Here is a 115,343-nt window from a genome sequence, read left to right on the forward strand (position 1 = left end):
ATGTTGCTCAAAATGTAACTCAAGATGTAACCTCTCAGGATTGGCTAAACCATGCCATGCATAAGTGTAAGAAAAATTCCCCTACATATTTTCCGGAGTATTGGAATTAGCTTTCAGGGATTAAGATACTACAAATAGAGGATGCTCTACTGATTTCGTTGGCTATTTCTAGGTTACAAAGTAAGAAATTAATTACTAAAAATTATAGAGTACGGAGGTTTTACTGTGATCAATCAATTGAAAAAAATCAAGCTTAAAAATTTAGTGACTTCTCTAGCCGTAGCAGCAATCATATCCACTCTACTCGTGGGGGCCTTTGGATATTTTAATATGAAAGCTTTAGACAGTCAGATCAATGAAATGTATTCGGAATACCTTATTCCGATTGCTGACATTGGAAACATAAGAACGAATTTTTGGCAGATAAAAATTGAATCTCTATCATCAGAAATCTCCAAATCCAATGACTTGGCGGCCAAAATTAAACCTTATAGAGATAACATTAATAAATATCTCGCGGATTTTGCCAAAACCAAAATGGATGAACGGGAAACTAAGGATTTCAATGATGTTACAACAGCCTTAAATTACTTTTCAAATAATATCTGGGATAATGCCGACACTAATAATTTAACCTTAGACATGACTAAAATAACAGAGCAAGAAAACAAAATCGAAACGAGTTTGTCAGATTTGCAAACTTATGAAGAACAGCTTGCCTTAAACGATAAGGAAATATGTGCTACCGCCAATAGCGCCAGTGAAAAACTTCTATTAATTATCTTTGTTTTAGCACTAGCCATATTTACCGTAATTGCCTACATAATCATTTTAGTTATTAATAAATCTTCGAAGGAAATAATAACGAACTTACAGCAGATTGCCGCAGGCGACTTGACTGTAAAATTAACTTCCAACGATAAGAATGAGTTTGGCTTAATGAATTCGTCTTTGGAAAAAACGATCCTAAATGTATCAGATATGATCAAAAGCGTAAAAGATGCTGCGAATAGCGTAAACGCACAAACAAAGAATTTGCTGGCTGTGTCAGAAGAAGTGGCGACCTCTTCAGAAAATGTCACCTTATCTGTTAGGGAAGTTACAAAATCAAATGAATCTCAGTCGGAAGAACTCATTGAGATTAGTTCTAAACTCCAAGAGTTTGCCAAACGGCTGCAAACTATAGTAAAGGCTATAAAAGCCATCGATCTTAATTCCCAAACTATCAATAGCATGGCTAATCAAAGTGACGTAAAGTTAGAGTTTTTAATTGCATCCCTAACTGAGTTGATTAATTCATTCCGGGCATTTACAGGAAAGATGAATACCTTAGGTGTTAAATTAAGAAAGATTAATGACATTACAAATTATATTAATAGTATTTCAGAACAAACAAACCTACTCGCTTTAAATGCAGCCATCGAAGCAGCAAGAGCCGGCGCGCAAGGTAAAGGTTTTTCAGTTGTGGCTGAGGAGATAAGAAAATTAGCAGAGCAAAGCAAGGAAGCAACCAATAACATAACTGGTCTAACTTCAGATATTGAAAATGATACTTCTGAAATAATTACTATGACGAACACAATGAATCATAAATTAGTTGAACAATCAAATGAAATGGCAACATCCTTAGATTCCTTTAAACAGATTATTACGGCTGTGGAACTGATTATACCGGAAATTAACGGGGTAACCATGTCAGTTTCAGATTTAGATGAAGAAAAGGAGAAAATAACCGAGAAAGTAAGCAATACAGCTGTGCTGGCAGAGGAAGTTAGCGCTGCGTCAGAAGAGATAGCAGCTACTTCTGAAGTACTAAGCACTTCCACAAACGAAGTAGCAAATTCCGCATCTATTCTAAATAGATCCACAGAAGAAATGATGTCATCTGTAAATAGGTTTAGACTAATGGAGTCATAGGGTAAAGCAACGAGTCGTCACAATCCCCGGTTGAAAAGTATCCTGAGCTGAAAATAGTGACCTTAAAATAAAGGAATAGTAGTTAGGGTCTTTTAATTCTACCGGAGTGTTTTTGAGCAAGAGTTGATAAAATTATCACTAAATCTTTAGATATTACTCAGATGATTTTCAAAATTTATTAAGAACTTTATGCTAAAATTTAAATATTCTCTTAAAAGTGCAGGAAAAAATCATTTTTGCTTAGCGGATACGTACAGAAAATGAGGTGATGACTATGATAGATTATAAAAACACTTGTCCCTTATGCGGAGATATCTTGATTTACGACGGGGGCTACGTCCAATGCCAGGACCCTGCGTGCGGATGGAATAAACCAATTTATTTAGACATTTCCGGGCCCAATACTAACAAAGATGTTATCCGAGGCAAAGTAGATAGAGAATATTCCCTGATTTATAAAGGGGAATTTCCCCAAACAATATCTGGTTATTTTTAATATTTTGCCCCTGCTTCAGTCTTTTGTACAGCGCCGATTCGGGAAAGAGGGTAATAGATGTATACCTACATCGCCCTCTTGCGCGGCATCAATGTGGGCGGGAACAACAAGGCAGACATGAAGCAACTCGCCATTTTCGTCATCTCGCTGCTACGGCAGCGGGCGTGTGCACAGAGGTCGGTGAAATCAAGCCCGAGTATGAAAAATGCGCCTACTGGGGCAAACTCATCTTTTGGTCTGCCCCGATGAAGACCTTTTTACGGATGCGTTGGGCCACAATGTCCAAGCAGGCAATCTATCAGAAGATTACCATACGCAACTTCACTACGGAGTTCAAGCTGGCGGAATTGGGGAAAGTGAGCAAGGAGAAAAGTGATGCCTGGAGAGATAAGTGTGAATGGCAGGCCTGTTCCAAATTCGAATGCGCATTCGAATTTGGAACAGGTTTTTAGTTTTACTTGAAAATGAACTCTATAGAACCGCAACCGATGCCTTCCCATTAGTTGCTTGGGATTCCAGTCTTAGCTACTGCGGACATACCCGCTCTCGTTTCACACTGTTTTGATTCTGCTACATGTCCTGCCGCTTTAAGATCATTTTCTTTAAGGCTTGTATTTGTGCTTCATTAACAAGTGGCAGCTGCATTTTCAGCCTTGATTTTTGGTCTGCCGTAAGATTGTCGTGAAAAGCTTTCAACTTTTCGACCAACTCCGGTGTTAGATAATTATTTTCATTCATTCGGATCAACTCCAATATTTTTAGTAATTGGTCTGCACTGATATCATTGTTCAATGACAGCAGCGCTTGGATCTGCTCAAGCTCATGGCGTAGCTTTTCCTTTAACTTTATCTGCTCGTTTATGATTTCAAGCTGAGCTTGAACTACGAGCATTGGATTATAGCTCGGATCTTCAATGAAGTCATGGATATCCTCTAATGAAAGCCCCAGTTGCTTGAGAGACAATATCTGCTGAAGTTTTGATAAATCAGACTTTGTGTAAAGTCTATGCCCGGCTTCGGTATATTCAGAGGGCACTAGCAGACCTATTTGGTGATAATGGTGCAGTGTTCTTACTGTAATTCCACACTGGCTTGCAAGCTCACCAATTTTCCAAGTGGTCTTTGACATCCTTTCACCTCGTTTAATACGTTTTATTTGTCGACATGTAAATTGTACAACCTGACGTTACGTCAGTTACAATAGGTTTTAATTAATTTATGCCCTTTTTTAGGGACTCAAATTAAAGATAAAGGGATGAAAGAGCCTTTATGTCGCGGCTGATATTATTGACCCAGGTAATCCACTTATAAAAACAGCATACTATCAATTGAAAGTAATCCTGGAGAAAAATTAGATGATGCTAAATCCCGGCGCTCTTTTTGCATTCTTATTGCAGGAAATAAAGGATAGAAGTGGAATTAGTAAGATATATTGAGATGCCAATGTTACTGCCACGCCGGGAGAGCTGGGGGGCTTGAAATGCTTCAGAGTTTTGGGGAGGGAATTCCTTACAGTGATTACCCAAACTGAATTGTTTAATATCATAATTAAAGGTCGGAATGAATGTTATGTTAAGAAAAGTTCTACTTACTAACCCGTATGTACCAGGCGATACTTACGACTGGCATTTTGAACTTTAGATGCAATTAAAGAAAAGTTATAGAGGGAAGTGTTGAGAAATGGATAATCTCAGGTATCCTATCGGTCAATTTAAAATGTCAGAAGATGTTAGTCTGGATCAGGTTGAAAAGCTGATTGCTCAAATTGAGGCTGTGCCACAGTTACTTGTTGATTCCGTTAAAGATTTAAAAGAGGAACAACTGAATTCTTCATACAGACCGGGGGGATGGACGATTCGGCAAGTTGTTCATCATATAGCAGATAGTCATATGAATGGTTATATTAGATTCAAACTCGCTTTGACTGAGGATACTCCTATAATAAAGTCGTATAACGAAGCTTTATGGGCAGAGCTTGAAGACGCTCGAACCTTACCGGTCGAGGTTTCTCTGAATCTTGTCGAAACCCTACATAAAAGATGGGCTGTTTTACTGAGGTCATTGTCAAGCACTGAACTTAATCGTCAATTTCGCCATCCAGAGGATGGAGATTTAAATATTAAAAAGGCAATTGGGTTATATGCTTGGCATGGAAATCATCACTTAGCACATATTACGAATTATAGAAAAAGTATAGGCATTTAGTCTTTACGCGCCCGGTTAGTTCAACATCATTTCCGGCACATCCGTAGATACCAATTCACCCCCGGCTTGCGTGGTGAGGGAGATTTGGAGAGCGGGTTGAGTGAAAACCCACAAACAATTCAACAAACAGCATAAATCATTAAAAGCCTCTCTCTCATCTTAAAATGAAAGAGGGGCTTTTATATTTACAGGGTCTATTCTACTTTTAAGGCTAATTTTCAGGAGATGTTGAAGTTTTGATCACTGTTCCATTGGAATAATTGATAATGTTTGTTTTAACTGCCTTTTTTTCTGTGCCATTAAAGGTCTGATATATTGAACCAAAAAGCTGAAGGCCGATTAAGCTGATCTCATTGAGAGGAGCATAATGTTCAGCGTCTACCTTGACGTTTAATTCCGAGTAATCCTTGTTAAAGGATATATTCTTAAAAACATTTTTATTTTCATCTTTTGCTAAAAACTCAGTGATGCTATCATTTATGGATGCTGCCATTTTATCCATCATTTTTGATGTTCGCTTAAGATACGGCAATCTGTAGACAATGCCAATGTTAAAACACGTTCCTCTCTCCCGCACATCTTTTAAACTTTTATTCGCCATAGTAAGATATTAGGAGAAGGTAGAGCATTGAAAGGATGAAAAGTAAAAAATGCATCCGGAATATGCCCACCATGAGGATGTATTTATAAAGCTTTGTGGGCGATGATGGGTAATTACAAATAAAACAGTTTCTTTTAAAATCCTTGGCTTATCCATGCTATAGGATATTGCAAGCTAGCGCCAAGTAACCATTAATACGGGGAACATGGAGACTGTTTGTCTTTTGGCAAAGAATATTTAAAGGAGGCATTATGTATATATACAAATGCACATTAGATGATACCAGGCAACTCGCTATCCTGAACAAGAAATTGATCGAAGATGAAAAACACGATAATCCCATGAACACAGATGAATTAGCAAAGCGAATGCAAGAATTCATCAGCGGAGATTATAATGCCTATTTCTATAAAGCAGATAACAATGTGATTGGATATGCTTTAGTACGAATTTCTTCTACTCCTAAGTATTTGAGACAATTCTTCATATGTCGTGAATATAGGAGAAAGGGATGCGGAAAGTCCTTTTTTACTGAGCTAATGAAAGAATTAGGTGAAAAGGCTTTGGATATTGAAGTTCTATCATGGAACAAAACAGGTATCAAATTTTGGGAGAGTATGGGCTTTTTACCGAGAAGCATATATATGCGTTATCATGAAAACTAACGTATTATTAGGACTTGGTTAATTTGCATCAAGGCCTCACCAGGTTCAAACGGCATCTTTTTTGATCGTTCAAGGCGGGTGGAAACGGTCACGTAAATACTACCCAAAATAAAACAGACAGCGAAGATTCAAGTGATATACTTATGGGGATATCAACAAGTCACAGGATCACCCGTTCAACGGGTGGTCCTGTGACTTGTTATCGCGAGGATTGACGACGGAAATATGAAGTAGATCGGGAGGGGCGGGGAGCAGGTAATGGAGATAGGGTGATTTAGGGCCTGTTGACTTAGACCTTTTCAGCAAATTCGCTTCAGTTGGAATTTGTTACGCTTAGGATTATTTTCGCGATCTTGGGAGGAAATAAAGGAAAGATGTGGAAGGTATATTATTAGTTCGGAAGCCAGCATGGCAAAAATTGAATTATCATATAAACAAGATAAGGGAGCTTAAGAATGGGCATTTATATTTCCACCAAAAGACTTAAGATAAGGCAATTCAGTCCGGATGATGCAAATCAATTGTATAAAATTTGTAATCAACCATACATTCTTAAATGGATGCCTGACTGGGAAACATCATTAGATGACATTGAACGTTGGATTAGCCAAAAAGAAAAACGGTATTCCCAGTGGACTAAAGATAACGTAAGAATTATGCTCGCGGTTACACTTGAAAAGGACGGTAAAGTTATAGGGATGGTTGGAATTGGCAATAAGGTAGAAGTAGACAATGAGGTGGAAATAGCGTACTTCATTTCCGAAGAGTATAGTAATCAAGGATATATGAGTGAAGCCGCAAAAGCTATGACAAAATGGGCATTTGATAATGTAAAGCTTGATTATCTGATTGCTATAGTTGAACCGGATAATTCCGCATCACAGAAGGTTGTTGAAAGGTGTGGCTTTAATAAAATCAAGGAAAGAATGATCCTCAATTCAGGCGAATCGGAAGAAAAACCTTTTTATTATTACAGGTTATATAATAGCTAGTTTATGCTGTTTTGTGCAGGTGGTTAGGGTTACCAGCACATTACAGGAATGGCTCCTTGAATAGTTAATAATCAAGAGCACCTTGGGCAGAAAAACCTGCTGGAGGACTCCCGGGCCTTGGAGTAATCCCTATAGATCTGTTTGGAATTTCTGGAAAAATGAACCCCACGGGTGCATAAAGTTGGAGCCAGCTTTTTTGGGGAGCCTCCCACAATGGGGTGGCTTTTTTTATGTGCCGGACACTGAAGGATAGAGGTTAGTGAAAGCAATAGATGTAATGCTCCAAAACTTGACTTGTATTCTAACATAATATACCATTTGTTAAAGATAGTACGTACTTGTTTGACAGTACGTATCGGCAATAAAAATAATGTTTTCAAGGAGTTAGGTTTATGAAGATATATAATGCTTATAGTAGAGAAAAGGAAGAGTTTGTACCCATTGAAAGTAATAAAGTAAAAATGTACGCTTGCGGTATAACTGTATATGATGATTGCCATATTGGACACGCACGGCAAGCGATTGTTTTTGATGTAATCAGTCAGTATTTAAGGCATAGAGGATATGATGTAACTTATGTAAGAAATTATACCGATGTAGATGACAAAATTATTGCAAGGGCTAATTCAGAAGGAATAAATGCATTAACCTATTCACAAAAAAAGATAGAAGAAGCAGAGTTGGATTTATCAACGCTGGGAGTTATTGATGCAGATATAAAGCCCAAGGCATCGGATTATATAGAGAAGATTATAGATTTTATTGATGGTTTAATCAAGAAAGGTCATGCCTATGCCACAGAAAGAGGAGATGTTTATTTCTCTGTAAGCAGTTTTAAGGAGTATGGGAAATTATCTAACAGGAATACTGAAGAGCTATTAAATGGCGTTAGAAAAGATGTAGAAGAAGGTAAAAAAAGTCCAATTGACTTTGCACTATGGAAATCTGCTAAAGTTGGAGAAATATATTGGGAAAGTCCATGGGGAAAAGGTAGACCAGGCTGGCATATTGAATGCTCAACTATGGTAATTGACACATTAGGAGAAAGCATAGATATACATGGTGGTGGCAAGGATTTGATTTTTCCCCATCACGAGAATGAAATTGCTCAAAGTGAAGCCTTTACAGGGAAACCATATACAAAATATTGGATTCACAATGGCTTGATTACAATTAATGGACAAAAAATGAGCAAATCACTTGGCAATTCAATGACAATTAAGCAAGCTCTTGAGAAATATAATGCTGAAGTAATTAGATATGCAATGCTTGAAAAACATTATTCTACCGCTATAGATTTGAATGAAAAAGTATTTTCATTAGCTGAAAAGCAACTTTACTACTTTTATAATACTCTGTTAAAAATAAATGAATTCCTGAAAAGCAATGACAATAGTAACGGAAAGGCTATTGAACCTTCAATTGTTGAAAATATTCAAAAGAGCTTTAATGACTCGATGGATGACGATTTCAATACTACCACAGCTATCTCGGACTTATTCTCTATTTGCAAGTATATTAACTCACTAATTATTAACAAGAAATTTGCTAAAGAGGATATTTCTATGACACTATCTCAGATTAAAGACAAGTTAGTTCAAGTATTTTCAGTAATCGGGTTATTGAACGAGAATCCGCAAGAATTTGTCGATGAACTTAGGAATAAGCATTTAAAGATATTAGGAATTTCTGCAGAGGACATTGAAGATATAATTCTGCAAAGAGCTAATTCAAAAGCTGATAAAAACTATGAAGTTGCTGATAAATTAAGAAACAATTTATTGGACCAAGGCATTATACTCAATGACAGCAAATATGGAACAAGCTGGGATATTAAAGAGTTGTATAGTATAGGAAATGAGTAAATTAGCTCAATAGTATTTTTGTTTAAAAGGGATTTTAAATAGTTTATATAAATTATATAAAAGTGACAAAATTAAGCACTTTAAGAATCGTTAATATAATTAAGTAAGATAAGTGCTGGCAGGCTCATGAGCAGGACTAAGGCAAAACAAAGTTTTACCGTTTCGGACTTTAAAAAACAGATGAAGGATGTCTACATCCCGGCGGCTTGGACATCCCGGCGGATTCTGCACGCCGGCGAATAAGGAGCATAGCGGACGGATAGGCGGTGGACGTGCCAATGCCTATGAGAATTCGCGCTACGGCCAGCATAGTCAAGTCACGTCCAAACCCACCCAACAAACCTCCCCAAAGTACCATAAGAATTCCAGCCAGAAATACCCGGCGGGGCCCGAATTCCGCTGAAAGCTTTCCGGCGGTGGGCTGTGCGATCGAGCAGGCCAGATAAAGCGCCGTCACCAGAATTGTGGTTTGAGCTACTGAAACATGCATATAGGCAGCGATGGGTACGAGCGCAGTGGCAATCATCGAGCTGTTGACGGGATTAAGCGTGGACCCCATGTACAGAGGCGCCACGAACCTCCAAGAGAATGGGTTGCCACCTGTCATGATTGGTTCACTCCTTGGTCATTGAGTCTAATCCGCCGATCCAATCGTCGACGGTCAGCACATCCGCCTGACGAGGGAAGACCTTCTCCATGAGCACGCGATGAACTTCAGGATCAGCATCAATGCAGGCGTCCGAAAGCACTTTGATTGTAAAATCCTTGTCCGCTGCTTCCCGCAGGGTTGACAACACGACTCCGCTCGTGGCAATGCCGGTGAGAATTAAAGTGTCAATTTGTTTCGCCCGAAGGATAACTTCCAAATTGCTTCCGGCGAAGGCGCTAACCCGATACTTCGTAACGACCGGTTCACCATTCATTGGTTGTACCGATTCATGGATTTGAGTTACATGATCCGATACTGTCATGCCGCCAAATTGAGCAATTTGCGAGAAAGACTTGTTTTTGGGACTTACCTCCGGGTATCCTTCACTAAAAGCAACCCGTACGAAGATGACCGGGATGTTGTAGCGCCGCGCTGTTTCCACTGATTTTTGAAACGGGAGCAACAATTCAGGATTGGCTTGAAAACGGGATACGATTCCATTCTGCATGTCCATGACCAGAAGTGAGGGCTTGCTCATATGTTTTACACTCCTATCGTTTTACTATATAATAAGTGGGGAAGTCTCCACTTATTATAAACGGAGAAATCTCCACTTGTCAACGAGATTTACAATTTTACTATTGGGAGTGGAAGTCGTGAAGAGTAGGGAAGAAACCAAGGTGCGACAAGAACGCCGCGATGCTGCTGAAAATCGTCAGAGAATATTAGATGCGGCAATTAAGCTTTTTGCACAACAGGGTGTTAAGCAAGTCAGTATGAACCAAATTGCGCTGGAAGCTCAAATTGGTTCGGGGACTCTTTACCGTCGTTATAAAAACAAAAGTGAGTTGTGTCTGGATTTAATTAAAGACAACATCTTGCTGCTCTTCGAGGACATTGATAGATACTTGGAACAGCATCAGACCGCTACACCGCGTCAGCGTTTAAAAGGGGTGCTCAGCCTTTTTATGCGTTTTCGTGAGAAAAAACTTCAGTTGCTGGCAGGTGTTGAAGAGGGAGCACTAGAGAATAGTCACTTTAAGTTCAATCTGCAGGAAATCGTCGTTCAGCTGCTCGCGGAGATGAACAGAGACGAACATACCGAAGCGAACACTGTGTTTAAGGCCGATATGTTATTGGTGGCTTTAAGAAGTGATTCTTATATATTTCAGAGAGATGTGCGCGGGTATTCGTCCGAATCGTTTTTGGAGCAAATTTTCTTGACATTTTTTCCGGAGAGATAACTAGTCTTGAGGCGAATACGATCGAAGGCACATGCCCGCTAATTTTTTGCCATATTTGCGCCGGACACAATGACTTCCTCCGGCCCCATGAGAATGAAGAAAAAATTAATAGATTTTAAAAAAATGTAGAAAAAATACATTTATTACAGTATAATATTCTTATAAGTGAATATAAAATATTTTCATAAAATATAATTGCTCCATTAAGGACAAGCTGAGCTGCCTAATAAGTATTGAAGTATTTGTTAGACTTAAACAAGGAGTTGTAACCATTGGGGATAGACGGTAAGAAAGAGATAAATTTTGAAGTTGCCATGAGAGAAAATTATGATTTACTGACGAATATAGAAAAGAAAATCGTTGACTATATAATTAAAAATGAATCTGAGATTATTTGGTACACTCTCACTGATTTGGCTGAAAAAATAAGAGCAAGTGAAGCAGCCATAATTAGAACATGTAAGAAGCTGGGTTATACCGGATTTCAAGAATTTAAAATAAATATGGCCCTTTCTAAAATACATTCGCTTACTAAAGTAGAAAACGAAATAAAAGATATTGATAACGATGGCAGCATAAAAACGTTATCCGAAAAAGTCCGGCAAATGCATATTATTGCTATAAATGAGGTTTTTGCGAATCTTAACCATACAGAAATAGAAAACATTGCTAAGAAGTTGCTGGAAGCCAGATTTATTAATTTGTTTGCTTTTGGAGGAACATTGCCAATTGCTGTGGATCTGAATTATAAACTCTTCAGAATGGGCTTATCTTCTGCTGTCATTGTTGATCAACGAGAGCAGAGAATGAAAGCAGCATTAGCGAAACCTGGGGATGTTTTTTGGGGATTCAACTTTTCAGGTATGGGGGCTAACCTTTATGATATTCTGCTGTTAGCTCGCGAAAATGGGGCTACAATAATCTCCCTAACCAGCAATAAAAATTCACCTGTGGCTAAAATAAGTGATTATAAACTTTTGGGTGTAAATAATTGTGAAACCCTATTTACTGGAACAACGGATCGTTTAACTCAACTCGCCATTATCGATGTTCTCTTTTTGTATATTATTAACTTAAATAGCGGTGAGATTAGGTCAGCATTGGAAAAGACTCTAAATATTATTGCAGCTGATCAAAATAAGAGATAAGTATATTGAGAATTCAATTTTAATTAGGACTTTTTCCAGACAAAAATTTTTTAAAATTTTTAGAAGAAATAATTCATTTTTTATTATTATATTGGAGATAAAATTCTCATAGAAATAACTTATTGTGGTCTCTAGTTTCCTTAAAGAAATTAATAATTTCCGGATGGGGAACTTCAGTAAATAACCTAAAGGTGGTGGTAATCGGAACAATTGAATTAAATTGTCAGATGGTACAAATAGCAGTTACTTGTCACCCTCATTAATGAATTTAAGGATAGAAAAAAACGGAAAGGTCCGCCAATGATCCAAGTTTATCCGCTGACTAATCCGCTCTAAGACTCCCGCTTCGGCAAGCGGTGAGTTAAGAGCGGGCTAAGTCCCTGGATAAGTGCGACTAAGATTCAGATGGAGTTAAAACCCCACCTGAATCAAGTCTTCTTTAATTGGAACGTCTTAAGACAAAACATGTTTATTTTCTTCTCTGTGATTTATTATTTTGTGTGGTAACGTTGTTTCAAAGCCGAGGAAAATATAAAAGCCTAACGGGTGAAAAGTTAGGCGAATCAACAATTGTGAGATTTCGCAATTGCTTATAGATTAATAAACAAAGGAGGAGTAAGAAATGTCAAATTCAAATTATCTTGATGAAGTTAAGAACACACCCGCAGATGAAATGATGAGCATAGGTAAATTGTCTGTTTTGGGATTACAACAGGTGTTGGCAATGTTCGCAAGCTCAATTGCAATTCCGATTATTGTTTCGGGAGCATTAAAATTGCCTTTAAACGTGATGGCTATTTTGATTGCTTCATCATGTTTTGCAACTGGTATATGCACTGCTTTTCAATCGATTGGTTTAAAAAGATATTTAGGCATAAGATTACCCATTGTTTTAGGGTGTGGTATGGCATCTGTAGCACCAATTTTGCTCATAATTAATAATCTCTCATCTAATATCGCCGGAGGCGGCTCGGGCCTTTCAATTGATCAATCTGTGGCATTAAGAACTGTTTTTGGTGCCACAATTATAGCTGGTATAGTTGCTTTTTTAGTTGCTCCTATACTTGGAAGACTGTCTTCATTGTTTTCCAAAATTGTTATAGGGTGCTTACTATTAACGGTCGGTTCATCATTATTTAATGCTGCATTAAACAATATAGTTGGAGTTCCTAATACACCTAGTTATGGTAATGCCCAAAATATTTGGATAGCTCTTATTACATTACTGGCAATTGTGTTACTATATAGATTCGTAAATCAAAAATTAAGAAGTGTCGCTATATTGTTCGGGATATTAATTGGCTTTGTAGTGTCTATCTTTGCTGGAATTGTAAATTTTGCTCCTGTAATTAATGCCGGATGGATTGGATTGCCTCAGCCTTTCAAATTTGGAGCCCCTATTTTCACAAACATTAACGCCGATCTCTTGCTTATAATTGTTTCCTTAATCAACTCAATCGAAGCTATCGGCTGTTTCAGTGTAGTATCAAACTTATGCGGATCACCTATGCCGACTAAAAGAATGATTAGTGGTTTAAGAGCAGAAGGTATATGTGTTGCATTTTCAGGTATGTTTAATTCTTTCTCCCTAACATCATTTTCTTCAAATATAGGAATTTTATTGCTGTCAGGAATACGCTCAAGATGGACAACTTTCGTAGGCGGTATTATTTTAGTAGCCTTTGGATTAATTCCTAAAACAGCAGCTTTTATTACTATAATCCCAAGTTGTGTGCTTGGCGCAGGTATTTTAGCAATTTGTGGCTCCGTTTTGGTAGCTGGCATTATCAATTTAAAACAAGTTAATTTAGATTATTATGGAAACGTAATAACCATAGCTATCTCTGTAGGAGTAGGTGTTGCATTTAATGGAAAACAAGCAGCTTTATCACAGATGCCAACTTTTGTGAAAGATATTTTGCCAGGTGGTGTAATATGTACAGTGATTATTGCTGTGTTGCTTAACTTGCTCTTCAATTTTAAAGAAATAAAGGAAAATTTTAAAGCATTAAATGCAAAAGAAAAATTAAGCGTGGAAAAAGCTATCTAAAGATAAGTACCTCTCGAAAAGGATTTTGCTGCCCCTTTGGAAATCACAGATAAAGGAATTCTTTAAAGGGTTGTTGTGGAGTTTGCTTGTTTGGTCACTTCTGAATTCCCACAAAATCCTAATGAATTCCTTTTTGTTTCGGGGTGTTTTGAGACAAAAGTTCCTTAGTTTTTCAGGGGAATATGGGTAATGGGGGTTGCAATGAATACTATTATTGTTGTTAATATCATAATCGGATTCTTACTTGGAAGTACAAGTGTTTCTGGATTTTTACTTCCAATATTTTATCATGAAAGCTTAAAATTGAACGCTTCCGCTACCCTTTCAGTCAGCTTTTTTGTTTTTTTTATTGCAGGGATTATTGCTTCGTATATTTATTATAAAAAAGGTGATTTAGACTTAAAATTGTCATGTGTGATGGGAATTGGAAGTTTTGTTGGGGCTATCATAGGAGTTTTCTTAAATTCGCTTATTCCTGAACGTATAGTTATAGTAATATTATATGTTGTTGTTCTTCTATCAGGAATATCTATTATTGTAAGAACATACACAAGTCCTAAAAGCCAAAGAAATGATTCACCTAATAAGATATTATCAAACAATATATTTGTTGTAACCTTTGGTTTATTAACAAGCATAATATGTTCATTTTCCGGAGCAGGTGGTCCAGTTTTAGTTATGCCGTTATTGGTTGCGTTAGGGTTAAATGCTCGTGTTGCCATTGGAGTTGCGTTGTTTGATTCAGTATTTATCGCGCTTCCGGCTTTTGTAGGATATACATTAAAATCCAATACCCATTCAATTATGTATTTGTTTATCTTAAGTAGTATAGCTCTTTCTATTGGAGTAGTATCCGGAAGTCTCGTTGTAAATAAAATTCCTCAAAAACCATTAAAATTAGCAATTGCAATATTTCCGATTGCAATTGCTATATGGAAACTATTTCAACTTCAAAAGGGGTAGAAAATATGAACTGTGATATCTTAATTAAGAATACAAGTTTTTTAAACGAAAATTTTGCTATTGTAAAAGGTAAAAATATTGCCATAAATAATGGGAAAATCGAATCAATATTTGATTGCCTGGAAAACGACTATACATCTGATAATTTTATAGACGGTAAAGATATTGTATGGATGCCAGGTCTGGTTGATGGACACTTGCATACAAGCCAACAACTTTTAAGAGGTAGACTATTAGATGAACGTCCTGTTATTTGGAAAAGAATAAACATTCCTCACGAAAGCAAATTGACGGAGGAAGGATCAGAATTAAGTTCCAAAATTGCAGCTTTGGAAATGATTAAAAGCGGAACAACTGGTTTTGTAGATATTGGCGGCAAATATGTTGAAAACTTTGCATCTGTTTACGAAAAGTCTGGTTTACGTTGTGCACTCACATATATGACAAATGACAATCCCTTTGCCCCAGAATCATTAAGAACTACTGTAACAGAAGGAATAGATAGGCTTATCGATCTCTACAATAAGTATGAAAATAAACATAAGCGAATGAAAGTCTTTTTTTCGGTACCTTCATTAACAGTAGCATCTGAAGAAATGATAACAGCGGTTTTTTCTGAAGCAAAAAAAAGAGATATCCCTGTTGAAACGCATATGAATGAATATAGCAGTGAAGTATTTGAGTTTATAGAAAAATATCAACTAAGACCATTTGAATATTTGGAGAAAAATAATCTAATTGGGAAGTTTATAGCAGCACATTGTATTTTTCTTTCTGAAACAGAAATCGAAATAATTAAAAATCACGATGTTAAAGTTATACATTGTCCATTTAGTAATAGTGCTAAAGGAGTGCCAAGAACACCGCAATTACTTGCTAATAATATATCTGTAGGATTTGGCACAGATGGTAGCGGTCATGGTGGATTAGATTTATTTAAAGATATGAGATTATTCAGAGGAATTATGAATGCGGTTATTGGAACAGGAAGTGCCGATTATCAAATTATGCCATCAAAAACTCTTTTAAAAATTGCCACCCAAGGTGGATCAAATTCCTTGTTTTCAGACAATATCGGCAAACTTAAAGAAGGCTACTTTGCTGATTTGATAGGTATTGATTTGATGCAGCCACATATTTACCCAACGCAAAATTTAGTTAATTCACTGGTTGAAAGTGTTTGCGGAAATGATGTAAAGCATATGATTGTACATGGTAATTTGATTATGAAAAACCGGGAAATCGTAACGATGGATGAAGAAAAAATATTATATGAAATGAAAAAGTTTATTGAGGATGGCAAATTAGAGGTGTTTTAATAGGAAAGCGAGAAAAGACTAGCCAATAATTTTTGTTTTCAGATGACCAATTCAAAAGGCTGATTCCCAAAACAGTATAAATAAGCACATCAAATACGTTGCAAGTGAAGGATTTTTTAATAACGATAAATTCGCCCAGATTTTCATTGGCTGAAGATCTGGGCGAATTTTTATGTCAGTTTTTATGTCAGGCTATTTTTCCACCGCTTATCACTAAAAAACATAGGCATACGCAGGTTTGAGGGGATATTGATCCAAGATTAATTTCAATTTCGAAATAAAGGAGTTTTCTACCTGATTATTTAATAGAAACTGAAATCAATTAGACACTCTATTATACGTCTAGATAAGGTTTAACAATGGCCGCGGTTTTGCGGTTTAAATATTTTTACTAAATTTTGCCCCCAAAAATCTTAATTTGGTGAGCCTGTTTACGGAATTGAGTCAAGAAGTTGTTCATGTGGACTTGTAATTCTGAGATTTTCATAACCATATTTATTTTATAAATCAACAATAATTTTGTCAGATAATTACTTGTTCTTTCGTATTAGAAAGTGAGAAGTTTCTTAACTGAAAAGAGGGAGGTTAAAGGGTGGAATTAAATGAAACTAACTTTATCCTGAAAATGAAAAAGAGAGAGAGTAGGGCTTTGGAATTTGTAGTTGACAGTTATAGCAATCTGGTTTTTAAAGTTGTACGTAGTGTTTTGAATACAAGTTTCTACTCTCAACATATTGAAGAATGTGTTAATGAAGTTTTTTGGTCAGTGTGGAACAATATTCAAAGTTTTGACGAGAGTAAAGGTAATTTTAAATATTGGATTACTGCGGTAACGAAATACAAAGCGATTGACTTCAAAAGAAAGCTATTGAAACTAAATACTACGGAATGTATTCATGATTTTACTTTCTCTAACGAAGAAAGTACGGAAAACATAGTAATTTCCAAGGAAAACAGAGAAGAACTATTAATGGCAATATCTGATATGAAAGATGAGGATCGAGAAATATTCATCAGAAGATATTTCTTGTTTGAAGAAATTGAAAGTATAGCTAAAACCTTTCATGTTGATAGAAATTTAGTTGATAAAAGGCTTTCAAGAGGACGCAAGTTTTTAAAAGGAAAGCTTATTTCTTTGAAAGGAGAGATATAAGATGAATTACAAAGATTTTAATCTTGAGGAAAAAGATATCTTTAAGTTATTTAATCAAGTAAGCTTTGAGGAAAACGAAAGTGAGTTAAATGATCTAGATTGTGATGAAATATCACAGTTTCAAAAAGAAAAGATTAAAAAACATTTAAATAAAAGGATTAAAGGCAATTTTAGTTTGAGATTATTTAAATATTGTTCTACGGCGGTTGCCGTTGGGTTAGTGTGCTTAATTGGAATCGGCACAGCTTATCCTGCCTTTGCAGAAAATGTTCCTATCTTGAACTCGATCAGCCAAGCTCTTAATAGCCAATTTGGATATCAGGGAAATTATGCTGAATACTCTCAAATGATCAATAAAAGTGTAACGGATAATGGGATAACAGTAACAATAAATGAAGCCCTTGCGGATAATTCAAAATTGATTATAGGATATACAATAAAAAGTGCTAAAAAAATTAATGATTTAGAGGTACTAGGGATTTCCAGATTCTTAAAGATAAATGGAAAAGTTGTTTCAGGAGAAGGCAGTGGTATGGGGAATTATCAAGACGACAATACTTATGTGGGCAGTGAAGAATTTCACACTAACTTGCCCCAAAACTCAGATAGATTTAATGTCGATTTTGATATCAATGACATCAAGGGCATAAAAGGGAAATGGGATTTTGCCTTCAGTGTGTCTAAGGACGAATTAACTAAACATAGCACTGTATTTAACCCTGAAAAAGTAGTTGATTTTCCAGATAGTAAGGTGACTATCGACAAAGTAGTCTTTTCACCAATTGATACAGCTATTTTGCTCAGCGGAAATTATACGGATAAAAATAGACAATTAAAAGATAGTATCTTTGATTATAATTACTGGCTCGCTTTTGATGATGAGGGAGTAGAGCTAATACCGAAAGGTATTGGCGGAGGAAGCAGTAACTTAACAACGCAGACTTTCCACAGTGAAATGGATTATGAGACTATGAAAAATATACCTAAATATTTAACCATTGTGCCCTGTAAGATTATCCCTTCAGCCGGAGGCGGTGTGAAGATGGATGCGGATGGTAAGGAAGCAAAGCAAAATGTTGAAACTGAGAAGCCTGTAGAAATAAACAAAGTAATTGATGGAGTATATCCTATTGAACTTCCCCAAGGTGGATTTGGGAAGCTGATTATTAATGAAATCAATACAGAAAATGACACTACCACTATTAATTTCACAGCAGAAGGTAAAGCCCCTTATTTTCAGGCAACTGAATTTTTTCTCAAAGATAATACTGGGGAAATATTGATCCCTAAAACCTATGTTAAACGGAAAGACAAACAGAACCCCAACGAATTCACAATTGCTTTTACAGCATTAGATCCAAACAAGAAATATACTGTTAGCACAACAGCGCTAAATAATGTGGAATTGAGAGAAGATTTGAAATTTAAGATTGAGCTAAACAACTAACGGTTAAAATCGAAAAATTGGTAAAAGCATCAACCACTGAGGTCAAGGGATGTAAAAATCTCGTTGACCTAACGATTACGGATACTTAAGTCCGATCCTCATGTTGGATGGGTCCTGATGCAAAAAAGTTCTAGTAATGTAGATACAGATTTGGATCGATTAGAGAACAGTCAAGATGAACAATTAATGTGCTTGCAAAGTCGATGTTTTGGCAACTCCAGACACTTCGATGTGACATCATTGTTATTTCAATACGGTAACATCAACCCATGCGTTACTTCTATTGAAGGTTTATGTAATAAAAAATAGACCAAGAATCCCTGGAGGAGACATATCATATAAGCCTGCCAAGGATTCTTGGTTATTATAATCCTCGATAGAGAGAATTATTTTACTGCAGGGATAATCTCCAGCCAATAATTATCCGGATCATTAATGAAGTAGATGCCCATTTCTTTATTCTCGTAGCAGATGCAGCCCATAGTCTTATGGTGTGCATAGGCGGCCTCAAAATCATTGACCTTAAAAGCTAGGTGGAATTCATTTTCTCCTAAGTTATAGGGTGTAGTTCTTTCCTTTAACCAGGTTAGCTCTAAGCTGTGGGGAGTGACCCCGTCGCCGAGATAAACGAGAATAAAGTTGCCATCCGGCTGCCGGTACCTTTTCACCTCTTTCAGGCCTAGGGCTTCCTTGTAGAACTCTAGGCTTTTTTCCAGATTAAGGACATTGAGGTTGTTATGGTCAAAGCGAAACTCCATGTAAAATCTTCCTCCTCTACTAAGTGTTTTCTTCCGCTAGACTAATTTTCCAGTATCCATAATTATTGTATAATCGTTAAGAGGTGATAACAATGGAGACACCAACGATTCGAATTAAATATTTATATCACAGTGGTTTTCTGGTGGAAACGGATCTGCATCTGCTGATATTTGATTATTATCAAGGTGCTGTTCAACCAATAATTAAAGAAAGTCCCAAAAAGATTGTGGTTTTTTGTTACCACAGCCACCCCGACCATTATAATCCGGCGATTCTGGAATGGCAAAAGGATCGAGTGGATATTCAGGATGTCTTTAGTCGGGAAAATATCATTTCCCAATCAGCCAAAAACATCAATTATCTGTCGCCTTATGAGGAACTGGAACTGGGTGACCTAAAAGTTAAGGCCTTTAATTCTACGGATATCGGCGTTTCATTTCTGGTCCAAGCGGATGGGATGCGCATCTTTCATGCCGGAGATCTGAATTGGTGGTATTGGATTGATACTCCGGAGGAGATGGCTAAAGCTGAACGAGATTTTAAGGCTGAGGTCCAACACCTGAAGGGAGAGATCATAGATATTGCCTTCTTCCCCGTGGACCCAAGGCTGGAGGAAAACTACGGTGCAGGGGGTGAGTACTTCATCCGGGAGCTTAAACCGAAGATTTTTGTTCCCATGCACTTCGGGGACAGTCCTGAAATCACAAGGAGATTCAGGGAAAAAATGCAAGGCTCCCTAACTAGGATTGCTGAACTAACCCAGATAGGGCAGGAGTTAGTAATTTAACCTTAATAAAAGAAAGAGAGTGTGGTGGGCAATACTGGTGGTTTTGCGTCTACTTTAATGTTATGAGATAATTAAGTTACGAGATAATTAAACCCAAAGGAAGTGGTGTAATGGGTAAAGTTATTGACGGGATAACCTACGTGCATTCAGAGGAAGATAACTCTAGCAGTTCATTTATGGATACCTATTTTGTTACTGCAAATGAGTCGGGGCGGTTAAAGAAAATGTGGACATGGTTAACTCTAATCTTCTTTTTGATAGGATCAACCATATCAATCTTAAGTTTTTTATTGAGGTAAGTCGGCAATCTATCTGGTGGACCGATCCGGATAGGGAGCGCCAGTTGGTCGAACGACTTAGAAACCACGGCGTTGATGTTGTGCCAGATAAATGGGAACTTAAGGAAGGTTGAGATAAATATACTTTCATGGAGCTTAAATACATATCCTGATGAATGCCCAAACGGAAGTGAAAAGAAGATAAAAAAACCGTTGCCTGTCTTGAGGTTACAGCCTTAACATTCCTTTCCCAAGAAGAGCCGGTTAAGGTTGTCCCAAAATCGACAACGTTGTCGATTTTGGGACAACCTCTGCATGGTTCTCACACTTCCGGGCTTAGTCACATATTCTGGAAATATAGCGCTGAAATGGGCGGACAATAATATGAATGATTTTACCTTAGATCGGATGCCACCTGTTATTGCGGTTGAAATAAACACGCTTAAATCCCGGACCGGAAAAATCCATTACACACCAAAACATGGGTAGCTGGTTGAATATTGTTGAAATTGAACTCGGCGTGATGACTCGTCAATGCTTGGGTCGTAGAATTCCGTCTTTAAAGCTCCTTCGTGATGAATTAACAGTATGGGAATCTACAAGGAATAACCCCAAAAAGGTGTTGATTGGCAATTTACAACTAATGCTGCACGAATTAAGCTTAAGCGACTCGATCCACAGTTTAAAAGTTGACAGTGTACTAGGCTGGTATGAGTGGGGGATAACAATGAATATTATTGGCAATATTATTTGGCTTTTATGCGGCGGATTAATAGCTTGTATTGCCTGGTGTATTTCAGGACTGATTTTGTGCATTACGATTATCGGGATACCATTTGGCGTGCAATGTTTCAAGATTGTGTTATTTGTATTGTGGCCCTTTGGAAAAGAGATAGAACTTGGCAACTTCGGAGCAGGGGGATTATTTTTAAATATAATATGGCTGATCGTTTTTGGCTGGGGGTTTGCTGTAGCTCATTTAATTATTGGTATACTTTTTTGTATAACGATTATCGGTATTCCGTTTGGACTCCAACATTTTAAATTTGCTAAACTTGGACTCATACCATTTGGGGCGAGAATTTACTATTCTGCAAACTGAAACATCCTGTCACTCATCTATGTGAAATTATCATGTCTACCCGCGCCGCCAGACTAACACAAGAAGAAATAGCCCGCCGCGTATAAAGGCTAGCTGGAGGTCGAGGGGTGTGAATAAGAAGATTGGTTGAGAAAAAGTTTACAAGATAACTTGAAAATAGTGACTTTCATTTCAAAGGAGGGGCAAAAAATGAGTACATATAATTTTAAAATAAGCATTTCTCCAATTGAAGCATTGGATTTGGTCAAGCAGAATGAAAATGCAGAACTTGTACATGAGGAAACTCATGATTTGGGTAACGGGATTTACATTGGGACATTAATATTTGAAAAATATTACATGAGGGTGAATAATAGGGTGGCACTCGTCGTAATAATTGACAATATTCATGGACAAACGGATGTCAGGTCGATAGCTACCGGCAGTTCAGAAAGCATGATTTTTAATTTTGACTGGGGTGCGGCTGATTCTTTTGCCAACAGTGTACAAGACATCCTTAGTGATTATATTATTTCATCATAGTAATCCAGAGTATCAATTCCGCCTCCAGCCCTGATATTCGATCATTCCCGCCCACCCAGCATCCCGCTAAGCTCAAGAAGGCGCCCAGATAAGTCTGGCCAGTTGTTGAGTACTAGTCAAAATATTTTAAGCTAATTGCCCATTGGTAAATCTCGGTGAACAAGGCTCCGGAATGCTCCCGAATACTGATGAACAAACCTTACAGGGTTTAGTGCAACGTTTAGATCCATTTACAAAGTCCAATACACGCTAAGGACAGGCGCAATGTTTTCTATCTGCGTTCGAGGGTACATGTTTAGTTGATAGTCACCAGATTGTTCCAATAACTATGGAATGGTCTGGTTTTCTTGTAAATAATTTAAAGATTAACAGGAATTTAATTAATGACTGTCGAAATATTCCCTCAACAAGGAGGAGAAATTTTAGATATGAAAGAGGAATTACGCGGCATAAATTCTTAAACGTTAGATGCATATAGTTCATATAGGGGTATTCTATTGGATTGAGCATATTATGGCTTAAAAATATAAAAAGTGGTGGAGATATTTGAAAAACACAAAGCATGGAATAATCGGTGGATTACTAATTTTTGCCTCGATATTAATAGGTACTAGAACAGAAACAGGGTTTTCATTAGGAGATAAGCTCTTCTTAGCACTAGGGATAGCTCCATGGACAAATGGACAAACAGGAGGAATACATTTACCATTTTTTATAGTATTTGCGTTGTTTATTATTGGATGCCTTGAAGCAAGAAGGGTATTGAGTGTGGGCCAAACGTTATTACTCTTAGCCATTTTATTGCTGTTAGCTCCACCGGTTCTATCTTCAATAAAACCACTTTACTATATGACGCAAAACGGCTTAAACGCTATTGAATATGACACAAGAAACAGTCATTTTCAAATTTATAGCGAAAACGATAATCAAAATATTGATGTACTTGCATCGATTACACTTAGCAACTATGGGAAAGATACAATCCAATTTGGCCTGAAAATACCTCCGAATCAAGGATTATTGGATTGGCCTCATAAGGATTTGATCTTGAAAGCAGAAACAAATTCTCAAGAACAAGAGAGTTTCATATTATATCCAGGAGAAACAAAAACATTTTTGTCATTAACAGTATTTCCAAGCAATATTGAAAACAATGGCGAGGGTCAAGGAACATTCAATGGACCTAACCTAATCTTGTTTAAGAATAATGAAAGCAGATTAGTTGGATTTAATCTCTGAACAGATTTCGTATTGAGAAACGGCTGAGCGACATAAAATGAGCGGTATAACGAATACCGCTCTGATTCTTGGGGAATTGGTCGGCCGAAACCAAATTCGAATGCGCATCCGAATTTGGTTTCGGCCGTTTGATTTTACCTTACCTTTAATAATAAATCTTAAACGATAAAATTATGGAGGTGCGGGATGAAAGTAGGGATCTTTGGCGGAACAGGCTTTATTGGGCGAAATCTTACCACTGAATTGCTGGCAAATGGATATCAGGTAAGTGTAGTAACAAGGAATAGTGTGGAATCTATAACTAAGGCAGAAAATAGAGTCCGGATGATCAGGTGGTCCGATGAGTCGCCTTTAGCCTTTCTAAGCGAATTGGAAGATGCTGACGCAATCATAAACCTTGCGGGAGAGTCAATCGGAAATCGGCGTTGGACGGATGCGGTTAAGAAAGAAATCTTGAACAGCAGGATTAAGACTACTAAAGCGATTGTTTCAGCTATAAATAGCCGGGCCATTCTGCCGAAAGCTTTAATTAATGCTTCTGCGGTCGGGTATTATGGCCCTCACAAAGATGAGGAAATAACTGAGGCGGAAGAAGCAGGAGAAGATTTTTTAGCTCAGGTATGCAGAGAGTGGGAGAAAGAAGCGTATAAAGTTCAGCCCAATTTGACTAGGGTGGCAACGATAAGGATTGGTGTGGTATTAGGAAATGAAGGGGCGTTGAACAGAATGGCAATGCCCTTCAGATTTTATCTTGGCGGTCCGTTGGGAACGGGAGAGCAATGGCTCTCGTGGATACATATTAAAGATTTAACAAGGATAATTTCAATTTCTACTGAATATGGTAAAACAATAAACCTTCCGGACATTAAGAGACTGCAGTTAAAAAATGATCTTCCTCAAGGTCTGAAAAAAGTTGTTGGTATTAATTTGGGGACAATTCTCAAAGGAAATTTTACTTCAAAAGATGGCGATTTAACAGTTTATATTGATACAGCACATCCGCCATTTATTTTTCTTAGTACCACAACCGGACTAATTATCATTAACGATCGGACAAAAACCGATACTCAGTCCCTATACAACCAATTAGAAACCAAGATAAAGCAAAAATAACCAAATAGGGCTTCAATATACATATAACAGAAGGTTTGCAACGCCGGAGAGACGTTATTCGAAACTGCTGGGTTTGGACAGCAAAGAGCTTACATGGGGGGGAATAGGGTGTTTAATACTGGTCCAGCCGACTTAATGTTTTCATTAGTACCAATGTTTATATTTGTGATTTTTATCCTAGTTTTTGGTTTAATCATTTTCGGTGTCATAAAAAGTATTGGCCAATGGAGATATAACAACTCACAACCAATATTAAGTGTAGTTGCTAAGGTTACATCAAAGAGAACCCATACAACAAGTACTATTCACAATAGTGCTGGGGAAACTGGAATACATCACAGTCAATCTAATACTACATATTTTGTTACATTTGAGGTTGAAAGCGGAGATCGAATAGAATTTATGGTAGACGGTCATGAATATGGACAACTTGCTGATAATGACATCGGAAAACTTAAGTTTCAAGGTACTCGGTTCTTGAGCTTTGCCAGAAGTAATTTAGGCATATAAAACTTACATGGGCATTCCTTTGGGTTGTTATTTTGGGGAAGCAATTCTTGCACCGGCCATATCGTAAACAGGAGTTCCGGAGGAAAAATTAAACAAACTCTCTAATTTAAAAAAAATCATGAATTAATGCTGGAATTTCCCATATATTTCCTTGGTAATGTCAATATCTTCTTTGTTGAATAATTTAAGGATATCATTATCAGGAAATATACTTTCTGTGTCATCTGAAACAGGGCAATAAGATATAAAATATTCTTGCTGTGGTATCTTAATCTTATAATCTTTTCCATTCAATGTTATTTTTACATGAAAAATGTCACTTCCATATTCAGTAAAGTCCATTTTATATTTTGCATTTATGCCTTTACTTAATACTGCATCGCCTATACCTGAAAAGCTATTACTTATAAATAAAACATATTCTTTATTATCAACATAAATTGTTTGTTTAATGTAATATTTTCGATAATTACTGAATTTTTATTAATAAATCGCATAATGCCATCTTCTAATTGTTTGCCGTTATCGTTAATTGAAAACGTTTTATTATAATTGAAAATTATTATACAGACAATGATTAATATGATTGCTATAATAAAAGAGGCTTTTTTCACAACACACTCTACCTTTTCATGTGAATTATTTTTATTACATTATAAAGTAATTGAGCTTATTTGCACAACGAAATTATTTTAGTGTGAAAGTTAAACTATAGGACATCCCATAGTTTTGATTCTTATAAGATATTCTATATCTTATAAGAAAATTAAAGAATAATGCTGAAAGAGTACTATGGTACTTGTAGTATAGAAAGGATTTTTACCATGACCTTTAGAGTAAGAGCAGCAGCAATAATATTTAATGCGAGGGGAGAGCTTCTTCTCGTATTTCACAGGAGTCCAATTACAGGTGACGAATGGTGGACTCTTCCTGGAGGCGGGCTAGAAGATAATGAAAACGCACTCGAAGCACTAGTAAGAGAAGTGAAGGAAGAGTGTGGCGTAGAATGTAAACCCGGGAGATTAGTTTATGTGAGAGAGTTTTTAGAAAGTACTGAGAAGGGTGTTCACCATGTTGAACTATTCTTTACCGCAGAAGTAGATACCTATGATATAGTTACAGGCTTTGATCCGGAGTTTGCAGAACAATATATAATTGAATCGCGTTTTTTGAGCAAGAAAGAGATTGTAAGTTCAAATACTAAAGTCTACCCAGAGATATTAAATGATAGGTTTTGGAATGACCTACGGACTGGATTTATTGGACATGACGTCTATCTAGGAATAAAGCAGATGATCTAGGTATTTTTTCCTCTCCTTGTCAAGGATATGTTGATAACGGATACATGTAAGGAGTGATTTTATGCCTTTACCGGAATCAAAGGGGAAATATACTTATGCCGATTACCTAACTTGGCCGGAAGAAGGTGAACGGTGGGAAATCATCGACGGAGTGCCCTATATGCAAGCAGCACCCACCTGGCAGCATCAAGCAATATCCGGTAATATATTTGGCCAATTCTTCGAGTATTTGAAAGGTAAACCCTGGCAGGTTTTTGCTGCTCCTTTTGACTTAATTGAAATAACTTCACCGTCCACTGGAAAAATGGATCGGCTTATTAAATACAATAAATATGAAAAAGCTGGGGTAAAAGAATACTGGATTGTTGAACCGGAGACAAAGATCGTGAGTGTATTCGTGCTACAGGACAATAACAGATATGGTAGGCTGGAAGTTTACGCCGAAGAGGATAAAATTAACATAAGTATTTTCCCGGATCTCTTTATAGATTTAAAGCCAGTTTTCACAGGTATTTAATTATACGGAAAAAGTCAGATTTCCTGTGAGCTAAAGAATTTTCATCACGATATAGCTTGATGCTGGAATGCCGAGATATAAGGCATCCCTGTTGCAAAACAAATTAAATTTATTGGCTCAAACGAGAGCAACTGTTTAGACGGTAGTTATTTAAATTATTATTTGAGTCCGATAATAGATATTATGTAAAGTAGAGTATAATTTTTGGCGGTTAGACTAAAATAGCCTGAAAATCCTGGTACGGATTTTTACAAGCTGATTTATCCGTATCAGCGATTTTTTAAGCTTTCGGTATTTAATCCAATTATCAGTATTACATGTCGGTTAGATAAATTCAGTTGATAACTGCTACTATTTTTGGCTTTCAAGTTTGATATCCTCTAGATTAAGCTCCAGTTTGGACATTACTATTCAATTGAACTCGTTTATAAGGTTTACGATAACCGTCATGAAAAACTAGCCTCTAGGAGCCTCTGTAAGGCTTTAGAAATTGATGCTTAATATGATTAGGCTAATCCAAGTAAACTATGGCTACAGGAGCCATTTAAAGTCTTGAATATTTATCGATATATACGAACGAGTCAGTTTTCAGGTGCTAAATTTGGAATTCTAAAAGATTCAATTGATGCTTTACTAATCGAATTACGTTTTTAATAGATATTTGAGCCATGTAATTAGCTCATTAGAGATATTGACCTAACGACATGCTTTATTAGCCTCTATTAACTATGCACTAAATTTCTATTTAGTGCATAGTTAATAGTTCTCACATTTCTATAAGTTTAAACACGAAAACTTTCACATAAAATAATACCACCTGGTTTTCCTCTTAAACAATTAGGAATCTGTTTGAAACTGAACTTTATACGTATTGTTCGGTTAATATGTAATAAATTAACAGCAAGGCATTTTCATCCTCTTCCCTATCTTATCTTACCAAATAACGGATGAAGTTTATATCCAAAACATTTATTGATCTTGCTTAATACTCTTCTCCCGCCTTAAAGTTATAAATCGGTTTAATTACTTTCACAATATCTGCTGTCGGGCCAATATGGTTTACGATGTCATCCATAGACTTATAAGCCATTGGACACTCATCCAATGTTTCTTTATTAACTGATGTCGTGTAGACATCCTTCATCTGTTTTTTAAAGTCCGAAACGGTAAAACTTTGTTTTGCCTTAGTCCTGCTCATGAGCCTGCCAGCACCATGAGGGGCAGAGCAGTTCCAATCCTCATTGCCTTTTCCTAAACAGATGAGACTACCATCCCTCATATTGATCGGAATTAAAAGTCTTTCTCCTTTCTTTGCGGACACGGCGCCTTTCCGTAAGATCATCGTGTCGGTATCAATGTAATTATGAGTCGTAGTGAACTGTTCCGCTACGTCTAATTTCATGCCTTTCACGATCTCAGTAATCATTGCTTTACGGTTTAGCACCGCAAACTGCTGAACGATTTTCATATCATGAATATAATCCTCAAACAGACTCCCAGTTACATAAGCAAGAGGAAACGGAATTTCGGTCATTACCTGATTTTTAAATTCCTTTAATGCATTCTCTATTTCTTTATCACGGCCTTCAGACTTTAAGCGGACAATGAGTGCCTCCATATCTGATTTGCCATTATGGTTTAACTGCTTATACCCGGCGTCCTGATAATATTTTGCCACCTCAAGTCCTAAGTGACGGCTCCCTGAATGAACTACAACATATAAGCTGCCCGCCTCATCCTTATTAACCTCAATAAAATGATTGCCGCCACCCAATGTTCCAATACTTTTTTCTGCTCTGTCCAGTTGCACTGCTTTACGACAACGTAGCCCTGTTAAATCAATTTGCTCATTATACCGATGCGGTGTCTTCCGCACCTCAAAACCTGACGGTATGTTCTCATAAATCAACTTATCTAACCTTTGCAGTTCCAGTCGTTTGTTGCTGATTGAGATAGTTTCCATACCGCAGCCAATATCTACGCCCACTAAGTTAGGAACCACTTTATCCGTAATGGTCATCGTGGTTCCAATCGTGCAGCCGGCTCCAGCATGCACATCCGGCATGACCCTGATTTTGCTTGCTTTTACAAACTCCTGGTTACAAAGGGTCTCAATCTGTGAAGCAGCTCCTTCTTCCAGAATATCGGTATACACCTTTGCTATATTAAATTTCCCTTCTATTTGCAACATCTAATACACCGTTCCATTCTTATATTTTTGGTTCTTAAATAATCGGTAATGATTCATAAAAGTCCCATTCTTCGGCTTGAAGTTAGTCTCCACGTATCTTGCTTAACCTCTTCGAAAGTAATGAATTAATTCACTTCAATCATACGTTGCTTTATCAATTATCTGATATTTATTATTTGTTATTGCTTAAGCTTAAACTCCTTACCTTCATAAACTCTCATGGGATTTCCTCTGGTAAGAAGATTGTGTTGCCTCCACATAGATTCTTTATGGTCACTGTTATTATCTTCGTTTTTTGTATTAATAAGGATTGACAATCGAGCAAGTGCCAGCTTTTTATTCATATATTGCGATCGTTCCTCACCTGCGGTTACCGTTAACCCAGTGGGAATATGAACCGCCCTGACAGCTGTTTCTACTTTATTTACATTTTGTCCACCCGGACCAGAACTTCTCATAGCAACAATCTTTACATCTTTTTCCGAAAAGTTGAACCTTTCAGCCGACTGATATACTTCAATATTAATAAACCAATTCTTTCTTCGATGGTTAGGCCTGTATGGACTTTGACAAATCCAGAGGATTGTACCCTTCGTGTTGTCAGTATCACCCTTGAATTCATTTGCAGCGATGGATAAAAGAACAGATTTGTAGGTCCCGTTATAGCGTCCGGGTACTGCATCGATGACTCTTGTAGTTTTATTTTCCTTTAATATTTTTTGCAGAAAAAGACCGACTGCCAGTTCACATTCCTCGGGGCCTTTCCCTGAGCTAATTTGCATCCACATTTCGTGAACCTCCTTGAACTTTCGGAAAATAGCAATGTAGATTCACTATCTTCTGATCCTAAGAACAAATTGTAAATCTTTTATAACACTTTCGCTGATTAATCGTTTTAGGCATATTTTCTCATAAAGTTCGACGATTGCCTTCTCTGTGTCTCCCTCCGGTCTGGAGTATAAGCCTGTAGATTTATGCAACCAATTGTTCAATAAATTTTTTGCTTCGCTCAAAACCGGCTCTTGCTCTCTGGAGATGGCATAAAGAATAGCTAGAAGAGCCTGCCACCCTCCGTAACTATAAATTATTTGAAGCGCAAAGATTCGCATATCAAGATCTTCGCTTCTCAATTTCTCCTTCATGGCAAATAGAATTGTTGGCATTTTTGTCTTTTTGAGAAGACGTTTTGCTGTTTTTTTAATCTTTGGTATATCAGAATTTAAAGCGTCCAATATAAAACCAACGGTGTCCGCTTTCGATAGCTGCCACATCGCTACCATGGAAGCCAGTCTCATTTTAGAATCTTCATGAGTTTTGAACTCACAAACAATATCATAGTCTCTCTGGCCGCCAATTTCCCCTAGCCCGGCAATAGCTCCCGGTAAAGGGTTCTTTATAATTTGAAGTCTATAGAATTCCGGAATATCTGTGATCATTGAATGCTTTTTTACAATAAATCTAGCGCCCTCTCGCACGGAAGCATAGTCATCTACCAAGAACATCTCCAAAATTCTTCTGAAATGCAGGCAGACAACATCTTCGTGTTCTCTTAGTACTGCCGTTTTAACTTTAGCGGATTTGTCCCGCAGCAATTTTTCAATAATCGCGTATCGGTCCTGGGGTTCAAGAGTTTTTATTGCTTCAACAAGCCACATCCTAACTTCAAATGATTTGTCATGAAGAGCGGAGGTTATGATGGTTTCATCATTGACAATCCTCCCCCTCAATAACTGATAACAGAATAGCCGTATCTTAACCTGAGGATCTTTTAGCTTATTCTTGACCATATCTTGAACCGAATCATCTTTAAGAAAACCTTCAATTTCTGTTTTTATACTTTTAAGGTCGACACGTACTGCATCTTGTAATTTATTAATTAAATTAAAGTGATCGATAAAACAATCTATGTTCTCAGGAATTAACATGTTTTTAAGTATATGCTCTGCCAGATTTCTTACAGATACAACCCAATCGTTGAGCCTTAAAAGAATATATGGAACAGCGCTTGGGCTTTTTACACCAGACATTAATTTCAAAGCCTTCTCCCGAACATATCCATTACTGTTGAGTGACGCGATACCTAACAGGTGAACGGAGATATCAGTCTCAAACTCTAAAAGGCTAACCAGGCTTTTCTCGTCTATTCTAGTGTATTTAACTTGATCGTAGATGCGGCTCCAGTCCTTGCTCCCAATTTTACTCATGATTCCTGCTGCCATTTGGGCAGAAGTTAAAACAAGCGTTGTATTTTTTATGAAAATTAGAGGAAAGACATATTCAATATCCTTTAGATCGATATCTTTGCTTAACCAAAGCAGGGCATCTACTTTATCTTTAACCCTCGGAAATCCGAACATTTTTAGGGGCTTGATTAGAATCTGATGTGCAGAATACTTATCCTGATATTTCATCGTTAAGTCACCTTCTTTTTCGATTCATCTGCAAAAGGAAGAAAATCTCTCCTACTAGCCATTTGTTCATCAGAGAGATTTTAAGAAACCTCATATTAATTAATTGATTTAGCCGAGAGCAAATTATTCAGCTGTTCAAGCAAGCTACCTCCACCGGTAAGCGATATATTTCCGATCTTATCACAGATTTTTTCTAAAAACTCCAGTTCCTTTAACCGATAAAGGGTTTGGTTTTCTTCCATCAGCTTTGCCGTATTTAAGAGACTTCTGGTCGAAGCGACTTCCTCTCTGCGGGTAATAACATTGGCTTGGGCTTTCTTTTCCGCAACCAACACGGTATTGAGGATTTCTTTAATATCGCCGGGCAGAATAATATCTTTTACCCCAACAAAAATGAATTCAACACCATAACTGGAGCTTTTCTCTTGAAATTTTCCAAGGACATAGCTCCCTACTTCATGTTTCTTTAAAAGAAGATCGTCTAACTTTAAAGATCCAATATACTCTCTTAAAATGAGCTGTAAAAAGATATAAAGCTGTTCCTCAAAGGACTTTACTTCAATGACTTTTAGTGGATCGATAATTTTATACTGACAAACAAAATTCAGTCGTAATGTGATCTTGTCTTCCGTCATAATCTCTTGGCCCGTCATATCCATCTGCTGCTGCCTTAAATCTATATTTTTCACGGCAATATGTACCGGACTTTTCCAAAAGAAATATCTACCAGGTTCCAATATTTTATGAATTATATTGTTGTAATAGAGAATCCCTTTTTCGTAGCTTGCAACTTCACAATAAGTCAAAAAACCGGCCAGCATCGGGTTACTATATACTGAAGGATCTATATCCGATTGGACTTCGGGATTGCGTATATCTATGATAATAAACTCATGCTTTTTCATGATGTTCCAGAATGCATATTTTCCCGGCTTTAGCACCTCAATAAACTTATTATCTTCAAAATGGATCGCAATCTCATAGTCCTGGACATCGATAACTGTAAGTTCCTGCAAAAGTTCATGATCTCCAAGAAACAGATTGATGTTTTTACCATTCGTCTCAAAAGTTTTGTTAACATCGGATGTCACAACTTGATATTTGATCAATGGATTAAAGTAATGTTTTCCAGGTTTTAAGCATTTCGTATAGTTACCGTCTTTGAATAATAAACCTCTTTCATCATTCTTAATGCTTACCTTCATTTTAATCCATCCTTTTCTTAACAATTTTGCTGAATCTTTTTCGAGAATCCTTTCGGAACTTTAGCGGAGTACTGCTTAAGAACAGAGCTTACCTATCTTTGTCATGAATCAATTGTTTCTGCCACAGACATAGCCTTGGCAAGAACTGCTTCAGATAAGTTTAGGTTTGCTTTATTCGGTATCCGCGCACTTCATGGCTTAAATCCCGGCGTCTTTGCAGTTATACTGCCTAAACATAGGATTCTCTCCAAAGATTCATACTCCGGGTGACCATTGAGAGCTAACCATAGCTTCAGATCCTTAAATCTGATGGGGATTCGAACCCCATATTGCCGAAGGCTCTGCCGCTGAGCTAATTACCTTACGGTAATGGAGGAATCGAACCTCCGTTCTTCGGTTATTGAGTTCCATATTCCGATACCGGCATACCTAAATCTTAACAAGATCAGGCACCGCAAGATCATACAGAAATCTAGGTAAAGGAATTAGAAACATTTTCAGTATACCGGGATAATTTACCGGTCAAAAGACAAAAAGTTTGCAACATTTATCTTGTTGCAAACTCTAATGATTTTCTTACTCGGTTTACTATTTCATCAGCAATTCTGCGAGGGGATATTACTTTGACATAGGGGCCTAAAGAAATAATATTCCGTATTAAATTTTCTTCTTCAAATATGTAGTAATGTAGTCGTAACTCATATTTATTATTTCCTAAATGTTTTGCTGACCTCTCCATACCAGAAAAACACATAAAACTTCTTTCCATCGCTGCCTTTTTATCTGTAACTTCTAAAACAATGGGCTCTTGGGAGTATTTGTCTAAAAGTAGTGCCCTCGCAGTTTCCCTATCTAAGGGTACCTCCTCGTTCACGATCCTTAAGTTTGACAGTGTAAAAAGGTTGGCCATAATCGGCCTGTTATCATCAATCGAAAACATGGATATTCGAAATCTACCATCTCTCATTGAATATTCAAGGCTAACCGGCAAGGCCAGATTGTTCTTATGCAGCTTCCCTTTTCTATCTTTATTATCATAACGAATAGGTTTTTCTTGAATTAACGCTTCTAAGAGCAATCTAAAATTGTATTGGTAAATATCTGGTTCCGCAATCTCTGGCAGCTGAATGATATTTGTCTTTTCCAGATATTCGTTTTTAATCGGAGTATCGATGTCACCAAGAATGGCTTGAAGTCGCGACAAAGTATTTTCGCTTAAAACCATTTCTATTCCTGGTTGGCTAAGAAGCGCTTTCAGCCATGCTTTTTCTATATTTGTAAAACGAACGGGTAGTGGTATTTTTCCAGTATCTCTAATGCTCGGAAAAAATAGATCGTTCTCTTGTTTTAATAGATTGAAGCTGTCGTTTTTGTCTCCGTTATTCAAGACGAGATCAGCAAAAGTACGTTGATTTTTCCTGATAACTTTTTGTTCAAATTCTCCATCATCAATGATTCTTAGAATTTCATCTTTGGTTTTCCCAGTGACACTTTCATTGATAATTCTAAATACTAGATGGAAATATCTGTTTTTTACTTCATCAAATAATTCCATAGGACAAAAGAATCTCCTTCCAGTCTGCTTCGAGTTTTTCTGCAAGCACAGTACTTTCTAAGACCCGAATATTACCTGCATAACTTCTAAGCCAAGGAATCAATTCACCACTGTCAGCAACCTTCATCGAATAGTGATAGCACCCTTCCTCAATTTTCTCCATTTTCCCACCAGGTGCTTCGTTTTTAATTTTTTCAATCAAATATCCTTCAGTGGTTTCATCAATTAATAGTTCCAATTTAATGTTTTCTGGTTCTTTTCCATCTGCTAAAGCTACACTGGACCAAGTATATTTTATACGCTCCATGTAGCTTTTTTCATAATCTTCCCTACGGAAAGATTCCTGTTGCAATTCAATAGTCTCTATCCTATCTAACCTCGAAATAATACACTTACCATAATTATTGAAAGATATTAGATAAAATCTGCCATGACGTACATCATAGCGTATTTTATATGGAGTTAAGATTCTATAGGAGTTCTTATCCGGTTTCTTAGCCGTATGATAGTAAATTTTAATTTTTCTTTCTTGGTCGATTGCCTTTAGAATGTCCCATAAAATCTGCTCCTCAATTATCGGATGAAAGTGAACATTCTTGTAATTAAACAAGTTAAAAGTAACGCTACGTTTTCTTTCATATACCAAATAATCCTGAAGTGTTTGTTCACAGAAATAACCGATAGTTGTAGGAAAAATGATATTCTTATAAAGATCAATGGCCCTAAGCAATTCCAGTAACTGGTCGTAGCTAAATTGTTCTAATATATCAGGGGCAATAAAGAACTGTTTTGCCCTTTTCTCTGTATCAAAAGAAAGCACACCGATTTTTTTAGACATTTCATTAAGTTTTCTTTCGATTGTCTTTACGCTAATTTTTTCGAAGTTTATATAGCCATTCTCAATCAGTTCATCTACAACAGCATTTACTGAACAAGGAGTGTCTTTTGACTGAAGGTACATAAGAATTAAAAAATACAGGTAAAGGTCTGTCCTGGTAAAACTTTTCGTCATGAAGGTATTCACCAGGAAATTATCCGTATGTCTTAAAAAGTCATATGTAAGGCTAATAAGTTTATACCGCCCATCCTTATCTACTTTGACATATCTCTTTTCGACATACTGTTGAATACGCCGTATTTCATAGCTTACTTTCCTGGGACTGACATTCCTTTTATTTTCGAGATCATCAATCGAAAAACATCCGTATAAAAAACAATCTCTGAGAATATCTCTAATGATATTATAATGTTTAATAAAATCGCTAAACATAATGCTCCTTAAACTTAAGAATTATTACTCTTTAATTCATCTGCTTTCCTTTGTACTACTGTTCTTTATTTCTAGCGGCTCAAAGCAATGGGAATCTAATTTATGTCAAAGGCACTTATTGCCGTACCAGTTGCCCATTGCGGAGACTGTAACGAATATTCTAGCGCTTCAATAGTTGTGGGAGGAAAGAGGTCATAATGCCAGTAACATCAATGATAGACAGTAGTAGAGGCTAAAGTGCTGTATTATGAGCGCCTGCTCGAACTTGTGCTTGGAGAACTTCATCAGAGATTAATAGGGAATATAAAATATAGATAAATTGAACCAGGTTATACTATCAACATGCTAAATGCTGTAAATTGTGGGATGAAAAGTTTATTGAATTGTAATTTTATTTTCTGATTGAAGAATACAAAATTGTCATTTTATTTAATTTATAATAAGTGTTATGATTGAGAAAAGTTAGATTAGTATGAATTGAGTGAATAGTTTGTAAAGAAATTTCAGCTAAAATATTTCAATATAATTTGCAATGTATACATCACAAAAATTATGTTGAGAGGTGGACTAAATGGGGAGAAAAAATATAATCATTGGCGTTACTCCTGTAGAATTCGATAATATGCCGGAGTCATTAATTGGTAAGTTCACGCTTGCGGTTGTAGGGGTTCGGGATTTGTACAATAAAATGACACACGAGTGGGCAGTAGAGCGCAATATTGATCTTGAAGTGAACAACAAGTGTAATATGCAAACAGCTATATCTATATCTATGACAAAAGACTGCATTTCTTTAGAGGCTTTAAGTATTTTAATGCGAGTAGGCAGAAGACCTGTGTTAATTGCGCTTGCTCAAAAGAGCGGAATACCACACCTAGTGTTTCGCGTAAAAAACAAAGTAATATTTAGCTATAATCTTTTAATTTTTGATACTTTAGAAGACGCGACAAATATGGCTAAACTCTTTGTTACTCAAGCGAACAACTATTCCAGTGTTCTTGAAAGGTATTCGTACGAAGCGACTGGATTAATATCTAATGCGAGTATGTTTTACCGTGAAATAACTCCTAGTTATGAGCCAAGTTCTCAATTGGCCAATAATTAAATAAACTTATCGGAGAAGAGGATTTAAAAAGCCGCTCCAAAGTGACCACTTTTCGTAGCGGCCGACGAATGTGGTGTGTGGTTTTATTATGCTTTTTAAACAGATAGTACACTTAGTTCAGAACTGATTGGAAGCTTGAGTTAAGGGCGAGTTGATTACGTTGTAAGCAGCTCGCCCTTATTGAGATTGTAAAAAAACGAATGCTTTTATTTGTTACCTACTCGTCCTTCATCTGATAGTATTGAAAATTTGCATAGGATTATCCTGATTTTGGGGCATGTCAGAAAATCGATGAATTTCAATCGCCTCTGTTTTCTAGAATGCTCTCGTGTAGAGTTCAATTGCTTCTTGGCAGTTACCTAGAAACTTTCTTTGAATAAAAACGGGGAATTGGTTCCTTCATGTCACACTCGGAGATGAGGGCCGCAAGTCCCTTTCCCAGTGAGGGCAGGTACCACATCGAGAGATAATTAGTGACCAAACTTCGCCTAAATTTTGAACCGCCCAACGACAAGGTTAAGTTCACTCGAAAGGTCATTCAACGTATTCATATTTGCACTCACTTCTTCAAAAGAAGCTGTCTGTTCTTGTACTGCAGCAGCAACATTTTGCGTATTGCTGGAGTTATTCGTAACAACTTCCGCAATCTTACTGGCGGAATTTGTGATTACCTCAAAATTGTTCTTGATTGTCAAATTGATGGATTCAATTTCTTTTGCATCTGAATAAGTAGTGTCTGCTTTTTGAACAATTTCACTTAATTTATTCATTACAACATCCATGTTTTGAGACTGGCTGTCAATACGTTCAGCCATTAGCGTCATGTTATCTCTTACCATGACTGTTTGTCCTGTTATATTGTTAATAATTTCAGATATTTGAATTGTTGCTTGACCTGTACCCTCTGCCAGTTTTCTAATTTCTCCAGCAACTACAGCGAATCCCCTTCCGGATTCACCTGCACGAGCGGCCTCTATAGCCGCATTCAAGGCCAGTAAATTGGTTTGACTGGATATACTATCGATAATCTTCAAGATGCCTATAATATCATTGGAATATCCTTCAAGTAGTTTTACAGCATCATTGGCATCCCCTAAGCTTGAAACGACTTCCGTTAAGCCTCTTGCCTGCAGCTTCAAAAGTTGATTTCCTTCTCCTGCAGAAGCTTTAGAACTCTCTGAACCTTGAAGCAAATTCTCGGTTTTATAAAGCACCTTGCCCACATCCACATTCATCTGCTCTACTAATGTATTAAGACCGCCAATCATCTCCGTTTGTTCTACGCTGCCGTCAGAAACCTCCATTACAGCATTAGCAATCATTTCTGTGGACTTAGATAGTTCATGGCTAGTTCCAGAGATGCCCTGCATCGAGTTACTAAGCACATCAGATGAATTAGAAATCTTAGTAACTATCTCCCTGATACTGGCCAGGAAGCCGTTAAAATGCTTGATCAATTCTCCAAGTTCATCCTGCCTTACAATGTTGATCGTCGTCGTTAAGTCACCCTCACCAGAAGAAATTTCTTTCATTTCCTTTGAAAGTCGTTCAATCGGGCGTATAACTTGTACTCTAACCATTATTATGCCAAAAATGCCAAAGAGGACCGTGATTAATAGCATGATATCGCTAATAATCTTTGCATTTGTAACTTTACTTTGTGATAAGGCCGAATATCCGCCAACAAATTGATCTACTTCAGTTACAAAGCCGTCAACTGAACCCTCAATGCTACCTAGTCCATGTCTATCTCCATTTTTGGCTATCGCTTCATAGGCAGGTTTATACTGATTTTCCCATTTGCTCTCAATGGATTGCAATTTTTGCAACATTTCTGGCTGTTGCAGTTTTTTTAGCCCAAGAGATTCATCCCCATTTATCAATGACTTAATTAGGTTATCAAAAAATACAATCCTTTCCTGTAGCTGTTTGCTCTCTGTTTCTTGATCAACTCCACCGATTATTATTCGTTCTGATAGGTATGCCATTCTGTAGCTGTTCGCTCTTAATTTTCCGGCGTAGTTTACAAAGGCGGCATCACTGTCTAATGATTTATAAGTAATTAAATTCAGGCTGACAATGGCCATGGTTAGAAATATCATGATAGAAAACACTAATAAAAGCTTCACCTTAATTTTCATTTTATCATCCCTTCTCCTCAATTTGGTTCTCTTTGTGGTGCTTAAATTTGACACTTTAAAGACAGGTGGGCTATGTATTATTAATATATTTTTATAGGAGTCAGATACTCCAAAAGTACCAGCACTGCACCTTTAGATGGCTTTCTAAGCCTTATAAATAATTCGTTTCTTTACGATACATTCCACATTTTTTCTACATTTCCTCTCAAGATAACAGAAATAACCTAAGAAAAAACCAAAACCAGATTGAATTCATGTAAATTAAGTCCCACACCTTTAATTTCAAGCAGTTTCCCCACGTCTGGTATTTGCCTACACATAAATTAACTAATAAATGAACTTTCCCATCTCCTTTAAGAGGATGGGAAAGTTCATTTATTTATCCTTAGATGATGTCAAGTTAACCCCCATGGCACGATGGATTCCTCGGTATGTGCCACATAGAGTCCAGACCGCCATCTGTCTTGGAGAATACTCCATTCCGTTTTCCAACCACCACGTCAGGACACTTACCGGCCAAGAAGCTAAGCATGCTAGCCCGACATCAAGAGGCATATCGTTGTCTGATCTTTGAAGCGGCAACTTTTTTTTAACCTTGATGTTTTTATAGAAGCTATTCTTTAGGTAATCGATCAGCTGTGCGGTGAACCAGGCGCTGCCGCGCCGACCTAGCATTGCCTGGTAAAGTCGGGCATATTTGGCAAAGTGTTCAAAAAATTTGATCCAGGCCTCGATTGCGGACTGCACCTTGGGACTAACCGAGTTGGGATTCTCTAGGTACGATTCAGCAAAAATCTCGTTATGCCATTGGTAGATTGCATCCATGTCATCTGGTGGGTGTCCCAGCTCGCTAAGCAGCTTATCAACAGACTCCTGAAAAATGCTGGTGACCAGTTCATATTTGTCGTGGTAGTGCCGGTAGAAGGTGGCCCGGTTAATCATCGCCCGCTCAGCTATATCTCCTACCGTGACCGCATCAAAACCCTTCTCGGAGATCAGGTCGATCAGAGCCTCTCGCAGATCGGCCTTCGTGCGCTTAATCCTTAAATCAGTCTGCATCATATTCCTCCTTTTGTTGCATATGCAACAGATTTCCAAATTTGATACTTGTTTGCCACGTATCCCTGGCTATAATTAGTTATGTAACATTATAATGCATAACTGCTGAATTACTAGTTATGTAATATTATAGCGTATAACTTCTGAATTATTAGTTATGTAATATTATAACGTATAACTACTGAATTACTACATAATACAGAAAAGAGAAGTAGTGAAGATATCAGAAACACTGGAAGATTTCACTCATTTTAATAAATATTCAAAGCATAGACGTGGACGAGTACCAGGCGTTTGGAGCTTTGATATAAAACAACTGAATGGAGGGGTTCTAACTGTGAAATTAAGCGGAAATACGGTACTGATTACCGGTGGTGCAACAGGTATAGGGTTTGCCCTGGCGGAAGAATTTCTGGATAAGGGCAATAAAGTCATCATCTGTGGGCGAAGAGAACAGAAGCTTCTGGAAGCGCAGAAAAAACATCCGGATTTAAGTATTAAGGTTTGTGATGTCGCCGACGAATTAAGCAGAAAAGAACTTTATGAATGGATTAAAGCCAACTTTCCCGATGTAAACGTTCTGATAAACAATGCCGGCATTCAAAGAAATATTGATTTCACCAAAGGCACGGAAGAATTATTCAGCGGAGAAAACGAAATAAGGATAAACCAGGAAGGGCCAATTTTCCTTTCTGCCCTGTTTATCCCTTTATTATCCGGTAAAAATGAAGCAGCAATAGTAAATGTAACAGCGGGTTCGGGCTTTTTCCCTGCAGCAAATCAGCCGGTTTACAGCGCGACTAAAGCCGGCATGCACATGTTCTCAGTTATTATCAGGCAGCAGCTTGCACAAATGGGCATCAGGGTTTTTGAAGCGATAGCGCCGGGAATTTTGGATACAGAATTAAACTTGGAAGGGAGAATAAAATTCAGAAGAGAAAATCCGAACTTTACAACCCCGTCTCCTGCTGAATATGCAGCAGCAGTTTTAAAAGGAATGGAAGAAAATAATTATGAAATAGGCTACGACTATACCAATGACTGGAAAAATGCGTCCAGAGCCGATCTGGATAAAATGTTTGCAGATCAGTTTTCTAATAGAAAATAGGATTATTCCGATCCACCACCTTAGAGGCGGGGACTTCTAGTCGATGTTAAAATTACTAGGGAGGTAAAATTATGGAAGACTTATTAAGTTTAATCAAGACAAGGCAGTCGTCAAGAGGTCTGTTTGACACAAACAGGTCCATATCAAAAGAAGACCTCAATAAGATTCTCGAAGCCGGAGGCTGGGCACCTACTGCCCACAATATGCAAAATTTTGAAATAGTTGTAGTTGATGATCCGAAGATTCTTGAGGCAATTGGAAATGTCAAGATAACCAGACCAAAAAGTGCTATTGAAGAAAACAATAACTATGTGTCTGCTTCTGAAGAAGAACTGCAAAGCAGAAAGTCCGGGATTTTGAATAGTATGCCTAGTGCCATAACAGAACACGGTAAAGACCCTTTATATGAGTATTTGAGAAAATCTATAACCGCAACCAGCGTGCTTTTAATTGTAATGTATGATCCTCGTAAACGGGCTCCTGGCTCAGAAGGAGATTTTCTGGGTAAAATTAGCCTTGGTTGTGTTATGGAAAATATGTGGCTTATGGCGCATTCTCTGGGAATAGGTCTGCAGATAGTCAGTGCCGTGGGTTATAGCGATGATTATGAAAAGCAGATAAAAGGCATCCTGGGTATCCCTGAATATTTTGAGCGTGCCTATTCGTGCCGTTTGGGCTATCCTGTTTCAACTAAGGGAAATTATTTACGTGTACGTCGTGATCTAGAAGACTATACTCATTATAATCACTTTGGGAATAATAATGAGAGCAAAAAAGTATAGGTAATGTCATGATGCCCGACGTCACTCCGCCGATGTTTATGAATTTAACTTTAAAACCGAATCAGTCTCCCGCTTGTAGAAGCGAAAGATGAATTCGGCAGTTTGGCATCCAACTCAGTGGGAGTACATGTATTCCGCATTCCGTTCAGGCCACGTATTCCGCTTTCCATTCGTGCCGGGCGTAGCCCGGATGCAGTTAACCCCCACTGAACCCCCAAGCAAAGCGAGTTGCTTGGTAAGGCTTGAATTTCTCCAAATTGAGTTAAGAGTCTTTTAACCAATAATGATATAGGTTTCTCGGCTTACAAGGTTGTTGGCTATGCAGATCTTACAAAATTCCATTTAGTTTGGGATAAACCGTAAGCACATTTTGATAAAATACAGCTTCGTGGTACTCTTCCGGTATGACATGCTTGATAAATTCCACATAAGGTTTAATCGGTACAAGTGGCCAATCCGTTCCAAAAAGAACTTTATTATAGCAATTCGATATGACTAAGGCTTGTTGAATATACTCGACGTAAAGCCTTTTATCTTTGATTTTCATCACGTGCTCTTTATTCCCTGCAATGAGTCCGGATAAGTCTGCGTAAACATTATGATTCTTGGCGGTGACCTCTGCTGCATCAATCATCCACGGGACGCCCATATGACAGATCACAAACGTAATGTCCTCTTGTTTTACAGCTAACTCATCAATCGTTAATGGATGGGAATATTTTAAAAGCCCTTTTGGGGATTGTGTATCCCCACAATGAATCGCCACAGGAACCTGGTATTTGCGAGCAAGCTCATAGATGGGATCATAAATCGAATCGTACACGTAATAGGGAAAATAACCGGGATAGAGTTTAATCCCTGTCACCCCCCCTTTTTTAAGTTCTCCTTCAATATAATCAAGTTCTTTGTGATCTTCCTTTAGCCTTTCAGGATTGACCCCTACACAAGAAAGTAAACCTTCTACAGTCCCATCTTCCAAAACAAATTCTTCCGGACTCCCCGAAGGTTGGTTGGGCTCCCGGCTGGGCGTTGACATGATGATTCCAGCGACAACACCGGCTTGTTCAAACTCTTGTCTTAGCCCTTGAGCACTATATTCCACTTGTGATATATGTTTGGCCGTTTCATTAAATCCAGGGCGACATGAAAAATGCAAATGCGCGTCAATGATTTTCAAAATAACATCCTCCGTATTTGGTATCCTATCAATTTCAAATTTATTTCCTTCATTATATCTCATTTTGTTATTGTTCCTGTTTAAATTTCGCTAACGCATCAGCTAAGGCCGTGTTCAATTGTTATATTTCATTAGCGTTCCTGATAATTTCAAGATACTTTCTAAGTTCTTCAAGAAGATATTCCCCGATTAAGGACACCATTTCTGTCGAATCATTACCCTTTGAATAACTTATAAAGGCCTCATAATATCGCCTGCGATCAGCGAATTTAATATTAATTGGAGGATAACCTTCTTTCATAAGCTCAAGGTTAAGCAATAATCGACCTGTCCTTCCGTTGCCATCAAGAAACGGATGGATAGTTTCAAATGCCAGATGAAAGTTTGATATTCGTTCAATAATGTGAAGAGCTATCATCTCCTGATATTTTTTAACGAGTTGTTCCATTAATGAAGGTACAAGATAAGGTTGCGGTGGAGTATAAGCAGCACCCATAATGGTTACCGGAACTCGTCTGTATACTCCCCTGTCTTCTCGTCTGTCCATTAGGACCAGGCTCTGGATTTCTTTAATAACTTTTTCCGATATTTGAACCTTATTTTTGACTAATTCCTCTACATATAACCATGCTTCTTTATGGCCTACCGCTTCTAGATGGTCCTTAAGAGGTTTTCTGTCGATAGTAATTCCTTCTTTTAGAATAAGAGCTGTTTCCTGTAATGTTAAAGTATTTCCCTCTATAGCATTCGAGTTATATGTAAAATTAATTAAAAACTCTTCCCTTAATCTTAGGAGTTCACCTTCGGTAAGAGGCCGATATGAATTTAACTCCCGTAACATTTCATCAAACTTAACAAAATTAAGTATCACACATCCCTCGTTTCTAAACGTGTTTTTCACAAAACCACAACCATATTATACCAATAATACGGTTGTAAATATATAGATCATACACCAGCAATAAAAATGATCTATTCATACTCTGACAATTGTAGTAACTGATTATAGAGATCCTTATTTATTAAATGTTCCAGTTCTAAATCTTTGATTAAGCTTACTAAACCAAATGCCCAAAAATCATCATTTTCTTTAATTGAACGCTTTGAGGCATCCTCAATAGAAGAAAGAAGGTCAGTTGGGCTTATAGCCCGAAATATTTCAACGATTGTTCTAACCCCAGGCCAATTAACATCTTGGAACCATTCCATAAGATAGGACAGGACTGGCTTAATGCGTGGATAGCCAATTGCTTTCAAAACTAACGCCGCATTATGCCAGCAATATTTATAATTAAGTTCATTCTGTTGAGCTAAATAAATGATATCCCTATCATCTATTTCTTGCAATTGTTCCATAGCCTTCTTCTGAACATCTTCTGGCTTACTCCAATCCAAATCACGTATTATGTTAAAAATATTATCCATTCCCTATGCCCCGCTCTGAAATTGTTTTGATATACTTAATATCCCCATAGCCTTATATGTATACCAGTGGAAATGTAAAATGGTCTACTTCGCTCAAAAGCATGTCGTAGGGACGGATATATACCCTGAAATCGTCATACAGCGCCTGATAAACAATATATTTTTCCGCAGTTTCGTTGTGAGTGGCAACCGCCAGTAGTTGGTAAATTTTATTCTTGGAATGGCGGTACTTGCCGCCGATTACTGGTTTTCTTGGTTTCATAAGTACCTCCTGCGATATATAAAAGATGACAAGCGCCAAACTACCTGGGTTTTTGCTGTAATAATCGGAATGGTTTGTGTAAACGGGCAAGCCTTGTCACAGGGAAGAACTTCTTGGGGATTGATTTGCGGGATATTATCGGCAATCATGTATGCTATTATGGTGATTTTCAACAAAAAGGCTGTTAGCATAAACTCGAAAATTCCATGTGGCAGCTAATTACGAGCTTTCCCGTATTGGGAAAAGCATATAATCGTTAAAGGTTTAAGCAATTTACATTCCACCGTGGTTAGATTCTGACCACTGGGCGCTGGTAAGGGGGGCACAAAGAACGCCCGCGAAAATCGCAGGCGTTCACAATATAATTCTATTTCTATTTCTTTCTCATCTTCTCTGGAATATATACGCAGAATGGCTCTGATGCCATATAGTTTCCAGTTGCGCCGTACGCACGTGCTCTTGATCCCCCACAAACTTTGTTGTACTCACAAATACCACATTTACCTTCGTATTTATCTGGTGAACGCAAGTCTTTTAAAATAGGGCTTTCGCGGTAGATGTCGCGCAGTCTATTTTCTTTAACATTACCAACTACTAATGGTAAAAATCCACTTGGCATAACGTCACCAGTGTGTGATACGAAGATGAAACCATTTCCATCGTTAACTGCTTTTGGTGCCCTTGCCAGACCGTCAATGAACTGAGCCATGTCACGTGTCTTAGTACCTTCGAAAGTGATTTCCCCACTTGTAGTACCGTTTTCCTTAGCACGTTGTTGGAATACAACACGACGATAGTGCTGACCAGCAGTTGTTTTTATATCATAAGGCGCAACTTTACTTAACTCGTAAAGCCACTTGAATACTTCTTCGTGCTCAGCAGCTGTTATGCAATCATCCATTGAAGCACGTCCAGTTGGAATCAGCATCAAAATGTACCAAACCGAAGTCTTCAACTCTTTCATCAATTCCGCCATTTGCTCAAGTTGGTGTAAGTTTGCTTTGTTAATGCAAGTATTGATTTGATGAGAAATACCAATTTCATTTAAATACTTAAGTTTCTCGATTGTTAAATCAAAAGTTCCATCGATTCCACGGAAAGCATCGTGCGTCTTAGCATCTGCACCGTCAATTGAGAAACTCCAACGAGAAATCCCAACTTCTTTCGCCATGTCCATGCGCTCTTTTGTTACTTCAACAGTAGCACTTGGGCTCATCGAAACACGCATTCCTTTTTTAATAGCGTAGTCTGCTAATTCAAAAAGGTCTTTGCGAAGCATGCAGTCCCCACCAGTGAAAACTAGCATCGGGTTGTCCATTTCGTAGATTTCATCAATTAGCGCGATACCTTGCTCGTGCGTTAACTCCTCTGGATGCGGATCAGGTTGCGCATCTGCACGACAGTGTTGGCACTTAAGCCCACATGCACGAGTAGTTTCCCAGATTACGATGAACGGGTTCCTATCGTAGTCAACATTCATTCCTGGGTGCCCACCTGGATGACCACCTTTACCGTGCGGATGTCCACCCATTTTCATTTTATTTTCCATCTCAAATCACTCAATCCATTTTAGTTTTCTAAATAAAGATTTTACACAAAAATCTGGCGAAAGTCCATTGATTGGACTTTTCGCTATTGTCCAACAAAACTTTCAGTTGAATCCAAAACAGCCTGTTTCTCGCCAGTTTTCTCATATTATGGGCCATACAATATAGTCCCCACTCTAGTTTGCCTTATCTGATCCCTTCAGGATAAATCGTCGTACACCAAAATTACCCTTTATATCTTCAAAGACATTTTCTACCTCTACCGATCTTAAGCTTTGCATTCTTAGACCGTATTCGCTGCTTAAAGGTAAGGCCATGCTCGTCCTTATACATTATCACGTCCCGGCCATCAAAAATGATTTCTGCCGGAACCATGAAATTTTTCTCGTTTAGGATGTCTCATACGACACAAGAGACAAAGTCCTTGGCGTCTTTCATCGTTACAGATATAATAAACAGCTTTTTTCCCAACAGCATATATGTCTCCTTCTACCCACCCCGAGCGGCTCCATTCCTTTGTAAAATATCCACTTATTCAGGTTTTTCTAATTTTATCTCGAATTCCAGTTCCATTAGATGGTCCGCCCATGTATGATTTTCTTTTTCTCCCACCTTGCCAAAACCGGCTTTGGTGTACATGCCAATCGCTTTTTCCAAATCTTGAGTAGTATCAAGGTAGACCGCTTTGTATCCCTTTTCCCGACAGAAGTCCAAGGATTCATTCAATAACCGTTTGCCCAGACCAAGGCCTCGGTAATTCGGATGCAGAAGAAACCACCGCAGTTGGGCTCTGTCACCACGGCCTACAATCCCTATGCAACCGATGATCTCACAATTATGTTCTGCAATCCACAGCCTGTCTCTGTTGGCATTATAGTTGAGCAGGAATTCAAAAAAAGACTGTGCAACGTACCCTTCAAAAGCGGTTGTATAGTTATATTCATGCTTATAAATCCAGCCGTGCATATAGGTGATATAACCCGCATCACCCGGTTTGATAGTATGGCGGATGGTTATGTCTTCGGGCTTTATATTCTTGCCTTCGGTCAGCACATTTTCAATAGATGCCATATTGAGTACCAGTTTGGCTTGACTTTCTTCTGATAACGGCTGAATTAAATTATAAATCTGTTCATCCGAACGTGTGTTTAACGCATCCATTTTTTCTTGGCCGTTTTGGGTTAGGTAAAGGAATTGTGAACGACCATCTTCCGGAGACTGCCTTTTCTCTATCAACCCATATTTCTGAAATTGTTTAAGGATTCGGCTCAAATATCCCGAATCCATACAAAGAATCTCCGCAAGTTTTTTAGATGTGCAATCCTCCGTCTTTTCAATCTCGTGAAGCACCCTTACCTCTGATAGAGTAAAATCACTTTCCAGAATATGTTGGTCAAGTAATCCCAGCACATTCGTATAGTAACGGTTAAAGCTCCTGATGATACCTACTTCTTTTTTTAGTTTACTGTTCATATCGCAAACCTCCCTTAGAAGTATAATATCGAATTTTATTGCCTCAGTCAATTATATTATATGACAAAGTCATATAAATGGCACAAACTTTAGGAAGCCATGATACCTTTAAAGATGGAGAAAACGAAGGAAAAGAAAAACGGCAAGCAGGGCAAGTGTCAACACACTTGCGTATTTTTTGCACTTTGCCCTGCGGCCAAAACACAAAAAATCTGCTTGTTGGGGCCAGCCCCAAACCCATGCCGTATCGGGCCAACTTGGCCCGATATATGAGCACTTCGCGCCCGTGCTGCGTTACATCGCTATCGCTCCTGTTCCCCAATAAGAAGCTCCGTTCTCATGACATCTGTCGGTTTCCTGCCTTGGCAATCCAGCCGGTTCTTTTGCATTGAGCTAAAGAACATTCTGTCACTTTCTTGCATAAATTGGCTAAGTAAAAAGGACTACGTTTTAAGTAGAAAGGAAGCGACGCAATGATGGCCAAACCGTTTGTCAGGAAGATGTTTCCGGGTGCTGTAACCTCCCAAGGCTTTTACTCCTACTACAATTACATTATCGAGCCGGATGCCCTACATATTTTTGTAATCAAAGGTGGTCCCGGGGTAGGTAAATCGACCTTCATGAAAAAAATTGCTGAATCTATGTTAAAAATGGGTTATGACCTTGAATACCATTGTTGTTCCTCCGACAACAATTCCATCGACGGCTTAGTCATTCCCTCCTTAAGAATTGCCCTCATGGACGGCACCGCCCCGCATATTGTTGATCCGAAGAATCCCGGAGCAGTGGATGAAATCATTAACCTGGGGGAATATTGGGACGAAAGCGTGATTCAAAAAGCAAAACCGCAGATTATGCGCTGCAATTATCAGATCGGCCGTTATTTCCAAGCTGCTTATTTGGCCTTAAGAGAGGCCCAAATAGCCTTGGAAGAGTGGGAGTTCTACGTGAAGGAGTTCCAAAATTGGCAGGTTATCAACCAGATAACTCTAAATATTGAAAAGAAGCTATTCACAGAGGGCAAAGGCGGGAATGGCAAAGGACGCCATCTTTTTGCCTGGTCCCATACCCCTCAAGGCAAAGTTCAATATATTGACACTTTGCTGAAGGATATCACCACTCTCTATACCCTGGAAGGGCAGCCGGGCACCGGGAAGTCGACTTTCTTAAGCCATGTTGCCGAAAGGGCCAGTGCTTATGGCTTAAACGTCGAGTATTATCACAATATCCTTGAACCGGCTAAGCTGGATCTGATTATCATACCCGAACTGCACCTGGCTATGAGTGTGGTTTCCGCGCCCTACGAATATACGCCGAAGTTTTCCGGCCAACAGATCACCCTGGATTTTGATCAGAGTGTCAACATGATTGGCCTTGCTGATTTTGCCGGCGATATTGAAGATTGCCGCGAACGGGTGAATAAAAATATTGAGCGGGCAATTAAGAACTCCAGCCGGGCTAAAGCAACCCATGATTTGTTGGAGACCTATTATGTTGCCGCTATGGACTTCCCCGCCATCGAGAAAAAACGCCAGGAAATCGAAGCCCGCATCCTCAATATGAGTGATCTGGATATTGCCGTGAGCGCAGCGGGAACAGCATTGCCTGATAAGACCTGATCTATTGCAAAGACCACAAGGTTTTGGGCCTTGTGGTCTTTGCTACATTTCATTAGTATTCCTGATAATTTCAAGATACTTTCCAAGTTCTTCAAGAAGATGTTCCCCAACTAAAGAAACCATTTTGTAGAATCATTACCCTTTGAATAACTTAAAGCGGGGTGGCACACATAGCCTTTAGTGTTAGTTAAACAATTCTGCGGCTTTTCTGGCGATCCTTTCCCCAAATATTTTTGCCCGCTCTTTTTGTCCATCATCCCCATCTTTAATACACACAGCTCCATAATGAATGAAAGGCTGTCCCTCAGCAACACCTGAAGAGTAGACCAGCATACCTTTTACCAACATCTCGGCAATCATTGAGATTTCCGCCACCTCTGCACCACCGCCAACATAATTTGCCGTAGCAAAAACAGCTCCAAGTTTTCCGCCGACATTTTTAGCTGTATCTAACCATTGCTTTAATTGAGAGGCAAAGCTTCCCGCAATCGTCGGCGATCCAACAATAACTGCTTTGGCTTCGTTCAAGAATTCGTTGTCGATTTCTTCGATCGACATACTTTTGACATCGACTTTTTCAATTCTCTTCGCACCTTCAGCTATAAGATCTGCAACCCTTTGAGTATTACCGGTCTTACTAAAATAAACAATAGCTATTTTCATGAAATCCCCCTCCTTTTGAACACAATTTTAACACTATTCCCACAGTTTGGAAATAAAAATCTATACGAGTTTACGTTCATCTATCAGCTGACTCAAAGGCGCTTGGGAAAGTCCCGCTTTCATAGCAACTACCTCACTATCAAGAGGCGGCGACACAATTAATAGTTTTAATTTCTTTCTTGTTTTAAGTAGCGTATGACTTTACTTTCAATTGATCTTAAAACATCGCGAGAGATATTGAACTCGGAACACAGCTGTTGTAATGTCATCGGGACTGATTCTATACCATGTCTAGCCTGGAAAATACTTTTTTCGCTGTCATTTAGGCATTTTTCCATTGCATTAAGAATTTTATTGTTATCAAACACCGAGTTCCCCCCTGTATGAGTTCCCTTTGCTTTAGGGTATCCAAGGAGTGCCATCTAACTTACACTATGGGCTTCAGAATTATGTGGATTACTTAAAGCATCTATCCCTCTAAGTAGGAATTATATCTTTGGCTCAACTACTTTGAATATAACTCTTAACATCATAATGACCGATGCAAGCCTATATTTTTTCTCAATCGGCACTGTGCTGCCATCATTCATAAAATCCCAAACATCCTGCCTTGGGATTTTTGCAAATTTTGCTATGGTATCAACACTAATCTTATGAGCTTCGATGAGCACCTCCAAAAATGCCCTGAATCTAAAATCTGGTTCATAGCTTGAAATATTCTCCAACATCAACAGTAAACTAATAAAAGAATTACGTTCTGCAAAACCGGTTGGCATTACAACCTTATGTCCGTCAAGTTTTACCCCTAACAAATTCGACAGGCATTCAGAGCTCATTCCATAACCGTTCATTAATGTATCCAATATTTCTTCTATTTCTTTCTCGCCAACCGCCTGACAATTTCCCGGCAATATCATCACCTCTAAAAATTAGTTCTCCTTAAATTTCCCTACGGAAATTCCAACGAAGGCGTTGTGGAAATCGTGGAATAGGATTGAAAATTATTCCACTGTAAACTTTGCGGTCAACTGATAATTATTGTAATTACCAGGACTCAGAACTTTTAAAAAATCCGTTGCGATGCGATATGTCCCTTTCTCCAACTTATCACTATAAAGTCGGATGTTGTAGCTGTGTTTCACCTCAGAATGAGAGGCTACCCTATGTCCAATAGAAGTAAATGCTGCTCCTTGATCTCCGATTGCTTTCCATTCATTGCCGACCAACTTCTGAATGGTGAAAGGATTACCAAACATCAGGACTTCATTGCTGTCATTTTTCCAAACTACATTTATCTCACTGACATCAGGAGGATACTGGTTCTTTTCAGTAAACATAGAAACCCCCAAGAGTTCCGATGTTCCTTCGTTTGAACTTGGCTTATTTTCACATCCAACAGCTAAGACTATAACGCTGAGAATAAGGGCTGCTATTATTAATCTTCTCCTCATACTCATCCCTCCCAGAATACATAGCCTATCCTCGACTTTTGTAACTATTCCAATTGACTTTAATATTGAGAGTCTTAACTCTCTCAATCATCAATGCAGAAAAACCCGTAATTGTCGATCTTGAAATGGCAGTACTTGCCACCGATCACTGGTTTTCTTGGTACCATAAGTACCTCCTGCGATATGTTTCAGACTATGATTCGGAAATTTCCGGTTTTATGGATAATGGGAGGTTCAGTAAGTGGGAAGCACTGTAACAAATTAAGAATAACTAGAACAATTATGATGATAGCAAAGTGGCGTAAATTCTCTGTAATATGACGTTTCCTGCCCCAAGTTATTGCTAAATATTTCCGACCTTATATAAACATAAAAGTTTTACTCACCTTTTCAATCGTTTCTTTAGATTCTGAGCTTATCTGAAATATATACCGACTATTGGATAGGAATATGTAATAATAATTTTCTTCGACCGATTTATATATATTGCAGTTTACATTATTTACAACCATGTTTCCATCAATAACTATTCTATTTTTGAAATTGTTCTGAATAAAATTTATTATACTTTTGTATGTATCAATTCTTATTGAATCAATGTCTACATATGGTTGTTCTTTAGAATATAAAGACAATCTTACCTCATATTCAGGGTTTGCTACTACACTATGTCCCCCAGAAATACTCGGCTCATAATTTTCTGGGTATGCAATTTCATATCCGCATTCTAAATATCGATAAATCTTCCAGTCTTGGGGTATATTTGGGGGATTATCCTTCGGATTATGGAAATCGTCTATCTGTGTTTTTAAAGCCGTATTTTCTAATTCTATTTCAGATTTGTCAGGTTGATTTAAATTACCAACCTGCTGATGTGTCTCTACGTTACCTTTGCTTGCACAGCCAAATAGTCCTATTATTATTGATAGAACCAATAAAATATAAAATAACCTCTTCACGATTACCCCCATTGATTAATAAAAATTTCTTCGCTATGTTTGGCCAAATTTATTTATACTATCTTTAATTGTCTGTCTCATGAAATTAATGCAAACTTGTTCGCTTTTCCTTTATTAATCATTCGACACGACGGCAATTTCACCTTTGTTTTACTCAATATGTCATAACATGCAAAACCTTGATTCGTAGATAATCAATAATTATGTTTAACAATTGACATTGAAATTAACTTCCACTAATCCTACTAACTGCGAGAAACCTGTTTTTTGGCAACGTTAGATTTGCTTGTCGCTGAATAAAATCAACTACTAATCAATTTTCTTAAAGGTTTCAGCTATCTTTGTAACGTCATTTTCCATTTGCATATACCCTCTGTATAATATCTTATCATCAGTTATATACTGTGCGTCGGTAGGCGTTGAAAGTCCAACGACTACTTTGTTATCTTCATAAATCTTTTTTAAACCTACTGCAGCATTTAACCCCTCATATTGATCGTTCCAGCCATCTATAGATTTATCAAACACTGTGATTTGAAATAGAACTCCTTCTCCATTTTTTAGCCATGTCGGCTTATGATGTATTCTTATACCAACACCCTGTACGTCTTCAACAGTATACTGATCCTGCCAATAGGCCGGAAACGCAAGGCTAAAGCTATACTTCTCATTCACATAGGTTATTTCATCAACGTCAGTATTTCCGTAAGTAATTACTTCCTGCTTATTTAAAAGATCATCAATTAATTCAAAGCTGCTGTTGCTTAATTTTAAGGAGGAAATGTCTAAGGCACTTTCTGCATTTCCGCTGGAACCTGTTTGATCAGGCTGCAACTTTTTTACTGAACTCGTAACTTCGGACTGATTCCCCAAGTTATTATCTGTAGAAGCACTGCCGGTTAACTTCTGATTCCCTGAGGAACAACCAAATGTCGCTAAAATAAGGATACAGAATGATACAGAAATTACTTTTATGTAGTTACCTCTTTTCAACCTCCAACCACCTCAAATAACTTTTCACAAACATCTGAACGTTCTGCTCTTTGCAGATGGCCTATATTTATCCCAGGATGCAGGCAATACGCTGTCCCACTGGCAATAATAGACTTTACCGGCTGAGTCATCATGGCGAAAAGGATGAGGAGCAATAAGAATGTATCGTAACACTTCTACTTTTCAATGGCGATTCCTGCAAGATTTAAACAAATATTCCCACATTAGATAAAGAAGACTTGATTTAGGGTGAAGTTTTAACTCCCTCTGAATCTTAGTCGCCCTTATCCAGGGACTTAGCCGCTTTTAACTCACCGCTTGCCGAAGCGGGAGTCTTAGAGCGGATCAGTCAGCGGATAAAACTCCCTCTGTTAGCAAACAAGTAACCACTCCAGTAACGTGAAGTGGTTACTTGTTTTCAATTCTTAATAATTTCTTGATGCTAAGCTGATAAAATATCCTGAACTTTATTGTATTCTGTTTGTAGAAGAAATGAAAAAGACATAAATCAGAGAAATATCAACACATGAAAAAGACTAAAAGCCGCCCTTGCTGTGGGGCGGCTTTTAAACTCTTAATGAATTAAGCTCCTGGGTTTATTTGCTTAAACCTCACCTTAAATCCGATCAGTCATTGACGAGTTTCATCTATCTTGTATAGAAATTGAGCTTTAAGGAAAACAGAGGTTGGTCTTTGCACTGTCTGTCACTCAAACTTGTTAAAAGGTAGAGACAGCAAGTTTTAGTTGGAATCGTTTCCAGACCTCTCTCTGTCTTAGCTCTCTTATTCAGCTTCAATACCATAGCGGTGCAATTTAATGTAAAAAGCACGCCTGGAAATTCCCAATGCCTTCATAGCTTTAGTTCGGTTATTATTGCAAGTTGCCAAGGCAGACAACATAAGTTCTTTTTCCACTCTGCCCATGGTCTCTTTTATATCGTAATATTTATCTTTACTTCTTCTCTGGCAGTCATGTTTCGGCAGCATGTTTGCAGGCAAGTGATGGAGTTCTATAGTCATACTGCTACAGACTATACTTGCGTGCTCTAAGACATTCTGCAATTCCCGGATATTGCCGGGCCAATCGTACTCCCGAAAAAACCTTACTACGTGCGGTGATAATGTAAGCTCATGCCCTACTACTTTACTGTACTGGTCTAAAAATTTCCGGGCTAAGGTCATGATGTCATCCTTGCGTTCTCTAAGCGGCGGCAGTTTAAGCGGGACAATATTAAGGCGATAATATAAATCCCGCCGAAATGTCCCATTATCAATCATACTTGCCAAATCTTGATTGGTGGCTGCGATCACCCTAATGTCGACCTTGACAGTTTTGGTTCCGCCAACACGTTCAAATTCCCTTTCTTGCAGCACGCGCAGCAACTTTGCCTGCATAGTCATCCCCATATCTCCAATTTCATCCAGGAAAATAGTGCCGCCGTGGGCTAATTCAAACTTACCGAGCTTTCCTCCTTTTTTGGCCCCTGTAAATGCCCCTTCTTCATAACCAAACAATTCACTCTCGATCAACTCCTCCGGAATTGCCGCACAATTGACTTTGATCATAGGCTTATCTTTACGCCGGCTGCAATTGTGAACGGCATTGGCTAAGACTCCCTTCCCCACACCGCTCTCGCCAAGTATCAGCACCGTACTGTCAGTTCGTGCCACCTTTGCCGCCAGCAGCAAAGTTTCCTTCAGATGACTGTTTTGCTTTACATAGTCTTTAAAGGACAGTGGAAGCTGTTCCCATTGAACTAACTGCTCTTTCAAATAATCAGCTACACCCTTAGATTGCTGCAGTTCCCGGTTTAATTCAACAACTTCGGTTACGTTTTTGAAAATAGAAATACTGGCAATGATATCCTTGCCACTGAACAGGGGGAATGTATATCCGACAACATTTATTCCCAGAGACTCAAGATAGTAACTTCCCTTACTTGGCTCACCGGTTTGCAATACTTTAATGGTTGTAGCTCCCGGTTCTATTGTTTTCAACTTGTGCCCTAACACCTTTTCAACCGGAACCCCCAAAATTTTGGCATAGGCTTGATTCGCATATACAATAGTTGTATTCGAGTCTATGACTAAAACTACATCATGAATGTTATCCAGGATTTTAAATAACATGTCACAATCCCATTGAGGAAAGTAAGATGTTGTGATAGCATGAGTTCCGATCATTATTTCATCCCCTATTTTCTGATATCCTTCTGCACCGGCTAGCAGACTATCAACGATTCTTCAGGGCATTCTAAACATGAAAGATCTGCCTTACATATTATTTCGGCTAAATTAAATGCACTCACTGCTTGAACCCCAGCCATTTTTCTGTATAAATTGGAATACTTCCTTGAAACCCGGAGGGGAGGTTACGGCTCCGTTTTCTAAAACGGCAGGATTTCTGTCGCCCACTACATTAATAGGACTTATTACCTCACGGCATATTTTGTAGCCCTCCGCAAGAATCTGGTCGATATCCCCCAGGCCATAAAAGTCTTTAAAACGGTCACAGGCCAACACTTCTTCAGTTGGCAGCCATTCTTTTAAAATAAACTTTAAATCACGGATATCGTATTTGAATTCCATCTTAACTCTCATTCCTTTCACTCTGCTCAAAGGCTGAAAATGACTAAGCAGCAGTTCACGACTTCGCTAATAATCTGCGGCCCAGGAGCGCGGTTCTTGTAAAAGACGGCAGCTGCGGAAAATAAACATTGATACGGATCTCTTTCAAGCAAATCCTTGTACTACCGGCAGGAGTGTCACAAGCAGCCGGGAATAAAAGGGAGCTTGCGAGAAGCTCCCTCATTAATCCCTGATCCTTGCTGCCTTAGTTAAGGTTCTCAACAATTGTAGAAATCCCTTGACCTCCCCCTATACACATGGTCGCTAAACCATAACGCTTTCCGGTGCGTTTTAACTCATTGATTAATTTGATCAAGATGATAGCCCCTGTGGCGCCTAAAGGATGTCCCAAAGCAATCGCACCGCCGTTGACATTCGTCCGGGCAATGTCCAAACCCAGTTCTTTGATTACGGCCAGGGACTGGGCCGCAAAGGCTTCATTCAGTTCAATTAAATCAATCTGCTCTAAAGTGAGGCCTGCCATCCGCAGAGCAGCCGCAGATGCGGGCACTGGTCCAATGCCCATAATTTGCGGCGGCACGCCTTTGGCTCCAATACCGAGCACCCGAACCAGAGGCTTCAGACCATATTCTTTCGCCTTTGCCGCTGTGGTCAGAATTAAAACGGCGGCAGCGTCGTTCCGTCCGCTGGAATTCCCCGCCGTGACTGTACCGCCTTCCTTGAAGACAGCAGGCAATTTGGCCAGCTGAGCCAGGCTGGTTTCCCTGGGATGTTCGTCCGCGGCAAAAATCACGCTTTCCCTTTTTCCTTTAACTTCATAAGGAACGATTTCTGCTTTGAACAGCCCTTCTTTAAGGGCACGCAAGGCCCGTTCCTGGCTGATCAAGGCAAATTCATCCTGCTCCTGACGGCTGATCTTGTATTTTTCCGCTAGATTCTCGGCTGTTAATCCCATGTTCAAATATCCATAACGCTCTTGGGGCTGACAACGTGGCTGGCTTTCCGTATTGGAATCCAAAATCTCCGCATTGCCCATACGAAAGCCATAACGCGCGTGCCGCAGATAATAGGGCGCAGTGCTCATGCTTTCCGCTCCGCCGGCCATGACGATTTCCTGGGTTCCTGCCCAAATGGACTGGACAGCGTCATTGACGGCCGTCAGGGCAGAGCCGCATTGACGGTGCACCGTATAAGCCGGTACCGCCTCGGACATATTGGCCCTCAGCCAAGCGAGCCGGGCTAAATTGGGATTATCCCCGCTTTGCTTGGTATGGCCAAAAATCACTTCATCAATAGACGTGTCCGGAATTCCGCTGCGGGCAATGGCCTCCTTGATGACTTGAGCGGCCAGATAGTCCGCCTCAACATCCTTCAGAGTCCCGCCAACCCTGCCGATGGCTGTACGAACTCCGGCAACGATAACCGCTTCGTTCACGATTCTCCCTCCTTGCTTATAGCGCGTATTCTTTTCTTAACTGGGCGGCAATAATATTACGCTGAATTTCCGAAGTCCCTTCATAAATCCGGGCGATTCGGGCATCACGGTAATAACGTTCTACTTCACACTCCCGCATGTATCCCATACCGCCGTGGATCTGAACTGCTAAATCCGCGACCCGGCCATAAGCCTCCGAACCAAATGTTTTGACAATGGCCGCTTCTTTGATGACCTTTTTCCCCGCGTCAATTTTCCGGGCAACATCATAGGTCAAACTGCGCAAAGCTTCAATGTCTATGGACATGTTTGCTAAATAATGCTGGATGATCTGGTTTTCAAAAATTGGCTTGCCAAATTGCACCCTCTGTAAAGCATATTTAGCACTGATTTCCAGGAGCTTCTCGCAGGACCCGAGATTGCGGGCGGCCAGTCCCGCCCGGCCGTTGGCCAGGATTCTCAAGGCGTTGACATACCCCTGCCCTAGCTCGCCTAAAACGTTTTCCACAGGTACCTCGCAGTCCTCAAAGATAAGTTCCGCAGTTTGAGAGCCGTGCAAGCCCATTTTTTTCTCATATTTGCCGACTGAAAATCCTTTAAAGCCACGCTCTACGAGAAAGGAGGTAATTCCTTTGCTTCCTTTGCTCTTGTCCGTTACCGCCATGACCGTGAAAATATCGGCAATATCACCGTTTGTAATAAATTGCTTGGTTCCGTTCAGGATATAGCGCTCCCCTTTGAGAACGGCTGTCGTCTTCAGGCTGGCGGGATCGGAACCGGCCGATGCTTCAGTAAGGGCAAAGGCCCCGATCAATTGTCCGGCAGCTATTTTAGGCAGATAACGTTTCTTCTGCTCTTGATTGCCGCACTCAACAATACCGACACTCCCAATACCGTTGTGGCAGCCGATAATTGAAGTAAAGCAATTCGGTCCCCGGCCTAATTCCTCATAAATCATGACTTTGCCGACCATTCCCGCACCCAGCCCGTCGTACTCTTGAGGCGTACTTAGCCCAAACAAACCGATTTCCGCAGCCTTGTCAAGCAAATTCCGGGGCACGGCGTCCTCCTCCTCCATTTGTTGAGCAAGAGGTTCAACCTCCTTGGCGATAAAGCTGCGCACGGTTTGTCTTATAATATTAAGTTCTTCCGCCGTTATTTGGCTTGCTTCCATTGCAGTTCCTCCTACCATGATTTTTCAGACAACCTGTGAAAGAAATTCCGGCCTGCCCCTCAAGGCTGTGCGCTTATTTTTCAGGGTATTCGTAAAATCCTTTTCCGGTTTTTCGTCCCCATTCTTTTAGCAACTCTTTCCGGCAGATAGGCCGCTGCAAATTGCTCGGCCTTTTGTAAAACGTCTTTGTCTACATCCGTGCATTTCACTTTAAAACCGGCTAAAGCTGCGGATAAGGCAATCTGGTGCCCCATATTCCCTGCCCCGACAATGCAAATATTAGCAATGCCGCCTTTTTCCATCACAATCCCTCCCAGCAGTTTCAATGCGATACTCTTTCCAAGATAGTAGCGATACCTTGCCCGCCGCCAATACAGGCTGTGATCAAACCGAAGCGGACCTCTCTCCGACTCATCTCATACACTAACTTGGTGGTCAGAATCGCTCCGGTAGCCGCTATTGGATGACCGTGAGCAATCGCCCCGCCGTTAACATTCACCTTTTCCATATTAAAATGCAGATCCCGGTCCACGGCTAAAACCTGGGCGGCAAAAGCTTCGTTTATTTCGATGAGATCCATATCGTCTAAAGTAAGGCCGGCTTGAGCCAAGGCTTTTCTTGTAGCGGGTACCGGTCCGATTCCCATGATATTGGGGTCTACACCGGCAACAGCGAAGGTGCGGATTTTGGCCATAGCTTTCAGACCCAGCGCCTTGGCTTTATCCGCTGACATGACAAGCACTGCGGCTGCGGCATCATTTAAACCGGAACTGTTTCCCGCCGTTACGGTTCCGCCGGCTTTAAAGGCAGGCGGCAGTTTGCTTAATCCTTCCAGCGTTGTTTGGGGACGGGGGTGTTCGTCACTGTCCAAAACAAGCGTTTTACCTTTCCCCAGGGGAACAGTCAGGGGGACAATCTGACTCTTATACAAACCTGCCGCCATAGCTTTGCCCATTTTTTGCTGGCTGAGCAGAGAGAACTCATCCTGTTCCCGGCGGCTGATGCCATATTTTTCAGCTAAGTTCTCGGCAGTAATTCCCATGGGCGGATTGCCAATTTCAGCGGGTGACAATTGAAAGCCTGCCCGAAACTTCGGACCGGTTTTGCTGAAAAATTCCATATGCTCCATAACATACGGTTTCAGCGAGCAGCTTTCCGTGCCTCCGGCAACATAAATGTCGCCCATCCCGGCCATGACAGCCTGTGCCGCTAAATTGACGGCATTAAGGCCGGAGCCGCACTGGCGGTCAACGGTAAGCCCCGGGATTTCCATAGGCAAACCGGCCTTGAGGGCACATAACCGCGCCATATTGCCGCCGGCATTCAGGCAATTGCCGAAAATGACATCGCTTATCTCTCCGGGGTCCAGGTCTATTCGTTTAAGCACTTCTTTGATAACGTCCGCTCCGTAGTTTTCCGGGGGAACCTTGCCGAGAGCACCGCCGGCGCGACCTATCGGAGTTCTCACTGCCGCAACAATAACAGCTTCCTTAAGCATCATTGTGACCTCCTAATTTCACCTAGTTTACTCGTAAGTATAGTAGCCTTTTCCGGTCTTCCTGCCCCATTCTCCCTTAGTGAATTTCTCGACAACCAATGGTGACAGCTTGTCTTTGGGATCACGGCTGTTTTGATAACGTTCCCTTGCCGAATAGTAGGAAAGGTCAATACCTGTCAGATCCATGAGACGGAAAGGTCCCATCGGTTGTCCCAGGGCGTCCTGCATCAGAACCGCCGCCGGGTTCGGTGATACACATGGTTCCTTCCCAGGTTGTTGCTCACTTCAGCGAAAAGAGCAAGGGGATTATTTTCCACGGAAGGTTGGTTTGCGTTTCTCAATAAAGGCTTGCATACCTTCTTTTTGATCCTCTGTCGCAAACAGCAAGCTAAAGCATTTATGCTCATACTGCAAACCCAGCTCTAAATCCATCCTCAACCCTTCATTGATACAGGTCTTGGCAAGTCCTAAGGCAACCGCTCCTCTTGAAGCAAATTTTCTGGCCATTTTTTGAGCTTCGGGCAATAACTGTTCGGCAGGCACCACTTTATTCACAAGGCCAATCCTCAGCGCTTCCTCGGCACTGATAAAGTCGCCGCTGAAGATCAATTCTTTGGCCTTACCGGCGCCAATGAGACGGGGCAGGCGTTGAGTTCCTCCCCCGCCGGGCAAGATGCCTAATTTAATTTCCGGCAGACCGAATTGAGCATTAGCGGCGGCAATGCGCACATCGGCGGCCAAGGTTAACTCACATCCCCCGCCGAGAGCATAACCGCAAACTGCCGCAATGACCGGCTTGCGCATATTCTCCAGCAGATTGAAAGCCTTCATGGAAGGTCTGGCACTCGCGGCAACATCGACAGCGCTTAATGAGGCCATGCCTTTGATGTCTGCCCCCGCGGCAAATACTTTGTCCCCGCCTGTAATGATCACAGCCCTGACTGAGTCATCGGCACCTAACTTAGCGGCCGCATCTGCCAATTCTTCGAACACCTGACTGTTCAGGGCATTTAACACTTCCGGACGATTAAGGGTGATCGTGGCAATCCCTTCTTCGATTGCCACAATGATTGTTTCGTATGCCAACTCCATTACCTCCTTACATTCTCCATTTCGCTTACTGTGTCAACAGCTTCATGAGGGTTCCTTACCACTTTCCCCGGGAACCCCAGCTCAAATTGGGTAAAAATTTCCTTTCCCATCTACTCGAACACTTTCAGGTATACCTCTGTCCTCTCGGCTAGTTTTTCTGCAAACAGACTGCGGAAACTCCTGGCATATCTTGCGCAAACGTCAAGCTGATGCTTAACACTTGCAAGAACCTCGCCAAAATCCGGATAAAGAGGACTTGATTCAGGTGGAGTTTTAACTCCATTTGAATCTTAGTCGCCCTTAGCCAGGGACTTCGCCGCTCTTAACTCACCGCTTGCCGCAGCAGGAGTCTTAGAGCGGCTTAGTCAGCGGATAAAAACACGTTTCACTCCCAACAATGAAGCGGCGGCTTTTGCTTACAGGGGGGTCTTTACCCTTTCTTCGAGTTGCACAGACAGCTAAACTTTCGCTGCAGGTTAAAATGGGCTGAAAAGTGTTTAAAAAGTATACGCCTTGTTGGGAAAGAAAATGAGTTTGGGCTAACTCAAGCCGCCATGAAGGAAAAGAAGGCTATGTCATCCTCTGACAATAGCCTTCTCGCTGTATATTTAAGATCATCTTATAAAATATTTAAGTCTTTAGCTTCTTGAATTAATTCATCTCTAAAATCCGGATGAGCAATGCTGATTAATTTCTCAGCTCTTTTCCACATCGGCTGCCCTTTAAGATTAACCATTCCATATTCCGTAGCAACATAATGCACTAAAGGGCGAGGTACTGTGACCACGGCACCCAAGGTCAGGACCGGCTTGATGCGGGAATGAACTTTTCCATTCGAGTCGGTATAGGTTGAAGACAGACAAAGATAACTTCTTCCCCCCTTGGAATTATAGGCATTATCAACGAAATCCAATTGCCCGCCCGCGCCGCTGATCATGCGGGTACCTTTCGATTCTGAACAGACTTGTCCAGTCAGGTCCATTTCAATCACATTATTAATGGAGACCATGTTGTTATTTCGGCTGGCAATGGACCTGTCATTGGTGTAGTCAGCCGGGTAACCTGCACACATGGGATTATTGTCAATGAAATCATAGAGTTTTTGTGAACCGACAGCGAATGTGTATACAATCCGGCCCGGGTCGATCTGCTTTTTTCTCCCTGTAACTCTTCCCATTTCGACCATATCGACCATGCTGTCACACAACATCTCCGTATGAATTCCTAAATCTTTCAGGTCGGACTGGGCAATCATTTTTCCCAGAGCATTAGGCATCCCGCCAATTCCCAGCTGCAGACAATCTCCATCCCTGAGCTCTTCAAGGATAAATTCAGCAATCTTTTGGTAAACGTCTGTCGTTTCCTCTTCGGGAATCTGCGGCATCCCTGTGTGCCCGCCTTCCACGATGTAGGTTACTTCCGAAATATGAATATTATTGCCATATCCCCCATGAGCATACGGCATATCCTCGTTGACTTCGACGATTATAATATCGGCGACATCGGCCGCGGCACGGAAATGGGTAATTGTAGGCCCCATGTTAAAAAATCCATGTTTATCCATCGGAGCCACTTGAATCATAAGAATGTTGGGCGGACAATTCTCCCGCACGTAGCGCAGAGCTTCCGAGTATCTCAAAGGCGCATATTGCACAGTTCGTGTTTTGGCATACAGGCGGTCAAGCCCCGTCATATGAGTAGATTTCCAGATGCTATGCTCACCGCTGGGATCTGCTTTATACACCGCATGCGGGCGGGTTGAAATTCCGTTAACGATTACAATATCATGAAGATCATGGATACGTTTAGCAAAAGCCGCATCGAGAACCGGCACTGTGTTTGCCGCAAACGAATATTGAATCCAATCCCCGTCTTTAACAACACTCACTGCCTTCTCGGCTGAAACAAGTTTACTTTGGTATTCTGCTGCCCATCGAGACATCTTCATTTCCTCCCTATTACCTTCTGAGCTGACCAGAGTTCATACAGTTAATATAGTTAGCCTAAATAGTTAGCCCGTCGAAAACACCTAGCCTCTTTGGGCAGTTAATATGCAAAATCTATACCAGAGAAATTGGTCGAATTTATATAATATTCCCTCAACTCGTTCTGTTGACTGCTTTGACAAGCATTAAATTTTAAATCTGCCGGTGATTAATCAAAATAGTGTTAATTTTTTATACATTTATGTATACATATTATACGAAAATTATCCTTAGCAACCCCGCTCCTGGATTGTCAACAGCTCCAGGGCAAACCTAAACTTCGGAGACTTGAATTCACAGCCAGGGTTAAGAAGGTTCTGCGGTACACGTTGTCCGGGTAATAGCTTAGAGATTTGCGATGTTGGGAGAATAAAAAAAGCCATTGATCAAAATCAGTGGCTAAGGAAAAGAATATTTAATAGCGTTACAAGCAATATTCACTAGTACGGGGGACACAAGACATGATCGTGATCGCCTATGTTATGTAGAAGGCAAATCTGGATACCGTTCTCTTCCAGCCACTCAAAAGTAAATCGTATACTCATATTGAGGCTGGCTTCCCAGATTCTGTCAGTCCCTTGGACCCTTTTAACCTGGAGAGAAGGGTGGCGCCAATTATCAATAAATTGTTCCATTTTGTCTCCAAAGAGCAATTGAATTTCACGTGGTAGCTTTTTAAACGCACGTTTGAATTTAGAAGTACGCTCAATCTTTATCATCGGCAGCATCTGCCTCCATAAGATCTTGCATTAGGTCTTTAACCGTGTCAAATCGCTTTGTTCTTCGAGCTTTTATATCCTCTTGAGCTTCCCGTTCTGCGGCTTGCCATTCTTCTGTCCAATACCACGCTTGATCAGCAGGAATTAGTTTTTTGGGTTCAAGAATGATGCGGCCGTCTTCCACAATTATCTCGAATACCTCTCCCTCATCAGCCAAGTGCAATAATTTACGAACCTCTTTGCCTATCGTGATAGTAGAGCGACGTTTTGTCTGAACGATTCCAAATGATTTGCGAAATTGTGCCTTTGGCATAATGTCACCTCTGCGTCGTTTCTGATTTTCTGTGTTTATTATAACAATTTCAGCGGGGGATGTGTAGCAATGTGGAACAGAAAAACACAATAAATATGCAAATATTGGTTATTGCATATTTATAACTTTTAAATGCTTTTCTACTCAAGAACAAGAAGTATGTTATAGTTCGCATTAGAAAGGAAGCGTCAAATTGGTAAGCATTCAAGAAACTGCTTCTCCTCGATTAATGGACAAGACTGGATTTAAAACGGAATTTGCTAAATCCATAAGGCTCCGAAACCAATGGGAAATTAGCCAATTCTTTAGGACTTTACGGATTCAGCAGCCATAAAATGGCCCTGCCGATTCTCTGAGGTATTTCCCGGAAATGCCCGCCAGGCTCTTTTACATAGGTCACTTTGGCGGACTTTGCAATCAGCTCTTTGGACCTCTGAGTAGCTATGCCCACTTCACACATCAAAGGATCTTTAGTCTTTTCCTCTTTGCCGCCTAAGCTCAGGTAGACTTTGCCGGCAGGCGGGTGCTTCTGCAAAAATTCCAGCCATCCCGGAAACCACAGCGACCCGGAACAACTGCCGCACCCCCTAAAACCTAACAAACAGTGACCATATAAAGCCGCCAGTCCCCCCAGAGAATAGCCAACCGGATACACTTCCCCGTTAAGGGAAAAAAGACTCCGCAACGCCGGCAGAAGTGTGTTTTCTAAAAAGCCAAGCGTTTCGTCGGCTTTCCCGGCAAATATCCGGCCGCCCGTGTCTTCCAGATACCACGGTGAAAAGTCCCGGTTCCATTCGATAGGGCCGAAGCCCGTGATAAGAAACGGCCGGCACTTCCCCGCTTCGATCCGGGGCAACAACATTTCCCTGATTTCCGACAGCTGCTGCATGCCGTCGTCACCCGACAGCAAAATCACCAGTGGTAACGGCTGGTCCGATGATCCCAACTGCTCTGTCCAGCAATATTTTTCCCCCAGTTCGAATTTCCTCATCAGCAATCCGGCTCCTTCATCAATTCAAAACGATATTTTTGCTTGACTTCAGGATATTTCACATGGTCTACTTCGCTCATAAACATGTCGTAAGGACGGATATATACCCTGAAATCGTCATACAGCGCCTGATAAACAATAAATTTTTCCGTAGTTTCGCTGTGAGTGGCAACTGCCAGCAGTTGGTACATTTTATTCTTGAAATGGCAGTACTTGCCGCCGATCACCGCTTTTCTTGGTTCCATAAGTACCTCCTGGGATATGTTTCAGATTGGGATTGGGAAACTTTCGATTATTAGCCTAAACTGATATAGCGCACCGTGTTTCCACTATTGGTACATTTAATTAGTGAAACTTGAATTGTGACGCTATAAGAAAATGCTCAATACAAGGTTGGTTTGCAAGTTCATAACCTGGTGCAGGAAGCCATTCTGAATAAGCCTTTTTCAGGCATCAACAACATTAGGGAATACGGCATATGTGCATTAAGTCAGAGTTCGGGGCCTCCAGATGACGATAACTGTCATGGCCACCAGGACCAAGATTACGCCAGTAACACGTGGATCATAATACGATCCATTGATAGGAAACTGCTGCCATGTAACATTAATCGTCATATGAAATAGCACCATAGCAAAGACGCTCTTACCGGTTTTGTTATAAAGCCAGACCATTATCACTCGCAGTGCCACGGTGCCTAGTGACCACCAAGCGATCCACGATATCGAACGGTGCGCATGGACTAAGGCAACAAAATGGTAGATTGCCCAAATAGCTCCTAAAACAATACTGGCTTGTAGCCCCCCTAGTTGACGTTGCAGCGGATCGATGGCATAGCCTGACCAGCCCAGTTCCTCTCCCAGAGCGCCAACAAAAAACAGAATGCACAAAATCAAGGTCTGCACTATAGAAATCTGAGGAATTGGAACTGGTGTTCCTGCTAAGCGCATTACCCCAAATGACAAAACCATAACAAATGGCATCAACAGAAGAATCGGAACATACCATAGATTCGATCTGATACGTTTGTAATCTATAGCTCTCTTGAGCAATATTTTTGCACCCACTGACCCGCTCTCATAGTAAGAAAGAATCAATGCGGCCAGCACTGGACAAACTGCCATCAGTGCATCTATAGGTAGGCCTGGTAATAGTTGTCGACCTATCAAACCACCAATCACCCAGAAAGGAATGGCAAGGATAAAGACTAGCCCAAAGAACACCAAGAGCGATCTGCCCGCTGGAGATTTCCCTTTGGTAATTGTTTGCTGTAAGTTATCCATTTTTATTTTCTCCTAGAGTTAAGTATGAAGAATCCAGTCAAGAAGTAATTTTGTTTAGCATAACCCAGCTTAGGGTCAAGTTCGGGATAACCTTCCCCTTATATTAATTCCACTTTCATTCATTATTATTTGCATAATTTTACCAGTTAAGAACCCTAAAACGCTCAACCTGTCAAACTGCTCCGGTGGCAATGTAAATGCCGTTTATAATTCCAATTCGTATAATAAAACCGTTCGTCCCTCAATGCTTGATGGAGAATCTTCAATAAATCTGGCTCCTAGTTTGTCATAAAACCCTTTCGCGTTGGGATCAGAAAAAATAAGCAGCCGATCAATAGCCCTCTTTCTACATATGTCCAGGGCAAATGCCATTAGATGAGAGCCAATTCCTTTCCCAATTAACTCCGGCAGTATAAAAATATGTTCCAACCAAAGACCTTTTCTGACAAACACTGAACCCGCCCAAAAATCCTCTTTAACCTCTACTATTGATAAATACCCTGAAATATTTCCTTTAATCTCTGCGACGTAAACAATGTTGTTATGAATGTATTCAGGTGCGATCGTTAACTCTTTTTCCCAAACAGCGAAGTATGCTTCCGGATAATTCCAATATCTTTTTGAGGCAAAGGATAATGAAGTCAAGACAGCGCTTTCGGCAGGTTTGGCTTGTCTAATTTCCATTTTCACGTCTAACTATCATCTCCTTAAATACAGTCAAACTGACCAATCACTAAATCCAATTTTCCTCAAACTCCAAAAAAAACCACAACGCTCCGGTGGGGACTATGTGTCTAAATCAAGCTCTTAAGCAGCAAACACCTAACCGTAAAACGCCAAGTTCACAGTACCATGAGGTAATCAAATTATATTAATTAAGCCACTGATACATTATAAAAACGTCAACCAATCCATGTTCAATATGCTTGAAAGCTTTAGGAAGTGTACCGACAATATCAAACCCACATTTCTTCCATAGTTCTATAGCTACTTGATTAGTGCTAACTACAAAATTATACTGCATTGCCTTAAATCCATATTTTCTGGCTTCTTTAAGAGAATGTTCACACATAAGTTTGCCTATGCCTTTTCCACGTGCATTAGATGCAACAACATAGCCGGCATTACAAACATGCGAACCTAAACCGGGTTGATTCGGTTTTATAAAATAAGTGCCTACTAAATTGCTATTTTCAGTTGCAACATATGTCGCTAAAGGCATCTCTATCCAAAGATGGAATGCTTCTTCTCTAGTTGTATCTGGCGAGAAAGCATATGTATTTCCCTTTAAAAAAACTTCATGCAAAATAAGCCAAATTTGATCAAAGTCTTCATTTTCTGCTCGTCTTATCTCAATCATTTTTATCTCCCTTACTATAAAATCAGTCTTAGACTCTTACCCTAGCGTTCCGTATTCCTATGCAGCGGCTGGTACTTCTCCGCTTCGATCCGGGGCAACAACATTTCACTGGTTTCCGACAGTTGCTGCAGGCAGTTGGTACATGTTACACAGTAGTCTTAGCACTGAGAATGACCGGTTCCACAACCTATCTCCAGCACCTATAATGTTTGTTCTATCCTGAAAAACATCCTCAAAAATCAGTAGACCCGAAAGGCAGCTTTTCCTACAGGAGTGAACGAATTTTATGGAGAGGCGGTACAGACCACAAAGCTTTCGTGGGGAAGCGAAGCCAGCGGTTCACCTCAGGTATTACCTGGAGGTTTGGCGAAGCTCCCACGAAAGCGCGTGGGCGAGCCTCGGAATGCTGAGTGAACGGATGTAGGAAAAGCTGCCCGACCCCAGCGACTCCTTTTCATTCCTTGATGGTGCTGCACAAGCGGCATAGGAGTCTATATAAGAATTATTGTATGTTAATAGTTCCGGCTTTATCTGCTAAGGCACCAGATGTCAATTCCAGAGCCATGCACCATTCAGCTTTTTTTGTTTTGTCGGCAGTATGAAATATCCCATATTCGTAAGACGGCTTAAACCCAAACTTATGATAAAAGTCCGGATTGCCACAAAGGAATATAGCGGTGAATCCCATATTTTTGGCAATCCCAAAAGCTTTCAGCATCATGGTACGGGCAATTCCTTTACAAAAAAAATCGGGATGAACACTTATTGGAGACAATAAAAGCTCAGTATAAACATTATCAGAGTTCGCGATATTTGTTTTATATAAAACTATCTGCCCTACCAATGTTCTATCATCATTTTCCGCTACTAATGAAAGCTCTGGAATAAAGGTATCTTTTTTTCGCACCTCGTTTAAATAGTCCCATTCTCCTTCATTAGTTGAGGTAGCAAAAGATTTTTTCACAAGTTCGTAAACTTCATCGTAATCGGCAGGTTGTTCTTGTCGTATAATCATCTAAGCCGCCCCTTATCCAAACGTCTCCTTCAGCTATATTTCGCATAGTTCTATGAATTTCCTGCTTAATTTGTGGAAATTATTGCAGTCCCTGCCACAATAATCAATGGCCCCAGCGTTCTTCTTGATATAGAATGCTGGGGCTAAATTATGTTTTGCTAGTAAATCAGTTCTTATAACGTCTCCCCTCTTGTTTTTAATTTACTTAATTGCAATCGTAGTTTCTTTAAGAACTACTTCCCTAAACTCCCTATCCTCAGGAAAGGGCTTAATGCTTAGCCGGAATTCGAGTTCAGCGACATCATCCGGCAGCGGCGGCACAACTATAAAAGAGTGCTGCCAGCCTTTACCCGACCCGCTACCTCCGCTTGTCCTACAGTGATATTCCGGAGAGATAAGCAGCCCAAAACTGGCATGTCCCAGCCTGACATAGGGTTCCGGCGTATTGATTTCAATCTCGACGTAAACAACACTGGCATTGCTGTATTGTTTCATGTAAGTTACCGCATAAGAAATGTCCTCTTGCTGCGTTGCTTTTAAAATAGAAACATATTTCAAAAAGCCCGTTGGTTCTACCGGCGGCTTGACCTGAATCTCACTTTGCATGAATGAGGCAAAAATTCTCTGCAACCACCTCTCGTCCAGATTATACTTTTTGCTCCACTCAGAAATACGTTCAAGTCCCGGGAAGCCGGAATTATTCTTCGAATTCTCTTTGCGCTTGGCCAGTAAAGCGCAAATCTGCTCGTCCAGCGGCGCTAAATCCTCACAGTAGTAATCGCTTGGAACATGAAACGGCATTTTCAGCAAAGGCGTAATGTTTCTCAATAGATTACCTTCTTTCTTTAAAATCAATGGTTTAATGGCTTTGGTAAATTATAAATATTTACCAGAATTTACTGCTTGGAATTTATTATACATTTACTGTCTCTTACTGTATAGCAAAAATAAGAAAAGCCGGGAGCCCTCCTCCAGCTTCATCTCATTAAATTATTCCAACCTTAACAAACTTCTGTAAAAACCTCAGCGTCTTCCTATACTGTTGTATACAGCTAAGGCATCGGTAATATCATACTGTTCCGTATTGTGATCGCCTTGCGCACCGGCTGAAATCAAAATGTATTCCTGGTTGCCTACTTGGGCGAGGCTTGCCAGACATAGACCGGCCTCATCGGTATATCCGGTTTTCCCTCCTAAGATTTCCCCGCCAACAATCTTTTGCCTGTTGAGTTCTTCAAACATGGTACTGTTAAAGGTTATCCCGCGGGGGTGCTTATTCGTAGGTGGTGTGGAATGACGGGCTGAAGTAAAAATCTCCCGGAAAGTGTCATTCTGCAAAGCATAGTTTAGAAGAATAGCCAGATCTTTGACCGTTGTGTAGTGGTTTACATTGTGAAGTCCGGTGGCATTTTCAAAATGGGTATTTTTCATGCCCAGATCTGCCGCCTTTTGATTCATTAATTTGACAAAATTCTGCTCCGATCCCGCAATCTGGTCGGCAAGTCCAATACAGCACTCCGCGCCGCTCGGCAGCATTGCTCCGTATAACAGATCGCTTGCCCTGACCACTTCACCCGGTTGAAAACCGGCCATCGAGGCATCTGCTCCGTACAGCCCCTGAAACGCAGAATTGGTCAGTTTGATTTTTTCCTGCAGATCAGGTAAATTTTCTAGTGCAACAAGGGCTGTCATCATTTTAGTCAAAGAAGCGGGATAGATTTTTTCTCCGCTATTTTTTTGCATTAAAATAGTTTGATCCTTTAAACGGATCAGAATCGCATTAGGACTGTTCAGCTTATCGGGGGAGATGGCAGCAGAGGGATCGCGTTCTGTGTTTGACAAGGGAGCTGATGCTGTTCTGCCCTCAGAAGAACCGGGTGCTCTCTTTAAGGAAGCATATGACGTGATTTTATCATATTCTTCTTTAAAGATGTGCCGGTATCCTGGAATAATGATGGCTTGATAAACAAAAGCAGCAATTCCGACCATCAACAGAAGTGCTATAAATCTGCCTATTCCTGACTTTTTCTTTTTGACTCTTCGTACCATGCTAAATGAACTTCTTAAGATTTTCTTATGACGGAAGCGTTACTGTAAAGGCAGTATTCTCCGGGTTGCTTTGTACAGAAATTGTTCCACCGTGAGCCGTGACAATTTCCTGGGCGATTGCCAAACCTAACCCTGCTCCACCGGTGTTTGTGGAACGTGCCGAATCCAAGCGGTAAAATTTTTCAAAAATAGTTTCCAGCTTGGCCTGGGGGATGGGCTTTCCCTGATTGGTAAAGGTTATGATCATAGTTTGGTCCTGCTGCCCGGCAGAAATCTCAATGACACTGTTTTCATCACTATAGGCTATTGCATTTTTCAAAATGTTATTGAACACACGGGCCAGTTTGTCGGCATCTCCCCACAGGGTGAGTCCATCAGGCACATTGACGGACACCTGCTTTTCCTGGGGAGCCAGCAGGGGATAGAATTCATCGGCCATCTGCCGGAGCATGAACTGTAAATTGATCTTTTCTTTATTCAAAACAATCGTTTGCAGATTAAATCGTGTGATCTCAAAAAACTCATTGATAAGCTGCTCTAAGCGATAAGCTTTTTCCAAGGTAATACCGACATATTTGGCCTTCTGTTCCGGAGGCATATCAGGGGCTTCGTCGAGGAGACTTAAGTATCCTATCACGGAGGTCAAAGGTGTCTTGATATCATGAGCCAAGTAAACGACCAAATCATTTTTGCGCTGCTCGGCATCAAGGGCGGCTTTTTTTTGTTTTTCCAAGTTGTTTTTTATCTGATTAAGCTTATTTTCCATAAAATCCAATTCCGGTGATAATATAATTTCGGCAGCGGATTCCTCAGCAAGTTTATCCATTCCCGCACTGATTTCATCAAAATATTTTGTGAACCAAGCAACAGAAAATCGAAAAAGGATAACTAATAAAAATATTAGGATGACCATAAAAAGGATGGTTTCCATATTGTTGCGAATCACCAACTGATAGATTGTCAGTGCGTCCGAATTTCCAAAATGAAAAGCTTTGACTAGAAAGCGCACAATACGATCTCCAATCCGTCCACGCAGAATATAGCGCAATAGATAAACAGTGGCAGCGGCGGCAACTGTAATCAGGAGCATTTGAAAAAGTACTTTTCCTTTTAATTTTGTATAATCATTCCTTCTTTTACCCCTCTCACCCTTCAATTTTATAGCCAACTCCCCATACCGTTTTGATATATTTAGGATGTTCCGCACTGTCATGCATTTTTTCCCTTAAATGCCTGATATGGACCATGACCGTATTATTGCTGTTGGTGAAATACTTGTCTCCCCATACCTCCTGGAACAATTCTTCCGAACTAACCACCCGTCCGCGATTGGAACAAAGAACCCAAAGAATAGCAAATTCTGTAGGAGTGAGAGATAGCTTTTTTTCATTCAGTGTGCATTCATGGGTATCCATGTCCAATACCAAGCCGGAAAAGGCAATCAAGTGTTCTTCCCGGTTTGACTCCGCAGAATTATATTGGGTAAATCTCCGGAGCTGCGCCTTGACACGGGCAACGAGTTCCAAAGGGCGAAACGGTTTCGTGATATAGTCGTCCGCACCTAAGGTCAGCCCGGTAATCTTATCAATTTCTTCTTCCTTAGCTGTCAGCATAATAATTGGGAAATTATGTTTTTCCCTAATTTTCCGGCAGAGAGTAAAGCCGTCAATGTCCGGCAGCATGACATCAAGTAGCGCAAGCTCTAACTGTTCCGACTCAACACACCGGAACGCATCCTGACCGTTATAAAACTTATAGATTGTAAAACCTTCATTTCTTAAATAAACTTCAATTAAATCCGCTATAGACTGCTCATCGTCTACAATTAAAATATTGATGCTCATAAGTTCTATCCCTTCTTTCCGGATAAACACTCATTATTATAGTACTGTCCAACAAAAACTTATATCATCATAAATTCCTTAGGCAAACTTAAGGTATTATTAATCAATATCTCAGTCTCAGTATATGGATACGGTAATAGAGCAATAATACGAGCAAAAGTGTACCAACAGAAATTATAACTTTGTCTAATTTTTTATTATTAAGATACTTATTGCTCAAACTATATAATTCCAGTCCCAGAAAGCCTCCAAGTGTATTTGTAATGACATCTATGATGTCTGTCGCTCCAATAGCGAAGATAAATTGAGTCAATTCACAAGTAAGACTAAAAACCAATATTAAAGAAAACTTAGATAAAAGTCCAACGTTCTTGAAATTGACATGCAAAAGCAAGCCGAAAGGAATAAAAATTATAACATTATCTATCATCTCTCCGAAATTAATTCTTCCATTTAAATTTAAGGGAAAAGCAAATGGATTCAAGTTAAGACTTCTATGATGATAATTAAAGACTGACAAGATATTGTATTGTAATTTGAATAATACTAACCAGATTAGTATCACTAAATATAAGGCTAGCAATCCCCTAGATAATATTTTTCTCATATAAACCTCCATTCCGCCGCTGTCGCTGGCGGCACAAATAGTAATGAAAAATGGTTCGTGGTTTTCGATTCACCACTTGGCAATAATTAGTGTGAGGAGAAGATACACTACAAAGCACGGAGGGGTGAGTCGTAGACTGCTCTTCTCAGCTTAAATCAGTATATAAACCAGTGTAAGAATCATCTTACAAGCACAAATAAGTGGTTCTATAAGACCGCAAGCTAATCATTGTTTTAGCTTCTCGTTAAATGTGTGGTGATTCAGTCAATGTCTTCCTCCTCTACTATGAAAGGAGGGCTGTGTCATGAAAGTTGTTTACCCTATTTGCTGTGGCGTCGATGTACATAAAACTTTTCTCGTCGCCACACTTATTACTTCCCAAGGGATAACCCCCCATTATTCCAAAAAACGGTTTTCTACGTTTAACAATTCCATTCTTGATTTCAAGCAGTGGCTAATCGATAACAACTGCTTCGATGTATGCATGGAATCTACGGGGAAGTACTACATACCTGTTTTCAATCTTTTGGAAGATACCATTCGGATCACTGTCGCTAATCCCAAATGGGTGAAGGCTGTAAAGGGAAACAAGGATGATACCAAAGATTCCAAGTGGATCGGAGATCTCTTCCGTTTGGGGTTGGTACCCGGAAGTTATATTCCCAAAAAACCAATTCGTATTCTCCGTGAATACACCCGATACCGTTTCAAACTTGTTAGTTGCAAAAGCAGTGAGAAGAACCGTTTCCAAAATGCTTTCACTGTTTGTAATGTAGCCCTTGATGCTGTCGTTTCCGACATGTTTGGCAAATCTGCCTCTTCCATCACGGACTATTTGGTTTCGTCTGATTCCTTTGACCCCGTACACTGTTCATCCCTTCTTCACAAATCCATGAAGAAAAAAGCAGATACCGTGATTGAATCCATTGAAGGGTATCAGATGACCCAGGAACAAAAGGAACGTATCCTAATGGTTCGCTCCCATTTGGAATTTGTCCAACAATCTATTGCCATGCTGGATGAAAAGCTGGACAAGATGGTTGCGCCTTATGAAAGCGCTATCACTCTCCTCCGTACCATTCCCGGAGTTGAAAGAACCTCTGCTATCACCATCATCTCCGAGATTGGAACGGATATGTCTCAGTTTGCCAATTCCAAACGTTTATGTTGCTGGGCGGGTCTAACCCCGGGCAACAACGAATCTGCTGGTAAGAAGAAATCAGTCCGAATTACACGTGCCGGCGTCTACCTCAAACCTGCATTGGTGCAAGTTGCCCATGCAGCCGTGAAATCGGATAAGTCTCCTTACTACAAAGTCAAGTACGAACGTCTTTGCAAAAGGAGGGGCAAAAAAAGAGCCATTATTGCTACCGCAAGGATGATACTCACAGCAATTTACAACATGTTTGTTACTGGTGAAGTTTGGAATCCAAGTGATTTGTACAAAATTGATATGCCACAAGAAATGCTGGAAAAACAGAAGGAGAAAGCTATTAAACAAGCTGTAAAACTTCTTATTTCCAATGGCGTAATAAAAGCTTCCGATATTAGTGTAGCTTAGGCAATTTGCTGTTAAATTTTCAAAGGACGATAGGGCCTTTGTTTTAGTACGGCCATTTTTAAGCTACGTTGAGTTATTTTTCAAGCTATTTCCTCTGATTCTTTTTTTGAGTTTCAGCCACTTGATTCATTGCATTTTGTCATGGATATAAAGTATTCCTGAGATAATTCTTGTTAAAACTTTCTTATATTATATCTAATCTCCTTTACTTTTTGTCTTACATTTCAAATTGATGCGGAAGTAAAATCTGGTTTCCTTTGGTAGGAGAAAGGTCCCCTTTCTGAAATTGCGAAAGTCTATCCGATTCGATAACTTCATTCTACCGAAATAGGATAGGCTTTCTTTAAATAAGTACTTATGAATTTCTTAAGTTTTCCTTATGAAGTCCTTATTTTTTAAGGATTTTCCTAAACCGTGAAGGAATCAAGGCGCTTCGAATTAATTTCAACCTGTCTTGAGGATGCAAAAATGACGACCGAAGAAGCCAGCATCCTCTTGGCAAGGGAGTATATTTCAGAAATATTATCTTGATCGTTAACGAATTTGACCGCCTCGTTTGGAGTTTGGACAGTCCGAAAGATAAACGCTAAATGGCAGAGTATGCCAATACAAAATATCTCCCTTGATTATTTGATATAATATGAAGGTTGTTACGTTCAGAATCAGCTAAGAAATACAATATAAAGGAGCTTACTTCAAATGATTCATTCTTTTTTAATGATTGGACAGTCAAATATGGCTGGCCGAGGTTTTTTAAATGATGTTCCGCCTATTTATAATGAACGCATAAAGATGCTCCGAAATGGTCTTTTTCAATTTATGGAGGAACCCATAAATTATGACCGCTCAATTGCCGGTGTTGGTCTTGCGGCATCTTTTGCCGCTGCATGGTGTAAGAAAAACAAGCAGGATGAAATAGGTCTTATTCCCTGCGCCGAAGGAGGCAGCAGTCTTGATGATTGGTCAGTGGACGATGCACTCTTTGCCAATGCAATAGCACAGACAAAACTTGCCCAACGCATCAGCACATTGGACGGAATCATTTGGCACCAAGGAGAAGCTGAGTCTCATTCAGGAAAATATCGTGTCTATCACGATAAGTTTTTTCTAATTATTGAAAGACTGCGCCAAGTACTTAATGTTCAGGAAATTCCTCTTATCATTGGCGGTCTTGGTGACTATCTCAGCGGCGGCATCATGGGAGAGTATTTTAATGAATACAACCAAGTCAACGAAGAACTTAAAAGGTTTGCCTACAGTCATAACAACTGTTATTATGTCACAGCCGAGGGATTGACTTGTAATCCGGACGGTATTCATTTAAACGCTGTATCCCAAAGGATTTTTGGTCTGCGCTACTATGAAGCCTATGACCAAAAATGTCATATTCTCACACCTCTTAGAAATGAAGACAAGGCTATTGAGATAGATAGCGATAGACCATATACCAAGACTGAAAAAGCACAGATGATAAACGTACTCTTTTTTGGTGGCAGGATTTCTTTTGAGGAATATAAACAGAAGATGTCACAAATCGGTGACTGACAAGGCATTTCTTCAATCTCATAGTTACTTGCCGTTTTAGCTTCTATTAATGATCATCCCTTTTGTCCATGTCAGTGAAGGTCTGGAAGAGTTCCCTCAGGACTAAGCAAATGTCTCAATAACAGCTACCGGCTCAAAATCCCTAAGCTTGCAGACCTCTTTGAAATAGACCAGCAGAATAAATAGATCCCGTGGCTCCTCAAATTCATCCACATGTTCAATGTTGATTTGTTTCCCGGCAAAAAATGCCTTCAAATCCAGGCCCTTGTTCTCTTCCTGCCCAATCAGGGCGCTGTATTCATCTACCAGCTTCTGCAGTCTCTCTTGATTTTCGGCATTGACCTCCATATCCGGAAAGCGGTAATTTTTGGAATTTTCCCCAAAGCAAATCATCTCTCTGATGCTTGATTCAGCTTCCGCCGCACTCTCTTCTTCAGGTTTTAACATAATATATTTCTTCGACATCCTACTATCCTTTCCGGAAGCTGAGCCTCCATGATCTGAAATATCCGGTATCCGATATACATTCGCGGCAATCCCGGCAGTTCCTTCCTTATTTTTATTTAATTTCTCCCAGTGTATTCTGCCGGCCTAAACTGCCCCAATAGGTCTGCCAGTATTGACAGATTTCAAGGCCAAAACAAACTTAGGGTATGGTTAAAATCCAATAACCAGGAAACAGTATTAGTCTATCGCATTTCACCCCTCAAATAATGGAGACACCCAACAGACGGAAAGATGAAGGCCGCTACCCTGTTAATAGGGTGGCGGCTTTCATCTTGTCCTTCGCATAAGGCAAAACGCATAGTTTATGCTCATACTTTAAACTATTGCATATAATGCCTATTTAACTTTCGTATAGAAATTAAGCATGTTCCCATCGGGATCTTGGAAATAGAATGAACGATTTCCCCACGGTTGCGTAGTAAGTGGTTTTACAAACTCTACCCCTAATTTTTCCAGGCGCATATATTCATCATCGACATTAGCCACATTAAATTCAAGAATGAGATTTCTGTTTGAACCAGGTAGGGACGATCCTTTTGCAAGACTTTCTTGTAAGCTAAAACTAAATATGGAAAGAATACCACAATCAGTTGGGAATTCCGCATATTCATCTCCAGAAGTTTCAGCTTTGATTTGCAACACCTTTTCGTAAAATTCGCTTAGTTTTTTCACCTCATTTGTAATAATGCAACTGTGGGTAAGTCTCATAGTTGTACCTCCGTCAGATCATATTTTGCAAATTTAATCGCCGTATGACGTTTGTATGTTATGTCAGATAAATAACTGGCAGTTCAAAACTACTATGGAATTTTCTTCTTGTCCTTATTATAATCACTGGTCTCTGCTCTGTTCAATCATTTTTTTGATACGATCATAAAATGTGGACTCATTCCCATAATTTTTTCTTCATTTTTTGTAGGTCGTATAATATTTAACAAGCGTTTCCTATTATTATTGTCTTCCCACGTTTCATTTAAATAAGGTCTCAAGCAAATTACGCTGCATCCGCTGTCATCGCAGTCTGTGCTGTGCCGTGCCGTTGACACTGAGCACCACGCGAGCCCCCCGCTGCTGCCGCCTTGCCGCTCACGGTGGTAGTCCCGGCGTAAACCGGTGTAGCGATAGTTGGCATCGAAACTGAGATGCCAGAATTTAGAAGAAAAGCAATAGATCAGCAAACCGCCCGGCCTGCCTTTTCACTCTCCATTCCTCCCATATCAGTTTACCCAGACAATTTCCCCCGGGATTATGAGTATCAGTGATCCTTGTGTTTAATCCCGAATCGTAAACAGAATGTTGTCCACGGTAAGCCTGGCCGGCAGGATGGTATGCTCCCGGTCGCCCGTGTTCGGCCAGTAGAGCGCCTTATCCTCAATCACCACCTTTCGGAAACACTCAAGATCATTTAACGCAAGGTAAGGAAACGTCTTTATCAATCTTTGCATATTGAACAGGATTTTATGGCCGTGTTCAAATTCTATTCGCAATGTATAATCATCCTGTGGTATTACTTTGATAATCTTGCTCATGAAAACCCTTTCCTTTCTTTTATCATAGATAGTATTTGAAGCAAAAACTACTCTATATAGCTCATCATATAGAGTAGTTCTCAGGTTGAATATCCGCCGTTTGGCGTATTTTATTGTCTCACCAATCAGAAGATTTATAGTTGTAAATTTAAGATCTAGAGTAAGAGCATTTCTTTGTAACGAGAAATGCCTTTTATTTTTGTCAAATCCTGAAGCATATAAAGCCAACAATCACAGCGCAGTTAAAACGATATAAATTTATTGATAATCGATAAATCCTGTGTTAAAATCATTTTATCAATCAAGGTCAATGAATCAGTGAGGTGCTTTAAATGAATGTTAAACAAGGTTCAACCACTTTCTTAAAAGTAATTATTTTTCTGACTGGAATTGCGGTGCTTGCTTTGTGTTTCTTTTGGTTACCTTTGATAACCATTAGAGAACCAAAAGCACATCCAGGGGTCTACTCGCTTTATCCCTTATTGGTATATGCGTATGGATGCTGTATTGCGTTTTCTGTTACATTGTATCAAGCATTTAAACTATTAACCTATATCGAAAGAAACAATGCTTTCTCCGAGTTAGCACTTAAATCTTTGAAGGTTATAAAGAAATGTGGTTTAACAACCATTTTCTTCATCGTGTCAGGGATAGTGACCTTAAAGGTAATTGCTAAAATCACAGGAGATGATTCGGCAGGTCCTATATCATTAAGTCTAATGGGTATTTTAGCAACAAGTATCATCATAGCTATTGTGGACGCACTGCAAAAGCCATTAAAAACGTCCTTGAATTAAAAGCAAAAAATGATTAACGAGGTGTTTTTTATGAAACAAATTACGACCCTTTTTTTAAAGCTAGCTGTTATACTTATAGGAATCCCAGTTCTTGCCTTGTGCCTATTTTTGGTGCCTAAGATCGGGAATTTTGCCGGAGAATTGTATCCAGATATTGCTTATATGAAATCTCTCGTTTTAATCGATATGTACGCGGCAGCGATCCCTTTTTACTTTGCTCTATATCAAGCTTTTAAACTTTTGAGCTATATTGATAAGAACCAAGCCTTCTCGGAATTATCGGTAAAGGCTTTAAAGAACATAAAATACTGTGCCATCACGATCAGCACCTTGTACCTGCTGGGTATGCCACTCTACTATCTCATAGCGGCAAGAGTTGACCCTCCAAGTATCATACCAATCGGATTAGTCATTATTTTCGCCTCTATGGTGATTGCCGTCTTTGCTGCTGTTCTCCAAAGACTTTTACAAGAAGCTATTAATATAAAATCAGAAAATGATTTAACGATCTGAGGTGAATATCATGGCGATTATCATCAATATTGATGTGATGTTGGCAAAAAGAAAAATGAGCGTAACAGAACTTTCGGAGAGGGTTGGAATTACTATGGCGAATCTTTCCATTCTGAAAAATGGGAAAGCAAAAGCAGTTCGTTTTTCAACATTAGAAGCTATATGTAAGACTTTGGATTGTCAGCCAGGTGATATTTTGGAGTATAAAAGCAACTAAATTAGAGCGCCAGGATTTTCCTTATTATGCAAAGTCCTCTGAAAAGTGCCAAACATGAAACCTATTTGCAGGCTCATTACGCCGGAGGTTTGAGTATGTCTGAATACTCAAACCTCTGTTTTTAATGCTAATCAGGTTTAGGCAAATGTCTCAATAACGGCTACAGGCTCAAAATCCTTAAGCTTGCAGACCTCTTTGAAATAGACCAGCAGAATAAATACATCCCGTGGCTCCTCAAATTCATCTAAATGTTCAATGTTGATTTGTTTCCCGGCAAAAAATGTCTTCAGATCCAGTTCCTTGTTCTCTTCCTGCCCAATCAGGGCGCTGTATTCATCTACCAGCTTTTGCAATTTATTTTGATTTTCCTCATTGACCTCCACATCCGGAAAGCGGTAGTTCTTGGAATTTTCCCCAAAGCAAATCATCTCCTTGAGGGTTGATTCCGCTTTCGCTGCAGCCTCTTCTTCAGGTTTTAACATAATATATTTCTTCGACATTCTACTATCCCTTCCGGAAGCTGAGCCTCCATGGTCTGAAATATCCTCCATATCCTATATACATTATCCATTCGCGGCAATCCCGGCAGTTCCTTCCAAACGATTGCTCTTTTATTCTCCTGTCCAAATATGTTAATATCTAAGACGTTGAGAAACTTATTATAAAACTAAGGGGATAACGAATGGATAAAAATGATCTCGCCAAGCTTAGAAAAGAATTTAGGGCAGACAATGACGGACTTAAATTAAAGGAAATTTGCAGCGTTTACATCAAAAAAGATAGCGCGCAAATTCTCGGAGTAGAGACTGAATACTTCGAGCAAATGGACGAATTAAAACAGGAGTTTTACCTGAAAGGGTTTAAAAAACTCATTACGGGTCATCTGGACAGTAAGATTTTTGAACTGAGTTTTGCGGACAACAAACTCGGGGAAAATCCAGAGCAAAAAGTGCTTTTTGAGGCCCTCCACTCGGATTTTAAAGAACAGATTGGGCACATTGTGCAAAAAATAATAGCTAATGGTGAGGCCTACGAAGCGGATTATATGATTTCATTAACACGCGGGGAATTTTGGCTTCCTGCTCAAAATGAAACAGGCCAGGACGATGTGGCCAAAAATGACGTGGTGAATGCTTTTGAATTTATGATGGTTACCGTCAGCTTGGTGACTATACCCAAACGGGCGTTAATGTTTGATTTTGAGGAGAAAAACTTTAGAGTTGATATTCCGATGAATGTCTATATCAATGCCTTATCACCTGAAGAGGGGTTTGTCTTCCCTTCCCTGAGTGACGGGTATACCGATAGCAATAAGGTCATTTATTATACCAAAAAAGATAATCAACCGAGCGAAGCCTTCATTCACCATGTTCTGAATTGTGAAATGATCCCAACAGCCCAAGATGATAAAGAACGATTTTTAACGATTTTCAAGAACGTCGCCGGGGATAAAGTTGAACCTGAAGTCATTGCCAATGTTTATGAACAGATAAATGAATGCATCGTTGAAGCAAATGAAGACGGTGAGATCCCTACCCTTGGTGTCAAAGCTCTCGAACGAATTCTTGTCAAAAGCGGAATTGAAGATACACGTAAACTGGAAAGTGCATTTTTAGAAAATACCGATAAGGCAAATTATGAATTTAAGGCCACCAACCTGCTGCCGAGCAGTAAGGTGATTGAAATCAAAAGCGACGTGGCACAAATCAGGATTCGTCATGAGGAGCTGAAACGGATTAAGCAAGTCAAGAAGAATGGGCGGCAGTACCTGCTCATTGAAATTGACGATCCTGCAATTCTTGAAGGATTTGAATTAAGTACGGAAGAATTTTAAAAAATACCCTAGCCCTTAAAGAGCGGACAGTTTCCAAAATAGACCGAAGCTTTAGATTTGGCTCCATCCACGGTGAATCCCTTGTTAAAACATGTGAGAACCTAGTACTTCCTTGAACTAATCCTTTTAAACACTGCGGTTAAAACTAATCCTACTATTAGTGATATGCTGTAAGCAATGAATTCCGGTAGCCGATAAGCCCAAAATGGTGCTGAATATTCAGGATGCTTTATGTAATCCTGGTAGGCAATGCGTGTTTGTACTGCCCAAACAACGGTAATTGATATAGAAAAGATTAAACATACAAATGAAGCAATCCTAAACATATTTTTCATGATAACCTCCCAAAAATGCTTTCATCCCATCTCCCCAATGATCCTTGGCGGAAACTATTATGTCGTTGAGGAATAGTAGTAGGAAAAAGATTTTTGCGATTAGGCAGCAATTCTTTTCGTCTGATCGCATTGGAATTCTTATCACTTATATCCAATCGCCTTAAGCCAATTTTCAACCTCTTCCGGTGCAATAGCGCCGTTTAGGGCAATACCAGGCAGGATTTTGGATTTCGGGCATTCTCTGGCTATATCATTTTCAATTTGGCAAAATCCACCGCCTCCATGAGTACAAAAAGGGATGACTGTTTTGCCCGCAAAATCGTGCTGTGTAAGAAAGCTTCTAACCGGCGGGGCTAACGTTTTAAACCAATTGGGCGTACCTATAAATATAGTCCGGTACGCATCTATAGGCTCATTTCCGGATACCAGCTTCGGGAAAAATCCACGGGAAATCTGATTTCTCACTTCTTTGGCGGCTGTATTATAGTCAAAGGAGTAATTCTTGTCGGGGATTAATTCTCTTAGAGTTCCGCTCGTCTGTTTTGCTATTTCCAACGCTAAATTCTTCGTATTTTGAAAAAGCGAATAATAGACAACCAGTGTATTGCTCATATAGGGTGTCTCCATTTGTAAAATTTTTGGTTACCGCTATTATAGCCTGCCAGAGGGCAAAACAAAACAGACAAATTTTCTTGTAAAACCAGTCTGTCAGCGTTGCCGCTTCAAATGCCGTTGTCGCCGGCGCAATGGCACGGCAAAAATCCAGTCAGTCAAGGGTTTAAGAGTGGAGATTTTGCGATAGCAAAGTACTACTCGTCCCTTGACTGGCTGGATAGGCGTAGTGGCCAATTATAAACCGAAATCTATAGATTCAGCAGTGCGCGATATTTAGTTGCTATCTGTTTTAATAGGTAGTACATAATCTATAATTACCTTTTCGCCTCGATTTAAAGGTTCACAATAGCGTTCGTTCGTGTATACTTCACACCAGTAAAAATTATTGCGGTCAATTTTTTGACCTGTTTTCTCAATTGCTTCCGTAATCAGTAAATATGCCGAATTAAGTATTTCTACAACATTACTTCCTTCAATTTGAATATGCGCAGTTAAACCACCAGGAACATACTTTGCAAACAGGCCATCTGGTATTTCCGTACCAACCTGTACAAAATCTCCGATAATGAATTCAAAGTTATTCATATCTTTAAAATTGTACATCATACCGATACCAGCATTTGCGTCAATATCTTCGCAACTTTTTACAGCTGACAACATGTCCAATTTCTCAATAGCGTTACTTTGGAAGAAGTCTTGCCATACATTCCCAGCCTCAAAAAATGATGTTTCACGATACATTCCTACCATTAGGCGCTCTCCGACTTCTTTATAAATAATCTTTTTCATTTCTGCCATAATACGTTTTCCTCCTATAAATCTCATTTCTAAGTAATTAAGCGGAAGATAATTAGTTAATATCTGTATCGTGTTCGCCCAACTGGAACGGGAAACGATACAAAAGCGGGTACAGGACGCTTACTATTCCCACAGCCAGCGGAGCTTCAAGATGGGCGGCAAGCCGCCTTACGGCTTTTGCTACCTGGATACATGGGAAACCGTCAGCTCTGACGATAAGCGGCGGGTGCTGAATTTGCTGGTTACTATCATGGAAGCTGCCAGCGAAAGATGAACATTACCTGGAAAATCTGACGGGCAGAATACCACCCATCACACCGTTACCCTGTGTAGTCCCTTATAAATTGTACTTTAGTCCGGTAAAGAACGTTATGACAATAGCACCGCGTCTTGCTGGTGCCATTGTTTATCAGGACTCTTCATCTCTCTTTAACCCTGCATATTTAAACATATTCAATAGGCTCACCAGCCCCTTTGATCCTAAAAAAACTCCAATCCCAAAGATAATTTGAATTAATGCCCCTACCATACCAGGTAATAATCTTGCTGTCATGTTTGGAACCTCAGACGTCGTAAGCATACTCGTCAGGTTCGTTACAATCTTAGGTAAAGAATTTCCTATCAAAAGTAGCCCTATAGCTGAAAATACTATTCTCTGTATATCATCGGCCTTTATACTAGAAGAACTATCGTTGGTAAAATCCCCTGCTTCAACCATAGTCGAAGATAGCCTGCCTGAAAGAACCCAAAGCAAAACTCCAAAGATAATAGGAAATATGTAAGGGACAATTATAGCGATCAAATTTTCAAGCCCCATTTGGTTTGGATTAATGACTGAAGCAGTTAGCACATTGGCAATAATGTCAATTCCTTGAATGATCACATAGACACCAAGAATCTTGCAAGCCAGGCTAACGATCTCGCGTTTATTCATTCTACTCTCCCCCAATGTAGAGTTTGTCTATCCCCACGTTATCAACGAATTTTGCGAAACTGTACGCTGTCAATTCTCTTTCACCGATGTCTTGCCCACTTCTTTGATCATGTAATTGGCCATTGCCTCCTCCACCCTTATCTATTCCACTTCCACATACCCCCTTATATACTCACTGTTTCGGTTTGGGTATGGCTTACTCTCAGAAAGTAGCCGGAGTTCAATGCGAAGGGATTTTTAATGTTTCCTCCCTTCTTCCGGAAGAACTTCTGCTCTTAATTTTACCATATCTGGGTTCCATCTTTCATAGTCTGACAAGATATTGTCAGACAGCTGTGTTATACTTAGGCGATAATAAGTGTAAGGGTGATGAGCCTTGGATAATAACGAGTTTCAAGAATTTATAGCTGGTCAATTTGCTAAACTATTTAGTGAAGTCCAAGCCTTCAAACAGGACGTAAAATCGGAGTTTTCCAAAGTGGACTCCAGACTTATGTCAGTAGAATCGAAACTTACGTCGGTAGAGTCGAAACTTACAACGGTAGAATCGAGACTTACATCGGTAGAGTCGAAACTTACATCAGCAGAATCGTGGCTTACATCAGTAGAACAGTCACAAGTACAATTGGAGACTAATCTTACTGAAAAAATAGATGTCTTGTTCTACGACGCCCGCGAGAGCCAGAAACAGACAAACGCTGAGGTTATAGACGAGATCAGAAAATTAGGCACTAAAGTCGAAGCCTTGCAGATGGAGTCTTCCCTTCACGAAAGAGAAATAAAAGCTTTAAAAAAGGTGTCGCCTTAACCGGCGTCTTTTTTGTTAACAGAACAAGTAAACTCAATGCAGTAAGGAGTGGAGCTTTCTAAGGGTTCGCCTAATAAGGGCCTGAGGAATCATTGCACCCTCAATCTCAAAGCTCCCCTTGCAGAAATAAAGCTGCCTTATGTACCTTAGAAAGGGATTTAATATCGCAAAGAACCAGGACATTTTCATTTCTTCCTGCAAAAGGCTGATTTCAAGCTTGCTTTTCGTCTGCTCCAGCTCGTCCCAGCCGCTGCTTGGCGGAGTTATTACGGTAAAGCATGCCTTATCGTATTTATATGAATTGCAATATAGAATAAAAGCAGTAATATACCACCGCATAAAGGTAGATAAAACGCTGGAATAATGCTGATAATACTGCCTGACAGAATATACCCGATTGGTGTGAAAACTTTTACGATGCTTATGCTAATACTCAGGGATCGTCCTCGGATATTTTCAGGCACTCTGGTCTGAAAATTGTTGATAAATGGAATATCAATCAAAGCGCTAATAAAGCCGATGCAAGCGAGTAGAAATGAGTAATAGGGCACAATCAACTGTGAAGAAGGATGAAGGGCAAGAGCAGGTAACATGCCAAGCGGAAACAGACATGCCGAAAAGAGTACGCCAGTAATCATCATCAGTCTTTTGTACGGAAGACTGCCAGTGACTTTTCTGGTAAGCATTGCGCCGAGAATCATGCCAAACGGCGTAAAGCACTGAACAATCCCATAAGCTTTTGAGGAAAGGTGGAAGGTATTGTTTAGAATATATGGGATTGGAACTGAATAACACAGTGCGCTAAAAAAGTTGACCACCAGAAAATTCAATAATGTGCTTTTAATCCAATCGGTTTTCCGTATATAGTTAATTCCCGCGACGAAATCCCGCCGCAGATCCAATTTCAGCTTCTGGGACATTGGGGTATAATAAAGGCGGAAATCAATCAGGCATTCGGTTAAAGTTGACAGAAGAAAAGCCATCCCGTTCCAAAAGACAAAAAATCGTATATTCATTACAGCATACAGAACCCCACCTAAGCCCGGGCTAATAATGATTGCGGCCGAATCAACAATCTTCCCGATCGAATTTAACCTTATAATGTTATCCTTTGAAACGATATTAGGTACGGCCGAGTCAATGCAGACATTGTAGAGCGCCTGCGAAATCGAAAGCAGCAGCGTGGCGGTATAGATTTCAAAAAGCGTGAACCCCCCTGTGCTGATAATAAACAGCGTAATAAAGAGAAGCCCGTTAAACGTGTCGGTTAAAACTACTATGATCTTTTTGCTGAACCTATCCGCAAGGATGCCGGCAAACGGTCCAATCAGGACAGTCGGGATGATCTGAAGTGAAAGTGTGATAGCAAACGAAAGGCTCGACCCGGTCATTTTCAGGACATACAGTCCTACTGCAAACGTATAGACGGAGGACATCAGGACGGATATGCTCCGCCCCGTCAAAAACATCGTAAAATTGAGTCGCTCACCTTTTGGGCTGCTCGTCAGTCTCACACTCACAGCAAGGCCTCCTTTTTATGAGGCTATTGTAAGACGCGGGGCCAACACGATGTCAAGTATGCAAGCGCCTCGAATTTGAAGGGAAAAAATAAAAAGGTCGGGTTAACCCGATCTTTTTCCAGCGAAGCTGTAATTCAACACTTTTTCACCGCTGCGAAAATAATTTTCATAAATGCCCCCTTTGGTCACAACGTTGGAAGTATATTCGTCTTCCCTGATGAAACCAAGTTCTTCAATTTGCTTTTTGAGAGAATGAATCTGAAAATTCGGCCGGAATTTAACGGGAACCATGCTGTCGGGACTGAAATTCCGGAAAATGATATATGAGCCCAACAACTCAGCCTCTGTTTTTAAGAACCGTTCAACTAATCTCAGCAAAAATTCTCCGTGCTCAAAGCTAAAATTACTTGTTCCTGTAAAATCATATGAAACATCCACAGATCGGGTTTTCAAGGGAATATGGGGAAAATCACAGCAGATAAAAAGGATTCCCTTTCTTTTCTCCGCCTTTTCCAAAATCCCTTTTAAGAATCGTAACTTTCCGGGATCGTGGTCAGCGGCGATGTAAACAGCATCGTCGGGCAGATTATCATAAATGCGCCTCAGGAAAAAGCCGCTCCCACTGCCCAATTCCAGAATCACTTTTTCCGCAAGATTCTCAGAATGGACATGTTGCGCATTCCACTCCAATGCTTTGTAAATCCGATTGAGATATTCAGTATCCGTATTTTGAATATAGGACAAAACATCAAGGGGTGGATCGCCGTCGTTTAAGCCGCCAAAAGCAAACAGGATGCCATCCTGAACCGAATATTCGTTGCCGCATTTACAACTCAGTTTACCAGAAAGGATCATGTTATCTTCCACGACCCCGGGCTTTAAAGCAAGGGGGCCTCCACAGCGATCACAGGCCAGATAATGCATCCAGCTTAGTTGAATGCCCATTTTGAATGACCTATGTTCGTTTTTGACTTCCAGCTTGTGAAGCTCTTCTTTCAGGCGGGATTGTTCACCGTTTAATTTTTCGATTTCGATTTGTGTCCGTTGATATTTTGCTTGAAATATATTCTTATAATATTCGTCCTCCTGAAAGGAGGTCATTTTCCCAAGATGCTTGACGATAAAAATATTTTTAATTTCATGCAAGGCAAATCCTAGCGATTTTAAAAACAGGATTTCATTAAAGTCATTCTGACATTGCCGGTCGAATTCATACTGCTTGTTTTTCTTTTGCGGTATTAACAATTCAAGATCGATATAATGCCGGATTGTGTCAATACTGACCTGATTCTGTTTTGCAAACGCTCCAATCTTCATGATCTACCTGCCCCAATATCAATTTTTCAGATGACATTGTTGACTTAATTATATTCATATAGATATTCTGAACAACTTTTATTGAACGTCTAATTTCCAGCAAAAGCCGCGTGTATAAATAGTTTTCAAGCCTTAACCGCTATGCAACTTAATGTCTATCGGTGCCCTTATCGCCCCGGGCCAACTGCCCCGAAGTGGTTTTCACTGTCGTAATTATACTCTATCAGAATCCGGTGATTTAGTCCATTTCTGTCCGCTCCAACACCCCGCGCCGCCTCAGCAACCAGACTATAAATGAGAGTATTAACACCACCAATCTTGCGAACGAAATCAATACAGAACTCTGTTTGTCAAGGTTGAAATGCTTTTGGGCAAAAAACAGCTGGCGCAACGGTCTTTTCCGCTGCGCCAGCTGTTAATTTTCTTGGGGATGATAAGAACTTCTTAATCCAATTTCGGATAGGCATTTATATTCCCAGAGTTAAGAGATCTTCAAAACGATCAATCACATAATCATAGTCTTCAACCTTCCCAAAGCCATACCTTGCATAGACAAACGGAATTTCCGCCACTTTGGCTGCCTGGGCATCTCCGTCGGTATCTCCTACATAAACAGGTTTTTTCAGTTGATTTCTTGCTATGATGATTTTATTGGTTTCCCCTTTCGAGAGCCCTGTGACACCCCAACATTCAAAATCACTGAAGTATTTATTTAAGCTATGAGCCTTAAAAAAGGCTTGTATATAGCCGTCCTGACAATTACTGACGATGAACAATTTGTATTTTTGAGATAACTTCGCAAGGGTTTCTTCTAAGTTAGGGTATAACATGCCGCCACGCTGTCCTAAATAAACTTGTTCTGTTTCACAGAATTCTTCCATTAGTTTCTTTTGAGAAGCTTCATCTAATTCCGGGAATAATTTTTTGCCGATTTCGTCCATTGGCAATCCCATGCATCCCTGCATATCTTCAGGGGTTACTGCTTTTGTAATGTTGGGGAAGCTTGCCAGGACCCCTTGCCACGCCTCACAAATTCCTGCGATGGAATTCCAAAGAGTGCCGTCTAAATCAAAGATAATGCTATCAATTTCCATTTCTTATGACCATCCCTCTTAATAATAATTACAATCCAAAAGGAATACGATAAACTCTGATTCTGTAAACCAAGGAGCATATTTTTCGATATTAGTAAGTATAGTCTCAATCCTTCCTTAGAGTCAAAACAAATGTCTTTCTTCTTGTAGGTAAGTATTAAAACTCACTATCCCATTCTCAATCAAAATGACGTATTTTCGGTAGACAAAGCAATGTGGTCGCCCCCAGGATAATAAGCAGGGCACTCACTATAATGGTCTTGATACCGCCTATTTTTATGGCCAACCAGCCTGTGAACAGGCTTCCCACGGGCAAGAGCGCAAAGGACCCGAACATATCCAGGCTGGCAACACGTCCAAACGCCTCTGGAGCCACCAGTTCCTGAAGACTTCCTTGCCATGTTAATGACATGATCATAAGACATGCACCATATGCCGCAGAGATAGCCATGAGTACCAATGGTGTTCGTGCGAAAATAAGGACGAGTCTCGCCATCCCTATACCGAGCATACTTCCATAGTTGACTAATCCCCTTTTGCGCCAGCGCTGCCGGCGTCCGTACACTAGTGCGCATAAAATACCTCCAAGCCCTGATGTACTGGCAATCAGGCCATAGACGGCGTCGGACATACCAAGATGAACCTTGATTAACCAAGGCAGCAGAATGGTTGTGACTCCGCTACTGGCAATATTGATGAAAGCAGCGGCAATAATACCTACCCACAGCCATTGGTGTTTACGCAGTTCCTGATACCCACCCGTAAGTTCATGGGCAAAATGGCGCAGGCCACTCGCTTCTCGATTAGAAATCCGTTCAGGCGAGTCTAGTCGAAGAAATGCCAGGCTGACAATTGAAATCAAAAATGTTGCGGCATCAACCCAAAATCCAACAGCCAAACTTGCCAGGCCGACAATCAGCCCGCCAGCGGCCGGGCCGAGCAACTTAGCAACCTGCTGGCTTACCTGGGTTAACCCGTTCGCCGCATTTCGGACATCGGGCGTGAAAATCTGGGAGCGTGCTGCCGAATAGGCCGGTTGGAACAGGGAATCCATAACACCGTAAAGTAGCACGAACGCATAAAGAAGAGGCATCGTCAGCCGATGCGTTCCCGCCAATACGGCTATGACGGCCACCAGTAGTCCGCGAGAAATATCAGTCGTCATCATTAGCAAGGAACGCGAAGCGCGGTCAACTAGAAGCCCTGTAAACGGCAAGAGCACGACCTGCGGTAATATAAGTAGTGCCATGACAAGTCCCATTTGCAGCGTAGAGCGGCCCATGGAATACACCGCAAGAGGTATTGTCACCCAAAGGATGGCATCTCCAAATTGCGAGAAAGTCTGCCCCATCCACAACATTGTAAATTGCCGGGATCTTAAAGGGCTTAGCAACGTTCCGCGAACAGTTTCAGCAGAATCCATTGAGAGCGTCGACTTGTTGGTACCATTGTTCATCAGTCGGAAACCTCCATTTATCGTTCAAGCACATTGCGAGCCTCATCATCTAGAGTTGCTATCAGTCCCACATGGCCGTTTTCTGCAACTTGGGTATTTTGCCTATCCCCTCGAAAAAGTGGAATAACGGAAATCGCAACCATTGTTCTAAACTCAACATAACAAAAGTTGCGATTTAATACTCGATTCATATTCCTTTACCCTTTGTATTCTGATCTGATTTTTGGGGAAGAGCCATGTTAGATTCCTCCCTGCTGGAATTTTAATATCCAGGAATATAGTCTTGGGGAAGAGCCTTTTCTTATAGTTACCTACCTAGTAATGAGGGATTGCTGGGATTTTTAAATAGGTAATGCAACATCAAACTTGCGGCTGCTAGTTTATATTTTTTCTCATAATCAATCGAGGCAGTATCTTGCATAAAGCTTGCAATGTCCTGCTTATTTAGCCCAGCATAGAGTGCTATAGTTTCATATTCAAGACCAAATAATAGTACAAGTAACTCAATAACAGCTTTTACTCGTTTATCTTCGCTAACCACAGACGCTGGCATTCCATCTGAAAGAAAAATAATTAAATTGAATAGCCCTCGGTTTTCAATTAAGAATAAATCAGTTATTTCCTTTTTTCCGTTGACAAAATCCGAAAGCGACTCAATACTAACTTGCGTTACTATGTTTAATGTTTTTAATGAAATCTTATATTCATTGACAATAGTTAAGAACTTTTCCTTTAGCTTATCCTTTGTCAGCATGTTTGAGATCTTAATTTTATGTTCTTGCATCCGCTAACCTCCCTGCTTTAAAAACTAGGTGGCACATATCTTTGTAACGTTTGCAATTCTAAACATAAATTTCTATAATCATTTCTAATTTTCCTGCGCCACTACAGGAATTTTAACCATGCGTTTGCGGGCTGTGACAGGTTCGCTGGTACTTCCTCTAATACAAACCCATTAGTTAAAATCATTAACCGCCGATGAACCGATAGCCTTCAGGCTAGTGTGCAGATCTTTTTGTTCATGCGCCGGTCCATTGCGCATACCGGTAACGACAGGTACCTCTTGAACAGTAAATTCCAGCAGCTCAAACATGTGCCTCGTATAATCAATATACGGCTGAAACAGGCCGGAATCAGGATTGCCCTGATTAAAAGTAAGGATCAGCTTTTTCTCGGCGGTACTCTCTTCTTTGAAATACGGAGAGTAGCGCGGAGAGAAGCGCGCAAACATCCGGTCGATGATTGTCTTGGCCTGGGCACTCATCTGCGTCAGATAAATCGGCGAGCCGAAAATAATGGCATTGGCACGATCCATCGCCTCATTAAGTTTCTGCATGTCGTCTTTAATAACACAACCCTGATCGCTCTTATGGCAGCCCCAACAACCCCGGCAGGGGTTGATATCGAGATCGCTGAAATACCAGGACTCCGTTTCGGCTCCCTGTTCTTTCGCACCTTCGAGTATTTTGTTGACGATCCAGGCGGTATTGCCTTCTTTCCGCGGACTGGCGATAATTCCGATCATCTTCATCTTGCTTCTTTCCTCCTTAGTGGTACTTTGTGCTGTAGATTGTGTGTTTATTGCTGTAAATCTATACCTTTGAAATTCATACCGCGCGAACAACACAGTTATGTTTCCTTGGCAACATAATTATCCTATCACTTTATTGTTTCCTTGTCAATAATAAAGGAGGCGGTATCCTGCACTGACGTTTCAGCGCAGGATACCGCCCCCCCTAGATTGCTTTTTGAGACAACCCGTTATTCAAAATCATTTCCCATTGTTATATCTAAATCTTTGGTTATATCGACACCTTGTTTCTTTAGCTCCGCATCCAAATGCCTGCTGTACTTTTCCACGAAGCTGAGCATACTCTCAAATTGCTCCTCGGTTACCTGCTCAAATACGGCCTTATCCCGCTCGCGAAACTCTTTGTGCAGTTCCTCATGGACTTTATTAATTGCTTCCCCTTGGGGAGTCAAGCGAAAATAGATTTCTTTCTTGTTGTCCGGCTTCTGGTAGCTTGCGATAAGACCTTTTTTTATGAGCTTCTTAGCTAATTTGCTTATGGCCCCTCTGGTCATATAAAAGGACTCCGCAAGTTTGGTCACGTTGGAGTCCGCATTTCTGCCAATGTATTCGAGGCAATGTATTTCAGAAGACTTATACTCCTTGAGACCATCTTCTGTCTTAAACTTAAGCTTATTAAGAAAAATCCACTTGTTCAACAAGTCATTGAAACCTCTTAAAACCTGTTCTTCTTTGTTCATGGCCAGTCCTCCCGCCCCTTGGTGCACTAACCACATTATATTAAACTTTTGTTTCTCTTGCAACAATGTTAAAGCAACTATTCTAAGGCTACTATTCTAAAGACTACTATATCTAAGGCTGCTTATCCACTATCCCTTCTACGAAGGCTAGAATCTCCTGACTTTTGGCGTTAAGTTGTTCCAGAGAGGCGGATATTTGTTCTACGTGATTGCTCATTTCGTTCATTTCATTTTCTAAGTCCACAGCAATCCCGGTTATGCTCCCGATCAAATTGAGCATGGATTTTTCATCATTTAAAGTAGCTTTGACGACTTGGTTAGACTGCTCGGCTAATTTGCGCACCTCCTGAGCCACTATAGCAAAACCTCTGCCCTGTTCGCCTGCCCTTGCAGCTTCGATGGCCGCATTCAAAGCCAGAAGATTTGTCTGACTGGCAATTTTCTCGATCGTATTGGAAGAGTTAGCAAAGTTGACTAATCTCTCTTTCATTTGCTCGACATCTTCCCGCAGAAGGGAAGATGTATTGGTGTTGTTAGTCACTCTTGTCATTATATTCTGTAAATTAAGGGCGCTATGTTCATGGGAACTTGCTATTTCATCGAGCGACGCTTTAATGTTAGCGACATCAACTTCCAGCTTCTCACTGTACTCCAGCCTCTCACTGCTGAGCTTTTGAATTTGGGCGAGCATTTTGTTGATCTCAGCATTCTTCTGATTTTTCGCAATAACTTCATTGCGGGCATAATTAATACAGTTCAGCGGCACATTTAAACCATTATAAATCCCTTTCGCCATTTCCCGGCAAGTTGCATAACCACAAGCCAGACAATTAATCGTCCGGGCTGCTTCGTCTTCTTTGTACATGCTTTTGAAAACCTGATCGTATTCCGGCTCACTGGGATTAAGTAAATCCTTAGCCTTTCTTGTTTGATCATAAGTGCGGATAAAATCTTCCAGTTTTAAGGTTTTATCGAAATACTGATTCAACCAGGCAATCCGCTTAAGCGGCTTTTTAAATTTGCCTTTTTCATACTGCTGGGATTTTTCATATTTCATTTGATTAAAGTCGTGGTCGATATCATCAATGATGTCTTCCGTTATGACGGAGGCTGTGCCAATGTTGCAGCCATGCTGGCAGTTAAGAATATCCACCAAAAGAGGAACCGGCTTGTTCTGCTTAACTCTCCGGGCATAGATATCCAAATAATTATAGGCGGTCTGCAAACCTTCTACCTGTTTGACCCAGGCCTTGGGAATGAGGGCTTCTACGTTTTCTCTCAGCCCGCCGGGCCTGCTGTAGAGACAGCCCAAGGAACAGGCTATATCAAAAAAGCCCGCTTCTTCATACTGACTCAGGTCAACCTTATGTTTGTCGAGATATTCCTTTAATCTCCTATAGGTAACGTTGTAACTGATAATTTTTCCCGTAGTGAGGAATTCCCCTCTTTTGGCGATGCAGGGGGAGAGCACGGCTAAGGCAGAATTATCCTTTAAATAGTTTTGAATATATATAGCGGTGCAGAGTATGGGACTGTGTATGGGCGCAAGCTGACTCAGCAATTCAGGCTTTAACTTTTCAAGATAGTTGACAACCGCCGGACAAGGCTGGGCGATCATCGTCGGTAAATTCTTTTGGCTGATAACTTTAAGATAGGCCCATGTCGTTATATCCGCTCCGAAAGAAACGTCATAGACAACCGTTACTCCCTTCTTAACTAAAAAGCCAAATAACCGTTTATAGGCGGGGAAATTTACTCTTAATGACGGAGCGGCAAGCAGCGCTATTTTTTTGCCGCTTGCCAGGTCGGCAAAAAATCCCTCCGTATCATCAAGAAAGCCGCGGGCATTGTGGTCGCAGTTGCTGATACACTGGCCGCATTCAATACACCTTTCATAGTTAATTTTGGCTTTAACCTTGCCGTCGGCGATATAAACAATGTTTGCCTGGACCGGACACTCTCTCACACACTTGTTACAACCTTGGCAGGCACTTTCATCCGTGACAATATTACCTTTAACACCCGAATTATTTTCCATGCTTGCTCCGTCCCTTCCTCTACCCTGCAGTCCCTCAAACCCTTGTTACCACATGGCTACCGCCTTCAGAAATGCCTCAACGACTTGGGGATCATATTGTGAGCCGGAATTTTTTTTAATTTCAGCGAAGGCCGCCTCTTTGCTTAAAGCCTTGCGGTAGGGCCTGTCACTGGTCATAGCATCAAAGGTATCGGCAACAGCAATGATTCTGGCGATGATATCTGTTTGCTCTCCGCTGAGCCCCTCCGGATAGCCTCTACCGTCGTAGCGCTCATGGTGAGACTTTACTCCGGGGATAATATCATTAAAAAATTTAATATATTTAAGAACTTCCTCACCATAAACAGTATGTCTTTTCATTTCATTGTACTCTGTTTCATCGAGCTTCCCCTCTTTGAGCAGAATATTATCCCGAACCCCGATTTTGCCAATATCGTGCAGGATTGCCGCTAATTTAAGGCGCTCCCTTTCCGGATTTGAAAGTCCGAGGAAGTTGCCGATGGCCAGGCTGTACTCCATAACCCTTTTGGTGTGCCCGCCCGTATAAGGGTCCCTCTTATCTATGGTTTCCGCCAGGGTAGAGACAGTCGTCAGAAATGCTTCCTTCAGATTATCATACAAACGGGCATTTTCGATGGCCGCGGCGGCCTGAAGGGTCAGGACGGATAAGAGTTTCAAATCTTCAGCCGTATAGTTGGCCGGTTCTGCACTGCTCAAATTTATGACACCGATGACCCTATCCTTAATCCGCAAAGGTGCGCACATCATCGAGCTCACCTTATGTCTTCCCTCCAGGAAACGAGGATCACGACGTGTATCATTAATAATTTCGGCCTTTCCGCTGAGAGCAATATTGCCGGCTATCCCTTCGCCTAGCTTTAAAGTCAGTTTAGTTTTGGCCTCTTCCCCCAGTCTGGCAATCACCTCCAATAAGCCGTTCTCTTCATTGATAAGCATCAGGGATACTTTATCGGCCTTAATTAACTTATTGACCTCGGAAATAACCAGGATGGCCACTTCCTGGGGACGGAGACTAGCCGCTAACTTCTCGGTTATATCGTATAAGAAAATCAATTCCCGGTATTTTGCCAAAGTCTCCTGCCCTAACTCCTTTTTTTCGCATTCACTCGCGGCGAACAGCATCACTAGCCGGGAAATGGCATAAGCCCGCTTTCCCCCGCTAATCCAGCCAAACTGCTCATCCTGAAACAGCAGCGGATATTTCGTGGTGTAGTCGCTGTCAGAGTCTCCATAAAGTATTCGGCCCTCAACGTTTTGGACTAAAAAAGGTTCCGCACAGACTTCAGCTATCAGAGCATAAACGCCTTTTTTCCGCAAACGTCCAAGATCAAGTTTCAAAACTTTACCCCCCTCAGGGTTTCAAGCTGATATTCTCTCTTCATACGTATTCCACGCTGCTCACTGAACAAGAAGTTCAGTTACCTTCCCCAGAAGCTTATCTATATTGACCGGTTTGGTGAAATAGCCATCTACCCCAATCAGGTAGCCCCTTGCCGCATCTTCAACAATCGAAAGAATCACAACCGGGATGTTCAGGGTCCGGGGATCGTTCTTCAGCACCGCCGCTACATCAAAGCCATTAATTCCCGGCATCATCACATCCAGAAGAATTAAGTCCGGCTCCTCACTATTAACTAAGGCGATAGCTTTCAGACCATCCTCCGCCTCTAAAACAGCATGACCCGCCGCCTCCAATTCCTGACGCAGAAAGATTCTTATATTGGCATTGTCGTCCACCACCAGTATTTTCTTTTCCAGGGTATCCCGGGGACGGTCTTCATTCTTTTCTCTTTCCGGAAGCTGGGTAAACAAGGCTTTGACATCAGCTATTTTTAAATCTGCCTTTCTGGTTATCGGCAGGGTAAAGGAAAAGCAGCTTCCTTTGCCGGGTTCACTCTCCACCCAGATCCGCCCTCCATGGTATTCGACAATTTGTTTGCAGATAGGCAAACCCAAACCTGTTCCTTTAGGTTTGTCGGTCAAGGTATCCCCAATTTGCTTGAACTTCTCAAAGACCTTCTCTTCATCTTCCCGGGCTATGCCTATCCCCTGGTCAACAACGCTTATCATGACCTCCTCTCCCCTTTTCCGGCAAAGACAAGTTACGCTGCCCTCGGAGGTAAACTTAACGGCGTTGGAAAGCAGGTTTATGATAACCCTGATGATCTTTTCCTGGTCACAAACCACTTCAGGCAGATTGTCCTCAATCTCCTTGCTTAGCTTTAGTCCCTTTTGTTCAAACAGAGAGGAAACGGCCAGCATCCCTTGCTGTATAAGGTCGATCAGCGTTGTTTTTTCCATATTCCAGTCGACACGTCCCGCCTCCATTTTGGCGATATCCAAAACATCGTTAATCAGGTTGGTTAAGCGTTCTCCTTCGGAAACAATGATGTCGATGTTTTGTTGGACCTGGTTAACCGTGCGGCTCATTTTCTTGTCCCCGGCTTGAAAATTCGGAAAAATAACTTCATCCAGCCTCTTTTTAATAATTTTGGCAAAGCCCAGAATGGAAGTCAGGGGAGTACGCAGTTCATGAGAGACCGTCGATAAAAAATCAGTCTTCATATTGTCCAGTTCCTGAAGTTTTTCATTAGCCGCCAGCAATTCCTTATTCAGGAAATCCGCCCCTTCTTTAGCTTGACGCAAAGATTCTTCGATAGCTTCCCGCCCCTCAATTTCCAGCTTCAGGTTATGATTGATTTGGCTTAAATCGGCGGTCCGCTGCCTGACCGTATCCTCCAATTCTTCATTCCAGGCGGCTAATTGATCGCGCTGCATCTCAATCTCTTCAGCCTGACCTTGGATCAGGGCCAGACTTTGTTCATTTTGTTTAAACAAATAATACTTGCAGCTTTCCACATGATTCAGACCATTGAAGATGGCGATCATCATATTGCGGCAATTGCCGTAGCCGCAGGAAGAACAATTCACTTCCCGTTCTTCTGGCGTAAGTTTATGCATTAAGTTCCAGATGCCCTCTTCCTCTTCCCGTGCCGGTTGGCGCAAAAAGTTTAATTTTGAGCGGTCGGAATAGCTTCTGGAATAATCCGCCTCCTGGCCGGCAAGCTGCTGAAAAAACGCCTGCAGCTGATCAAGGGAGCACTTATGCTCTGCAATTTGTTTAGCTTTGCGCTCCGTCATAATTTTTTCTATTTGAAACTTCGTTTTCTTATGGCTGACCGCCGGACCACAGTTGCAGCCGTGAAGGCAATTCAGGACATCGACAATGACCGGGGCTTGATGCTGCCGAATATCCCCGGACAATTCCGGCAAGTATTTGGCGTAAAGCTCGTTCGAACCTTCCGCCCGGCCGAGATCATACTTTTTCAGAGGCAGCCCGAAACGTTCCAGGGTCTCCGTAAGCCCGCCCGGCTGACTGTAAAGAACTGCTCTTTCAGCCTCGGGCGTATCGAAATACCCGGCTTCCAAATCAGCCAGGATAATATTCTGCTCCCCTAAATACTTGTCCAGAGACTGAAAAGTCAAGCTGAAGGAAACAACTCCTTTAGTATTGGGGTCATGCACCTCACGCCGTTTGGCTGCGCAGGGGCCTAAAAAGGCCAGTTTGAGCCGACTGAACTGAGGCTGGCTTTTGAGCCAGATTGCAGCGTCAAGAGCCGGCGAATGGGTGGGGGCTAAATAAGGAATAAGTTCCGGATTATAGATTTCGATATAATTTACGATGGCCGGACAAGGCTGGGCAATCAGCGGTAACTTAACCCCCCTTTGCAGGGCTTTAAAATAAAGATAGGTCGTAATTTCCGCCCCAAAACTAACATCAAAAACATTTTTAACGCCCATTTGGCGCAAGGCTGTAATCATCTCCCTGAACCAGGGATCATAATTCACAGCCGCCGAGGGAGCAACCAATACCCCCAAAGGCACACCTGCCCGAAGATCTTCTAAAAAAGCGGCAAAATCATCAACGATAGAGCGGGCATGATGACCTTTTTCGCTGCAAACCCGGACACACTCTCCGCAGCCAATGCAAAGATCCGGCTGAACTGCAATTCCGTCGAGTTCCACAATATTGCAAAGTTTTACCGGACAAACCTGAATACAGGCCAGGCAATGCCGGCATTTTGTTTTCTCTACTCTAACAACTTCCGGTGTAGACACATACTTCCCCCCACTCTAAATCCTCAAAATTTCTCTGGCCTTAGCCACGATTTCATCCGGATTAAAGGGCTTCGTCATATAGAGGTCGGCTCCGACATCCAGTCCCTTTTGCTTGTCAAACTCCTGTCCTTTGGCTGTTAAGAGAATGATGCAGATATCCTGCAGGCCCAGTTCCTTTTTAATTCTGCTGCAAACTTCAAACCCGTTCATTTTGGGCATCATCACATCGAGAAATACCAGGTCCGGGCGTTTGGCTATAATGCTCTCTAAGGCTTCCTGACCGTTGGCCGTAACAATCAGGTCTACTCCTTCATCTTCCAGTTCTTCCAGCGTCTGTTCCAAAAGAATTCGAATATGAGTTTCATCGTCGGCGATTAAAATCATAGCCATCAGCTTCCCCCCTTTCTTAACTCCTAGATTTGCGGAAAGTCTTCATCCGGTTGCAGCAACTGTTCATTTCCTTGACCCTGCCCGTTAAAACCGAATTTTCACAGTTGGAAATTTGGGCCGGCAACAATCCTTAGCTCTGCTGAGACAAAAGCAACAGATCCCTTTTAGTATAGGGGGGAAGACTTAACAGCCACTGAACAGCTTTTCGCCTGAAACAGCTTCGCCGCATCTCAAAATCCGAGTATCAACCCGGATTGACAACCTTTTGGCCTTCAAGCGAGCCTTATCGTTCTCGCCACAGCCTGAAGAAAACACTCTTTTTAAAAGTGTCCCTGGCCTTTTCCTTACCTTCGCGTCCTTCGCTTATCTTTAAGATACCAATAAAAAATTACTCTCTACGCTTTAGCATAAAGAGTAATTTTTTATTTGTGTATCTGCCGTTCGGCGTATTTTACCCCTTAAGGGCTTGCCTTTGTGATCGGATTAATCTACAAAATTTATCTTTTTTCTTTGGCTAACTCCCCGATTTTCTGCAGCTTCAGCGCCTCATAATTCCAGCAATAATTCTTCCAGTTCCTCAGCCAGCTTTTTAAGCATAGAGCATAGTTGCCGATAATCTTCCTCAACGGTATCTAAATCTGCTGTCATGAGAGCTTTTTCCAAACGCTGCGTAAGAGTAAAGGGCTCCTCAGCATGAAAAGGAGATATGGAGCTGGCAAGTTTATGAATTAATAATTGGACTGCTTTGCGATCCCCGTGCTTCCAGTTTTCATTGATCGCTTCCAGCTTCTTGGCATAATCCTCTATGAACTCCTTGCCGATTTCACTCAGAAGAGATACCCCAAATAGTTGAGCCTCCTTGCGAAAAACTTCTTGATTGATCAGCTCCTGCATCCCAGCTGTTTTTCCGCTCTCACTTTTTAGGGCATTCTGACTTTTCTCCGCCGCTATTAAGCCCACAATTCTAAAGAGTTCTTCCTGTTTAACCGGCTTCGACAAATAAAAATCCATTCCAGCCTCCATTAGCTCTTCCCGGTCACCGGCAACCGTTGAGGCAGTAAGTCCGATAATGCAAATTCCGGAATTTTTGCCAAGCTCCCTGCCCCTGATTTGTTTTGTAGCCTCTTTCCCATCCATCCCGGGCATATTCTTGTCCATAAGGACACAGTCAAACTGCTTTTCTTCTAACATATCCAAGAGTTTTTGTCCATTTTCCGCCACTTCAACCTCACAACCGTAATACTCTAAAAGACCTTTGAGGTATTTCTGGCCAATCGGATTGTCCTCGGCAACGGCTACTCTCAAGGGATGAAGATCGATTTCCGTGTTTTCCTGAGCGCAGGCGGCTTCAGCCGCAGCTCTTGCCAATTCCCCATCCCGGCTTTTTTCCACGGCCAAGGGGAGTGTGAAGCGGAAAGTACTGCCTACACCTTCGGTACTTTCTATCTCAAGCCTTCCCTTCATAAGTTCAATCAGCCTCTTGGTAATGGAAAGCCCCAGTCCTGTTCCTCCATACCTTCTCGATATGCTGGCATTAGCCTGAGTAAAACTATCAAAGATTAGATCCTGCTTATCCGCAGGGATACCAATGCCAGTATCTCTGACGGTGATGGCAATTTCCGCTTGCGTCCCCTGAAGGGACTTAAGCATGACGCTGATTTCAACCTCTCCCTGAGCGGTAAACTTAACGGCATTACTCAAAATATTGTTAACTACTTGCTTAATTCGCAGCGGGTCTCCCAGGCAGAAAACAGGCAGATCCCTTCCATACTTGACCAGAAAGCGCAGCTTCTTCTCCTCGGCACTTATTTTAAAGGGATTACAGACCTCCTCCATCAGCTTAACAAGGTTAAAATAGCGTTCTTCCAGTTCCAGCTTATTGGCTTCGATCTTGGATAAATCCAGAATATCGTTAATAATCTCAAACAAAGCTTCCGCCGAAATTTGGAGCATTTCCAGGTAATCCTTTTCAATTCCGCCCTTAATGCTCTTTTTAAGGAGAGAAATCATCCCCAGAATGCCATGCAGAGGCGTCCGTATTTCGTGGCTGATATTAGCCACGAATTGGTTTATGGCTTGGTTGGAAGCCTCAAGCTGTTCGTTGTTCCTGATTAACTCCATGTTTTTAAAATTAAGTTCCTCGGTGCGCTCTTGAATTATTTTCTCCATATTGCGGTAAAGTTCCGCTTTTTCCAGGGAGATCGCAATCTGAGTCGTTAAAAGCCGCAGTACTTGCAGGCGGTTTATGGTAAAAGCTCCGCTAATCAGGTTGTTTTCCAGATAGAGTATTCCCCGCAATTCCCCGTTGGCCACCATCGGCATGCAGATCGCCGACTTGGGAACATACCCTTCCCCATCCTCCGAACCCGCGAATAACTCAGCATTTTCTTCCGGTCTTAAAACTACGATTTCCCCTGTACGTTCAACATACTTGACAAGTTTAAGAGGGATGCTGCCGCTTTTTTCAGCCGGTACTCGCTGATGCACATCTACTCGGGTGTATTCTGTCGTCCCCTCGGCGGTCACAAAAAGTTTTTCTTGCTTTTTAACGATGAGAATGGCCTTCTGGGCGCCGGCATTTTGCAAAAGTATCTTCATTAAAAGCTCCAGCAGCTCTTCCAGAACAATGGTATCTGAAATTGCCTGGCTGGCCTTAATGATTGAAATCAAGTCCAAAGAGTCTGATACACCGGCCATCGGGTTAATTGCCCTCTGTGCGGCTAAGGTTTGCTCCTTCCTGATTATGTCCGGAGATAGAATCCCGGAGTACTTGGCCAATAAATCATTAACCTTCGCTTGCGCGCCCCAGCGGACATAGGTCTCGTAAGCATCGCCTATAAACTTCTTGCCCCAATAGATTCTGCCGATTTCCATGTAAAAACCAGCAGTCAGCTCTTTGGCTAAGGCTTCTTCTTGCAGGAAACCGTTGACTGCGGCCTGTTCAATAGACAAATCATAATAACCCGCCGCTTTAATCTTATTTCCGGTGATTCGTTCCTTCTCAGCCAATAAGAGGTAGAGCTTATTCGAAATATTTTCGGGTGAACTTTTAGCAAGCTTTTTTAAGGAACGAAGGCAATGATTCACGGCAGCGAGGCTCCATAGCCTTTGGCTAACCGGCATAGTCTGCATACCTGCCAGGAGAATCAAGCCTTTGTAAAACAAGAAATTCGGCAGATAAAAGCTCCCTTTAACTCTATCCAGATACACTTCCGCCTGGAACAGGCATTCCGCTGCCTGTTTGGACCTGCCGAAATAATACATTAAGATCATTTTATTGAAATACACTACAAAAGCATTGGTGCGATCATGCGCAGCGGCAATTTGGGGCAAGAGTTTATCACAGTCGCAATAGGGGCCGGCTATTTTGCAAGGGTCATTATTATCGCCCATAAAGTTCAATATCGTTTGCAAGGTTACCTTGCAGCCAAGAATGGCTGAAGTCTGAGCGGTATTCAATAAAGCATTCCAGTGCTGCTCCGCTTCCTTGACAATCTTCGGCAACTCTTTGCCCGCCAAAAAGGCGTAAACAAAATGCAGAAAGATGGAATAGCCTGCTGTAAATACATCCCCTGAAGTCAAGGCGCTTAAATAGGTGGAGGGAAATCCCCCAAGCGAATAGTTTAAGGGTTCCTTAGCGTGCCCGATATTCAGATTGAAGAGTAAGACCGTTTTGCTCTCAAACTTCCGCAAGTTGAGCTTTTCCTGAATATCCCGGGCCAGCCTGCCAAATTGATACCCCTCTTCGGTTTTGCCCATCATCGCGACCAATATATACCCGTAAGCAGCATAAATCACCGGTGTTTCTTCCGTAATACCGTATTTCAAACTGATGCTGAGGGCCTGAAAAACAAAGAGCGCAACCATGTAGGTGCATGAATAAGCGGCGATACCCACGCTGTTTAAAATTTTCAGGATCAACTTCATTTTCTCATCTTCCATAAGCCCGGCACTTCTGAGATCCTCAATAGATTTTCCTTTTAAGGCAGCCCTTGTTTTCAGATATCCGGTCAGCACGTGGTAGAGGGTAGGGTGTTTCGGAATATAAACATCCATCTCCATTAAAATCAAGCGCGCTGTCTCTAAAGCTTTTCGCCAATCCTCTTTTACAACATAAGCTTCAATCAGGACTTCATAAGCTCTGGCCCGATCTAATAAGTTTTGGCAATTCTCAATAGCTGCTCCCGCCAGCGTTTCCGTCAAGTCAACCCTGGCACAAACATACGCTGTCTGGGCAGCTTCGATATAAAGCTCCAAAGTTCTTCCGTAAGAGTTTGCCCAACAATCCGTTTCCAGCAACTCGACAGCAATCAGGAAATACTCCAAAGCCCTCTCATAAGCGGAAGCTCCTTTAGCCTTACTGCCGGCAACAATATTCAAGACAAGAGCAGTCTCCTTTTCTTCCTGCGAAAATAGTTCCCGGGCCTTATTGAAATGATCGATGACCTCGAAAACTCTATCCTTCAGTTCTATGTCCGCTATGTTCTGCAAAAGAAGCTTTCCTATTCTTTTATGAAGATGTTTTTTAGCCTCTTGGTCTAAGAGGGAATAAGCAGCCTGCTGTATTCGGTCATGCGGAAAAAAATACTGTCCCTGCTGAATGAGCAAAAGACCCTCTGCAACCGCCTGGCCTAAATCCTGCCGGATTTCTCCCTGGCTCTTTGCCAGCACAATGGAAATCGTCTTAAGATCAAAGGTATTGTTGATACAGGCCGCAGTCATTAACACTTCTCTGGTTGGCGAGGGCAGTTTGCCTATTTTCTGGATCATCAGCTCAGCTACACTTTCCAGAACCTTTTTTTGGGCGATCTTCTTTTCGTCCCAGAGCCAGGTTTTTTGACTTCTGTCGAAGCAAAGAAGACCTTCATCCTGAAGTGCAGCTAAAAACTGAACTAAAAAGAAAGGATTACCCCTGACTTTTTCGCAGCAAACCTTGGCCAGTTGCAAGGTGACGTCGGGTGAATGGTGCAGAGCCTTGCTCAGTAAATTATTGATATGCCATGATTCTAAGGGTTTCAGGGCAAGGTATTTGGGCCGGTTTACCGATTTCCTGAGATTTTCCAGCATGACTTTAAACTGCGAATTATCGTCTTCTTCCCTGTAGGCCCCTATGACTAAGATGAATTTCTTTTCCTGATCATTGGCAAGATGTTCAATAAGCTTTAAACTTTCCGTATCCGCCCACTTAAGATTATCTAAAAAAAGGCACAGCGTCTGCGACTTTGAGGCAAATAGCTGCATAAAATCCAGCAAGGCCGTGTTAAAGCGAATTTGTGCTTCAAAGGGCGGAAGTATGGGCAGCGGCGCCTGCAAGCCCGTGATCCTTTCAATCTCAGGAATAACCTCAGCTATTAAAGCGGCATTCTCATTTAGTTGTCTTACTATTTTTTCCTTCCAGAAAAGAATGGTCTCCTCATCTTCAGCCAGAATTCGTTTGATTAGAAAACTCAAAGCTTGAATTATTGCGGTATAAGGTCTGTCTCTATGATACTGATCACACTTTCCGCAGGCATATCTGCCATTGTTCTTCCGGATCTCAGAGATCAGCTCATTGACCAGAGAGGTCTTGCCAATTCCCTCCTCACCGCAAACAAGGACAATTTCTAAACTGCCCTGGCCGGCCATTGCCAAACATTCATGAAGAAAACGGAGCTCTTTCTCCCGGCCGTACAGTGTTTTGGGAATTCTCAGCTCTCCGCTGATGTCTTCCGTTGCAATGGCAAAGGACACTATACTTTCCAGCAGATTGTCCTCCTGGAAATTTTTCCTGCATCTTTCCAGGTCAGCTTTTAACCCGCCGGCTGTCTGGTAACGATCCTCCACCTTTTTGGCCAAAAGTTTTGCCACGATGTCTGAAAGAACTTTGGGTATGGCCGGGCTGATTTCCGATAAAGGAACAGGTTTTTGCGCTAAATGTGAATAAACAACGTCCACAGGATCATGAGCAGCAAAAGGAAGTCTGCCCGCCAATATTTGGTAGAAGACAATTCCCAGAGAATAGAGGTCCGCCCGAAAATCTTCTCTAATTTCCAGACGCCGGCTCTGTTCCGGAGAAAAATAGGGCAGAGATTCCGGCGGCCAATTTCGGTCCGGGCTCTCCTCTTTGACTTCGCTGCTTAAGGCTCCTGAAGCAAAGTTTGTGATCTTAAGCCTCATCATTTCCAGATTGACCAGGATATTATAAGGATTAAGCGTTCTATGCAAAACTCCGCAACTGTGAATTTCTTCTAATATTCCGGCCAATTCCACAGCTATGCTTAAAAACTGAGACAGCTCAAGCGGTTGCTTTTCCAAGAGAGTATGCAGAGATTCTCCTGGAAAGTCCTCCATTATCAGGGCGGAAATACTATCTTCCAGAATTAAATCTAAAACATGCAACACGCCTTCATGTGCTATTTTTCGGTTTATAGCATATTCATGTTCAAGCCTGGTAAGAGCTTCCCGAGAGTTGTGCCCCACTTTTAGCAGCTTTATAAGAACACTCTGCTCTCTTTTTTGGTCAAAGCCCCTGTAAATGACAGTATCATAGTTCTCCTGAAGTTTTTCCTTGATTGTATAGCCATCCAGCTGCATAGTCATGCCACCTCGATAATTTAGTTACTTGTTAACTAGATTTTGTTTAATAACTAGTGTTGTTGAGGTTTCAGCATCTCCAGTAATAGGTGTATTCTTTCCAGCATCTTTTTCTGACCTGGCTTCCTCTCTTTAACCAATCCCGTCTGCCTTGTTCAGGAGAATTTCGCTTACTAAGCCGCTAAATCCTGTTTAGGCCTCTGCTTACGAGCGGGAAATATAAAGGCAGCCGCAAAAATCAGATAAACCGCCCCTAAAATGACAGGCACATTGATTCCGGAAGTCGCTGAGGCCAGCATCATCCAGCCATAACCCAGAGGACTTATCATCTGGATCACATTCCCCATGACCCCTAAAAAAGCGAGAGAATTTATGACCCCAACTTTATCCTTAATCTCCGGAATTTCAATAAAGTAATTCATGGCGGCCGGAGAACCAAAGCCATCAAAGAGACCCATCAAAGCCGTGGACAAAAGTATGATGCCAACGGAAGACGATAAGCCGATTATCAAGATTCCCGCTCCCCCCAAGAGGAGCATTAAGGCAACGCTCAATGTTCTGCCCAAGCGTTTGCTCAAGAGTTTCGCCATAGTTGAGCCCAGGTAAATTCCGGCAAGGCCATTAAAAAGATAGCCATAGCTGACCATGATGACCGGGAGGTTCATTTTTTGGACATAGCCTGGAATAAACGCTACGATAAACATTAAGCCGATATTCAAAGGAACCGTGACCATTAGAAAATATTTCAGGACTCTGACATTAAACAAAGCCCGCCAGGTTTCTTTGCCGGATACTTTCTCTTTCGTCTTGACAAGTTTCTCGTTTTCTTGCAACAGCTTCCAGGGTATGTTATAGAAAATAAGTCCCAGGAAAAGCAGCAGGCACAAAGCCGTAAACAAAAAAGCATAAGCTATCCCCGGGGAATTGGCAATAATCGCGCCGATAGAACCACCGCTCATAATGCCGCCCAAAAGTCCGGCATTCATACTGGCAATGTTGTGCCCCGTGCGCTCTTCCCCGTCGGAACCCAAAGAAATTACCGCATTTACTGCATTTTTGATTCCGGCAAAACCAATCCCGCAAATCATCCGGTAGAGTATAAGCTGGATAGGTCCCGCCGCTATCACACAGAGCATATTGCCCACTAGCACAAGAACTCCGGAGATACCCAGGGAGGCCCTCAAACTCAGCCGCCGGAAAAGCCGGGTAAACAGCATCGAAAACAGCATCAGGGTCAGCAATTCCAGGGTCATCGGCAAAGCAGCCGTTACATCTGTCGACAAGCCTAAAATACGGGCATTCCAATGCCGCATGAGGATCGCTGAAAAAGGCATACTGGCGTACATGCCCATGAAGGACAGGAAATTCAAAATACGCAACCCGGTTGAAATATCGGCATACTGTTCCGCGGAGCTGGTGTTAAACTTCTTGCTTCTCCGGAAAATTATTAAATCCGGCAGCCTCATCACCTCATAGATAACAACCGCGGCGACGCTGAGGACGGCAAGAAACTCCAGCAGCATGTTTAACATTTTCTCATTCATATAGGCTTGGGATATCTGGATTTCTACCTTCATGTTCTGATCCTTTGCTTCCGGCGCCAAGGGAGCAGAAATTTGCCAGGTATTGGGCCTTTGCAAAGCCTGTTCAGTATCGGCAACAGTACTATAGAGCCGTATATTCCAGAGCATGGGCGTATCCTGGACCTTAGTAGTCAGATAATCTGAAAGACCGTACATTTTTTCATAGGGAACTCCTTTCTGATGCAAGGCGGAAATTGAATTCTCTATATAGGTTAAGATTCCCTGAGCCCCATTAAACAGAGCGCTTCTTGACTTCGTCTGATACTGATTGTACATCAGGGCGCTCTGCACGCCGATGCCCAGCATGATAATTAAAACAGGAACCAGCCTGATCACACGCTGGTGTTTTGACCAGAAGGCCGGCTTTCCGGGGTTTTTCCCTTCAGGATCGCCGGCAGCCTCATTCTCCAAGGGGGCCCGGAGGAAATAAGCCGTCAGCAAGATAAGCATAACCAGCATCGTCCACAAGGATAGTTGGAGATTTTCCATTTGTTCCGGCTTAAGTGCCTGGCTAATAGCAGCTGAGGGATAAATTAACATAAAACTGCCCGCCAGGACATTATCCTTGTCGAAAATCGGCAGGATCAAGATGTCGTAGGGCGCCTGCATTATCGCCAGATACTTCTGACTTTTAGGGAAAGCCGCTATTTTTTCCGCTACCTTGGGGTTTTGCACAGCCGCAAGGTAAGTTGTTTTATCCGCAGAATTGTCAAAGGAGGTATAGAGGACTTGCCCCTTACTGTTGGTGATCACTTCTTTCACACCCGCCGGCAGCAAATTGGTGAGTTTGCCAAAGATACTTCCGACATCGTAAAACGAATCTAATTTCTTGCCATATTTTATGGAACCTTCAATTTCGTTGACCACCTGACCGGCTACCACACCGTAATATTGCTGGGTGATTTCCCGGTAACTGCTTTCAAAATCAGAGGAACTCATCCACCAGACGAACAAAAGCCCTATAATTATCACCACGGTAAAAATCGCGATATACCATTTGCGGTTTGAACTGATCTTCAAAAAATCTCCCCCTGTCAAGCATAATGCGGCCGCATTTTTCTGGTTGCCGTGGCCTTCCTATTGCTTTTGACTGGTATAGATGTGTTCGCAGGACAGCAGCATTTCAAAGCTTGGCGTAAAGCCGATCGTTTCGGCCGTGTCCAGGTTCAGGCTTAAATACGGAGAACTAACGTACTCCTGAGACAAATTCCCCGGTTTGGCCCCATTAAATATTGAGCCTATTGTGCTGGCTACAAAAGCGCCCGAGCCAATATAATCCTGGGGAGAGAGCAAAATTAAGGCGCCATTTTTCACAAAATTGTCTCCCGCCTGGACAAAGATCGGAATCTTGGCCTGATAAAAGATGGAAAAAAGGTCCTTGATTTTCGAATCGTCCGTAATGATATTGGTGTTTATCAGATAGGCGTCAATTTTATCGTTTTGGATCATGTTTTGGTAAATATTTTTTAGATTTGCATAATAGGCCCTGATATCTGCCGGGTTACTGCTCGTAAGTTCGGGAATCTTTATTGCGGTAATCTTAAAGCCATTGGCTTTCGCAGCCTTTTCATAATCGGGAATCGAGTCAATAATTTCGTTGTTAAAAACCATCCCGATATTTTTAAAATGGATAGTATCATAATAAAACTGGAGTTGCCGGGTAAAAGCCGCGGGATCAACCTTAGCCCAAATATTTTTATCCCCGGAATCTGTCGCCGATTTAATAATGCCCGACCCTATGGGGTCCACACTGCCATAAACAAGCAGCGGCACTCCCAGATTCAGCTTTTTGACAAATTGCCCGGGCCAGGTACCCATGGCAAAGACCAAATCAATCTCATGGTTTTGGACATGCTTCCTTAAGCTTTGGGCCACTGCCGCCTCCCCTTGGTCTGCCAGATAATAATTTGTTGAGGTGTTAAACTCGGCGTATTGGCCCAGATCCTGCTTGGCCAGCCAGTCAACCAAGGCTTTGGCATCGACATTGTCCGCATTGAAGGGTAATGAGTCATAGTTTAGCCAGCCGTCTTGTTTTAGATTTTCTATAACATAATAGAGCATGCTTCCGGTAACCGGATAAGGATTAATATCGACATAAGCAATGCGGAATTTGCCTCCTCCCGGCTTTTTAACCGGAGCGGAAGGAAACCTGTGGAGCCCGGACTCGCTGGAAATATCCACTTTTTTCTGATTCTGCACTTGATTGCTTTCCAGAGTTGACAAACTGCTGCACCCGGAAACAAACAAGGCAGTGACTAAGAACGTGATAAAAAATTTCCTTAAAATGATTCCTTTGTCTTTCATTTTCTTACCTGCTATTCTTAGTTTTTTGTGCCTTTTAAGGCAAATATAAGGTGCCGTTTTTCATGCGGTACACCCACAAAATATCCTGCTTTACTTTTGCGTAACCGCTTTTAACTATAGTTTGAGCTGAGATTCGGTTGCTCTTCTCAATAAACGCGTAAAGAACGGAGCTCTTTTCCCAAAGCACGGCGTGAATTCGCTTTGTCAGCTCACTCCCCAACCCCCGGCCGCGGAATTTAGGCAGTACAAATACCGGTCCGATTTCCCCATCCTTATGCTGCATTAAATAAGCCGCCTTCTCACCTTGATGCAATAAGCCCAGCCCGGGACCGTGCACTATCCTGTCAGAAATATACCGGGCATTTCCAAATTCTTTATCGTTATAATTCCGGAGAATGAAGTCCAGCCAATCTATATCCAACTTGACAACTTCAAAATCACCAATGGCCCAACTATAGGGGATATAGTTCTCTTTCTGCATGATGTACAATTCATACTCACTGACCACAGCCTGAGGAAATTTCCCTAATATTTCAGGCTTATAATTATTGGGTGTAATCATAAACGTATCAAGCTTTTCCCCTCCCTTTTCCAGCAAGGCTTCCAACTCGTCCCATTTTTCCGTGGCAATCATATAAGTTCCGCTGGCTTTATCCCGGAGGCATACGGAATCGCCGATCACCTCTGCCTCCTCATGACATTCTCTTTCCACCACATTAATAAGCGGTGCATATTGTTCCTTGTTTCTCTGTAGTTTGAGCAATAACACTTCTTTGCTTAGATTTTTAGTTTCGCCGGTTACTGCTTTAGGCATCAATGCTGTTCTCCTTTTCAAGTTTGAGAATTTTTCCGGCGTCTTTCCGCCTGTAGTAGACGGCGGTAAGCCAATAAGCGGCTGAGCCGCTGCACACACAGGCCGACAAAAGCATTGAAATACGCCATAAAAAGCGGTTAAAAAAACTGTTAATGTAGCCTTGAGATACCGCGGCTGTGATTTTGTTATTCCGGTCCAGAGTTAATGAGGTTACAATTTTTAACTCACTGATGTTTCTGGCCAGCCAGCCGTTTAGGTCATATATCCGGTCAGCCGAAACTCCTTTGGCAATGATCGTGTCTACTTGACTTTGCAGAGACTGAGCCATTTTATCAGCCGCCTGGTGAGCGGCATCATTGACAACAGAGTAAAAACTGGTTAAGACTAGGCCGGAATCAAGGGCGGCGGCCAGTGTCACGGTGATAAAGAGAACTAAAAGCAATTTTAAAGCGATTGGTTTTTGGGTATCAGGCCGAATCCTTCTTATGATAAAAAGGGCAATTCCCAACAGCTCCAGAGCTATCATAAGCGTTTGTACCATGTTCTGCTTGTCGTAGCTTGCAAGCGTATTGTTTACCGCATTCTTGTCAATGCACATAATTAAATAGCCGACAACAATTCCGCCGCCGTTATTGATGAGTTCTGTCAAATAGTAGTGGCCGGCGTCTTCAGTCATCGTATAGAGTTTCCCTGCCGAGTACTCCGCTTCCCGGGGAATACTCAAATTAAGCTGTTGGGGGTTCAGCCCGCTCTGATAGAACAGCTTGGCGTCTGTGGCAACGATATAAGCCCCTTCCATATAGGACGAGCAGGTCTGCACATTCTTAAGGGTGGTCTGCATATCATAAAAATTATCCAACTGTCTGCCGTACTTTATATCGTATTCAACCTGACTGATATACTGGCGGGCTTCCAGAGAAATGCGCATAAAGGTTAAATCCTCATACACCTCCTGAATAGAGAGATTTTTGATGATCAGCGAAGCGCACATCACAACTGAAAGCAGCGCCACCAGGGCTAGGGTAAAGCGCAGTTTGATTTTTGCCATGATAATTCTCCTGTACGTTTTTTTAGACTATTAAGGAACTTGAACCGTCATTGCAGGAGTCATGGTTATCTGGATAACACCGCCGAAACTGCATATCGCTTTGCTGGAATTATTAAGCGCCGGCTTGCCGCCTATCAGTACCGTCGGAGATCCCGGCAGCCACGGAGCCGGCATAGGAGTGCAGGGCATCGGTGTCAGAACTCCCAAGGCGGCCGCAGTAGCCGAAGCCACCGCAGGATTGGCTAAGGATGTACAGAGGCCAAAGGGCAGCGCAGGCAAATCCATAATGGTCGCCGCCGGCTGGTTCACGGCCAGTACCGTTGGTGCGCTGGTTGCCAGGAGCGGTACCGGTGCCGCTCCGAAAGAACACGTACAGAGAGCTGTATTGACTGTCAGCATTCCCATGATAAACCTCCCCTGCTTAGTTTCTGAAGTTGAGCCGCTGACTAATCCGCTCTAAGACTCCCGCTTCTACAAGCGGTGAGTTAAGAGCGGCTAAGTCCCTGTCAAAGCTCCAGATCAAGCTTATTTTCCCGCTTCACCTCAATCTCAAAGGTCCGCTTGAGGCTTTTTCCGGCTGAATTCCGCAGCAAAACATCGATACGAGCCTTTTCACCTTTTAAGTCCGGCAGTGCCGTAAAGAAGCCGCCCTCCGCTGAAGTTGCACATTCCACGGCCTCTACCAAAGGAGTTCCCCGCGCATGGCTAAAGGTTATTCCTCTCGCCAGGGGATACATTCCGTCCTGGCCGGCATATTCGGTAATAAAGCAAAACTCCCGTTTCTCTTCCTCTTTAGCTTTAATCAGGTAATTTCCCGGTATGGAAAGCTGACGTCCGGATACGGTTGCAAAAAGCTTAAGACAGCTGTTCCCGGCTTGAGCGGAATCCTCGGCTATCTTCAGCACCTCACCCCCGTCTTCAGGAAGCAGGTAAAAATGCTGTTCAGCCCAAGCCTCTCCCCCTCTGGTTATTCTGCCAAAAACCGTTGTCACCGGCCCGCCAAAAGGATATTTCCGCGTTGGATTCAGCATAAGGTGGATCATGAGATAGCCCTTGTTTGCTTCAGGAATATCCGCAACCAGCCTTTCTGTCCGGAAAAAGGGTGAACCAAGCTCGAAATCAGCTTCACCGGGATCAAGATCTGTAAAGATAAAATAACCTCCCGCTTTGTATAAGGGCCGTCTCCGCTGCTTGTTTAAAAGAAAACTTACTTCCGGGGCCAGGAGAGCCCTTTTTCGGAAACGATCTGTAAGCCGGAAAATGACCGAAATATAGGTATGCATGCTGCCCCCCCTCTTTAGCGCTTACTGTTTCTGGCGAAAATCGACACGTGCGCTGCTTACTCTGCTGCTCACAGTTCTGGTCCGGTTGGACTCAATACTCAGGGAAGAGAGATAAACGGCAAAAGACGGCTTTATGATCTTGCTGGCAGTGTTCCAGATCTTATTCAGCTCATCATTATTGAGCTTTAGATATTGCAGCTGCAATGGAGTCCCACTATTGGCCAGCGACCCTGTAAGTTTGTCTGCAGGAATAGCCGGGGTATCCCATACTATCTGCATAGCACGCCCCAGGATGCGGTATTCATCTGTCAGCCTGGTCTGGATAGGCGCTTTAGAATGAGCCGATATAAGAGCGTGACAGCGCAGCTGCATAGAGACGTAGCGTTCTGAATTGGGATTGGCCGGATCGAGGACATAACCTGAATGGATGCCTGTGTCATAATAGTGCTCAATATTATAGAGCCAAACCGTCAGTTGGAAATCCTCAGGTTCCTGAGGCAGACATAAGCCAATCTTTTCCGGCGTATCGATGGGCAAGGGTGTGATTTCTCTTCTGAACAACTCTACGAGAGACTGCCCGGCTTCATAAATGGCATTATAATCGCCCATTGCTGGAACAACTCCTTTTCGCCAAGTTGCGGCGGTCTAATTACTGGAAGAGCGAAAAATCGGATTCGGTAATTTTTTCAGGGTGCGGGAAATATCTCCCTGCAGGCTGCAGTCTAAGCCGTACAATAACTTGGAATAATCGGCTTTCCCCTCCAGAGCATTAATGCGGGCTTTTTCCTTATCAGCCTGCGCACTCTCCAAATCAGCCTGGCCGGCCTTGCCGGTTTTAAAGTCATTCTCTGTCTGGTTTAACTTATCTCCGGCCTTAATATAGTCTGCAATCAAATTTCCCAGGTTACTGAAGGCGACAATGGCATCGTTTAGTTGCTTCTCCTGAGTCTGGTCTGCCGAGGGGGGAAGAGACAGCTTCCCGGCATCTGTGATCAGGTAGGCAGCTTGATAGTCAAAGTCGGGGGCAATAGCTTGTCCTGTTAACTTCTGAAATTCTTTTTTGCCATTGTCCACCTTCATTTGCTGAAAGTTTAAATCAAATTTGTTCTGCGTAACTTCTTGACGCCAGCTATCCAGGGTTCTGGCGTCAATTTTTCCCATCTTAAACTCCATGTCTGCTTGGTCCGCTTGCTGCTTGAGCATTGCCTCTTCGGTTTCTAAAGACGCAACCTTTGCTTGGGCGAAATCCAGATCGATTACCGTATCCGCCACATTTAAAGCGGTCGTGTTTGCTTGCGCAACATCCGCCGCGGACTGTGAATTGACACTCCAGGCGGCCTGAACAGCCTGATTAAGGGTGCCGATGCCTGAATCGGCGGCAATTAACGGTCCTCCCGGAATTATCGTTAAAATCAAAGATAAGACCACGAATAAGGCAATCTTTTTTCTCATGCTTGAGCCTCCCGCTATAAATTATTAATAGTCAAGACTGGCAAAGTCCCCCATATCAAGTCCCAGATCCTGGAAATAGACAGCATCTTTCTGTAAAGCAGCACTGTCTAACGGTCCTGTACTCAGCGCTTGCGCCGTTGCTTGCGCTGCGGGTCCGGCCTGTGTCCCGGCTGGTTTTGGGGCCGAAGGGTAGTACTCGACCATAACCACATCACCTGTAGTGGGATTGGTCCAATAGGTTACTCCATACCCGGCATAATTGGCTTTATAAAACTTCGTGGCATCTGCCCCGGCTCCCAATAGCTGGAGGATAGTTCCATCGATTGCCCCGTCTCCCTTCGGGCCGACTTCATAAACTCCCGGAAGTTTAAAATCCTCGGCACTTTGGATCTTGGTAAGACTGCCTATTTTAGGGACCGTGAAAACATCGCTCAATTTTGCCGGGTCTTTATCGTTAGCATAGGCTAACTTCAGCACCAAACCGGAGGCCTTATTGTAGAGGTAAAAATAATCCGTCTGGGACGTATCCTCTGTCAAGCCGCTGGTAAAGGCTTTATAGATTTCTTCGACTTTCAGATTGAATAACTTGCCAAAAGCTATGTCGTTGTTTTCAAAGGCGCCCGTATAATTTAAGCCTGAAGTATCCTCGCTGAGAGTTCCGTTTCCGGACATCATTCCGACCAAAAAACTGCCGTCGTAATAGAGCGAGCCCTGATTATACAGCTTTCCTTTGCCATCATAGAGGCCGTTAAGAAAAGAGCCGTCATAGACCAGCTGACCGTTACTGTCGTAATAGCGTCCATTGCCGCTAAATAGCCCTTCAACAAAATTGCCTTCATAAATAAGGGGTCCCTTCTTGTCAAACAGCTTACCTTG

The 115,343-nt window shown here is 41.2% G+C and carries 105 protein-coding genes and 3 pseudogenes (1 of these 108 cut by a window edge); 34 read left to right on the forward strand and 74 right to left on the reverse strand.

The features are described 5' to 3' along the window. Window positions 1-225 precede the first annotated feature (225 nt). The 3 genes from REC12_RS23575 to REC12_RS23580 all read left to right on the forward strand — a co-directional run bounded on the left by REC12_RS23575 (window position 226) and on the right by REC12_RS23580 (window position 2,865). Window positions 226-1,917: a methyl-accepting chemotaxis protein gene (locus REC12_RS23575; protein WP_308898452.1), complete on the forward strand. Its 1,692-nt coding sequence runs from the start codon at window positions 226-228 to the stop codon at window positions 1,915-1,917. Between the two features lie 553 nt (window positions 1,918-2,470). After that, window positions 2,471-2,662: a DUF1697 domain-containing protein gene (locus REC12_RS26570; RefSeq protein ID WP_374214246.1), complete on the forward strand. Its 192-nt coding sequence runs from the start codon at window positions 2,471-2,473 to the stop codon at window positions 2,660-2,662. Beyond that, complete coding sequence (locus REC12_RS23580; RefSeq protein WP_308898454.1) at window positions 2,578-2,865, forward strand: hypothetical protein; 288 nt, start codon at window positions 2,578-2,580, stop codon at window positions 2,863-2,865. Before REC12_RS26570 ends, REC12_RS23580 begins: the two co-directional genes overlap by 85 nt. 118 nt (window positions 2,866-2,983) lie before the next feature. Here the strand turns inward: REC12_RS23580 and REC12_RS23585 are convergent, their stop codons facing one another. After that, window positions 2,984-3,541, reverse strand: a complete 558-nt coding sequence (locus tag REC12_RS23585; RefSeq protein ID WP_308898455.1) for a MerR family transcriptional regulator — start codon at window positions 3,539-3,541, stop codon at window positions 2,984-2,986. A 551-nt stretch (window positions 3,542-4,092) separates the two neighbouring features. Between REC12_RS23585 and REC12_RS23590 the strand changes: the two genes are divergently transcribed. Beyond that, window positions 4,093-4,617, forward strand: a complete 525-nt coding sequence (locus tag REC12_RS23590) for a YfiT family bacillithiol transferase (protein ID WP_308898456.1) — start codon at window positions 4,093-4,095, stop codon at window positions 4,615-4,617. Between the two features lie 211 nt (window positions 4,618-4,828). Here the strand turns inward: REC12_RS23590 and REC12_RS23595 are convergent, their stop codons facing one another. After that, on the reverse strand, window positions 4,829-5,122 hold the full coding sequence (locus tag REC12_RS23595) for a hypothetical protein (RefSeq protein ID WP_308898457.1): 294 nt from the start codon (window positions 5,120-5,122) through the stop codon (window positions 4,829-4,831). A 347-nt stretch (window positions 5,123-5,469) separates the two neighbouring features. On the opposite strand from REC12_RS23595, the gene REC12_RS23600 reads away from it, so the two are divergent. From REC12_RS23600 to cysS, 3 genes are all read left to right on the forward strand, one after another. Then, window positions 5,470-5,883 carry a GNAT family N-acetyltransferase gene (locus REC12_RS23600; RefSeq protein WP_308898458.1) on the forward strand — a complete coding sequence of 138 codons (414 nt, stop codon included), beginning with the start codon at window positions 5,470-5,472 and terminating at the stop codon, window positions 5,881-5,883. 455 nt (window positions 5,884-6,338) lie between these two features. Further along, complete coding sequence (locus tag REC12_RS23605; protein ID WP_308898459.1) at window positions 6,339-6,875, forward strand: GNAT family N-acetyltransferase; 537 nt, start codon at window positions 6,339-6,341, stop codon at window positions 6,873-6,875. Between the two features lie 392 nt (window positions 6,876-7,267). Further along, window positions 7,268-8,740, forward strand: a complete 1,473-nt coding sequence (cysS, locus tag REC12_RS23610; RefSeq protein ID WP_308898460.1) for a cysteine--tRNA ligase — start codon at window positions 7,268-7,270, stop codon at window positions 8,738-8,740. Between the two features lie 169 nt (window positions 8,741-8,909). On the opposite strand, the gene REC12_RS23615 is transcribed toward cysS, so the two are convergent. After that, on the reverse strand, window positions 8,910-9,299 hold the full coding sequence (locus REC12_RS23615; RefSeq protein WP_510167184.1) for an MFS transporter: 390 nt from the start codon (window positions 9,297-9,299) through the stop codon (window positions 8,910-8,912). A gap of 55 nt (window positions 9,300-9,354) precedes the next feature. Continuing rightward, on the reverse strand, window positions 9,355-9,927 hold the full coding sequence (locus tag REC12_RS23620; RefSeq protein WP_308898462.1) for a cysteine hydrolase family protein: 573 nt from the start codon (window positions 9,925-9,927) through the stop codon (window positions 9,355-9,357). Window positions 9,928-10,045: 118 nt separating this feature from the next. On the opposite strand from REC12_RS23620, the gene REC12_RS23625 reads away from it, so the two are divergent. The 7 genes from REC12_RS23625 (at window position 10,046) to REC12_RS23655 (ending at window position 18,713) form a co-directional block, all read left to right on the forward strand. Then, on the forward strand, window positions 10,046-10,633 hold the full coding sequence (locus REC12_RS23625; RefSeq protein WP_308898464.1) for a TetR/AcrR family transcriptional regulator: 588 nt from the start codon (window positions 10,046-10,048) through the stop codon (window positions 10,631-10,633). Window positions 10,634-10,905: 272 nt separating this feature from the next. Continuing rightward, entirely contained in the window at window positions 10,906-11,781 is an 876-nt protein-coding gene (locus REC12_RS23630; protein WP_308898465.1) for a MurR/RpiR family transcriptional regulator, read from the forward strand. 622 nt (window positions 11,782-12,403) lie between these two features. Then, window positions 12,404-13,831, forward strand: coding sequence for a uracil-xanthine permease family protein (locus REC12_RS23635; RefSeq protein ID WP_308898467.1), 1,428 nt, complete (start codon window positions 12,404-12,406; stop codon window positions 13,829-13,831). 189 nt (window positions 13,832-14,020) lie between these two features. Beyond that, window positions 14,021-14,794 (forward strand): sulfite exporter TauE/SafE family protein, encoded by a 774-nt coding sequence (locus tag REC12_RS23640; RefSeq protein ID WP_308898469.1) that lies wholly within the window; start codon window positions 14,021-14,023, stop codon window positions 14,792-14,794. A 5-nt stretch (window positions 14,795-14,799) separates the two neighbouring features. Then, complete coding sequence (locus REC12_RS23645) at window positions 14,800-16,113, forward strand: amidohydrolase family protein (RefSeq protein ID WP_308898470.1); 1,314 nt, start codon at window positions 14,800-14,802, stop codon at window positions 16,111-16,113. Window positions 16,114-16,705: 592 nt separating this feature from the next. Beyond that, complete coding sequence (locus tag REC12_RS23650) at window positions 16,706-17,266, forward strand: sigma-70 family RNA polymerase sigma factor (protein ID WP_308898471.1); 561 nt, start codon at window positions 16,706-16,708, stop codon at window positions 17,264-17,266. Between the two features lies 1 nt (window position 17,267). Next, window positions 17,268-18,713, forward strand: coding sequence for a DUF4179 domain-containing protein (locus REC12_RS23655; protein ID WP_308898472.1), 1,446 nt, complete (start codon window positions 17,268-17,270; stop codon window positions 18,711-18,713). 386 nt (window positions 18,714-19,099) lie between these two features. Here REC12_RS23655 and REC12_RS23660 read toward each other — a convergent pair whose 3' ends face one another. After that, on the reverse strand, window positions 19,100-19,471 hold the full coding sequence (locus tag REC12_RS23660) for a VOC family protein (RefSeq protein WP_308898473.1): 372 nt from the start codon (window positions 19,469-19,471) through the stop codon (window positions 19,100-19,102). Between the two features lie 92 nt (window positions 19,472-19,563). Here REC12_RS23660 and REC12_RS23665 point away from each other — a divergent pair, with 92 nt between their 5' ends. From REC12_RS23665 to REC12_RS23700, 8 genes are all read left to right on the forward strand, one after another. Next, a complete protein-coding gene (locus REC12_RS23665) occupies window positions 19,564-20,259 on the forward strand; it encodes an MBL fold metallo-hydrolase (protein WP_308898474.1) in 696 nt (231 codons plus the stop codon). A 1,005-nt stretch (window positions 20,260-21,264) separates the two neighbouring features. Beyond that, window positions 21,265-21,639, forward strand: a complete 375-nt coding sequence (locus REC12_RS23670; RefSeq protein WP_308898649.1) for a YccF domain-containing protein — start codon at window positions 21,265-21,267, stop codon at window positions 21,637-21,639. Between the two features lie 189 nt (window positions 21,640-21,828). Beyond that, window positions 21,829-22,161, forward strand: a complete 333-nt coding sequence (locus tag REC12_RS23675) for a DUF6054 family protein (RefSeq protein WP_308898475.1) — start codon at window positions 21,829-21,831, stop codon at window positions 22,159-22,161. A gap of 546 nt (window positions 22,162-22,707) precedes the next feature. Beyond that, a complete protein-coding gene (locus tag REC12_RS23680) occupies window positions 22,708-23,400 on the forward strand; it encodes a hypothetical protein (protein ID WP_308898476.1) in 693 nt (230 codons plus the stop codon). Window positions 23,401-23,586: 186 nt separating this feature from the next. Further along, window positions 23,587-24,513 (forward strand): TIGR01777 family oxidoreductase, encoded by a 927-nt coding sequence (locus REC12_RS23685; RefSeq protein ID WP_308898477.1) that lies wholly within the window; start codon window positions 23,587-23,589, stop codon window positions 24,511-24,513. Window positions 24,514-24,621: 108 nt separating this feature from the next. Continuing rightward, window positions 24,622-25,023: a DUF2500 domain-containing protein gene (locus REC12_RS23690; protein WP_308898479.1), complete on the forward strand. Its 402-nt coding sequence runs from the start codon at window positions 24,622-24,624 to the stop codon at window positions 25,021-25,023. A gap of 824 nt (window positions 25,024-25,847) precedes the next feature. Further along, entirely contained in the window at window positions 25,848-26,324 is a 477-nt protein-coding gene (locus tag REC12_RS23695) for an NUDIX domain-containing protein (RefSeq protein WP_308898480.1), read from the forward strand. A 61-nt stretch (window positions 26,325-26,385) separates the two neighbouring features. Further along, complete coding sequence (locus REC12_RS23700; RefSeq protein ID WP_308898481.1) at window positions 26,386-26,841, forward strand: Uma2 family endonuclease; 456 nt, start codon at window positions 26,386-26,388, stop codon at window positions 26,839-26,841. 982 nt (window positions 26,842-27,823) lie between these two features. Here the strand turns inward: REC12_RS23700 and REC12_RS23705 are convergent. The 6 genes from REC12_RS23705 to REC12_RS23730 all read right to left on the reverse strand — a co-directional run bounded on the left by REC12_RS23705 (window position 27,824) and on the right by REC12_RS23730 (window position 35,215). Next, window positions 27,824-29,032, reverse strand: a complete 1,209-nt coding sequence (locus tag REC12_RS23705) for an RtcB family protein (protein ID WP_308898483.1) — start codon at window positions 29,030-29,032, stop codon at window positions 27,824-27,826. A 179-nt stretch (window positions 29,033-29,211) separates the two neighbouring features. Beyond that, entirely contained in the window at window positions 29,212-29,820 is a 609-nt protein-coding gene (gene prfH / locus REC12_RS23710; RefSeq protein ID WP_308898485.1) for a peptide chain release factor H, read from the reverse strand. Between the two features lie 45 nt (window positions 29,821-29,865). Then, window positions 29,866-31,443: a HEAT repeat domain-containing protein gene (locus REC12_RS23715; RefSeq protein WP_308898486.1), complete on the reverse strand. Its 1,578-nt coding sequence runs from the start codon at window positions 31,441-31,443 to the stop codon at window positions 29,866-29,868. Between the two features lie 95 nt (window positions 31,444-31,538). Next, the gene (locus REC12_RS23720) at window positions 31,539-32,672 is read right to left on the reverse strand and encodes a slipin family protein (protein ID WP_308898488.1); all 1,134 of its coding nucleotides are present in this window, start codon (window positions 32,670-32,672) and stop codon (window positions 31,539-31,541) included. Window positions 32,673-33,195: 523 nt separating this feature from the next. Further along, entirely contained in the window at window positions 33,196-34,203 is a 1,008-nt protein-coding gene (locus REC12_RS23725) for a WYL domain-containing protein (RefSeq protein WP_308898489.1), read from the reverse strand. Beyond that, window positions 34,190-35,215, reverse strand: coding sequence for a WYL domain-containing protein (locus REC12_RS23730; protein ID WP_510167185.1), 1,026 nt, complete (start codon window positions 35,213-35,215; stop codon window positions 34,190-34,192). The genes REC12_RS23725 and REC12_RS23730 overlap by 14 nt, the downstream gene beginning before the upstream one ends. An 829-nt stretch (window positions 35,216-36,044) precedes the next feature. Here REC12_RS23730 and REC12_RS23735 point away from each other — a divergent pair. Beyond that, window positions 36,045-36,578, forward strand: a complete 534-nt coding sequence (locus REC12_RS23735) for a hypothetical protein (RefSeq protein ID WP_308898491.1) — start codon at window positions 36,045-36,047, stop codon at window positions 36,576-36,578. 488 nt (window positions 36,579-37,066) lie between these two features. Here the strand turns inward: REC12_RS23735 and REC12_RS23740 are convergent, their stop codons facing one another. Together REC12_RS23740 and REC12_RS23745 are read right to left on the reverse strand one after the other, a co-directional pair. Further along, window positions 37,067-38,719 carry a methyl-accepting chemotaxis protein gene (locus tag REC12_RS23740; RefSeq protein ID WP_308898492.1) on the reverse strand — a complete coding sequence of 551 codons (1,653 nt, stop codon included), beginning with the start codon at window positions 38,717-38,719 and terminating at the stop codon, window positions 37,067-37,069. 375 nt (window positions 38,720-39,094) lie between these two features. Next, complete coding sequence (locus REC12_RS23745) at window positions 39,095-39,781, reverse strand: TetR/AcrR family transcriptional regulator (protein ID WP_308898494.1); 687 nt, start codon at window positions 39,779-39,781, stop codon at window positions 39,095-39,097. Window positions 39,782-40,115: 334 nt separating this feature from the next. Here REC12_RS23745 and REC12_RS23750 point away from each other — a divergent pair, with 334 nt between their 5' ends. Both REC12_RS23750 and REC12_RS23755 read left to right on the forward strand, forming a co-directional pair. Continuing rightward, on the forward strand, window positions 40,116-40,886 hold the full coding sequence (locus tag REC12_RS23750; protein WP_308898495.1) for an SDR family oxidoreductase: 771 nt from the start codon (window positions 40,116-40,118) through the stop codon (window positions 40,884-40,886). A gap of 71 nt (window positions 40,887-40,957) precedes the next feature. Further along, complete coding sequence (locus REC12_RS23755) at window positions 40,958-41,668, forward strand: nitroreductase family protein (protein ID WP_308898496.1); 711 nt, start codon at window positions 40,958-40,960, stop codon at window positions 41,666-41,668. 328 nt (window positions 41,669-41,996) lie between these two features. On the opposite strand, the gene REC12_RS23760 is transcribed toward REC12_RS23755, so the two are convergent. The 6 genes from REC12_RS23760 to REC12_RS23790 form a co-directional block, all read right to left on the reverse strand. Beyond that, on the reverse strand, window positions 41,997-42,845 hold the full coding sequence (locus tag REC12_RS23760; RefSeq protein WP_308898497.1) for an amidohydrolase family protein: 849 nt from the start codon (window positions 42,843-42,845) through the stop codon (window positions 41,997-41,999). 121 nt (window positions 42,846-42,966) lie between these two features. Further along, window positions 42,967-43,746 carry a Fic family protein gene (locus tag REC12_RS23765; protein ID WP_374214247.1) on the reverse strand — a complete coding sequence of 260 codons (780 nt, stop codon included), beginning with the start codon at window positions 43,744-43,746 and terminating at the stop codon, window positions 42,967-42,969. Between the two features lie 71 nt (window positions 43,747-43,817). Next, window positions 43,818-44,270 (reverse strand): DUF5071 domain-containing protein, encoded by a 453-nt coding sequence (locus REC12_RS23770; protein ID WP_308898498.1) that lies wholly within the window; start codon window positions 44,268-44,270, stop codon window positions 43,818-43,820. Window positions 44,271-44,322: 52 nt separating this feature from the next. Then, window positions 44,323-44,532 (reverse strand): DUF1653 domain-containing protein, encoded by a 210-nt coding sequence (locus REC12_RS23775; protein WP_308898499.1) that lies wholly within the window; start codon window positions 44,530-44,532, stop codon window positions 44,323-44,325. Window positions 44,533-44,905: 373 nt separating this feature from the next. Then, window positions 44,906-46,081 (reverse strand): TIGR04053 family radical SAM/SPASM domain-containing protein, encoded by a 1,176-nt coding sequence (locus tag REC12_RS23785; RefSeq protein ID WP_308898501.1) that lies wholly within the window; start codon window positions 46,079-46,081, stop codon window positions 44,906-44,908. A gap of 529 nt (window positions 46,082-46,610) precedes the next feature. Further along, window positions 46,611-47,552: a bifunctional helix-turn-helix transcriptional regulator/GNAT family N-acetyltransferase gene (locus tag REC12_RS23790; protein WP_308898503.1), complete on the reverse strand. Its 942-nt coding sequence runs from the start codon at window positions 47,550-47,552 to the stop codon at window positions 46,611-46,613. Window positions 47,553-48,025: 473 nt separating this feature from the next. Between REC12_RS23790 and REC12_RS23795 the strand changes: the two genes are divergently transcribed. Then, on the forward strand, window positions 48,026-49,171 hold the full coding sequence (locus REC12_RS23795) for a PRK06851 family protein (protein ID WP_308898504.1): 1,146 nt from the start codon (window positions 48,026-48,028) through the stop codon (window positions 49,169-49,171). Window positions 49,172-49,354: 183 nt separating this feature from the next. On the opposite strand, the gene REC12_RS23800 is transcribed toward REC12_RS23795, so the two are convergent. From REC12_RS23800 to vanZ-A, 26 genes and pseudogenes are all read right to left on the reverse strand, one after another. Next, the gene (locus REC12_RS23800) at window positions 49,355-49,834 is read right to left on the reverse strand and encodes a flavodoxin family protein (RefSeq protein ID WP_308898506.1); all 480 of its coding nucleotides are present in this window, start codon (window positions 49,832-49,834) and stop codon (window positions 49,355-49,357) included. 488 nt (window positions 49,835-50,322) lie between these two features. Beyond that, window positions 50,323-50,751, reverse strand: coding sequence for an HTH domain-containing protein (locus REC12_RS23805; RefSeq protein WP_308898652.1), 429 nt, complete (start codon window positions 50,749-50,751; stop codon window positions 50,323-50,325). 84 nt (window positions 50,752-50,835) lie between these two features. Then, entirely contained in the window at window positions 50,836-51,285 is a 450-nt protein-coding gene (locus tag REC12_RS23810) for an immunoglobulin-like domain-containing protein (protein ID WP_308898508.1), read from the reverse strand. Window positions 51,286-51,644: 359 nt separating this feature from the next. Continuing rightward, on the reverse strand, window positions 51,645-52,244 hold the full coding sequence (locus tag REC12_RS23815) for a lipoprotein (protein WP_308898509.1): 600 nt from the start codon (window positions 52,242-52,244) through the stop codon (window positions 51,645-51,647). 309 nt (window positions 52,245-52,553) lie between these two features. Further along, window positions 52,554-53,237 (reverse strand): hypothetical protein, encoded by a 684-nt coding sequence (locus REC12_RS23820; protein WP_308898510.1) that lies wholly within the window; start codon window positions 53,235-53,237, stop codon window positions 52,554-52,556. Window positions 53,238-54,020: 783 nt separating this feature from the next. Continuing rightward, the gene (locus tag REC12_RS23825; protein ID WP_308898654.1) at window positions 54,021-55,424 is read right to left on the reverse strand and encodes a sigma-54 interaction domain-containing protein; all 1,404 of its coding nucleotides are present in this window, start codon (window positions 55,422-55,424) and stop codon (window positions 54,021-54,023) included. A 108-nt stretch (window positions 55,425-55,532) separates the two neighbouring features. Next, window positions 55,533-55,838, reverse strand: a complete 306-nt coding sequence (locus REC12_RS23830; protein ID WP_308898512.1) for an acyl-CoA dehydrogenase N-terminal domain-containing protein — start codon at window positions 55,836-55,838, stop codon at window positions 55,533-55,535. Between the two features lie 232 nt (window positions 55,839-56,070). Beyond that, a complete protein-coding gene (locus tag REC12_RS23835; RefSeq protein WP_308898514.1) occupies window positions 56,071-57,261 on the reverse strand; it encodes a thiolase family protein in 1,191 nt (396 codons plus the stop codon). A gap of 16 nt (window positions 57,262-57,277) precedes the next feature. Then, window positions 57,278-58,435 (reverse strand): acyl-CoA dehydrogenase family protein, encoded by a 1,158-nt coding sequence (locus REC12_RS23840; RefSeq protein ID WP_308898516.1) that lies wholly within the window; start codon window positions 58,433-58,435, stop codon window positions 57,278-57,280. Between the two features lie 104 nt (window positions 58,436-58,539). Beyond that, window positions 58,540-58,737, reverse strand: a pseudogene (locus REC12_RS23845) (3-hydroxyacyl-CoA dehydrogenase NAD-binding domain-containing protein); the annotation flags it as partial. A gap of 20 nt (window positions 58,738-58,757) precedes the next feature. Beyond that, complete coding sequence (locus tag REC12_RS23850; protein ID WP_308898656.1) at window positions 58,758-59,933, reverse strand: thiolase family protein; 1,176 nt, start codon at window positions 59,931-59,933, stop codon at window positions 58,758-58,760. Between the two features lie 27 nt (window positions 59,934-59,960). Next, window positions 59,961-60,155: pseudogene (locus tag REC12_RS23855) on the reverse strand (3-hydroxyacyl-CoA dehydrogenase family protein); the annotation flags it as partial. An 84-nt stretch (window positions 60,156-60,239) separates the two neighbouring features. Further along, window positions 60,240-61,019: an enoyl-CoA hydratase/isomerase family protein gene (locus tag REC12_RS23860; protein WP_308898518.1), complete on the reverse strand. Its 780-nt coding sequence runs from the start codon at window positions 61,017-61,019 to the stop codon at window positions 60,240-60,242. A gap of 625 nt (window positions 61,020-61,644) precedes the next feature. Next, the gene (locus REC12_RS23865) at window positions 61,645-62,967 is read right to left on the reverse strand and encodes an acetyl-CoA hydrolase/transferase family protein (protein ID WP_308898520.1); all 1,323 of its coding nucleotides are present in this window, start codon (window positions 62,965-62,967) and stop codon (window positions 61,645-61,647) included. Between the two features lie 748 nt (window positions 62,968-63,715). Beyond that, entirely contained in the window at window positions 63,716-64,042 is a 327-nt protein-coding gene (locus tag REC12_RS23870) for an AbrB/MazE/SpoVT family DNA-binding domain-containing protein (RefSeq protein WP_308898522.1), read from the reverse strand. Between the two features lie 313 nt (window positions 64,043-64,355). Further along, complete coding sequence (locus REC12_RS23875; RefSeq protein WP_308898523.1) at window positions 64,356-65,033, reverse strand: alpha/beta hydrolase-fold protein; 678 nt, start codon at window positions 65,031-65,033, stop codon at window positions 64,356-64,358. Continuing rightward, complete coding sequence (locus REC12_RS23880; protein WP_308898524.1) at window positions 65,033-65,278, reverse strand: DUF1653 domain-containing protein; 246 nt, start codon at window positions 65,276-65,278, stop codon at window positions 65,033-65,035. The genes REC12_RS23875 and REC12_RS23880 overlap by 1 nt, the downstream gene beginning before the upstream one ends. Before the next feature lie 240 nt (window positions 65,279-65,518). Beyond that, window positions 65,519-66,316, reverse strand: coding sequence for a CPBP family intramembrane glutamic endopeptidase (locus tag REC12_RS23885; RefSeq protein ID WP_308898526.1), 798 nt, complete (start codon window positions 66,314-66,316; stop codon window positions 65,519-65,521). Window positions 66,317-66,520: 204 nt separating this feature from the next. Beyond that, a complete protein-coding gene (locus tag REC12_RS23890; RefSeq protein ID WP_308898658.1) occupies window positions 66,521-67,000 on the reverse strand; it encodes a GNAT family N-acetyltransferase in 480 nt (159 codons plus the stop codon). 187 nt (window positions 67,001-67,187) lie between these two features. Further along, window positions 67,188-67,676, reverse strand: a complete 489-nt coding sequence (locus REC12_RS23895; RefSeq protein ID WP_308898527.1) for a GNAT family N-acetyltransferase — start codon at window positions 67,674-67,676, stop codon at window positions 67,188-67,190. Window positions 67,677-68,178: 502 nt separating this feature from the next. Beyond that, a complete protein-coding gene (locus tag REC12_RS23900) occupies window positions 68,179-68,691 on the reverse strand; it encodes a GNAT family N-acetyltransferase (RefSeq protein WP_308898529.1) in 513 nt (170 codons plus the stop codon). 201 nt (window positions 68,692-68,892) lie between these two features. Beyond that, on the reverse strand, window positions 68,893-69,519 hold the full coding sequence (locus REC12_RS23905) for a hypothetical protein (protein ID WP_308898530.1): 627 nt from the start codon (window positions 69,517-69,519) through the stop codon (window positions 68,893-68,895). 195 nt (window positions 69,520-69,714) lie between these two features. After that, window positions 69,715-70,740 carry a D-alanyl-D-alanine carboxypeptidase family protein gene (locus REC12_RS23910; protein ID WP_308898532.1) on the reverse strand — a complete coding sequence of 342 codons (1,026 nt, stop codon included), beginning with the start codon at window positions 70,738-70,740 and terminating at the stop codon, window positions 69,715-69,717. A gap of 25 nt (window positions 70,741-70,765) precedes the next feature. Beyond that, window positions 70,766-71,908: a vancomycin resistance histidine kinase VanS gene (gene vanS / locus REC12_RS23915; protein ID WP_374214248.1), complete on the reverse strand. Its 1,143-nt coding sequence runs from the start codon at window positions 71,906-71,908 to the stop codon at window positions 70,766-70,768. After that, window positions 71,886-72,584, reverse strand: coding sequence for a VanR-ABDEGLN family response regulator transcription factor (gene vanR / locus REC12_RS23920; protein ID WP_308898536.1), 699 nt, complete (start codon window positions 72,582-72,584; stop codon window positions 71,886-71,888). Before vanR ends, vanS begins: the two co-directional genes overlap by 23 nt. 103 nt (window positions 72,585-72,687) lie before the next feature. Continuing rightward, entirely contained in the window at window positions 72,688-73,191 is a 504-nt protein-coding gene (gene vanZ-A, locus REC12_RS23925) for a glycopeptide resistance protein VanZ-A (protein ID WP_308898538.1), read from the reverse strand. A 304-nt stretch (window positions 73,192-73,495) separates the two neighbouring features. On the opposite strand from vanZ-A, the gene REC12_RS23930 reads away from it, so the two are divergent. Then, window positions 73,496-74,752: an IS110 family RNA-guided transposase gene (locus REC12_RS23930; protein WP_308898540.1), complete on the forward strand. Its 1,257-nt coding sequence runs from the start codon at window positions 73,496-73,498 to the stop codon at window positions 74,750-74,752. Window positions 74,753-75,451: 699 nt separating this feature from the next. Then, window positions 75,452-76,297 (forward strand): sialate O-acetylesterase, encoded by an 846-nt coding sequence (locus REC12_RS23935; RefSeq protein ID WP_308898542.1) that lies wholly within the window; start codon window positions 75,452-75,454, stop codon window positions 76,295-76,297. 102 nt (window positions 76,298-76,399) lie between these two features. Here the strand turns inward: REC12_RS23935 and REC12_RS23940 are convergent, their stop codons facing one another. The 3 genes from REC12_RS23940 to REC12_RS23950 all read right to left on the reverse strand — a co-directional run bounded on the left by REC12_RS23940 (window position 76,400) and on the right by REC12_RS23950 (window position 78,333). Beyond that, the gene (locus tag REC12_RS23940; protein ID WP_308898543.1) at window positions 76,400-76,762 is read right to left on the reverse strand and encodes a hypothetical protein; all 363 of its coding nucleotides are present in this window, start codon (window positions 76,760-76,762) and stop codon (window positions 76,400-76,402) included. 378 nt (window positions 76,763-77,140) lie between these two features. Further along, window positions 77,141-77,512, reverse strand: a complete 372-nt coding sequence (locus REC12_RS23945; RefSeq protein WP_308898546.1) for a VOC family protein — start codon at window positions 77,510-77,512, stop codon at window positions 77,141-77,143. A 563-nt stretch (window positions 77,513-78,075) separates the two neighbouring features. After that, complete coding sequence (locus tag REC12_RS23950; protein WP_308898547.1) at window positions 78,076-78,333, reverse strand: DUF2442 domain-containing protein; 258 nt, start codon at window positions 78,331-78,333, stop codon at window positions 78,076-78,078. 332 nt (window positions 78,334-78,665) lie between these two features. Here REC12_RS23950 and REC12_RS23955 point away from each other — a divergent pair, with 332 nt between their 5' ends. The 3 genes from REC12_RS23955 to REC12_RS23965 are packed head-to-tail and all read left to right on the forward strand — an operon-like array spanning window position 78,666 to window position 79,860. Then, a complete protein-coding gene (locus tag REC12_RS23955) occupies window positions 78,666-79,130 on the forward strand; it encodes a DUF2975 domain-containing protein (protein ID WP_308898548.1) in 465 nt (154 codons plus the stop codon). 30 nt (window positions 79,131-79,160) lie between these two features. Next, entirely contained in the window at window positions 79,161-79,643 is a 483-nt protein-coding gene (locus REC12_RS23960; RefSeq protein ID WP_308898549.1) for a DUF2975 domain-containing protein, read from the forward strand. A gap of 10 nt (window positions 79,644-79,653) precedes the next feature. After that, window positions 79,654-79,860: a helix-turn-helix domain-containing protein gene (locus REC12_RS23965; RefSeq protein ID WP_308898550.1), complete on the forward strand. Its 207-nt coding sequence runs from the start codon at window positions 79,654-79,656 to the stop codon at window positions 79,858-79,860. Window positions 79,861-79,997: 137 nt separating this feature from the next. Here the strand turns inward: REC12_RS23965 and REC12_RS23970 are convergent, their stop codons facing one another. Further along, a complete protein-coding gene (locus tag REC12_RS23970; RefSeq protein ID WP_308898551.1) occupies window positions 79,998-80,360 on the reverse strand; it encodes a hypothetical protein in 363 nt (120 codons plus the stop codon). 182 nt (window positions 80,361-80,542) lie between these two features. Here REC12_RS23970 and REC12_RS23975 point away from each other — a divergent pair, with 182 nt between their 5' ends. After that, window positions 80,543-81,694: a DUF4317 domain-containing protein gene (locus REC12_RS23975; protein ID WP_308898552.1), complete on the forward strand. Its 1,152-nt coding sequence runs from the start codon at window positions 80,543-80,545 to the stop codon at window positions 81,692-81,694. A 101-nt stretch (window positions 81,695-81,795) separates the two neighbouring features. On the opposite strand, the gene REC12_RS23980 is transcribed toward REC12_RS23975, so the two are convergent. The 3 genes from REC12_RS23980 to REC12_RS23990 form a co-directional block, all read right to left on the reverse strand. Next, window positions 81,796-82,029 (reverse strand): hypothetical protein, encoded by a 234-nt coding sequence (locus REC12_RS23980; RefSeq protein WP_308898554.1) that lies wholly within the window; start codon window positions 82,027-82,029, stop codon window positions 81,796-81,798. Window positions 82,030-82,170: 141 nt separating this feature from the next. Further along, window positions 82,171-82,641 carry a flavodoxin gene (locus REC12_RS23985; RefSeq protein ID WP_308898555.1) on the reverse strand — a complete coding sequence of 157 codons (471 nt, stop codon included), beginning with the start codon at window positions 82,639-82,641 and terminating at the stop codon, window positions 82,171-82,173. Between the two features lie 276 nt (window positions 82,642-82,917). Then, entirely contained in the window at window positions 82,918-83,442 is a 525-nt protein-coding gene (locus REC12_RS23990) for a GyrI-like domain-containing protein (protein ID WP_308898557.1), read from the reverse strand. Window positions 83,443-83,494: 52 nt separating this feature from the next. On the opposite strand from REC12_RS23990, the pseudogene REC12_RS23995 reads away from it, so the two are divergent. Beyond that, a pseudogene (locus REC12_RS23995) lies at window positions 83,495-83,620 on the forward strand (recombinase family protein); the annotation flags it as partial. A 231-nt stretch (window positions 83,621-83,851) separates the two neighbouring features. Here REC12_RS23995 and REC12_RS24000 read toward each other — a convergent pair. Beyond that, window positions 83,852-84,376, reverse strand: coding sequence for a hypothetical protein (locus REC12_RS24000; protein ID WP_308898559.1), 525 nt, complete (start codon window positions 84,374-84,376; stop codon window positions 83,852-83,854). A 376-nt stretch (window positions 84,377-84,752) separates the two neighbouring features. On the opposite strand from REC12_RS24000, the gene REC12_RS24005 reads away from it, so the two are divergent. Continuing rightward, the gene (locus tag REC12_RS24005) at window positions 84,753-85,184 is read left to right on the forward strand and encodes a hypothetical protein (RefSeq protein WP_308898560.1); all 432 of its coding nucleotides are present in this window, start codon (window positions 84,753-84,755) and stop codon (window positions 85,182-85,184) included. Window positions 85,185-85,450: 266 nt separating this feature from the next. On the opposite strand, the gene REC12_RS24010 is transcribed toward REC12_RS24005, so the two are convergent. The 21 genes from REC12_RS24010 to REC12_RS24110 form a co-directional block, all read right to left on the reverse strand. Beyond that, a complete protein-coding gene (locus REC12_RS24010; protein ID WP_308898563.1) occupies window positions 85,451-86,704 on the reverse strand; it encodes an MFS transporter in 1,254 nt (417 codons plus the stop codon). 102 nt (window positions 86,705-86,806) lie between these two features. Continuing rightward, window positions 86,807-88,021: a MerR family transcriptional regulator gene (locus REC12_RS24015; protein WP_308898565.1), complete on the reverse strand. Its 1,215-nt coding sequence runs from the start codon at window positions 88,019-88,021 to the stop codon at window positions 86,807-86,809. A gap of 467 nt (window positions 88,022-88,488) precedes the next feature. Further along, entirely contained in the window at window positions 88,489-89,115 is a 627-nt protein-coding gene (locus REC12_RS24020; protein WP_308898566.1) for an HAD family hydrolase, read from the reverse strand. 178 nt (window positions 89,116-89,293) lie between these two features. Continuing rightward, window positions 89,294-90,571 carry an MFS transporter gene (locus REC12_RS24025; RefSeq protein ID WP_308898568.1) on the reverse strand — a complete coding sequence of 426 codons (1,278 nt, stop codon included), beginning with the start codon at window positions 90,569-90,571 and terminating at the stop codon, window positions 89,294-89,296. Between the two features lie 307 nt (window positions 90,572-90,878). Beyond that, entirely contained in the window at window positions 90,879-91,355 is a 477-nt protein-coding gene (locus REC12_RS24030; RefSeq protein WP_308898569.1) for an HTH domain-containing protein, read from the reverse strand. Window positions 91,356-91,526: 171 nt separating this feature from the next. Further along, the gene (locus tag REC12_RS24035; RefSeq protein ID WP_308898571.1) at window positions 91,527-92,102 is read right to left on the reverse strand and encodes a flavodoxin family protein; all 576 of its coding nucleotides are present in this window, start codon (window positions 92,100-92,102) and stop codon (window positions 91,527-91,529) included. Window positions 92,103-92,332: 230 nt separating this feature from the next. Continuing rightward, window positions 92,333-92,842, reverse strand: coding sequence for a MarR family transcriptional regulator (locus REC12_RS24040; protein ID WP_308898573.1), 510 nt, complete (start codon window positions 92,840-92,842; stop codon window positions 92,333-92,335). A 112-nt stretch (window positions 92,843-92,954) separates the two neighbouring features. Next, the gene (locus tag REC12_RS24045) at window positions 92,955-94,880 is read right to left on the reverse strand and encodes a [Fe-Fe] hydrogenase large subunit C-terminal domain-containing protein (RefSeq protein WP_308898575.1); all 1,926 of its coding nucleotides are present in this window, start codon (window positions 94,878-94,880) and stop codon (window positions 92,955-92,957) included. Window positions 94,881-94,925: 45 nt separating this feature from the next. Next, the gene (locus tag REC12_RS24050) at window positions 94,926-96,239 is read right to left on the reverse strand and encodes an HD-GYP domain-containing protein (protein WP_308898578.1); all 1,314 of its coding nucleotides are present in this window, start codon (window positions 96,237-96,239) and stop codon (window positions 94,926-94,928) included. A gap of 60 nt (window positions 96,240-96,299) precedes the next feature. Continuing rightward, entirely contained in the window at window positions 96,300-99,020 is a 2,721-nt protein-coding gene (locus tag REC12_RS24055; RefSeq protein WP_308898579.1) for a [Fe-Fe] hydrogenase large subunit C-terminal domain-containing protein, read from the reverse strand. A gap of 15 nt (window positions 99,021-99,035) precedes the next feature. Next, window positions 99,036-99,410: a response regulator transcription factor gene (locus REC12_RS24060; protein ID WP_308898580.1), complete on the reverse strand. Its 375-nt coding sequence runs from the start codon at window positions 99,408-99,410 to the stop codon at window positions 99,036-99,038. A gap of 546 nt (window positions 99,411-99,956) precedes the next feature. Beyond that, complete coding sequence (locus tag REC12_RS24065; protein ID WP_308898582.1) at window positions 99,957-105,983, reverse strand: AAA family ATPase; 6,027 nt, start codon at window positions 105,981-105,983, stop codon at window positions 99,957-99,959. Between the two features lie 173 nt (window positions 105,984-106,156). Beyond that, a complete protein-coding gene (locus REC12_RS24070) occupies window positions 106,157-108,586 on the reverse strand; it encodes an MFS transporter (protein WP_308898585.1) in 2,430 nt (809 codons plus the stop codon). Window positions 108,587-108,643: 57 nt separating this feature from the next. After that, window positions 108,644-109,870 (reverse strand): ABC transporter substrate-binding protein, encoded by a 1,227-nt coding sequence (locus REC12_RS24075; protein WP_308898587.1) that lies wholly within the window; start codon window positions 109,868-109,870, stop codon window positions 108,644-108,646. A gap of 34 nt (window positions 109,871-109,904) precedes the next feature. Next, on the reverse strand, window positions 109,905-110,684 hold the full coding sequence (locus tag REC12_RS24080; RefSeq protein WP_308898589.1) for a GNAT family N-acetyltransferase: 780 nt from the start codon (window positions 110,682-110,684) through the stop codon (window positions 109,905-109,907). Then, complete coding sequence (locus REC12_RS24085; RefSeq protein ID WP_308898590.1) at window positions 110,677-111,732, reverse strand: hypothetical protein; 1,056 nt, start codon at window positions 111,730-111,732, stop codon at window positions 110,677-110,679. Before REC12_RS24085 ends, REC12_RS24080 begins: the two co-directional genes overlap by 8 nt. Window positions 111,733-111,762: 30 nt before the next feature. Then, the gene (locus REC12_RS24090) at window positions 111,763-112,137 is read right to left on the reverse strand and encodes a DUF4280 domain-containing protein (protein WP_308898591.1); all 375 of its coding nucleotides are present in this window, start codon (window positions 112,135-112,137) and stop codon (window positions 111,763-111,765) included. A gap of 101 nt (window positions 112,138-112,238) precedes the next feature. Further along, a complete protein-coding gene (locus REC12_RS24095; protein ID WP_308898594.1) occupies window positions 112,239-113,015 on the reverse strand; it encodes a hypothetical protein in 777 nt (258 codons plus the stop codon). Window positions 113,016-113,036: 21 nt separating this feature from the next. Continuing rightward, on the reverse strand, window positions 113,037-113,624 hold the full coding sequence (locus REC12_RS24100; RefSeq protein ID WP_308898595.1) for a Pvc16 family protein: 588 nt from the start codon (window positions 113,622-113,624) through the stop codon (window positions 113,037-113,039). 36 nt (window positions 113,625-113,660) lie between these two features. Further along, the gene (locus tag REC12_RS24105; protein WP_308898597.1) at window positions 113,661-114,467 is read right to left on the reverse strand and encodes a hypothetical protein; all 807 of its coding nucleotides are present in this window, start codon (window positions 114,465-114,467) and stop codon (window positions 113,661-113,663) included. A 24-nt stretch (window positions 114,468-114,491) separates the two neighbouring features. Next, on the reverse strand, window positions 114,492-115,343 hold the 3' portion of the coding sequence (locus REC12_RS24110) for an MORN repeat-containing protein (RefSeq protein ID WP_308898598.1). 870 nt of this gene lie beyond the right edge of the window; 852 of the gene's 1,722 nt are visible here — the last part of the coding sequence; its start codon lies off the right edge, out of view; the stop codon is at window positions 114,492-114,494.

The sequence above is a fragment of the Candidatus Desulfosporosinus nitrosoreducens genome, assembly GCF_030954495.1.
Classification (GTDB): Bacteria; Bacillota; Desulfitobacteriia; order Desulfitobacteriales; family Desulfitobacteriaceae; genus Desulfosporosinus; species Desulfosporosinus nitrosoreducens.

Bases quoted from the DNA above. Each gene is read 5' to 3' on its own strand.
- REC12_RS23695 (WP_308898480.1), top strand. From the start codon at position 25,848: ATGACCTTTAGAGTAAGAGCAGCAGCAATAATATTTAATGCGAGGGGA.
- REC12_RS23850 (WP_308898656.1), bottom strand. From the start codon at position 59,933: ATGCTTAAGGAAGCTGTTATTGTTGCGGCAGTGAGAACTCCGATAGGT.
- REC12_RS23755 (WP_308898496.1), top strand. From the start codon at position 40,958: ATGGAAGACTTATTAAGTTTAATCAAGACAAGGCAGTCGTCAAGAGGT.
- REC12_RS23990 (WP_308898557.1), bottom strand. From the start codon at position 83,442: ATGGCAGAAATGAAAAAGATTATTTATAAAGAAGTCGGAGAGCGCCTA.
- REC12_RS23900 (WP_308898529.1), bottom strand. From the start codon at position 68,691: ATGATTATACGACAAGAACAACCTGCCGATTACGATGAAGTTTACGAA.
- REC12_RS23965 (WP_308898550.1), top strand. From the start codon at position 79,654: ATGGCGATTATCATCAATATTGATGTGATGTTGGCAAAAAGAAAAATG.
- REC12_RS23740 (WP_308898492.1), bottom strand. From the start codon at position 38,719: ATGAAAATTAAGGTGAAGCTTTTATTAGTGTTTTCTATCATGATATTT.
- REC12_RS24035 (WP_308898571.1), bottom strand. From the start codon at position 92,102: ATGAAGATGATCGGAATTATCGCCAGTCCGCGGAAAGAAGGCAATACC.
- REC12_RS23970 (WP_308898551.1), bottom strand. From the start codon at position 80,360: ATGTCGAAGAAATATATTATGTTAAAACCTGAAGAAGAGGCTGCAGCG.
- REC12_RS23950 (WP_308898547.1), bottom strand. From the start codon at position 78,333: ATGAGCAAGATTATCAAAGTAATACCACAGGATGATTATACATTGCGA.
- REC12_RS24060 (WP_308898580.1), bottom strand. From the start codon at position 99,410: ATGGCTATGATTTTAATCGCCGACGATGAAACTCATATTCGAATTCTT.
- REC12_RS23655 (WP_308898472.1), top strand. From the start codon at position 17,268: ATGAATTACAAAGATTTTAATCTTGAGGAAAAAGATATCTTTAAGTTA.
- REC12_RS23870 (WP_308898522.1), bottom strand. From the start codon at position 64,042: ATGCCAAAGGCACAATTTCGCAAATCATTTGGAATCGTTCAGACAAAA.
- REC12_RS23590 (WP_308898456.1), top strand. From the start codon at position 4,093: ATGGATAATCTCAGGTATCCTATCGGTCAATTTAAAATGTCAGAAGAT.
- REC12_RS23730 (WP_510167185.1), bottom strand. From the start codon at position 35,215: ATGACGAAAAGTTTTACCAGGACAGACCTTTACCTGTATTTTTTAATT.
- REC12_RS23875 (WP_308898523.1), bottom strand. From the start codon at position 65,033: ATGAGGAAATTCGAACTGGGGGAAAAATATTGCTGGACAGAGCAGTTG.
- REC12_RS23880 (WP_308898524.1), bottom strand. From the start codon at position 65,278: ATGGAACCAAGAAAAGCGGTGATCGGCGGCAAGTACTGCCATTTCAAG.
- REC12_RS23865 (WP_308898520.1), bottom strand. From the start codon at position 62,967: ATGTCTCGATGGGCAGCAGAATACCAAAGTAAACTTGTTTCAGCCGAG.
- REC12_RS23770 (WP_308898498.1), bottom strand. From the start codon at position 44,270: ATGGATAATATTTTTAACATAATACGTGATTTGGATTGGAGTAAGCCA.
- REC12_RS23810 (WP_308898508.1), bottom strand. From the start codon at position 51,285: ATGAGGAGAAGATTAATAATAGCAGCCCTTATTCTCAGCGTTATAGTC.
- REC12_RS23935 (WP_308898542.1), top strand. From the start codon at position 75,452: ATGATTCATTCTTTTTTAATGATTGGACAGTCAAATATGGCTGGCCGA.
- vanZ-A (WP_308898538.1), bottom strand. From the start codon at position 73,191: ATGAGAAAAATATTATCTAGGGGATTGCTAGCCTTATATTTAGTGATA.
- REC12_RS23600 (WP_308898458.1), top strand. From the start codon at position 5,470: ATGTATATATACAAATGCACATTAGATGATACCAGGCAACTCGCTATC.
- REC12_RS24090 (WP_308898591.1), bottom strand. From the start codon at position 112,137: ATGGGAATGCTGACAGTCAATACAGCTCTCTGTACGTGTTCTTTCGGA.
- REC12_RS23940 (WP_308898543.1), bottom strand. From the start codon at position 76,762: ATGTCGAAGAAATATATTATGTTAAAACCTGAAGAAGAGAGTGCGGCG.
- REC12_RS23745 (WP_308898494.1), bottom strand. From the start codon at position 39,781: ATGATGCAGACTGATTTAAGGATTAAGCGCACGAAGGCCGATCTGCGA.
- REC12_RS23795 (WP_308898504.1), top strand. From the start codon at position 48,026: ATGATGGCCAAACCGTTTGTCAGGAAGATGTTTCCGGGTGCTGTAACC.
- REC12_RS23620 (WP_308898462.1), bottom strand. From the start codon at position 9,927: ATGAGCAAGCCCTCACTTCTGGTCATGGACATGCAGAATGGAATCGTA.
- REC12_RS24080 (WP_308898589.1), bottom strand. From the start codon at position 110,684: ATGCCTAAAGCAGTAACCGGCGAAACTAAAAATCTAAGCAAAGAAGTG.
- REC12_RS23605 (WP_308898459.1), top strand. From the start codon at position 6,339: ATGGGCATTTATATTTCCACCAAAAGACTTAAGATAAGGCAATTCAGT.
- REC12_RS24000 (WP_308898559.1), bottom strand. From the start codon at position 84,376: ATGAATAAACGCGAGATCGTTAGCCTGGCTTGCAAGATTCTTGGTGTC.
- REC12_RS24025 (WP_308898568.1), bottom strand. From the start codon at position 90,571: ATGAACAATGGTACCAACAAGTCGACGCTCTCAATGGATTCTGCTGAA.
- REC12_RS23955 (WP_308898548.1), top strand. From the start codon at position 78,666: ATGAATGTTAAACAAGGTTCAACCACTTTCTTAAAAGTAATTATTTTT.
- REC12_RS23775 (WP_308898499.1), bottom strand. From the start codon at position 44,532: ATGAAACCAAGAAAACCAGTAATCGGCGGCAAGTACCGCCATTCCAAG.
- REC12_RS23895 (WP_308898527.1), bottom strand. From the start codon at position 67,676: ATGATTGAGATAAGACGAGCAGAAAATGAAGACTTTGATCAAATTTGG.
- REC12_RS23885 (WP_308898526.1), bottom strand. From the start codon at position 66,316: ATGGATAACTTACAGCAAACAATTACCAAAGGGAAATCTCCAGCGGGC.
- REC12_RS24065 (WP_308898582.1), bottom strand. From the start codon at position 105,983: ATGCAGCTGGATGGCTATACAATCAAGGAAAAACTTCAGGAGAACTAT.
- REC12_RS24100 (WP_308898595.1), bottom strand. From the start codon at position 113,624: ATGGGCGATTATAATGCCATTTATGAAGCCGGGCAGTCTCTCGTAGAG.
- REC12_RS23805 (WP_308898652.1), bottom strand. From the start codon at position 50,751: ATGATATTGCCGGGAAATTGTCAGGCGGTTGGCGAGAAAGAAATAGAA.
- REC12_RS23910 (WP_308898532.1), bottom strand. From the start codon at position 70,740: ATGGTACGAAGAGTCAAAAAGAAAAAGTCAGGAATAGGCAGATTTATA.
- REC12_RS24045 (WP_308898575.1), bottom strand. From the start codon at position 94,880: ATGGAAAATAATTCGGGTGTTAAAGGTAATATTGTCACGGATGAAAGT.
- REC12_RS23670 (WP_308898649.1), top strand. From the start codon at position 21,265: ATGAATATTATTGGCAATATTATTTGGCTTTTATGCGGCGGATTAATA.
- REC12_RS23645 (WP_308898470.1), top strand. From the start codon at position 14,800: ATGAACTGTGATATCTTAATTAAGAATACAAGTTTTTTAAACGAAAAT.
- REC12_RS23890 (WP_308898658.1), bottom strand. From the start codon at position 67,000: ATGGAAATTAGACAAGCCAAACCTGCCGAAAGCGCTGTCTTGACTTCA.
- REC12_RS24015 (WP_308898565.1), bottom strand. From the start codon at position 88,021: ATGAAGATTGGAGCGTTTGCAAAACAGAATCAGGTCAGTATTGACACA.
- REC12_RS23705 (WP_308898483.1), bottom strand. From the start codon at position 29,032: ATGTTGCAAATAGAAGGGAAATTTAATATAGCAAAGGTGTATACCGAT.
- REC12_RS24020 (WP_308898566.1), bottom strand. From the start codon at position 89,115: ATGGAAATTGATAGCATTATCTTTGATTTAGACGGCACTCTTTGGAAT.
- REC12_RS23790 (WP_308898503.1), bottom strand. From the start codon at position 47,552: ATGAACAGTAAACTAAAAAAAGAAGTAGGTATCATCAGGAGCTTTAAC.
- REC12_RS23725 (WP_308898489.1), bottom strand. From the start codon at position 34,203: ATGGAATTATTTGATGAAGTAAAAAACAGATATTTCCATCTAGTATTT.
- REC12_RS23700 (WP_308898481.1), top strand. From the start codon at position 26,386: ATGCCTTTACCGGAATCAAAGGGGAAATATACTTATGCCGATTACCTA.
- REC12_RS23735 (WP_308898491.1), top strand. From the start codon at position 36,045: ATGGGGAGAAAAAATATAATCATTGGCGTTACTCCTGTAGAATTCGAT.
- REC12_RS24085 (WP_308898590.1), bottom strand. From the start codon at position 111,732: ATGGCAAAAATCAAACTGCGCTTTACCCTAGCCCTGGTGGCGCTGCTT.
- REC12_RS23960 (WP_308898549.1), top strand. From the start codon at position 79,161: ATGAAACAAATTACGACCCTTTTTTTAAAGCTAGCTGTTATACTTATA.
- REC12_RS26570 (WP_374214246.1), top strand. From the start codon at position 2,471: ATGTATACCTACATCGCCCTCTTGCGCGGCATCAATGTGGGCGGGAAC.
- REC12_RS23800 (WP_308898506.1), bottom strand. From the start codon at position 49,834: ATGAAAATAGCTATTGTTTATTTTAGTAAGACCGGTAATACTCAAAGG.
- REC12_RS23635 (WP_308898467.1), top strand. From the start codon at position 12,404: ATGTCAAATTCAAATTATCTTGATGAAGTTAAGAACACACCCGCAGAT.
- REC12_RS23715 (WP_308898486.1), bottom strand. From the start codon at position 31,443: ATGAAATATCAGGATAAGTATTCTGCACATCAGATTCTAATCAAGCCC.
- REC12_RS23595 (WP_308898457.1), bottom strand. From the start codon at position 5,122: ATGATGGATAAAATGGCAGCATCCATAAATGATAGCATCACTGAGTTT.
- REC12_RS23830 (WP_308898512.1), bottom strand. From the start codon at position 55,838: ATGAGAGTTAAGATGGAATTCAAATACGATATCCGTGATTTAAAGTTT.
- cysS (WP_308898460.1), top strand. From the start codon at position 7,268: ATGAAGATATATAATGCTTATAGTAGAGAAAAGGAAGAGTTTGTACCC.
- REC12_RS23585 (WP_308898455.1), bottom strand. From the start codon at position 3,541: ATGTCAAAGACCACTTGGAAAATTGGTGAGCTTGCAAGCCAGTGTGGA.
- REC12_RS23660 (WP_308898473.1), bottom strand. From the start codon at position 19,471: ATGGAGTTTCGCTTTGACCATAACAACCTCAATGTCCTTAATCTGGAA.
- REC12_RS23685 (WP_308898477.1), top strand. From the start codon at position 23,587: ATGAAAGTAGGGATCTTTGGCGGAACAGGCTTTATTGGGCGAAATCTT.
- REC12_RS23675 (WP_308898475.1), top strand. From the start codon at position 21,829: ATGAGTACATATAATTTTAAAATAAGCATTTCTCCAATTGAAGCATTG.
- prfH (WP_308898485.1), bottom strand. From the start codon at position 29,820: ATGTGGATGCAAATTAGCTCAGGGAAAGGCCCCGAGGAATGTGAACTG.
- REC12_RS24030 (WP_308898569.1), bottom strand. From the start codon at position 91,355: ATGCAAGAACATAAAATTAAGATCTCAAACATGCTGACAAAGGATAAG.
- REC12_RS23930 (WP_308898540.1), top strand. From the start codon at position 73,496: ATGAAAGTTGTTTACCCTATTTGCTGTGGCGTCGATGTACATAAAACT.
- REC12_RS23945 (WP_308898546.1), bottom strand. From the start codon at position 77,512: ATGAGACTTACCCACAGTTGCATTATTACAAATGAGGTGAAAAAACTA.
- REC12_RS24075 (WP_308898587.1), bottom strand. From the start codon at position 109,870: ATGAAAGACAAAGGAATCATTTTAAGGAAATTTTTTATCACGTTCTTA.
- REC12_RS23615 (WP_510167184.1), bottom strand. From the start codon at position 9,299: ATGGGGTCCACGCTTAATCCCGTCAACAGCTCGATGATTGCCACTGCG.
- REC12_RS23985 (WP_308898555.1), bottom strand. From the start codon at position 82,641: ATGAGCAATACACTGGTTGTCTATTATTCGCTTTTTCAAAATACGAAG.
- REC12_RS23840 (WP_308898516.1), bottom strand. From the start codon at position 58,435: ATGGAAGCAAGCCAAATAACGGCGGAAGAACTTAATATTATAAGACAA.
- REC12_RS23665 (WP_308898474.1), top strand. From the start codon at position 19,564: ATGGAGACACCAACGATTCGAATTAAATATTTATATCACAGTGGTTTT.
- REC12_RS23980 (WP_308898554.1), bottom strand. From the start codon at position 82,029: ATGAAAAATATGTTTAGGATTGCTTCATTTGTATGTTTAATCTTTTCT.
- vanR (WP_308898536.1), bottom strand. From the start codon at position 72,584: ATGAGCATCAATATTTTAATTGTAGACGATGAGCAGTCTATAGCGGAT.
- REC12_RS23640 (WP_308898469.1), top strand. From the start codon at position 14,021: ATGGGGGTTGCAATGAATACTATTATTGTTGTTAATATCATAATCGGA.
- REC12_RS24105 (WP_308898597.1), bottom strand. From the start codon at position 114,467: ATGAGAAAAAAGATTGCCTTATTCGTGGTCTTATCTTTGATTTTAACG.
- REC12_RS24040 (WP_308898573.1), bottom strand. From the start codon at position 92,842: ATGAACAAAGAAGAACAGGTTTTAAGAGGTTTCAATGACTTGTTGAAC.
- REC12_RS24095 (WP_308898594.1), bottom strand. From the start codon at position 113,015: ATGCATACCTATATTTCGGTCATTTTCCGGCTTACAGATCGTTTCCGA.
- REC12_RS23785 (WP_308898501.1), bottom strand. From the start codon at position 46,081: ATGGAAAATAAAATGAAAATGGGTGGACATCCGCACGGTAAAGGTGGT.
- REC12_RS23975 (WP_308898552.1), top strand. From the start codon at position 80,543: ATGGATAAAAATGATCTCGCCAAGCTTAGAAAAGAATTTAGGGCAGAC.